The following is a 115,343-nucleotide window of genomic DNA, read 5'->3' as shown; positions in this document are numbered from 1 at the left end:
TGTAGTGCTCTATTGGCATAGGCCAATGACCAATTCCAATAAGCCCCAGTAGCCTGAAGGTATAATTCATTCATAAGATTCTTTCGGACAGACTCTGTGGATTCCTGGTAAATCTGAGCCTTGCGTAAGCCTGCTCTTCGATCATCAAGAATCAAACCTTGCCCTAGATTAATGGATGCTCCTGCGGAGAAAAGTCCGCCAGAAGGCACGGAATTCTCAGGATTAAGATACTGACCAGAATTCTGTTCAAATGCTCCATTTAGCTCTATTCCGGCCCATGTTGGGATAGAAATACCTGCTTGTCGCTTATCGTAATAGTTCTTTTGGTCGTAACTCTTTTTATCCAAATTACCATACAACAAAGGATCAAAACTGCCTCTGGCAGTCCTAACCTCCATATCTCCCATCCTGCCCATGATATCTGCTTGAGCGGCAATCGGATGATACGATTTGACCCATTCTAGAAAAGTCTCAAATGCTAAGGTGTCAGTATTCTGTGCTTGTATACTGAGGCTTCCCAATAGTAGTAAGAAAGTAATGAACTGCTTTTTCATTTCTTTGCTTCCTCTAATTGTTCTTTCTGATTTCTAGTATAGTAGTCGGCTGGGAACCCATTGAGTTGACGCCAGATTTCATACCAAACCGGAACATCGTTGAGCAAGGCAATACCATCTGCACCTGAGCCCACCCTCAAAACCTCAGGCCAGGCTTCTTCCTCCGGATCTTCAGCAACTAAGACCCTATATTGATTCCCTGAACCAGCAAACTGGTCTATCGCCACAATTACACCGCCGAAGGTACCGTTGGACAACTTAGGCCATCCTGAGAATACAATTGCTGGCCAACCATCAAAGATGAAACGCACCTTTTTGCCGACTACCATCAAAGGCAGATCAACTGGAGAGATATACATCTCTACTGCCAGCTCCCCATTTGAAGGGACAATATTGACTATCTGGTCGCCCTCCTTAATGGTCTCTCCCAAACCTACCTGAATAGCCGCCGCAATGTAACCATCCTGTGGAGCCAAAATATGCCTAAAGCCAGTTCGGGCTTCATAGTTAGAATATTGGTTTTCAAGCTTCGAAGCCGAACCTTCAGCATCGTATTGACTTGACTGCGCGGTGTATCGATCTGATTCGGCTTTTGCCAGTTTATCTTTAAAATCATTATCGATAGCATCCAATTCTAACCGAGCTGAAACGAGGGAATTCTTACTGCTCAACAAGCTATTCTCTACTCCGATCACAGAAGCCTGTACTTCTTGGAATTTCAATCGGCGTGTTTCCAGATCAGTGAGTGATCGTAATCCTTCTTCATAAAGTTTCTCCGCTCTACCGAGTTGCTTAATTCCAATTTCATAGTTGACTTTAGCCTGCTCAAAACGTATGCTGTCAGATTGAACTTGCAGTTCAGCCATTTCCAGCTTATTTCGAGCTTGTTCTTTCCGGAGGATGTTATTTCGCTTAAGTGCCTCAATTTGGCTGTCAAGGGCTTTTACTTTTTCCTTGTAAGAAAGTGCAGATAAATTTTTGGCATCCACCTGCAGCTGCGTTCTTGGCAGAAGCAAGGAATCAAAAAACTCATCTTTCACTTCAGTGATGCTAACGATGGTATCTCCCTTATTTACAAAGGCTCCTTCATTTACATACCATTTGTCTATCCTGCCGGCAATGACTGAATGAATAGTCTGGGCACGATGCTCTGGTTGTAGCATGGTCACATAGCCATTGGATCGGATATACTGTGTCCATGGAAGAAAAAGCATAAGAAATACTACTCCACATGAAAAGAATAAAATTCGCACTCTATTCTTCTTCTGCTCACTTGCTATAGTCATTTTGAGACTTTCTGAATGCTCAAATGGCTTTAGATCTTTGATTTTATTTTCAGAGATATTTAACATGAACCTAGGATTTGAGAGTTAGAAAATGTTGATATCCAGCTTGATTTCCCTGATAAATAATGTTGCCTTCTTGCAACACTATTACTTGATTAGCGTGCTTGATTACTTCTTCATCTTGTGTGACAGTCAGCATTGTCCAGCTACCTCCAAACAAATATGACATCACTCGAGACCTTATTTCAAGGTCAACATGTTGAAATGCATTTTCTAAAAACAAGGCCTGAGGCTCTCCCATCAGAGCTCTAGCCAAAATTATTGCCTGTGCCAATTTCCTTGATAAACCTCTTCCTTCAGGAAGCAGAATGGTATCCAAGTCATCTGGCAATTGGTATATATATTCCTTTAAGCCCACCAATTCGATGATAAACTTCAGTTGCTCAGGGTCACTTTCCCTTCCCACCAATATATTCTCAGCTATAGTCCCGTGGAAAATCTGTTGTAACTCCATGCAATCCCCAACAACACTTCTATACTTGTCCAGGTGAATCATTTCCAAAGGCAGGTCATTTACTTTCACCTTACCTTGATAACTTTGATACAATCCAGAAAAGAGAGCGAGCATAGCACTTTTACCAGATCCACTTTTTCCTGTTATCACAGTTTTTGAACCAGATTCGATTTTAACTGTGATTCCATTCAAAATGGGCTTTCTGACATCTCTTGGCTGAAAAATCACATTTTCCATGGCCAATTGAATTCCTACTGATTGATTGGTAATATCCTTTTCGGATTCATTATGATCCTCCAGTTCCATATCCATGATCTGCCCAAGTTTCTCCGAAGCTACCAAGGTATCGTAAACCGTTTCCAATGAAATAATCAATTTCTCTACTGAATTGACGACCATCACGATGATCACTTCTGCTGCTACAAATTGGCCAATACTGATTTGCCCATTGATCAGTAACAAACTACCTGCTACCAGTAGGCTAGTTACGATCAACACCTTAAAACCAATCAGAACTTTGTATTGAAAAATCAACACAGAAAAGTGATGTGTTCTAAACTCCACATAGTGTTTTAGAAGCTTATCTACACGCAGAATTGGTAGCTTGGAATTGCCACCAACGAGCTTAAAGGTATTGACAGTCCTACCGATTTCCTCCAGCCAATAAGCAGTCTCATATTTGTGTGTGGATTCTTTTAACGCGGTGGACATTCCTTTTGGACTGGTGAAATAGAATATGGTCACCAATATGAGGACCAGTACTATCCCAAAAAGAATAAAGGTGGAATGATAAAAGGACAAGAGTATAAGTCCAAAAATCACTTGGATCAAAGCTGTAGAATATTCTACAAGAATCTTAGAAACTCCCTTTTGAAGATTGACTGTGTCGAAAAAACGATTTACAATCTCAGGAGCATATTTACCATGAAAGAGCTCAGATTTAATTTTGGGCAGTCTATAAGCTAATGAAAGACCTGCTTTGGAAAATATTCTTTGCTGTAGTTTTTCTGTAATCTGCAATTGAGAAATCTGTAGAAAACCACCAAAAGCGATACCTGCGGCAACGATTAGTACTAATATCACCCATGAAGTGGAGATTCTTCCACCGAGGACATAATTCAGAATTGCTTGAATACCTAAGGGTAATGAAAGCGCAACCAAACCATTTAAAATAGCATAAAAATAGATGGAATACACTTGATCCCTTTCTTCCTTCAGCAAATTGAAGAAACGCTTCAAAGGGGTAATTGTCTTCGTATTATTCATTTGAAATAGCCTTTAGAATTAAATCTTCAAAAAAGGCGAGGCGATTTATCGAATCAAGTGATTGCTCCGTCATGTCTGGTAGGTGTTTAGAATTGAAAGCATGAAGTAAACTGGACTCCATGACTGTATATGCAAGAGTTTTTGGGTATGGGTAGTTTGGGTTTATTTCAAAAATCAAGTTAGAAATTCGCTCACCGAATTTGTAAACCTGAGCAAAAATCCCACTTGCATGTTCCACATCCACCGATTTGGTGAGATAGCCCTTGAGAGATTCATTGACTACGATGCTTCTCAAATCCTCTGGAGCGATATGAGCATTTCTATTAAAGACCGGACCATTAACCATGAGTTTCATCGCAATGGACAAGCGTTCTTTGCTACTCGCAAGATTAGCCGTAGCATAGACATAATTGACCTCCATCCATGCCCAGTACCAGGCTGTGAGATAAAGAAGCAACTTGTGCTTATTTTCAAAGTACCGATACACCGCTGCTTCGGTCACTCCTATATGCACAGCAAGTTTTTTGAAAGTAAAATGCTCCATGCCTAAATCCCGAATGAGAATTGCTCCTTCCTGCACAATCGAACTACCAAGTTCCGAGCTGAAGGGCTCCTTCACATAGAGATTATTATGCACCTCCATCTTCATAGAATTTAATAGATTTTCCATAGAAAAGTCTTGTTGACATCTCTACAACGCCAAATTATCAAAAAAGTTAATAAATCTTTCAAAAAGTTAGTATTACTAACTAGGCGCAAAAATCATAGAATTTGGAAGGAAGAAGAAAAGCCAAAATTATCTTTTACTGGTATAAACATATGCCCAAAAAAGTAGTATTGGATGAAGTATAATCAATCGAAACCAACCTGTCCAAGGAGGCAAACAAATTCCATTTTCTATGCATGAGTCCAACTGAATGAAGTAAACATGAGCCGGAATAAAAGCTATCAACATCAGGATAATACCCCAAGCAGCTAAGCTTCTAGTTTGCGTAAAGAGTAAAGCTAATCCAAAAACAACTTCAAAAAGACCCGCCAAAAAGTTTAAAACCTCATGAAATGGAAGGTATTCTGGAAGTAATCCTAGGTATGATTCTGGACTAATGAAATGATTGACACCTGCAAAAATGTAAAACACCGACATGATGTAGAGACCAACTAGTTTTAATTTTTTCATGTGACGATTGGATTAATCGATTTTAAGTGAGATTATCGAATGACATTTTAAGAACTTTAAATTCCGGTATCTTAACTATTCCATGGCAAAAAGCACTTCATTTTTCAAATTCAATATACGGCCTTGGGTTTTCTGGCCTCCTTTTATCTTGCTTATTCTGGCGGTATTTAGCAGCATATTTTTTCCTGAATCCTTTGTTGAGATGTTCAGGAATATACAACTGATTATTCTAACCAACTTCTCCCTAGGTTTTAGCTGGGTTTCTTTAGCCATGACCTTCTTGGTAATTGGAGTATTCTTTTCTCCACTGGGTAAGTATAAAATCGGCGGTCATGCGGCAGTTCCGCGTTTGAATAAAATTAGCTGGTTTGCGATCGTATTATGTACAACCATTGCCGTTGGCATCTTGTTTTGGGGAAGTGCTGAGCCACTCTCCCATTTTCTATTTCCACCAGACTTCAAGGGTTTTGAACCTAATTCAGAGGAGGCTAAGTCATTTGCTTTGGGAGCTTTATACTTTCATTGGGGATTTACTCCCTATGCTATTTATGCAGTTCCGGCATTAGTATTTGCATTGATGTATTATTCCGGTAAAAGTAAATTTAGTTTAGCAATCATGCTTCGTCCTATGATTGGAAATTCCCCGCATAGATTCTGGGAAACAGGCTTAGATATGTTTAGTCTTTTCGCATTAGTCACTGGAATGGCAGCAGCACTTGGAGCAGGAATACTTAGCCTTTCTGGCGGTTTCCTGGCTTTCTTTCCTGAGCTAGATCCCACTATTCTCACTGGACTTATCACGCTGGGAATTTTAATTACCTTCATTATCTCCGCCTCTACTGGGATTGAAAAAGGGATAAAAAACCTGTCTCTATTTAACCTAGGCTTCTTTTTCCTTATTGCGATTCTATTTGTGATCTTGGGAGAAAAGGGAAAAATAGTCAATTCAGTCCTGACAGGTTTTGGTCAATACATTGCAAATTTCTCTGACTTGAGTCTGCAATTGAGTGGAGCAGGAAATAGCTGGACCTATGATTGGTCTACCTTCAATTTTGCCATGTGGATGGCTTGGGCTCCAATGACAGCTTTATTTCTCGGGAAAATAGCTGTGGGTAGAACCGTCCGAGAATTCTTACTGGTAAACTGGTTTCTGCCAGCACTTTTTTGCCTTATGTGGATGGGGATATTTGGAGGAACAACCTTAGATTTTGCGAGTGGCAATCCAGAGTTGTACAAGGACCTATTCCAAAATTCTGGACCAGAATCCATCATTTACAGGGTTTTTGAAGATATGGGCTACTTCAAAGTTTTTGCGCAGTTGTTCATTCTAGGCATATTTATATCCTATGTGACAGCCGCAGATTCGAGCACGGATGCCTTGGCTAGTATTAGCATGAAAAAGCAAGATGGAGATCCATTTCGATCAGACACCAATCTGAAAGTTATCTGGGGCGTATTAATCGGGTTTTTATCTTGGGTGATGATCACCTATTCTGGAATTGACGGCGTGCGTATTCTTTCTGTCATCGGCGGACTTCCAGCTTTATTTTTCCTGATGCTGGTTTCAGTATGCCTGCTACTTATCCTTATTTCACCCAAAAAATATTTGCGAGATCAGTAACCCCGGTATTTCAATTTCCCCACATTGTAGAGATACAAAACTTTAGAATAACGTAGCATCAACGGCAATAAGACCAGATTAGATATGGCTACTGTGGTGAGGTACATCCAAAGCTCAGGTCTATCCATGAACACATTGAGTACAATCATGGTGATGATAACTAAGGCTACCGAAAAACCATAATTTACGTACATCGCTCCATAGAAAAAATCGGGTTCAGCATGAAAATTAGCACCACATTCAGAACAAGACTTATTGACATCGGATAATTTGCGAAAGCTATTTACAGGAACAGAAAATAAATCTCCTTCATGACACTGCGGGCATTTCGCTCCCAGAATGGCTTTGATCGTACTTTTATCACTCATTATTTCTGGAATTAACTTTTTTACTTCTTCAGTCCTTATCGAAAGATCTCATCGATATCATAATCTTTTCCTATACCCCATTGAAGCAATTCCTCTATGGTATAGAACTCGAGCGTATCCAAATCTTTCACTTTGAAATTTGTGCCTCTTAAGCGCGCAATTATCTCAACCTGTCGGATTTCGCCCATGTTGATCAATTGATATTTTCTACCTACACGCAGGTTATCAAGCGCTATCGGCATATTAAGCTTTACCTTTAATCACCACACCAGTTGCTTCAAAGGTAATCTCACGCTTAGGCTCAGTGATTTTCTCCACGTCCTCCTTGCTCATTCCACCATCCTCAGCATAATGTCTCTGTGTTTCCACATCCGTTTCAGTCAATACGGCAATACCCTCTAGAATCACCGGATATCCTTGGGAGTTTTTAGGAACAAAAAACTCATAATCCTTAAAGGTCACTCTCATGGTCTCACCATTTGGAAGGTCCATCGTTAGCCAGCAGCCTTTTTTGGTGCATACCTCATTGATTTCTCCAGATATTTTCCCTTCAAAATTCCCTTCCTTCTCTACTACAAAAACCATTTCAGAAGGAGATACTACTCCAGTCAAATCTACATCAGCCCCGTAGTTACCAGGAACAGTGTCAGTAGCACTTAATTCTGTTTCCACAGCTTCAATGATTGTTTCAGACTTTTGATTTTGACAGGAAGTGCTAAATGCAAGACCTAAACCGAGTATAACTAGATAAGATGTTTTCATAGCTTGATATGATTTAAGCCCAAAAATACGCTTTAGAATTGGATCGAAAAAGAAAAGCATGAATGTTTGGCAAAGTTATGCTAATTCGAAATTCCTGCCTATTTGCCCTATTTATTGCGAAAAGATCGATTGCAAAAAAGAATTGAAACAATTTTTTCAATAAAACTTCGATTTTTTTAACAATCCTGTAATTTTACAGACAAATTAACCTATTGACCCTGCGCATGCCTCATCCTACAAAGTTCATTATTGATTTTGACAGTACATTTACGCAAGTAGAAGCCCTAGATATCCTAGGTGAAATAAGTCTTCTCAATGACCCAGAACGGGAAGTAAAACTAAAAGCCATCAAAGATATTACAGACAGAGGAATGGAGGGGAATGTAACCTTCCGTGACAGTCTTATCGAGCGAATTGATATCCTTAAAGCTAGCAAGTCCCAAATCACAGACTTGATCGCTGCTTTGAAGCAAAAAGTCTCTAAGTCCTTTGAGCGAAACAAGGAATTCCTTCAAGAAAACTCAGATAATATCTACATCGTTTCCAATGGTTTCAAGGATTTTATCATACCAATAGTAGCAGATTATGGCATTCACCATGACAATGTTTTTGCCAACGAATTTGTCTATGATGATGCTGATAACATCGTAGATTTCAATCGAGAAAATCCACTTTCCCAGAATAATGGCAAAGCGGAAACCATCAAAAAGATTAATCTAGAAGGAGAAATCTATGTGATAGGTGACGGTTACACTGATTATGAAATCAAGAAATCCGGCCTAGCCAATAAGTTTTATGCATTTACTGAAAATGTAAACCGTCCTAAAGTAACCAAAGAGGCTGATCACATCGCGCCTAGTTTGGATGAAATCTTATACGTCAATAATTTGAACACTAAATTCTCTTACCCGAAAAGCAGAATCAAGGTATTGCTCCTTGAAAATGTCCATCAAATCGGTGTCGATTTGCTCAATGAAGAAGGATACGAAGTAGAAGTCGTAGCCTCAGCTATGTCCGAGGAAGAACTCTGTGAGAAAATCAAGAATGTCTCTATTATAGGTCTTCGTTCTAAAACCAACCTTACTAGAAAAGTCTTAGAGAATGCCAATCGCCTGATCGCTGTAGGTGCATTTTGTATCGGAACCAATCAGATCGATTTGGAAGCTTGTCAGGAAAAGGGAATCGCTGTATTCAATGCGCCTTTCAGCAACACCCGATCAGTGGTAGAAATGGCAATTGCCGAAATCATCTTCTTGATGCGGAATTTTGCGGATAAAACTTCTGCTATGCACCAAAGCAAGTGGGATAAATCTGCTTCTGGTAGTTTCGAGATCAGAGGCAAAAAACTAGGGATTGTAGGTTACGGAAATATTGGAGCACAGCTATCAGTACTTGCCGAAAACATGGGCTTGAATGTCTTCTACTACGATGTCATCGAAAAGTTGGCACTTGGTAATGCTACAAAAGTAAATTCCCTAGACGAATTGATGAGCACCTGTGATATCATCTCGCTGCATGTGGATGGTAGAAAAGAAAACAAGAATGTCATCAATAGAGAGAAAATCGAATTGATGAAGCCTGGCTCCTACTTGGTAAATCTAAGTCGCGGGCATGTGGTGGAAATTCCAGCGCTTAGAGACGCTATAGTTTCTGGTAGATTAGCAGGTTGTGCAGTTGACGTATTTCCAGAAGAACCAAAGAATAATAAGGAACCGTTCGTTTCTGAATTGATAGGTTTGCCAAATACAATCTTGACTCCTCATATTGGAGGAAGCACGCTAGAAGCGCAGGAGAACATCGCTCGATTTGTTCCTGGAAAAATCATGGAATATATCAACACGGGTAATACATACAACTCTGTAAACTTCCCTAATATCCAGTTGCCATTCTTGCAGAATGCCCACAGACTAATTCATATTCACATGAACGAGCCTGGAGTTTTGGCAAAAATCAATCAGATCTTAGCCAATTACGAAATCAACATCGTAGGACAATACCTGAAGACCAACGAGAAAATTGGTTATGTGATCACAGATATCGACAAGGCTTATTCTAATGAGGCTCTGGATGCTCTGAAACACATTCCTGGCACTATCCGCTTTAGAGTACTTTATTAGGAATTAAGTATTCTAACAATCAAAAAAGTCCCGTGAGAGCGGGACTTTTTTGGTTTCCTATAGAATTGAAAAACATCGCCTTTGTGACTGTCTTCACTCACAACTTTATTAAAAGGACCTCTGTCTTAGAATAAAGTCTTCCAAATCACTTAAATCAAAAATGAATTATTAAGGAACTAATCAAGTGAGTGGAGACACTCACTTGGGCGGAAGCTTATTCCTGGCATTATCCGATTTAGAGTGCTTGACTAGGAATTAAATACTTCAAGTATCCAAAAAATCCAGTCAATGCGGGATTTTTTATTTTCTAAAGTATAGGTATCCATCGCCTTTGTGACTGTCTTCACTCACAACTTTTTTAAAAGGACCTCTGTCTTAGAGTTAACTCTTCTAACTCAAAAATGAATTCTTGGATTTTTAAGTAACTAATCAAGTGAATGGAGACACTCACTTGGGAATAAGCTACTTATCCAGCAACCTCCTGTGGTAATTTATTTGCCCTAGATGGTAGCTGAAGTGGCCAAAGAGATGGATTAGAAAAAAATTGTGAGACATCTTGCCTCCAAATACTTCTAGAGGATAATCTCTTTCGAGCATAGACTCATCCAAACCTTCCAGACTAGCGGTTACTACTTGTTGGAGTTTTTCTAACCTGTCCAGCAATTCTGACTTGGGGACATTTTTTCCAGCAAATTCAAACTCTCTATCCCTTAGGTAATCGAAGCCGCCCATTTCTTTCCCAACATAGTTTGACATATTTCCAATCAAATGAAGGCAAAGATTTCCTGCTGAATTGGTAATCTTATAATCCGTTTTCCACAAATTATCTTCATTCGAATAAGCGAGGATCTCTTGCTTCAATTTCTCTATATCTCGCTCAAAAAGTTGTATAAAATCTTTTAGTGACATAATTCAATTCTGTTTTGAAAACTTCAAATAGGCCTTAGCCATTTTCTCATCATACTTATTCTGAGCATAAGCCGGACCATTGTAGCAGGCGGCAAATTTTGCCCAGTTTTTTGACTGCAAATAAGCTAAACAGCCATGTTTCAATATATATCGTCCGAATACTTCTAAGTGATTCCGCTCATGCTTGTGCATTTCATCCACAAATTGTTGAACCGATGAATAGCCAAGTGGTATCGCATGAAACCCCATGACCTGATAACTTCCCCAAGAAGCGGAAGCCAAAGCAGCCTCTCTGAAAATTGGATTAGGAGAAATTCTTGCTGCTTGTTCTAGGCGATCAAATTCCCTTGCACCTCCCAGATAATGCTTTCTTGTGAAGCTTTTGTACAAGACCGTATTATTGGATGAATTGGCATACTCCTCAGGATTAATCCCTCTCGCTTTCAATTGCCTCCAAAAAACATGGCCTTCAAACAAGATCTTGGGTCTGCCGTCTACCAGAAACCCTTTCCCCGAACTCTCCACCTCATTCACAGCTTTTACCGCAGCCAGATCCACCTGATATCTATTTCCAAAATCAATGAGGTCTTGCTCCCCCAGAAATATCTCTCCAAACACCTCTGCAGGCTTTGTTTTGTCAAATAGCAAAGTCCAGGTTTTAACCCCAACTTCACCATCTACGACAAGCTGATGCTTCATTTGGAAGTCTTTGACAGCTGCTTCAGTTTCCGCACCGAAATATCCTGAGCTGGGGATTTGGTAACCGATCTTTCCAAGTAGTTCTTGTAAAAACGAGACAGATGAGCCTCTTGATCTGAGTCTTATGTATTGCATTGCTAAAAAGGTTTAAAAGTAAAAAGTACTTCAATGTAATTGAAGTACTTCATAATAGCAATTGCTTAGTTGATCAATTAATCAGGATCAACGACATTTTTCCGCATACCATATTTACTTGGCTTCACTTCTCTAGGCTCAGAAGGAGCCTTTGGTTCAGCTGGTTTTTTCGCCTCAACTGGCTTTGTTTGTGCCGTTTTGTGATTATCGCTGCCAGAATTTTCTCTTTTTGGAAAAGGCTTTCTATTTCCTCCGGAATTACCACCGGAACTTGATTTTTTATTCTTGTTGAACCCAGGCTTTTTCTTCGCTCCATAGCTAGACTTACCTTTTTCAGCTACACCTGTATAAGTTGGGCCAGTCTCAAATCCTTCTGGAAGTGGATTTTGGGTGATTTTCATCCCTATCAACTTCTCTATGTTATCAAACTTATACTGATCCTTTGGATTCACGAAAGTAATCGCTTCACCTTTTGCATCTGCACGAGCAGTACGTCCTACACGGTGTACATAGTCTTCCGGGTCAGACGGCGTATCATAATTAATTACCAATTCTATCCCCACTACATCAATACCACGAGAAATGATATCTGTACCTATCAGAATTTTAACAGATTTGTTTTTGAAAGCAGACATGATCTTCTCTCGCTCAATCTGCTCCAAATCTGAGTGAAAAGCTTCTATATCGAATTGCTTTCTCAGCACTTTATAGAGTGACTTTACTTTATCCTTCGTTGAAGCAAAAATGATCACTGCCTCGTAAGCTTTCTGAGATAGAATATTTCTAACCAATTCCTCCTTCTGTGTATCGTAAACAGAATACATGGATTGAGTAACTCCCTTAGCTGTTTTACCCAAAGCGATGGATATTTCAGCAGGATTGTTCAGAAACTTCATGCTAAACTGCCTGATCTTAGGCGGCATAGTAGCGGAGAAAAGTACGGTTTGACGATTCTTAGGAAGGTAATTGACGATTTTCAGAATGTCATCCGAGAATCCCATGTCCATCATCCTATCTGCTTCATCTAGAATCAAATGCTCTAGTGTAGACAGGTTGATTTTACCTCCTGCAAGTAATGCGATCAAGCGACCTGGAGTGGCAACAATGATTTCAGCTCCTGTTTCTAGGGCTTTCTTCTGCTGCTCCCAGACGATCCCATCCCCTCCTCCATAGATTGGAATAGAGCTAATTCCTAGGAAATAGGCAAAGCCTTGGATTTGTTGATCGATCTGAATTGCAAGTTCACGAGTCGGAGCTAGAATAAGTGTATTCAAGCTGCTCGTTCCGTTCTTGCTTATTTTATTAAGAATAGGAAGTATAAATGCTGCGGTCTTACCTGTTCCCGTCTGGGCACATGCGATAAGATCCTTATTTTCCATGATGACCGGAATGGCCTTTTCTTGGATTGGAGTGGGTTTTTCGAAACCCATAGCATCCAGGCCTTCCTGAAGTGAGGTTTCGAAATTAAATGATGAGAAGTCCAAATTGTGGTGAGTGAAGTATTATAAAAAGACGACGCTAACTTTTACGTCTGCCCAAATATAGCCCCTAATTGTACAGAAACACAAATAGTTGGGTTTTAAGAAAGTCATATAATCCTATTTGAATCGATTCAGCATTTAGCATTGGTTTCAATCCTCTATTTAACTTATCTTTCATTTATATTGATTTATAACTCTTTATTTATGCTCACAAATCGAATTAAAACAGTTTTTGTCTCCTTTGTTATACTTTTTTCCATTACGCCATTATTTCTAGTCGCTCAAACTTTTACACTCAGAGGTAAGGTCCTTGATGCCGATACTAAAATTTTTGTGGATGGTGCTAGTGTTACCTTGAAGGGAACAGCACACGGTATGCCTAGCACTGGTGGAGGCAACTTCAAATTCGAAAAGGTAGCAAAAGACAAATACACTTTAAACATAAACGCTGAAGGCTACACTACTTACGAGCAGGTGGTAAATCTGCGCAATGACCTGGATTTAGGAGAAATATTCCTTTTAAAACATGGGGCTGCAGGCACTGGAGCTGCGATTCAACATTCGATCAGAGCAAATAATATCATGAGGTTACTCAATGAGAGGCCGAATTTTATGGGAGGAAATATGATCTATGGACTCCCACCTCAAGCCGCCGAAGTAGAAGGGGATAATTATCTGGACATCAAATGGAATACTGCTTCTCTCCTGCTGTACAAAGATCAAAAAATGTTGGAAGGCTACAGAATTAGATATGATATCAGCTCAAATTCTTTTGAGATGTTGGCCCCAGAGTCCAATCAAATCAGTAGGCTGGCAGGGCTTCGGGTTCAGAATGTAGTTTGGGTAGATTCTGTTTACAAGGTGCCCAGGTATTTTGTAAATGGTATGGATTTCCTTGATGAAGGTTCTCCAATTTCGGGATTTTTCGAAGTAATAGTTGATGGTGAACTTCCTTTAATGCGAAGAACTATGGCTGTTTTCAAGGAATCCAATTATAACGAAGCCTTGATGATCGGCAATCAGAATCATCAAATAATAAAAAGAAACATCTATTACTATTTAGATGAAAAAAATGTGATTGAGGTACCTACCAAAAGGAAACAGTTATATCTGATTTTTGGTGAAAAAGCTGAGCAAATGAAAGAATATATAAATGCAAATGCACTTTCTATTCGCGAACCTTCTGCCTTGTTTCAGATTTTCACCTATTACAATGCAATGTTTCCCGATTTCAAGCCCATTACAACTCGACTAGTGGAAGAAAACTAATAATCAGCTTTTTTACTGTTATGAAAAAACTATACCTACTCTTATTTTCCCTTATCAGCTTACAAGTTCAGAGCCAAGGCCTCCCAGGTTTGGGAGCAGGAACAACTCCAAATAACAAGCCTATTTTGCATGGCAAAAACTGGGTAGCCATCACTGGAAAACCACTTGGTGCAACAGCCGGTGCAGCCATTTTCCAGCAAGGTGGTAATGCAGTCGATGCTGCTTGTGCTATGATCGCTGCTACTGCCACGATGTGGGACGTGCTTTCCTGGGGTGGAGAAACTCAGGCCCTGATTTATAACCCCCATACCAAAAAGGTAATTGCAATCAACGCTTTGGGCTATGCTCCCACTGGCGCCACAGTAGATTTCTACAAGTCTCAGGACATGGATTACCCTCCGCAGTTCGGCCCATTGGCAGCCACCACTCCAGGCACTCCTGGTGGAATCATGACTATGCTGGCAGAATATGGAAGCATGAGTCTGGAGCAAATCCTGAAACCATCTATGGATCTCGCACAAGGCTATCCTATTGAAGCACAAACTGCGAATGCCATCGAAGCCCAGAAGGCTAGGATCAAAGAATGGCCTTATTCCAAAAAGATATTTCTTCCACACTTGGGAGAGGAAAGAGAAGCTCCTGAAGTAGGAGAAATTTTCGTACAAAATGACCTTTATCAGATGTTGTCCAAACTAGTGGAAGCTGAAAGAAGGGCGCTGGCATCCGGCAAATCGCGAAAGGAAGCCATTTATGAAGCTTATGATAGATTTTACAAAGGAGATATAGCCAAGGAAATCGTGAGAGGTACGCGTGAGCAAGGAGGACTATTCACAGAAGCTGATTTGGCAAACTGGAAGGTAAAAATAGAGGAGCCACTACATGTGAATTACAAAGGCATAGATGTCTATAAACTTCAGGAATGGACGCAAGGGCCAGTATTGCTGCAGTCATTGAATATCCTAGAGAATTTTGACCTGAAATCCATGGGCTACAATTCCGTAAACTACATCCATACCGTCTATCAAGCGATGAGTTTGGCCTTTGCAGATCGAGATTTCTACTATGGAGATCCTGCCTATGTGGACTCTCCTATGGAAGGGCTCCTTTCCAAAGAATATGCAAAAGATCGCGCTAAATTGATATGGGAAATGAATGATCCCAAACTTGGCCCAGGTGATCCTTATCCATTCCAAGGAGGAACGAATCCATATTCCGATCTATTGAAAAAAAACCAAGTTGCTCTTACATCTCTTCCTTCCGATCATATCAATAGTAGCTTAGATGAAGCCTTTATCGCTGACTTCCAAAGTGGTACTACCTCGGTAGAAACTGCTGATGCAGAAGGCTGGGTGGTGTCTGTAACGCCAAGTGGCGGATGGATCCCAGCTGTAGTGGCTGGGAATACCGGTGTTGGACTATCTCAGCGCATGCAGAGCTTTGTCTTGGATGAAAATATAAGTCCTTACAACCTTCCTGAGCCAGGTAAAAGACCAAGAGTAACCTTAACCCCGAGTTTGGCCATGAAGGATGGAAAGCCCTTTCTTGCCTTCGCTGTCCAGGGTGGTGATTCTCAGGATCAAAATCTATTACAGCATTTCTTAAATATCGTAGAATTCGGAATGGATGTGCAGGAAGCCGCAGAAGCTCCCAATTTCAATTCTTACCAAATGCAAAGTTCTTTTGGTGCTCATGAGAGTCGCCCAGGAGCCATGGTGCTAAGAGAGGATACACCAGATTGGATTAGAAAGGACTTAGTCAAAAGAGGTTATTCGCTTGAGTTCTGGAACAAAACATCCGGACCTATCAATTCCATCTGGTTTGACTGGAAGCACGGAAGCTTCTGGGGCGGAAGCAGTGATTATGGTGATGATTATGGAATTGCATGGTAGATATAGAATGAAAAATGTAAAATTAGGTTGGCTGAATTAGCTACTCTTTTTTTGTTACTACATTTTTATTTGAAGTAAAAACACAAATCATTCCACCATTGGGAAAGACCGATGTCCCTGTTTATCTTCAAGAATGAATAAAACAAGTTTAAGCATAGCACTTCTACTGTTGGTTATCTTAAGTGCTTTTAGCTTACGTGAACCTACTGTATTGATCATTGGCGATTCCATTTCGATTGGATATACTCCCTTTGTCAAAGAGCATTTCGCGGGCAAAGCTAGCATTGTCCACAACCCCGGAAATGCACAGCATACGGGCACTGGCCTAGAAAAAATTGCCGAGTGGCTGGGTGAAGAAGACTGGGACATAGTTCAGTTCAACTGGGGACTTTGGGATCTTGCCTATAGGCATCCAGATGCAAAGGCCTATGGGAATCGGGACAAAGTGAATGGTAAAGTTACTTATACTGTGGATGAATATGCTGCAAATCTCGACTCTTTAGTTACTTATATTAAGTCAAAAACAGATGCTAAATTGATCTTCGTCACAACTACTTATGTGCCTAGTGAAGAGGTAGGCAGGTTTACTTCTGATGTAAAAAAGTACAATACTGCCGCCAAAAAGATCATGAAAAAGCATGGGGTCATAGTGAATGACATCTACAAAAAATCCATCAAAATACACAAGGAATATGGTGTAGGATCAAATGATGTCCACTATAGACCTGAGGGATACCAGATGCTAAGTGAGTCAATCTCTAGTTTTTTGGAGAAAGAACTTGGGATGAAATAGAGGCAAAATATTGGAATAAAAACAACTAAGTGGAAAAAGCATTGAGTACTCTATGTTATTCTCAATGAGCACATTGACCTACATAAAAAATAGTAATATCAGCATGAATCCAAGCATAAAACCCCTTCCTGAGACCAATCTAATTGGTAAAAAAGTGAGAATGAATTTTATTAATAATCAGACTCAGCAGCTTTGGCAGTCTTTTATGCCTAGGAAAAGAGAAATCTCAAATAGCATTGGAAATGACTTGTATTCAGTGGAAGTGTACGATTCTCTATCTTATTTTGATGAGTTTAATCCCGCTACTGAGTTCGACAAATGGGCAGCGGTCGCAGTGGCTGATCTGAAAACAATTCCAGAAAGCATGGAAGAGCTTATTATTCCAACAGGTTTGTACGCTGTATTTCCATTCAAGGGTTCAGATAGTGATGCCCCAAAAATGTATCAGTATATTCTTGGCTCATGGATTCCCAATTCAATTTACCAGCTTGACCACAGACCACACTTTGCTCTAATGGGAGAAAAGTATAAGAACAATAACCCGGATTCCGAAGAAGAATTTTGGATTCCGATTAAGCCCAAAACCAATGACTAGAAGCGAATACAGTTTCGGGATATTTCTCATGGTATTGACCGTCATTACAGGTTTTTTGCATGCAGTTGCTTATTTGGTGATTGGTGGACAGGTGTTTTACCTGGATGTTTATCCTTATTATTTCTTTCTTTCGAACCTCATCTACTTTGCTGGAACGGCAATTCTGATTAAGTATTTTTATAGAGAAAATTACAAAGCTGCCTTTTATACCTTACTGCTTACTGCACTTTTGACCTTGGTTCAGATGATTGTTTTATATAACATGATATCGAATCGACATCTTAGCAGCCTGTATTTCGCGGTAGTAATTTTCTTGCTCTGCTCCTCAATGGTCTTTGGCGCCACTCTTATTTTCTCTAATGCCTCGTTACGAAAATGGTTTAAACCTGCCGGTATCCTGATCCTAATCACTAGTGCTCTTTTATTGGCGATTAGCTTATTTGCCTTAACTATTAAAGAAAGTGCTACGCTTTGGATGCTAGAGCAAGCATCCCGATGGATATCTCTTAGTACAACTCTGACTCCCATATTTTTTGTTCTGATTTTCAAAGAGGAGTTAAAAGCCACAGATAATATTGTTTTCAAAAAAGAAGACAAGCAATATGCTATTTTCAAATTTCTATTGCTCGTTGCCTTTCTGGCAAGCGGCTATATCTTTCTAAGAGACAGTTATATGTCACATTATTGGTATGAAAAAAATCAGGAGAAGACAGCTCAGATGATAGAAATGTCTGATCAAAAGACTTTTATAGGAAGCCAAGGTGATAGTCTGAGCTACCTACTAATCAACCCAGTTCAATTTGACTCTTCGAAGCAATATCCTCTAGTAATTTCCCTTCCCTATGCTGGCTATGAAGCTAGTGCTGCCCAGGTGCTTTCTGAAAATGTAAATCGCCTGAAATACCCTGCATATATCATGGTACCCTATTGCCCGGAAGGCGAAGGTTGGGGCGGTGTTCCAAATACCCCCGTGATAGATCAGTTGGTGTTTGAAGCAATTGAGTCTTTGGATGCTACAGAGAACATTGATATAAATCGCCGATACATTACAGGAGTCTCTCGTGGCGGATATGGTACTTGGCATTTTATCACGGAAAGGCCTGATCTTTTTGCCGCTGCCATTCCAGTATGTGGAGAAGGAAATCCTAGCTTAGCTCCAGAGATTACAGATGTGGCAGTCTGGGCTTTTCATGGCGAAAAAGATAAAAATGTACCAGTATCAGGCTCCAGAGATATGATCGAAGCTATGGAAGAAGCTGGGAAATCACCAAAATACACTGAGTACCAGAATGAAGGGCATAACATCTGGTATCAAGTGAGTACGGAGCCTGAGCTATGGACTTGGCTATTTTCGCAGAGAAAGGGAATGTAGGTGAAAAGTAAAATGTAAAAAGTAGTAAGTCGTAAGTAGTAGTTTTTTGTTGACTATATAGATCCATGTCTGCCTGAGCGAAGTCGAAGGCAAGATCACATTGTCCTCGACTGCGCTACCAATGACAGATTGATTTGAGGACATCAAAAGCTGGTCAGTTCGAGTGCCCGAGAGACGGGAGTCTAGAGGTTCGAGAACCTTTCGAATTCGAGACTCTCGTCTCTCAAGTGCTCAAGGTGACCATGGTTATGGTTCCAAAACAAATTACTGTCATTTCAATTTTTGTGTGTTCAAAGAATATTTAATATGATTATCCGCAATGATGCCAGTCACCTTAGATTCTTTGTTTATCAGGCTGGAAGACCGATGACCGAAGACCGAAGTGGCCTCAATTTTTAAGTTTAACATATCTTACATTGCTTTTTCCACCTTACTGGTAGAAAAGCGGATATACATAATATTTAATACTCGGACTGACATATTCTTAAAGCACGAGCTAAAAATTATCGGAAAATCTTCTTCAGAATTCATCTAATTCGATTCCTTAAACCCTAATGCAATCATTTTACCTATCTGGTCAAGAGGAACTGTCACATAAATCCGGTTTCCAGTCGTACAAAAACAGGCTTCGCAACCTTGTTCAACACCATCTCCCGTAATCGATAATACTTTTGCTCCCTTTACTCCTTCGTCACTTAAGTAATCCTCAACAGCTTTTTGTGTCTCCTTAATTGAATTGTTAGAATTAGTATTCCATGGATCAGAACAACCCGTTTGATCCCAATAGAATTCTAACTGGTTTAGCGGTGTGTTCTCATCCTGACAACTTTGAAGAGAAAGTATAAGTAGGATTGTAAAGGCTAAGTAATATTTCAATTTCATAATGTTCTTTATGAAAAAAGGACGCAAAAAAAAGGCTGGACGCTACAGTCCAGCTTACTATTTCTATCCGAAAAGCTTCTCTAAGATCTTATAGGTAATCAAGTAAGTTGGCCTCACTCCTTCCATCCCCAAAGCTCCTGAAGCCAGGGTACTTCCTGTTTCAAGTGGATTGTCCGATGCGTAATATGCATAAAGCACTTTCACATTAGAGCGAATTGATTTACGGATTTTAGAAGCTGATTGAATTGCTTTCTGATAATGTGCTCCTTCCATTTCCAGTCCTACTGCCTGCCATGAGGAATCCATAAAGTAAGTAAGAATGTCCTTGTTCTGAAGAGAAGTACCGAGCACTGAGATCATCGTCCCAGTATAAACACCTAAGCCATAGCCTTCAAAGTCGGCTTTTTTCAATTCATTCTTGAATGGATAATTATCTGCAGTTCCTTCAAAAACGTGGGCATCAGGGATCATTAGGTCACCCTTTCCTCCGTAAAGAATTCCTGCTTTCCCCATGATCGAAGTAGAAACTACATCCAGCGGTATAGCCTTGCCATCCTTCTCATAAGGCTTAAGCAACTCGTCAAAGCACTCGTAGGCTTGCTCTCCAAAAGCATAATCCATCACCACAAAAACTGGTTTTTTAGATTTTTCTTTAGGCAAGCTTACACCAGGAATCAATTCATCTTTTTCCAAAAGTGCTGTATCAATAATCTGAGCTCCAATATTGGTCCCTGACTCATCTGGTAGATTGATAAAACCATGCTTGAGTGCATATTTTTCAATAGCTTTTCCCTTGTTATTCTTTGCGTTGACAGAGATTTCCATTACCACTTCTTCCAGCGCTTCGTAGCTCTTCAGGTCAAGCAACTGTGCACCGTAAATCGTATTGACAACGGAATGGAGATTGGCTGAAATTATATGTATAGGACGCTTCAGCAGGTCATGCTGATCTAATGCGATCTTGATCCTTCTTGCCCACATTTCTCCGTAAACATGATGTCCTATTCGCTCTCTAAGTGTGGTGGAAAAAGAGATTTCACGATCCAAATGCTTAGTAGCTTCATCCTGTGCCAATTTCCCCATGTGATATACGATGGAAAAAAGGCTGTTGGAATTACTACTTTTTTCAAACTTATCGACAGCCTGAATAGTCTCCTCATAGGTTCTTCCTATCAGATGACTGAGGTAAGCACTAGCTGCTTCTTTCTCAAAATCCTCTCCGGCTGCTTCCTTCTGCACAAATTCCTCCAGCATCAGCCAGTTGGTAGAAATCTTACCTTTCGGATCAGTACTGTTGTTGTAGATTTTGTTGGACTCAATGTATAAAAATGTGAGGTGAGTCAGAATATCATATATATCTGAGCGCCCACGAGTCATCTCCACATACATGATATGCTCATCCAGTCGGTAGCAGTTACGCTTACGTTTGGACGGAATGATCGCATTTAACTTGGATGTTTCATAGCCTTCACGACTAATCAGACGCACAAATCGGCATTCTTCTATTCCTCTAGGAAGACGCTCCATCACATAGAGTAAGCCGTCCAACTCGATCTTTTCAAAGTCTGTAACCAAACCATAAATCTCAGGACTCAAGACCCGCAATGCATCCACAAGACTTTCACCCGAAATCCCCATTGGCTTGTAACTACCTCTGGTAAAAAGGTGCCTCATCGTAATATACAATCGCTCAATCGCGGCTCTGGACTCGTGTGCTCTGGTTCGTTTCATGTGTTTATATTTGTTTTTTGTTGGCCTCGTGGAATCTCGCTTGCAGGATAAATACCCCGTAGTATATCACATGCTACATGCTCGATTTCATAAGTTAAGGCTGGTTTTCATAGTCAAAATTAGCAAATACTATTTTAAACGCTCTGCAAAGAATTTCTTTAGCTTATCCACTTTGGGTTTGATCACAAACTGGCAATATGGTTGTCCTTGGTTTTGATTATAGAAATCTTGATGATTTGATTCCGCAGGGTAAAAGTTAGTAAAAGCTGAAATCTCAGTGACAATAGCTGAATCAAAAACCTTGGAATCATTCAATTCAGTCTTCAGTTTGTTTGCCAATTTCTCCTGCTCAGCGGTATGGTAAAATATAGCCGATCGATATTGAGGGCCTGCATCTGCCCCCTGTCTATTCAGAGTAGTTGGATCATGAGTTGCCCAAAACACTTCCAATAGTGATGACAAATCAATGATAGAAGGATTATAATAAACCTGTATTACTTCGGCATGACCGGTTGTTCCGGTACAAATCTCCCGGTAGCTAGGCTGAGTTACAAAACCTCCTGAATATCCAGAAACCACCTTTTCTACACCATTAAGGCGCTGAAAAACCGCTTCGATACACCAAAAACAACCAGCACCTAAAGTAATTAAATTTAACCCTTCGGGAATCTGTACTTCAGTGGTGGGTAGTTTCAATTCCTTATCCATAGCTCAATTTTTATTTAGCCATTCAAACTAAAATCAATCTACTAAAGTTTGTTTGGGGATGATATTTTCAATGAATTATTCCTATGCAAATCTCCGGTATCAGATGGCCATTCTTCAGAGACTTTGACTAAACCTTCCTCCTGCAATTCCAAAGCGGTAGTATTCACCTCTTCGACAAATTGCTCCCAATCCTCAGGAAACATCTGCTGCACAACGTCAGTTGAGAAAAAATAAGCCCCTTTTTTTCGCCTTAGCATATCCAAAATGGCTGTTCGAAGAACTTCCATAGCAAGACCTTATCTACAAACCATTACAAAGGCTGGCGGAAGGTTTTTAAGTGTAAAACTGGTATTCACTCTCTCAAAGTGCTTTTTGAATAAATTTTTCAACAAATATGAGTAACAACCCTGTATAAAGGAGCCACTTTGAGTAAGTGCGGATTTACTTTGAGAAAGGATCTGATCCCTCACTTCGGGTGCAATAAAACTGAAAGGTAGACTAGACAGAACATAATCAGCCTTTCTACCTTGTAAATACTCTCCGATATTTTCAGCGGAATCGTTTATAATTCTGACATTTTCCTGCGGAAATAACTTTTCCATAGAACTGCAAAAAGATTTACTGATTTCGAAAACCAAAAGCTCGGTGTTTGGATCTAATTTTTCTACTATTCCTTTCGTAATACTTCCATCACCACCTCCTAATTCTATAATTAATTTTGCACCTTTGAAATCAACATGTGTAAGCATCTTCTTTACCAATGTTTTTGAACTGAATGCCACAGCTCCAGTTGTGCTCAGGTTGGAGTATAACTCCAACAACAAATCTGATTTGCTCATATAATATTTAATTCTTCCCTTGAAGATACCTGATTTTGCCCTATCTTTTCGGGCTTCACCCAAAATTTAAAGTGTAAATATGGCCCAAAAGGCTGAAATTCGATCTAATCTACCAGCAAAAATCCAAACTACTCTTAATAACTTTTGGGGTATGTCGCTGATATTCTCAATCTTAATGATTTTATTGAGAGTAATTGAGTTGCTTTTAATTTTCAAATCCCATAGCATTCGCGTCACTTTCGGTGAAGTTGTAGGCTTTAGTGTTTTTGAAGATTTCAACTGGATTCTTTATTTCCTGGGCTTACTATTCATTCTTCATGTAATAAATAGTTTACTATCCATTAGTTTTGCGAAGCGCTTCACCCAAGTTTGGTTAGTGATAGCACTTTTGGTACAAACAGCCTTGGTGTTATATTTTCTCAAGACCCTTCTGCCACTTGGGAAAGATCTGTTTGCTTACAACATAGATGACATTATCCTCACTGTCCGATCTTCAGGGCAGCTTAATTTCATGACTATAGGAGGTGGAATAATTTTAAGTGCGATTTTATTTTTCGCTTTTAACCTCGCAAATAAACACCTGAATTTCAAGACAAAAACCTCCATTGCATTTACCATTGCTTTGTACTGGTTTTTAATCTTTTTGTATTTCGTTCCACTTGGTGAATCTGATATTCTGAATGAAGTAAAAGCGAATATTCAGTTGAATAAATCAAAGTACCTCTCTGAGGAAGCATTCGATTACTTTATGTATAAGAATGAATATTACTTTGATTTCTATCTGAGATCGCTCGATGATGCCTTATTTATCAAAAAAGAGTATACAGATCCGAGCTATCCATTTCTTCACAAAGCGGATTATCCCGACGTGTTGAGCCCATATTTTGACAGCCTCACCTCAGCACCAGACATTGTTTTCGTGCTTATCGAAAGTTTAGGCAAGGCATATTCTGGGAAGGATGCTTACCTAGGAAGCTTCACTCCTTTTCTCGATTCGCTAGAATCTCATAGTTTGGTTTGGACGAATGCTATTTCATCTACTGGTAGAACATTCGGTATCCTTCCTGGGCTTTTCGCAGGACTTCCCTATGGCGAAAGAGGATTTCAAGAATTGTTTGAGGATTTTCCTCACCACCAAAGCTTAATTAGTGTTTTGAACGGTAATGGCTATGAGTCAAGCTTTTTCATTGGTAGTGATGTGAGTTTTGACCACCAAAAAGAATTTTTACAATATGCAGGAGTATCACAATTGATTGATATCCATCGATTTGATCCGAAATATAAAAAAATGCCACCTGCCAATGGATTTACATGGGGATATGGTGACAAGGAGATATTCAGCAATGGCTTATCTTTTTTTCCAAAAAATGACGGCAACCCTCAGTTGGGTATATTCCAAACTATCACCTCCCATGATCCATATTTGGTTCCTGAGAGAGAATACTATTCAGAAAAGTTTGAAAACCATCTAGATAGCTATTTGAATTTAAGTGAAGCTAAAAAGCCTGAATACAGGGAATATCAAGATATATACATGACAATCCTTTATGCTGATGATGCAGTTAAGGATTTCATTACATCTTATAGCAAAAACCCAAAATTTGCCAATACAATCTTTGTATTTACAGGTGATCATCGTCTTCCCGACATTCCTATGTCTTCAAGGATTGATCGTTTTCATGTTCCTTTGATCATCTATTCTCCTTTGATCAAGAGGCCTACTTACTTTAAGGGAATGATAAGTCATTTTGAAGTGACTCCATCCATTTTGTCCTTCTTGCAATCTCAAATAGGAATTCAAGTTCCTGAGGAGGAAGTCTGGATGGGCCAGGTATTGGATACTTCAAGGATTTTCCAATCCAAAATAGCAATGCCGCTCATGAGGAATAAAAACCAGCTGATGGAATACGTCAATGGCGAGTATATTCTCTCCGATGACCAATTGTTTGTTATTTCTGATGGCTTAAATATTGATCCAATAGAAGATCAAGTTTTGAAAAATAAATTAACCGGAGAATTCGAGGATTTTAAAAACAAGAATAATTACACCATTCAAACTCGTAAGCTATTGCCCGTCAATTAGAGCTTAGTCTGCATGCTTTTCATCGTATGTTTTTTCTAAAATCTGCGAAAGAAGTGGGTAGAAATAATTCCAATAAAAACTCTCTCTATCAGCGTAATCGGTCACTACATGAAATCCTCTCCAAAGGAACGGTAAACCCTGAAACTTAGGAGAGCCAGTAGAATTTGGCATATCAGAAAAGTCTCCAGCAAAATAATAGTATTGACCTTTACCCACATCCTTGACTACAGCGGCTGGAAAATATCGAGGCAAGCCCATATCTCTTAGCTTTTCCTTTCCTTGGTCAGAAGGGTCAATGTCATAATAGGATATCACTTGATAATCACGCTCAATAAGTACGATATCAAACCAATCAGGGTAAGGTACAATTTCAGGCAATTTAAACCCATGCTGATTGACCCTTTGCGTTCGTATTTTGGGTGTTTCGCCATTGTAGTCCAAGCCATTAGAAAAAGCCTCTACTGTTCCATTTTCATGCACGAATACAATCCCAGGACCTGCAGACACCCAAGTGCTGTCATGCTGCTCTACATATTGACTGATAAACCAATTAGGAATATCTGAATTGATAGTAGTATCCATTTCATCAAAATACCTGGCAATCCAACCTGTCCATTTGAGCCCCATGAGATTCTCAAATTCTGTCCTAATACCTAGTGGCGTGGGGGAAGCCATGGTGTTGAATTCTGCGATAATCGTTTTGTTCTGTGAAGCTACCTCCCGCAATAAGTTGATATCACCTCGATTCAATCCACCGTAAATTTTCTTCGAGATCTCTTCAGAAGCCACACTTTGAAAATCGTCTTCAAACACCCCATAGGTGTCAGCAAAATAAAGCACATCTAGCTTATCAGCATGTTCTACTATCTCATTTTCTGATAGTTGGCTGAGATCTCTTGAAGTACCATAAGAAGGGGTTTTATCAGGGAAAAAACCAAAATAATCACTACCCGCGTCGTAGAAATCACCTTCCTTATTTTGAAACTTCAGATACTCCAAGGCCCAAAAAATAGAACGGTGTTCTTGGTAAGAATCCGATGGCACAGTCTTATCAATAATCAGGACCTCCATCTCTTTGGTGGGATAGATAAACCAAATCAAAAAGCTGATCAAGGGAATAAAAATTAAGACAAAAATGAACGGGAATACCCGTCCAAAGAATACTTTAAACTCTTCAGTAACTATATTTTTCATCAAAATCGATATTCAACTCCCAAAGAAAAATTAAGGTCGTTTCTGAACCTTTCTGGCCCTAATTCATCACGACTATACCCTGTATATCCATAGATCATAAATCGATCTGTAATCAATTGCTGATACCCTAACCTAACTCTATAGGAATTAAGAAGCTGGGTAGGATCACGAGTTTCCTCATCAGGAGACACACCTGAACTCACCTGTGCGGAGAAGAAATCTTCTCCAGTCTTGAAATAATATCTTGCCTGTAGATTTGCTGAGGTCCCTAGGCTATTTCCTGTTCCTGGAATCAAGTTTCCTCGAAGATTAAACCACCAATTACCAACATATTTACCTAGTGAAGCAGTATATATAGTGGTGGATTCCGAAAATTGAAGATATCTAAACCCTCCTTCTATTTCCCAGGCTTTGGGCAAATTGTAATAGATAGAAGCCCCAAATCTAAACTGTGGAAAAAAGCTTGCAGCAGAGCCACCAATATTCACATATGCATAAGCTTTTTTACCCAAGGAAGGATATGCGTCTAATTCGAATAATGTGCCGTTATCATCATACCGAGAAGATTGAGTCACTCTTCCGATAAGCGTTCCTGTTAATTTGGTACGAGTTCTACCATAAAAGGAAAAAGTATTCCATGGTGATATATCATTAAAGAATGAATCGTAATCGTAGGTAATTCCCACGGCATTATTTCGCCTCAAGCGCTGAAGGGTCTGCATATAGCTCAGCAAACCTTCGTTGTTGTATTTTGCTTCAAATAGTTCTTCCACTATCTCATAAGCATCATCGTACTCTTCTCTATAGTATAATAATCTGGATTCTTTATACCTCAAACTAGGGGGAAGTGGCTGTCCCAAATTGTCTTTAGCCTTTTGAAGAACAACATCAGCTTGATCGTATTGCTCAGCCCAAGACAAATTATCCAAATAGGCGGAATAGGCATCTTCATAATCCGGAGAAGCAATAATAGCCCGCTCCAGATATATCGAGGCTGAATCATTCTTGCCTTCCCAAGCGTAACTCCTCCCAACCAAAATTAGGATATCAGCATAATCAGGGTACTTCGATAGTGCCCGAAAAGCAATTTTTCTCCCCTCAATGTACTTTCCATCTAATATCAATGTTCTGGCATCTATCAACAAAACATCAGGATCAAAGGAATCTTGTGCCTTTAGCCCCAGTGAAAAAATCATTGAACAAAACAGAAGTATATATGCTTTTTTCATAGTCATGAATTCAGGCTGTTAGGCTCAATATTCTTTTTGTCTTCCGATTTTTTGAAGCCTGTTCTGATCATATTACCCCATCCTCCTTTGCCTACGATAAAGTCCCAATGTCCCTTCAAGCCCCAAAAAACTACCTTCGGGTGAATCATCAATGGCTCAAGAATAATAGTGAAAATCAGTTTATTAAGGTCCTTTTTATCTTTATAATTATTGTATGCAATTTGCTCATACAAAATACTAAATGAGGATACAAGAATAGACAACAAGTACAGAACGACAAATAGGGCTACAAAATAAAAAGCCGAGAAATCATTAATGATGATGAGTACTAAGGTGTACAATAAACCTAACAACTCTAATACAGGAGCCATTTTTTCAAATATGTTCCAATAGGGATAAGACACTAGGCCCATTACACCATAGTTAGGATTTAAACGGGTGACACGATGAAGTTGCAGTGTTTCGATAGTCCCACGAATCCAGCGATTTCTCTGACGCGCTAACACCTCTTCTTGCTCCGGAACTTCAGTCCAGCATAGAGGATCAGGCACAAAACCTACCTTATACGGTATTTTTCGCTCTTCCATGTAGCGTCGCATTCGCACGACCAATTCCATATCTTCACCTACTGTTTTCGGGAAATACCCTCCTACCTCCACCACTAACTCTCGATTGAAAAAACCAAAAGCACCAGAAATTAACATGAGTCCATTTAGTCTCGTCCAAGCCATACGCCCCATCAAAAATGCTCTACAATATTCCACTACTTGGAATCTTCCTAATAAGGTAGTAGGGACACGATATTTGGTTACGGTGCCATCCTGTACATCACAGTTATTCGCAATGCCTATCACACCTCCTACTGCGATAACTTTACGGTTGGTCTCCTCCATAAATGGTCTAACCATACGCGTAATAGACTCATGAGAAAGAATGCAATCCACATCGATACAAGCCAGCAGCTCTTTTGATGCGACATTGATCCCCGTATTCAGTGCATCAGCCTTGCCTCCATTCTCCTTATCGATTACTACAAGTCTATTGAAAGAACGATTATTGGATTTATAAATGCCACGAACTGGTTGGGCGGATATTTCTTCATTATAGGCAAAATCGGTGATTTTCAAATCAAAGGCCTTAATAAGCTTACTTAGCGTATCATCTTTAGAACCATCATTGATTACAATTACTTCAAACTTACCATAGTGAAGTGAGAGGAGACTTTTGACATTTTGTACAATAGACTCTCCCTCATTAAATGCAGGTGCCAATATAGATACACCTGGCGCAATCGGAGAAGTAATGATATCTTGATAATCTGCAAACCTATTTTTCCTCCTATGATCGCGCATTTCTAAGGCACTTAAGATCATAATCAATAAATAGATCACGATCACTGAGAAGCTAAGGAAAAGAAATATTATCCCGAATACTTCCAAAATAAGATAAAACAAGAAACTATACATCTTGGAGCAGAGGATCAGATAAATGTTGACTAATTCTTTGTAAATCTGGACTTAAATTTTCTTCAATGAATTGGTTATAAAGTTGCACATTTAGACTTTGCAAACTTTTCATCAATGTCATTTTCAATTTAAAACCTGGAGCATCATTCAATATCTTAATAATCAACTGAGCAGTGCTTTGATCACCAATCACTCCCGCGGCTCTTGCCGCAATAGACGCTAGCTTAATATTCTCAGATGTAAGACTTCCGTTGATCAATTCAGATAAGGCTGGAACTCCCAAATATTCAAAGGTTTTGATAATCTCAATCTTGTCCTCTATCTCTGTAAAAGGAAACTTACTTTCCAAATCAGCTAAAAGATCAACCCTACCTATCACTCGCACCAGTTTATAGCCAAATAATCGGATACTCTGATTTTCAGAATCAAACAAATTCCCTAAATGTAAATTACGAGTCGAATGTAAATGCTTGATGATCCGTAAATAATTCATCTGCTGCCAGCGAGAAAGAGGAAAAGACTGATCACGAAGAAAAGTAAGGTCTATATTTTCAGAAAGATTAAGTAAGGTAGCTACCGCCTGAGACCGAATATGGAAATTAGGTGAATTAACGTGCTTTTTCACCCAGACTAGTGCTTCTGTGTAATCCATTTCATTAACCTCAACCATACCTGTCACGATTCTATCCCATTTAGTACTTTTCAGCTTTTCTATGGATAGCTTATCGAGGTCCAATCTTTTGTAAAGAGCTTTAAGTTTGAGTTTAAAATCACCCTTCATTTTCTTATTAAGGGCCAAAATCCTACCTACCAGCACCTGCATATAAATAGGTTTTTTTAGCTGGTTCTCAGGAAAACTTAAATACAGTTCCTCATTACTCAAGGATTCGAGTTCTTCTAGACTTTTTTCAAACAAAATCTCGGACAGTGGACCTACAATTTGCTCATCATAACTTGCTACTAACTTTTCTTTGCGATTTCTGCGTGCTTTATAGAGCACCATAAAGAAAATCATAGCGAATGCGAAAACGAAAAATAAAGTAATAGTCGATATGACTGCAAAAATCTTATAGTCTCCGATGTATGAGTAAGGACCTGAAAGCAGAGGAGAATATCGTTCCTTATTTGCAAGAGAAATCAAATCCTTCCTGTTGACAGAATCTGGCGTATTCACAACTATATCTCCATTGCGCAGGAGATTAGAAACGTATTCTTGAGAAGCTTCAAAACTACTAGACTCATTATACACAAGAAATTCCAGAGTCGATTCAACAGAACCCCTATTCAAAACACTATCCTGTATCGCCAACGCCTGAGAATAGTCAACAATACCGCCTACTTCTGGAGCCAAAGCAGTAGAAATAATCTTACCAGAGGAATCAATTAGCCTGTAATTCAGCCCAGGGATTTCTCCTTGAGCTTTCAAAAAATCGACAAATGAAATGGAATCAGCAAATACTTGCTCATTCTGAGCCAAAACCACTTCAGTTTTGATCAACAGACAAAGCAAGAATACAAGTGTAGCTGTACGTTTCACTATCATATTATTAAGCTCTAAGGACTCGCTTCACTCGTATTGCCAGTTCATTCGGATTAAAGGGCTTTGGAATAAAATCAGCTACTCCCAAGTTAAACGCTTCCAAAACTATTTTTTCTTCCTCACCTAAGGAACTTAAGACAATAATAGGAACGTCAGGCTTAGTTTTTCTAGCATGATGGATAATTTCGATTCCGTTTTTGAAGGGGATCATTACATCTGTAATAATCAAATCAAGGGTTTCAGTATCAATGGCAATGATGCCTGCATTCCCATCTTTTACTAAAATAGTTTCGTAACCATCCTTTTCCAGACGGAATTGTACAAGGCTTGAAATAAGTAAATCATCTTCGATGATTAGGATTTTTTTCATTCTTAAGTGGGGGTGATACTAGGCTCAAAGATAATATCTAATGCTTAAAACCATACTTTATTTACCAGTCAAATAAATTTGGATTATCGCGGATGATTCTCGTAGAATTGAAATAGCATTTCAAATCCACCTTACTGCCATTGGTCAAATAATAAGCTGCATAAAATAATTCCAAATGGATTCTGAAAACGCTTTTACTAGCTTGCTTATCAAAATACAACCATCTAAGAGGTGGAGATAGACGCTATTATTGGCTTTCAATATTGCTAATGATAGATTCAATCTTCGCTCTTTACTTTAAAACCATTTCAACCATATGAAAAAAGAACTACTGTATGCAGGTGTTTTTTGCTTATTAGTTGCAGGATGGCTTTTACCCTCAATGGCTCAAGCACAGAGCGATCCGACCGGGCAAAGGCGAATTACTGATACCTATGCAATAACAAATGCAACCGTCTTCACTGCTCCTGGCAAGGCTGGGATCAAGGCAACAGTCCTCGTCAAAAACGGACTGATTCAAGCCGTAGGAAGCAACCTAAGCCTACCCAAAGAGGCTCGAATGATTGCTGGTGACTCACTATTCATCTATCCTGGCTTTATAGCTGGAGCATCTGAGGTAGGAATCACCAAACCAAAAGATTTAGAAAGACCAAAAGACTTTGTGTCTTCAAACCCGCCAGATGAAATCGCAGGTATAACTCCTTGGAGATCGGCTCTAGATCAATTTTCTATTGCAGACAGCAATGTAGATGACTTAAGAAAAGTTGGATTTACCATTGCACAGCTCATGCCTGATGGAGGAATGATAGCTGGAAAGACATCTATAGTCCTTCTAGGTTCAGAAAGTTCTACCAACTTATTGAAAAACAACGCAGCTTTAGCTGCCAGTTTCAGAGGTTCTAGAGGAATGTATCCTGGTACTGCAGTAGGTGTCATGGCAAAGTTTCGTGAAATATATGATAACACGGAGCTTACTTCTCAGCGCTCTCAAAAATACAGCACGGTAGCTGGCTTGAAACGTCCAGAGATCACGCCTACTTATTCGGCTATGCAGGATGTAACTACAGGCCAGATCCCTGTATTATTTACTGCTTCTTCAGAATTAGAAATCAGAAGAGCAATTAGTCTGCAGCAAGAAAAAGGATTCAAACTTGTTTTGACAGGTTTGGAAGATTATGAAACTGTTTTGGATGTAATCAAGGCATCTGGAGCTGGAGTGCTAGTGAAACTGGAAATTCCAGATGACAAAGCAATCAAAGCTCAGAAGGATGATGCTGAAGGTGAGGTCAAAACCCTTAATGCTCGTGTTCAAGAAGCCTATGATAAGGCACTGGCTCAAGCTAGCAAATTAGAAGAAGCGGGAATTCCTTTCGCATTTTCTATCGTAGATGTGAAATCAGGAGATGTCATGAAGGCAGTTCAAACCATGATTGCTAATGGCCTTTCTGAAGAGGCAGCTCTTGCAGCCTTGACTACTAATCCTGCTACAATCTTAGGTTTAAGTAATGTGGCTGGGACTATCGAGAAAGGGAAAATTGCCAATTTGATTATGAGCACAGATTCCCTTTTCGCAGAAGATTCTCAAATCAAGCATATGGTTGTAGATGGATTTGTCTACGACTATGAAACTAAAGCCAAAAAGAAGGGCGCTAAAAATGGCAAAGAAAATGGAGATGTGAAAATCGAAGGAAACTGGGATTACACTTCTGAAAGTCCTGCCGGATCAGGCGGAGGTATACTTTCTATCCAGAAAAATGGCTCAGATTATACAGGAACTATCACCTATGATGACCCTTCTGGTTCTGGCAAAGCAACTTCTCCTATCAGCAATGTGGCTTTAGAAGGCAGCACATTATCATTTTCATTTAATGTTTCTGCCAATGGAATGGAGATTCAAGTAGATGTGGCTGGAGATGTATCTGAAGGTAGCTATGAAGCAACCATGACCGTGGGCGATTTTGGATCTTTTCCATTCAAAGGCACACTCAATCCAACTCTAATTGCTAACAAGTAAAGACATGAAAAAAGTAAATTATTTTCTTGCCGCACTGTTGGGTCTGAGTATTCAGTTTGCCTCAGCCCAAGTGAAAAAAGGCAGTGTATTGATAAAGAACGCAACTGTTCTTACGATTACAGAAGGAACATTAGATAATTCGGATGTTCTTGTACAAGATGGCATCATCAAAAAAGTTGGTAAAAATCTAAATGCACCATCTGGAGTGCAGACGATCGATGCTACTGGCAAGTATTTGATGCCAGGAATCATCGATGCTCACTCTCACCTTGGACTAGATGTAGTCAATGAGTCTACCGCTCCTATCGTAGCTGAAGTGCGTATGAAAGACGTGGTAAATCCTTATGCCGTGGGTATCTATAGAGCCTTGGCAGGTGGTGTAACCATCTCACATGCTATGCATGGATCTGCAAATGTGATTGGTGGTCAAAATGCCACTCTGAAACATAGATGGGGTTCAACTGATCCCGCAGATATCATCATGCAGGAAGCTCCACGAACCATCAAATTTGCCTTGGGAGAAAACCCAACGAGAGTTCATGGTAGAGGTAATGGTATCCAACCTCGTACTAGAATGGGAGTTGAAGCAATTCTTCGAAATGGTTTCAATGAGGCTATTCAATACAAGGAAGCTTGGACTTCTTACAATGCAGAAGCTTCTAAGAAAGGAAGTAATGCCCTACCTCCAGTGCATAACGAAAGACTTCAAGTGCTTTCGGATATCATAGACGGAAAGATCATCATCCACTGTCACTCCTATCGTGCAGATGAGATTTATATGCTTATCAATGTGGCTAGAGACTTTGGTATCACCAAATTGGTTTTCCAACATACAAACGAAGGTTTCAAAGTGGCTCCAGAAATCGCGGAATACACGATGGGAGCTTCGGTCTTTGCAGATTGGTGGGCTTATAAGTTTGAAGTTTACTACTCCACAGCATACAACGCTGCAATCCTAACTGAAAACGGTGCAATCACCTCTATCAATTCAGATGATGCTGAACTGATTCGTCACCTATATCATGAAGCTGCTAAGACCCAGCGATATGGTGGAATGACCGATGAGCAAGCGCTTTCTATGATTACCATCAATCCAGCCAAGCAATTGGGCATTTCGGATAAAGTAGGTTCTATAGAAGAAGGCAAGCAAGCTGACTTGGTGATTTTCGAAGGACATCCGCTTTCATCTTATGCTGTACCTCAAATGACCTTTGTAGATGGTGTAAAATACTTTGATATCAAAGAAGACGCAGATGATCAGCGATTGAAAGTAAGTGCAACCGATATGGTAGAACCAGTCATGATCTATGAAGGTCACAACAGCAGATGCATGCAGGACACTGAGCATTTGTTTGAGACTACCAATTCACTTTTCCATACTAATTACTAATCACCCGTAATCAAAGAAGACATGAAAAGACTAAATAAAACCTTTTTCGCCTTCCTCTTTGCCTTATTGCCTATGATGGCAATAGCTCAGATCGACGGGGAAGTAATCAAGCCAAGAACGGGTAAGTTTCTACTACAAAATGCAACCGTAGTAACAATAACTAATGGCGTTCTAAACAATACCTCGGTATTGGTGGAAGATGGAAAAATCAAGGAAGTTGGTGCGAATATCTCTGCCGACGGAGCTGAAGTAATAGACTGCGAAGGCAAATTCATCTACCCAGGAATGATAGATGGTGGCACCAAACTAGGACTAGTGGAAGTGAGCTCTGTTCCTGAAACTGTAGACTATGCAGAAATTGGGAATTTCAGCCCTAATATGCAGGCTCTAACAGCTGTAAACCCTAATTCAGTTGCAATTCCTGTGACTAGAGTTTCTGGAGTTACGACTGTACTGACTGTTCCTACAGGTGGATTGTTCCCTGGCACTGCTGCATTGATCAATCTAAATGGCTATACGCCAGATCAGATGTATGCTGGTTTCAAAGCTATCGTAATGAATTTCCCTAGCTCAGGACGTCGTGGTAGATTTGATAGAAGATCTGATGATGACATCAAAAAAGCCAATGAGAAAGCACTCAAAGAAGCAAATGACCTTTGGGATAACGCAAAGAGCTATGCTACTCTGGCTGCCAATGGTGCAGAATTAGAATACTATCCTGAAATGGCCCAAATGGCTAAAGCGACAACTGGCGAACTACCTCTTTTGATTGAAGTAAACAAAGCTTCTGATATTCAAGCTGCCATCAAATGGGTGGAAGGCAAAGATGCCAAAGTTATCTTTTCCGGAGTATCTGAAGGATGGAGAGTAGCAGAGGAAATCGCTAAAGCAGGAATCCCTGTGGTAACAGGACCGATTCAGTCCCTACCTACTCGTGATTCTGATCGATATGACACACCTTATGCTAATGCTGGTAAAATGGCTAAAGCAGGAGTGAAAGTGGCAATCAGAACAGACGGCCAAGAGAACGTTAGAAATCTTCCATTCTTTGCTGCATTCGCTGCAGCCTACGGAATGGGAAAAGAAGAAGCATGGAAAGCCGTTACGATCAACACTGCCGAGATTTTCGGTGTGGCTGACCAATACGGATCTGTGGAAGCTGGAAAAGTAGCAAACCTGATCATCGCTGATGGTGATCCATTTGAGACTAAGACCAATATCCTACATGTATTTATTGATGGTTATAGAATGCCACTTTCTAATCGTCAAATCAGGCTATACCAAGAGTTTCTTGACCGTTCTCCTGGATTGAAGATGAATTAATCTTCCAAGCTAAGTCAATTAAAACCACAAGGAGAGTTCAGATTTTGAGCGATTCTTGTGGTTATTGTTTTTATAAAAGGCCACAAAGAATCTCACACTGAGATTAATCATCCTAGAGATGTACCTCGTCATACTCGATTTCTTGTGGTTTTCTTTTATTTTGCACAAGCTATGAAAATCAGCCTGCCCGAGGCAAATAGGCATGAGGAGAATAGCACACCTAGCTGAATGAATACAGTTTACGAGTCAATCCCATTTACGGGATAAACTTAGAAATTCCACATAACAGATGAAAAGAATATATATCCCATTATTACTCTCGTGTTTCACACTCCTATTTTCCTGCAAAAGCGAGAATAATGAAGCTGAAGTTAATTCACTTATTGAAGCAAAAAGAGCTGTAATAGCACCAGACAAGCGGGTTTCACTTTGGGAATTGAGGTTTGAAAATGACTCTCTCAAAGGAGAAACAAATCAGCCTGAGGCCTTAGAGGAATTGGTAGACGAACTCAAGGCTCAGCAAATCAGCTTCACGGATGCTGTACTCAGATTACCAGATGCAGGATTGGGAGAGAAAACCAAAGCCTTGGTTACCATATCCGTTGCCAATATCCGTAGTCAACCCAAGCACTCGGCAGAACTCGCCACACAAGCATTAATGGGAACACCACTCAATGTTCTGAAAGAAAACGATGGCTGGTTCTTGGTCCAAACCCCAGATGGATACCTTTCTTGGGTGGACAGAGCTGGTGTACATTTGATGAGCGAAGCAGAATTGGAACACTGGTTTCGTGAGCCGAAAGTTGTCTTTACAGCACTTACTGGTCATGTTTGGAAAAGTTCTGACAAGACTGAAATGGTTTCTGATCTAGTGGCTGGAGATATTCTAACCATTCAGGATGAAACGAAGGATCAGCTAAAAGTCAACTTGCCTGATGGCCGTCAAGGATGGATTTCCTCATCAGAAGCCCAAGATTGGGAAAGCTGGATAGCTTCTAGAAACACCACACCGGAAGCATTAATCAGTACAGCCAAGCAAATGATGGGAACTCCTTATCTCTGGGGAGGCACTTCTATCAAAGGAGTCGATTGCAGTGGCTTCACTAAAACCATCTATTACCTCAATGGACAAATCATTCCTCGTGATGCTTCTCAGCAGATCAATGAAGGCGAACTTGTAGACGCAGACAAAAACTGGGACAAACTGCAGGTCGGAGATTTACTTTTCTTTGGTGTAAAAGGAACTCCAGAGAAAAAAGAGCGAGTAGTCCATGTGGGCATGTGGATAGGAAATGGAGAGTTTATCCATTCCCGAGGACTGGTTAGGATCTCTAGCTTTGACCCAAATAACCCTAATTATGACGAATATGAATTAGGAAGATACCTAAGAACAAAAAGAATAGTAAACGTACCTTCGGAACACATTTTATCAGTATCAGAACTTTTAACCACCAATCAACCATGAATGTAAACAAACCCATTTTGGCATTCGCTTTGGCCTTTGGCTTTAGCTTGAGCACAAATGCACAACAGGTCACTGGCTTCTACCCCAAGGACAAAACCAAGGAAGAGTCCATTGAGAAAGATTACCTGAAAGCTGTCAATTACGGCCAATTTAAGGTTCACCTAAAAGAACTCACCAAAGCTCCACATATCGCAGGCACACCAGAGAATGAAGCTGTCGCGGCATACATGACTAAGGTGATGCAAGAGGCAGGAATGGACGTGACCTCCTACCCTTACGATGTGTATTTGCCAAATAAACCTGGCGAGTCACTTTTGGAGATCATCACTCCGGAAAAGATGACTTTGTCTCAGCAGGAAGGTCCGATAGATGGAGATCCTTTTTCTACAGATTCAAGATTGCATAAAGGATTTAATGCCTACTCAGGTTCTGCGGATGTCACCGCTGAAGTAGTTTATGCCAACTATGGTGTGAAAGCTGACTTTGAAAAACTTGCCGAATTGGGTGTTGATCTCAAGGGTAAAGTAGTGATTGCTAGATATGGTGGGAATTTCCGTGGCTACAAGGCCAAATTTGCTGAGCAATATGGAGCTGCAGCACTGATCATTTATACCGATCCTAAAGATTCTGGATATGGTAAGGGCGATGTATATCCTGATGGTCCATTTTATAATGAAACTACCATACAGCGAGGTTCTTTATTGACGTTGGATTACACAGGAGATCCACTCACTCCCTTCGAGCCAGCTCTACCTTTAGATGGAGATAAAAAAGTGAAACGCTTAGATCCAAAAGATGTGGCATTCCACACTATTCCTGTTTCGCCAATTGGCTATGGTGCAGCAAAAGAGATTCTGAGTAGAATGAAAGGCTCATCTGTGCCTGAAGGATGGCAAGGTGGATTACCTTTTGAGTATAGAATTACTGGTGGAGCTGATCTGAAAGTTCGTGTAAAAGTAGAGCAGCCTGTAGATTATATCAGAGCAAACAATATTGTTGGGAAGTTTGTAGGAACTGAATATCCTGACGAATGGATTATTCTTGGAAGTCATTACGATGCTTGGAGTTTTGGTGCTACTGATCCTAACTCAGGTACAGCGATGATGCTGACTTTGGCAGAAGCCATGGGTGAAATCATCAAAAACGGAGAGCGTCCAAAAAGATCAATCCTGATCGGACACTGGGATGCTGAAGAGCAAGGAGTAATTGGTTCTACTGAGTGGGTGGAGCAATTCAAAGATGAATTGGGTGCGAATGCAGTGATTTACATGAATTTCGACGGTGCTGTTTCAGGTAGAAATTTTGGCGTATCCGCAGCTCCTACCTTGAAAAATCTGATCATCGAAGCTTCTAAGGAAGTAGCTTATCCAGATTCTGCTAAGACTGTTTATCAGGTTTGGGCAGGAAATAAAGAAGAGCCAAGAATTGGAAACCTCGGTGGTGGATCAGATCACATTGCATTCTATATGTATGCAGGTGTACCAAGTATGAGTGGTGGAGCTGGCGGAACTTCTGCCTACCATTCCAATTATGACAACTTCCATTACTACAGCAAGTTCGTTGACCCTACATTCAAAATGGGAGGAACAGTTGCTTCTTTGATAGGCGTCTTGACATTGAGATTGGCGAATGCTACCATCATTCCTTACGATGTACCTAGATATGCTCAGGATCTGAGATTGCATTTTGACAATGCTGTGAAATCCGTTAAAGAAATGGATCCTTCATTTAATTCCTTTGATAAGGTCGATGCTGCTATCGCAAAGTTAAAAATTAGTTCAGCAGCTTACGAAAAAGCAATGAATGCAGCACTGGCTTCAGGTGATTTTTCTGACAAAGAAATCCATGCCTTAAACAAGGAATTGATTTCATTGGAGAAAAGCTGGATCGATCCTAAAGGAATGTATTTTGGGTCTTGGTATAAATCACTTTATGTAAGTACTGATCCATTCTCAGGCTATGCTTCTTGGATATTACCTGGTATCAAATACGAGGTGGAGACTAACTCAACAGATCGTCTAAAAGAGTGGGATACCCGCTATGCTAAGGCTATTCTGGATTTGAGCAAGAAGGTGGATAAGATGACGAAGAGTCTGAAATAAGATGCTAGACCTTAGGTTTTAGATTCAAGATGCAAGACATAAGAATGGGCTTAGATTAAATTCTAAGCCCATTTTTTATTGATTTTGAAGATTGACAATATCCTGAAAAATGACTTTTTCGACAATTTTAATAACAAGTTAAATTCAAACTAGCTTTCTTGTCAACCTGACTAGAAATCATTATATTCCTTAGTTGTTCTTAACTATCAACTAAATCAATCATGGAAAGCATCTACGTAGGTATATTTTTGTTAGCAATAGGCATTCTGATCAAATTTTTCCCTGGACTCTTAGCTGGTTACAATAGCCTATCCAATAGAGAAAAAGAAAATGCTGAAGCCAACGGACTACCCACCTTTGCTGCTATGGTATTTGGAGCTATGGGGCTGATTTCTGTTATAGGATACTTTATTGGAATTTGGTTAGAAATGCCGTCGCTCAGTAACATATGGATTTTGGTGACTATAGTTGGTATGATAGTTTTGATTGTTTTCGGAAATATGCTTGTGAATAGAAGAGCGAGGTAATTCCTAAAAAAACTCTGACTTCCATCGAAGTAGAAATAAAAGAACGGTCTTGGATTGATTTCCAAGACCGTTTTTAAATTATAGCTATTCTTAGTTTAAAGCCGCGGCCGCATTCAGATTTCCGTAGCCATATTCTGCGTTTCTAGTAGGATATAGATCAGAAGTCGATTTCATTTTATCGAGTACTTGTTCTCTTGTCCAGCTAGGATTATTTGCCCAGACTAAGGCTGCTATTCCGGATGCCGTAGCAGTCGCCACTGAAGACCCTCCTACCGTCGAGGGATCATTACTGTATAGTGCTGTGGTCAATGGCTTGCTGTTGGATCCTGCACGCTCCATGATCACTGTGAATTCTACCTGAGAACCTGAATGACAGGTATCACATCGCTGATAACCATTTCCTTCTTTCACTCCGGTGACAGCTACCGTTTCAGACATCGTTGCTGGGAAAATAACCCCTACCCAATTGGTAAACGTAGTGGAAGTGCCAGCTGCGGCAAAAATCAATTTTCCACGATTATGTGCATATCGGATTGCATCAGCCACTTTGGAACTAGAGAACAAGTCTCCAATTGACATACTAATGATATTCACATCAGATCTTTTTGCTAATAATACCAAAGCCTCAGCAACGCCATCTTTTTCATTTCCAGAATTAAAAATCACATCAGAGGTACCCCGCACAGAAATCAAATTGGAATTATATGCTACACCCAGTGCATTTCCAAATGTATTTCGTGGTGAAGCCACCACTCCTGCCATGGCTGTTCCATGACCACATTGATCTGTTGGGCCATCGTACTTTTTCCACCACCAATAACCTGTCTTATAGGTTCCATAACTTTGAACAGTACGTCCAGCAGATTGCCCATTGTTGAATGAACCGTTAAGTGCTGGCTGATCAGGAGACAATCCTGTGTCGATCACGCCAACCGTAATTCCTGCTCCTGTACTTTGATTCCAGGCTTGAGAAATACCCATTTGATCATAGTTCCAAGAGGATTTTGCACCAGGAGCAATTATTGAATAATCAGAAGCAGTAATGGTTTCAGGTTCATTTTCACAACCCGAATCACTCAGAATTCTTGCCGTTTGATCATCATTCAACAAGTTGTAGTCAAACTCATAACCACGAGGCTCGAAGTATCTGACCTCCTGCATAGATCTCAGGTTTTGCAAAGCCTCCAAGCTATAAACCTTCAGCTCTAAAAGGGGTAAGTCTGTATGAATCAATGATTCATCGATTGCCCTCATATTGCTAGCTTGCTTTGTTAAGTTAAGTCCCGAGATCATACCGATAATGTCAGTAGCGGCTTTTTGCATTTCGGGATTATCCACTGACTCCAACCCTATACGAGCATTAGTCAACTCTTTCCCAGCTGCCTGATAGCCGATGGTAAGGACAGAATCAGTCTGAAGCAAGGCACTTAAAATCAATTCCTCCGATTGATTTCCCCAGACAAAATCTCCAGTTTCTTGTAGCGATTTCAGAATAATCTGATCGATTTCGGAGGAAGGAATTACTTCAGTTGCGGTTTTGGACAACTCCGCATGGGAGACCTGTGGCTGCTCATCTGTGCTACATGAGACTACAAAGAGGGCGATAAAAATCAGCCCAAAAATCTGATTGTTTTTTAGATACTTCATAAAAATATTGGTTTTAAAAATTGATAATCAATAAGTTAAAAAAAATTCAGGTATCTACAATGAGCACAGTAGTCCTATTTTCCTAGGCATGGAAGACGGGAGACAGAAGGCTTGGAAGTAGTAAGTAAAAGTGACAACCAAAATCAGGCATAGTCAAAGTATTTAGTAACACTTATCAAGTAGCAAGTATAATCAGGACCTGACAATACATACCACAACCATTTATGGATATGCTTGAAAACCGTCTAAAATTCTAACCTACCCTAAAATTCATTTACACTCTTTTCTGGATAGTGTCAACCTGCTCAAATTCAACGAGAAATGCTATTTCTTAGACCAGCGTCTTAGATAACTGCTCATTCAAATAAGCTTTCATCTCCTCTCCTTCTTCCACTTTGATTTCACCTGGCAAACCTAGAATAAAGCGGCCCAATCCAGGAAGTTGTGGGATTTCTCCATTAAAATAATACTGATTTCGGTTTTTGATAAACATAAATGGCCGCGCATTCGGATGCTCTTCCATCATAAGTTGATAGGCTTTCTTACTCAATTTCAATTTTACCAAAAACTTATTCTTCCCGGTAAATCCAAACATTTGAGTTCCAGGCAACTGATGCTTGCTTTCAAACTTCCAAGCTTCCTGAGCCAATACCACCTCACCGATACGTTCAATCTTGAAGACTTTCATGCTTTTACTCGCAGGCTCGAAGGCATGGATTGCCTCATAATTGGAGGAGAATGCAACGGGTTCTACCAAACGATCACTTGTGGTATCCGAACTCAAAGAATAATAATCTTTCAGCCAAACCTGCGTCTTTTTCTGGATGCTTTGACCGATTTCATCTACCAGTCGGCCTAAGTTGGCATTGAACAGTTGCTCAGTACCTTGCTTCACTTCTGAACGCACAGCCAGTTTTTTCAGAATAGAATCATGAAGCATATTTCCTTTGCCCTGACTTTCGATCATGGATCTAAGCCATTGATTTTCCTCCTTAGAAAAAGTCCCGTAATTCAAGGTCTGATCCATTCCTGGACGCTGCTGTATTTTGTACTTGCTAAATTCCTTCACCACCTCAAAGCCCAGTGCTTCAAGCAATTTGAAATAGCGATAAATCGTGCGCTCATCGGTCTCTAGGAGTTCCGCAAGTCGATGAACCGGCTTCCCAATATTACTCTGTAGTAAATTGATCAATTTGAAAACGCGAAGAATTTTTTGCTGTTCGATCTTTCCGGCCTGGCTCATAGTAGATTCTGTATTTAGAAAGTTAAAAGTAAACAATTGAGGAAAGGAAATGGAATAATTGACGTGTATTGTCAGTAAAATTCTATTCAAGCTTTTTCAACAGCTAAACAAAATTCCTTCTAATTTTAGCTTAATGAGTTACCAAGTACCCAACCTCAATTCTACTAAGGCTAGATTACCTGCCGTTACCGCCGGCATTCTATTCCTCCTTGCCTACTGGTGCTTCGGTTTTGATGGGATTACTTTTAGTGACGATGTCTATTATTTGCTGGCTGGTCAGAAGTTCTGGGAAGGAACTATGGAGGTCAATGACTACCATTTTTCCAGTCGTTGGGGAGCTTATGTACCTTCGGGATTAATTGGGTTTTTGATAGGCTTTGATGCTCATAAGATCTCGTTTATATCTCTGCTGAGCTATTCAATAAGTCTACTTTTATTAGTCAAAACCCTCCCTAAATCAGCTCCATCCTGGGTATTGGTTCTTTGGTTTTGCACGCAGGTATATTTCCTACACTTTCTGACCAAAGCCTATCCAGACAGCCTTTTGGTTTTGTGGACTTGCCTTGTTCCCATTGCTGCAGTTTACCGGAAAAGTAAGCCAGTTATAGCAGGATTCGTATTGGTATTAGCGCTTTTTGCAGGTTTTCTTACAAAAGAGACCATCGTATTACTAGCTCCCTTTCCAGTCCTATTATTCTATTTCGACTGGAAGAAGAAAGAGATCAAAAGCTCATTTTACTTCGCTGTGCTAGCATGTGGAATCTTACTTTCATCGGCTTACCTAAGTTATTTCTGGATTAAATTCGGTGATCCCCTGCATCGTGTCACATCGATCAATGCTGGGCATTACATTTCCGAGTTTACTTACGCTGACAAAGGCCTATGGTCAATGGTGCGAAGACTCAGTATCTTGCCTATCATCACCTTTGTAGAGCGATCCTACTGGGCGTGGATAGTATTTGCGCTTCCAGGAATAGCATTAGGGTTGAAATCCAGGAAAACGCCAGCAATTGAGTTTACACTGGCTGCTCTCTGCCTGCTGATTGGTTTTTGGTTTATGACTTCTACCTTGGATTTTTACAACCCTATCTACCTCAATCCACGTCATCTGATTATCATCGTTCCCTTACTGTGCATGCTGATTGTGATAGGTTGGAATGAGTGGCAAATTTCCAGAAAATGGAGAATCTGGATAATGGGATTATTAGCATTGGGTGCTGCGATCAGTTTGCTACAACTCGATTGGAAAATGGCGGGATTTCAACTTGCTTTAGTTGCTGCTGTTTATAGCTATCAGAGCAAATTTCAAGCTTTTTTTATTGGTATTATTTTGCTCGCTCCAGCTTTACTGGCCATTCCATATCAAAAGAATTTGAAGCAGTATCCTTCTATGATTGAAACTTTAAGTTCTGAAGCACAATTAACTAATAATCAATCATATTTACTTACAAACAATTTCCTTGTATTTAGCGAACAGGTACTTTTCCCAGAAGATGAATATACCCAGGATAAGCTCCATGAATTGGATAGTTTTCTGACTTGGGAGCAAGCTAAAGTGGATACGGTTACACTCCTACTTTACACCTACTATCAGCATGCCTATCCGCAAGAGCAGAAGGAAATAGATACGGTATTGAGTAAGCTGAAAGAGCTAGGATATAAATTAAAGGAAGAAAAAGATGAAGGAGTTATTTGGAAACTGGTTTATATAAAATCAATTCCACTAAAGAAATAACTTTTCATCTTCATTTGGAGGTGGATAGGCTAAAAAGCATATCCGAATCCTACACCAGCATATAGTGGCCAAAAGCCATTGTTATTGAAAATTGGATTGATATTGATTTTCCAGGTAAATCCACCATCCACAGGCACACGTCTATAGCCAAAATTCAAAGTTCCCATCAGACTAGGAGAACTATCCACATCTAGAATAAAATTATAATCCGAAGACTCGTATGTCGTACAGGTATAAATTCCTGTGTTAGGATCATAAGTACCATCTATGCAATAGTCGCTATTGCTGTTGTCAAAAGTAAAAAACGTGGCTCCAAAACCTACTTCAAAATAATGAGGTCCTTTACCCAACAATTTATTCACCATCACAGGAAGTGAAAAGAAGGAACTTTGGTCAACTGCATAGCCACCAAAACCAACTCTCATTCCCCAGGAATCCACTTTGGTTTTGTTAAAGCGGAAATCATAATTGAAACTATAGGGAAGTCCTGCTCCACCTAACTCAACAAAAATAGATTGAGTAGCGGGCCTGCTTTCTGCTTCTTGAGCAAATGCCAATTGACTACTGAAAAGAAGGGCGAATACAAAGATTAGGCTTTTCATATTAGTTGGTTTAAGAATTATTTATACTAATTAACGCTATTCGATCTAAATTGATGTTTAGATTTGATTAAATTTTACCAGCTCAACTTTCCAACCACCACAATAATATAAAATCATCCTTTTTATGAATAGAATTTTAAAAATCAAGCGTACTAAAATGACCTTGGGGATTCTAGCTTCCTACTTGGTTATGATGATTCTTGTGGCATGCGTAAATCAAGCGGAGACAGATCCTTTTGGAGAATGCCCAGGTACCGTGAGTGCTAATGCATCAGATGTCAGCTTATTTTATGAGCCCTCCAAAAATTATCAATATGCCACAGAATCTGATACTGTGAAATTTGATGAATTCAATGTGTATTTGAGGATTACACCAGAACCGACCTCCGATGTTTCATGGATGTCTAGTTTTCCGGGCTCTGCTTATGCACTATCCTGCGCACAATTGTTTGATTTCAAGAATATAACATCCATTGCTGTTACCCTACTTGCACCATATGGTGGTTTTGCCGCTGGCACAGATATCTCCAAGCACATCAACGTAAGTGATGAGCTATTGCTTTCCGAGCTCAAAGATTTTAATAGTTCTATCGCTCAGTATCGACTGACTATTAATATTTTGCCAGCAAACGAATCACAATTAAAGACTAAGACCATCCTTACTCTTAAGAATGGAACTCAGAAAATTTTTGAGTCTACTTCCCCTGTACTTTTAACCAACTGATTATATGTTAAGAAAAATACTACTAGGTATTTTTGCCGCTGCAATTGTACTTGCCATAGTTTATATGCTAGGTCCTAAGCTAAAGAATCAAGAAATCACCATAGAATTTCCTGAGGTTCCTACACGACTAGCCGAATTGCAAAAGTATGTCAATCAAAGAGAGGATTCCGTAGTTGGACTAAAGCCAGGCAATGAAGCCTATATCGTCTGGGCAGATAGTTTGAATAAGCGAAAGACCCCTTACTCAATAGTCTATATTCATGGATTTGGAGCCAGCCCTATGGAAGGAGATCCAGTTCACAGATTTCTTGCGGCACATTTCGGAGCCAATCTATTTGTAACCAGACTTCCTGAGCATGGTATCAAAAGAGCTAATGGTATGGAATATCTCAGTCCTCAGGCATTGGCTAATGCAGCAGGAGAAGCTTATCAGATAGGAAAAAGCCTAGGAGATGAAGTAATTGTAGTGGGCACATCTATGGGCGGAGCCTTGACCTTACTTTTGGCTAGCCAACAACCAGACATTAAAGCTGTAGCAGTATATTCTCCAGCCATCCGAGATTACGGCGAAAAGCTATCTGCCTTATTCAATCCCTGGATGGAAAAATTAATGGAGACAACCATGATGAAGAAGAAAATGATTCATGAAGAAAGAACAGGTGAAAAGAAACTATACTGGTCAGAAGATTATCATATCCATGCTTATGAAAGTCTAGCGACCATTATGTATAGCAATATGAATGAAATGACATTCAAGAAAATACACCAACCACTATTTCTAGGCTATTATTATAAGGATAATCAGGAACAAGATCATGTCGTGTCTGTGCCCAAAATGAAGGAAATGTTTGAGGAGATTTCTACTCCTGTAGCGCTAAAGCGAGAAAAGGCGTTCCCTAATTCAGGTGACCATGTGATCGGCAGTTCTATTACCTCAGGTGACTGGGAAGGCGTACTATTTAGCACGATTGATTTCTTGGAAAATGTAGTTAAAATCCCTGCAAAACCTGAGTTTCAGGAAAAAGTAGATGAGTTGCTGCAGGTGCAGGATTCTATGGGGAAAATAAAGTAAAACAGTTGAAACTAGCTTTTCACAGCTACAAGAATTAAAAAGACCAAGTGAATGCTTGGTCTTTTTGATTACTATTATTCGAACTTCGCTCTGAAAGGAACTGCCGGTAAATTCTGATTATTTACCAAATTCACCTCAGGATTGTCCGCCCAAGCATAACGAATTTCGCCAGTTTCCATTCCGTCTGGCACTGTGATTATAATTGATTCCTTATCAGAAATCATAGCGGTTACCAGTTGGAAATCACTATCCTCATTGCCAATTATAAATCCCTTTACGTCTTCACCTTCAGTCAATTTCAGTCCTTCACCTATAGACTTGAATTTAAGGATTAGCTCATTTCCATTTCTTGAGAGTGAATCAAACTCTGGACCAGACGCGACATTTTTCTCTCCATAAGCAACTTTTCGCGCTTGCAGCCAAAGTCGCTCGCCAACATCCTTTTTGTTTTTAGGATGTATATCACCTGCTTCTCCTATATCTATGATCGTTGCCATGCCTGTTTTTGGCAGATCCAAGGTCTGCGTCTGAGCCTCTCTCAAAAATGCCCAGTCACTATCCGCTTGAACTTCCTGACGCTCCATGTAATTCGCCAGTTGGACAAATAAGAAAGGAAAATCACCAATACCCCAGTTCTCACGCCAATTGGTAATCATGGTAGAGAAAAGCATTTTATACTCTTCATGACGGCCAGCATTACTTTCTCCCTGATACCAAATCGCTCCTTTGATCGAATACTTGCTAATCGGATCAATCATGGCGTTATACATCATCCCCGGCATCCAGTTGTACCACTCAACTTTTGGCAGTTGTGGTTCTACCGCAGAATTAGAATAAGCCCAAGTGCCTTCCAGAGAAATTTTCTTCCCTGACTCTAGCAGATACATTTCATCCTCTTGACCTATTCTCGGCTGATTATTCCAGGAATTGATCGCACGAACAGAAAGCACATTTTCTCCTTTCAGAAGCATCTCATCTGGGATTTCTATATCTGGCATCGCCACTCCCCAGTCTTTGTAATGCAGTAATTTGCCATTCAGGTACACATAAGCCATTTGATCCAAATTGGGCAAATGTAGGCTTACATCATCTGTATTAGTTAGCCTAAACTTCTTTCGAGCCCAGGCGATATGTTGCAAAGGATTTGCCTGAGGAAGACTAATTCTATTCCATTTTGAATCATCATAAGAAAGCGCCGAGGCATTAAAGGCTGTTAACGAATCTGGCTTGCTCATCATAGAGTCACGCTTCTGACGATTAGCTTCATTCTCTTTTAACTTAGCTTCCCAGCTCGCATTATTTTCAGTAATATCTGTCGCTTGTTCATTGAAAGAACCTTCCAATTCTGCCAAGATCTCAGCATCTGTCCATCCTTCTACTGGTGTTCCTCCCCAGTTTGATTCTATGATACCTACTGGCACTTTCTTTTCCTGATTATTGCGCTTCGCAAAAAACCATGCTACAGCTGAGAAGTCTTTCAAATTGACTGAATCAGCTACTTTCCATTCACCTCCTACTACATCTTCCAGTTTCACAGCGCTGTATGAATTCGGAATTTTGAAAAATCTAATTTGAGGATTACCTCCTTCAGCAAATTCCTTTTCAGCACCAATCACTTGTGATTTCAGTCTCCACTCCATATTGGATTGTCCACCTGCGACCCATACATCTCCAATATAGACATCATTGATTTTTTGCTGATTCACCTCCATCGCATAAGGTCCTCCAGCTGGTAATTTCGGCAGTTTCATTGCCCAAGTACTATCTGGCTCAACAGTGCCACTAGTTACAGCACCAGCCAAACTAACACGTACAATTTTGCCAGGGATTCCTTTGCCCCAAACTGAAATGGCTACGTCTCTTTGTAAAACCATTCCATCGCTAAAGAGCCTTGGGAGATCTACTTGAGAATTAAATTTTGATGACTCACAGGAGAAAAAAATAAAGAGGACGAATAGTTTCCAGGTATGTTTCATAGGGCTTGGTTAATTCTTATGGGAAATTGCCGAAAAAATCTGAAACATCTAAGTATTATATGATTATACCTGTTCAATATAGGAGGATGATTGTTGCAGAAATGAATAAAAAGGGCAAGTCGATTTCGAGCATCTTCCCGTTGAAACTTACTTATTAACCGCTTCTAGTGAATTTACTAAATAGGCAAAAGGTGCATTCCAATTAATCGCAATTTCATTGGATGCATAGCTACAACTTTCATCTGTATAAGATTCATCTGCAAAGGAACTTGAGTAGTTACATCCATCTTGTTGCCCAGGATTAGGCCCGCCTACTATAAAGCCCGGCAAAGGAGGTAAATCAGGTCTTGATACGGCGAGTCTATGATGTGGATGCTGAGGTGATTTAGTTCCAAAACCAGTGACATATGAATATCCAGTTGCATTTCTTCCCAAAATATAATCTAGGTTGTCATAGGCTCCCTCCAAAAATGCACGTTCCCCATTTTGCTTATACGCGTACAACAAAAGAATCCCCTGATTAGCAGCTACTGCATTTGAACCCCAAATGAAATTCTTCACATTGGTCTCAATGGGACTTTGAAAGGGCTGCTCAGCAACAGCTTCTATTTGGCTTCTTGCAGCTGTGAGCAAATTGATTTTAAGTACTGCCATCCACTCTAGTGGCAGAAGTGTGATCTTGTCTTGATGCCTAAGCAAAGAATAAAATCCTAGCCAAGACACCTGATTCCATGAAGGTAGTTTGAAGCTTTGATCTGCATCCGCCAATTCATCCCAGTAGATCAAGTTATGCGTCGTAATAAAGAGTTCTGAAGCTGCCCAAATACGTTCATCGTTAGCAGAAAAATCTCCATAAGCACCTGTTTGTATATCTGGATCGAATGCCTTATTCATCTCATTTTGATTGTAAAGCACGTTCGGATTAGCTTTCGCCCAGCCCCATGCTTTTTCGGCCGCTTTCAAATAAGAAACCGACTCTTCCGGGTAATAGGACTTATAAATTCTAGACGCTTGTGCCATTACTGCTGCAAAGTCCAAAGTTGCTGTGGTACTCTTCGCTATCATATATCGCTGCGAAATTGCCAAATGTGGCTCCACCATTCCTTCAAATTTGGCGGTGCTTAGTTTATGATAAACTCCCCCATCTCCAGGATCCTGCATAGAGATCATCCAGTCCAGGTTCCAGCGGATTTCATCCAGTAAATCTGGTATCTGATTTCCAGATTCAGGAATGTTCAAATCAAGATTTTGAAAGTAGTCTGGATAATCCTCAAAAAGAGAGAGTAATGTCCCAACAGTTATTCCCGAATTGACCACATATTTATTGTAATCTCCAGCATCATACCAGCCGTAAGGCGAAGAAACCATTTCCTCAGCTTTTCTAGTTTCCGAAGCTGCTGAAGGGTGAATCATTACTTGATCATCTGGATGCCCCATAGATCTAGCCCAAATTCCAGCGTATGCTTTATCCAGCTCTACGCTAGCTCGCTGGTAATAGAAGGCCTTAATACTAGCCATTCCAAGGTTTTGATTGATATGTGACTCAATCTCAAAAGGGTAGGATTTCCCAACTCCATCCAAGATCAACACATAATTTCCAGCTTTACGAAACTGAGAGAAATCAGCAATTCTTGAAATATGACCAGAACGAGTTTTTTTGATCTGCTTTTCCAATTTCCCCTCAAAAGCAATATCCTTTTTGTCTGTATCCCAAATCAGAAAGTCTTCTATATCCTCATGATTCAAGATCACAGCAATTTTCCGCTGATCGGGATAAAAGCCTATCTGGTTGAGGCGAATAGAATCGTCCTCAGCTAGACTTTCATCTATCATTGGAGCTTTACATGCCAACTGAGTCAAAATAAGACTAAAGAAGAGTATACTTTTCATTTTACTTAACAAGTTGTATTTCAATTTTTTTAGAATCCATTACTTCAACCAATACGCATATTTATATGCTCCCTGATTTGGAATTCCAATCCAGAGAATATTGTCAATTTCAACCACAGAGTTCACATTTGTTCTAAGGTTAAGCCCAGTTGTTTCCTGCTCCAATATTTCCCAATTCCCTTGCTCATTTTTGTGTAAAACCAAAGCAGGATTAGCATCCATTCTACCGATTTTCAATCGAGCATTTTCTTGATTTCCGAGTAGCAGGAGATCAAAACCTTTGGCAGATTTCAGTGCAGTAATCGCCTGAATAGGAGAAGATTGGACAAGCGTTGGTAAGTTTACTTCTTCAAACACTCCATCCTTCAACGTGTACATCTTTGTTTCAAGCACTTGAGCATCTACCCTCTTGGCTTTTTCAAGTTCTTGTGGGTTTAGGATGTCTTGGATTTTGGCTTTGGAGAACTCTTCATGTGTCGGGAAGAGGGCCTTCTTTTTATATAACTGAGCAGCGAGCTCATCCCTTGAAAAGAATGGAAACTCCTCGCCCATTACAGGAAAAGTCATCAGAGGATCGATTGATCCATTATTATCAAAGTCCTCATAATAAACTCGTACAGGATTATTGACATCAGTTTGCATCCTAGAATTCAAGCCCCAATTCCCTGCCAGCAATTCGGGGTTCCCATCTTCATCCAGATCCTGAATAAGGATAGATGACCAAAGTCCAGATTTTCTTCCAGGTAAAAATTCCTCTGAGCGATCTATTACTTTTCCATCTTTAAGATTTAGGATTCGGATCCTATCAAACTCAGATGCTACGATCAATTCATCTACGCCATCATTATCAATATCATAAGCTTGAGAAGCTTTGACTCTGGAAATATTTCCTAAGGAAATCAGAGAAAAATCACCTTTGCCTTCATTAATCCAAACTTGACTAGGAAGAGATTCTGGCCATCTTCCAGGCACATAACCTGCACCTACAAACAGATCATCCAACCCATCACCATTTGCATCCCAAACTGTCACATTCTCTGAAGGAAATACTCCAAAATCCATTTTAGATTCGGTAAAAACTCCATTTCCCTCATTGATCAACAGCACATCTTTCTGTCTGGAGTCATCTTTGTCCAAATCATAATATCCGCCCTTCGCCACATATAGATCTAAGTCAGAATCACCATCAGCATCCAAAGCCGCTATAGAAGTAATGGTTGGAGAATCTGAGCTATATATCAGGTAATCATCTTTATCCATTGCAATTCCTTCCTTCGAGATAGAAATCACTGTTTTTCCATTAGCTATAATTACTTCTGTACTATCATCCCCATTCAAATCAGCGGATATCATTGAAATCTTAGCTTGCGAAAGGCTATAGAGTAACTGAGACTGACGCTTGAAATCATTGGGAAGTACAGTGCTGTCTGTATTCAAATAATTTCCAATTTCTGTGAACTTGTATAGAAGTAGATTTTCTTCGAATCTTCTCGAACCTGCATCTGCTTCTACTATTTCATGGATTTGATTTATGGATGGATTGACCAGAAGAGATGATTTTCTATTTTTCCAACGAACTTCCACTGAATCGACCTTCCCATCTCCCAAACCAAAGTGCATGAGCGCACTCACATTTCCCTGATAGCCCTTGTAAATCTGCTGTTCCTGATAATTGATTTGACCGTTTTGATAGACAATCACTTTTGCTCCCACACCATCTGGATTTCCTTCCAGGCCTATTAGTCTAAGCTGAAGAAAATTAGAATTACTGCTTTCTGAAGTTCTGTTTTCAAAAATTTGAGCAGGCTCATTCAGATTATTAATCACCAAATCCAAGTCTCCGTCCAGATCCAAATCCGCATAAACAGCACCATTGGAATTTCCCGGTTTATCCAGCCCCCAACTTTTAGATTGATTTTCAAACTGAATTCCATTGATATTTTTGAATCCATAATTGCCAACTTTCGTCGCAGGCATTTTCTTGATCAATTCATTGATCCCCGCAGCTGAACCTTTAGAGTTTTGAAGAAATTCATTTCTATAATTGATGAAATCCAGATTGGTGAAATCCTTCAAAAAGCCATTACTGATAAATAGATCCGTCAAGCCATCGTTATCAAAATCAGCAAACAATGGCGCCCAACTCCAGTCTGTAGCGCTTATTCCTGCCAGTTGACCGATCTCAGAGAATGTTCCATCCCCAAGATTCAGCTGCAGCATATTGCGCATGAGCTGATGATGAAGCCCAGCTTTAAGAAAGAGGTTGTAATGCTCGTAATTCTCTGGGCTGAAAAGCAACTTTTGTCTGGTATTATCCTCTGGAAGCATGTCCAGACTAATCAAGTCAAGTTTGCCATCTCTATTGACATCCGCGGCATCCACACCCATGGTGTAGAGACTGGTATGACCCATGGCTTCATTTATCTTATTCGAAAAAGTGCCACCACCTTGATTGATATATAGGTAGTCTGGTGCAGAATAGTCATTGCCAAGATAAATATCTGGCAAGCCATCTCCATTGAAATCAGCAATAGAAGCTCCCAAACCATAACTTAAACCTGTCTGGCTAAGTCCAGACTCAGCGGTTCGGTCTTTGAAAACTCCATTTTCATTCTTGTAAATCTTTGTGCTACTCATCGAATCCGCTGTGTTCAACATCGCCTCGAAAGCATTGATATTTAGATTATTGAAAAGTCGTGGATTGTGATTGAGCAGAAGCATATCCAAATCACCATCCAGATCTAAATCAGAAAAATAGGTTGCAGTGCTGAAGCCAGCATCATCTAATCCATAATCAGAGGCCATTTCTTTAAAAAATGGAATCCCTTGCTTATCCAAACCTTGATTGACAAACAATTGATTTCTTCGCTGCTCAGCTGGCAAATCACCAGAATAGCAGACATAAATATCCTTTAGCCCGTCCCCGTTGATATCAACGATTGCCGTGCCTGTGGTCCATGAGTTATCCCTTCCGGCAGTTCCTGTTGCTAAGGTGATATCTCTAAATTTCAGGTTTCCCTGATTCAAAAAAAGCTTGTTTTGGTTTTGATTGGCAGTGAAGTACAGATCTTCCAAACCGTCATTATTGAGGTCGCCAACAGCTACACCACCCCCATTATAGAAATATTGATAGGTAAGAATGTTTGCAACTTCAGTTTCTTGGATCTGATTGATGAAGGAGAGTTTGGTAGAATCTGCGCTTAGTTCCTCAAAAAGTGTAGGTGTAATTTCCTCCTTTTTTCCCTGACAAGCAGCAACAAGAAATATTGCTCCTAGTGCAATGACTTGGAGTGATTTTACTATTGTATTCTTTCTAAATGTGAGTTGGGGGATCAAGCTCAGTGATTTATTGATTTTGTGATTTCCCATAATGGGGAAAGTGACCATAATTTCTTTGTTCATCGGGCAGAAAGACAGATGAAAGTTGACCGAATTACCCTTACCTGTGGAGTTCTATCGCCCCTGATCATTTAAAAGCTGTTGGAGCTGACTAGGTCATTCTCGATTTGTAGCCCAATTTCACTGCAACAAAAGAGAATTTAATTAGTTGTGCTCTCTGCGAAATCTTTGCGCTCTCTGCGGTTAAAGAGACTATCTAGATTTTAGAAAAATCTCCGAGGCAAAACGTTCTGCCCCGGAGATTGAATTAATAAACCTCTTATGCTATACTATTTAATTAACTGCTCTAATTACTCTGATATTATCGACACCAAGTACAGCTTGGATATCATTTCCCGTAGTGTTAATGACAACCAATCTAAGTTGCTTAACCCCCCCAGAATCTCCTTTCAAGAAGTCACCATAAGTATTTAGTCGAGTAGATCCGTTGGTCAGTCTGCTCATATTGGCTGACAAGGTGTACCAACTTCCATCGGTATTGCTGATGAAATCACTCATCGGAATATTGTAGCTCAGCTCATTACCTTGACTATCTGGATACCAGATCTGCATTTCCAGTCCTGCAATAGAGACCGTAGTATTGATAGCTACTTCAAATCGAATATCATAATTTGCTGCTGGTGTACTAGGCTCGTAACCATCGCCTTCAGGGAAGATTTGAACCCCGCCCCAATTAGCTAAATTGATAACCTTGTCATTATTCCATCCATAATTAGCAGGAAATGCTTGATTCATTCCACCGAAGCTTCCTTCCAAACTAGAGATACCTGGCTGTGAAGGCTGGATCATATCCCCTGATATTCCCCATCCCCAATTCCATGGCCATTCTAAGGCACCATTCGTATCGAAATCAGCAACCATGCCCTTATCAGCATAGATCTGCGTATTTCTGTTGGTAGCTGATCCACCTGACTTGGTCACGACTCTAATAGATTGCCCTTCAGAGAAATCAACGTTGTCAGGAACTTTTACAGTAAGAGAAGATCCAGCACTGTTTGCTGTAATTCCAGAGGTCACAAATACATCTTCTCCAGGGAAGTAAACTGTATCTATAAAGTAGAAATATCTACCCAAAAGCGTCAAATCATCACCAGGTTTCACATACTGGTTCTTCACTTGTAATACCTGAGGAGCTGGAGGAAGCGTCTGGAATTCCATGATAGCTTCACCAGCTTTATTAACCAATCTCAAGGTATTTGGCACATTTGGATCTGTAGCTACAGTAGGAACTGAATCACCTACAGTCACGATCACTGTACTATTGGTCACATAGGCTGTGTTTACTCCTAGTGGATAATCGTTCAGATATACTTGTTGTGTACCCAATAGATTATTACCTAAAATTGCCAGTGTGCTTCCTAGTGTAGCAGAAGTAAAAGAACTATCTGCTGTGGTAGGATCTGTATTGCGCACCCGCTCTATAGTTGGCGGGCCTACGTTTATTTCATCTTCATCCTTACAAGCACCTAGCACAAGTACCATTACCAATGCAGATGCTACTAGAAGTGAGTGAGATGATCTTATATTTTTTATGATTTTCATTTGTTTATAGTTCTAAAGAAGTCCACAAATCAATTTTCTACTGAGAAATCATACGGTACCGCTGGCTTTCTCAAGTTCGGTGCTCTTGACAATTCTGAAGATGGAATTGGAATCTTAAAGTTAGATTCACTTACATCAAAGAATCTTGGAGAAGTATCACTCTCAGGAATCTCAATTTCCCATAAAGTAGGGTCTGGAATCTGATCGGCATAAATTCTGAATGTTCCACGATCTTGGTTAGAAAGGATACTGTAAGCTTTAGCAGGATCGTAATACTCTAGTTTGGTAAATTCATACCAAGCCTGTCCTTCCATAGCAAATTCCTTGATACGCTCTTCAAACACATCTTCCCAAGTCACAGAAGTCAATGCATTTACACCAGCTCTTGTTCTAACTAGGTTTACATATGTCAAAGCCTCCCCAGGGTTTTTATCTAAAACTGCCTCTGCATAAGTTAAGTAAACATCTGCCAGTCGAAGAATATAAGTATTAATCTCAGTCCCCTGCTGAACGACTTTACCATCGTTATCTTCAGGTCGTCCTACTACATACTTTTTCACCCAAGCTCTAGAATTGTATGGTCTACTCCCATCAAGACTTCGTGCTGGCACTTCAAGAGGTTGTGCGGATCCTCCTGGAGGAACTTGAGTTATATAAGAATAATGCTCACCTGGGAACATGAAACTACCTTTTCTTCTCTTATCAAATACTAGGTCATCATATAGATCAAGTAGCCATTTGGAAGCTCCGATGTCTCCACCCCATCCATCACCGAATCCGGTAATTTCAGAACCGAAAGCAAGAAATGCCTGTACTGAGTTTTGAGCACCCCACTGACCAGCCTGTCCAGCGTTATAAACCCACTGCAAAGCAGCTAGCGTTTCCTTATTATTATTGTTAGCAGTCTTGAAGAGATCTTCATAATCTTCCATCAATTCTGCTCCACTATTATCAATAACTCTTTTAGCAAAATATGCTGCAGAATCCAGATCGCTTTGGTTTCTAGTTCCAGAAACGCCTGCTTTGGTCAAGTACATCTTGGCAAGCATACCTTCAGCGGACCATTTAGTCAAACGACCATTCAAAACTGAACTCTCAGGGAGATTATCAACTGCAAATCGGAAATCCTTGATAATAAATTGCCATACTGATTCTTCAGTATTTCTAGCAATAGTAGTATCCTGCAATAGAGCCGTATTGTTTGTGATAATTGGAACTGGGCCCCAATTTTGAACCAAATAGGAATAAGCCAAACCTCTCATAAATCTACCTTCTGCTAGGCCGTGATTTTTGATTCGATCTGTCACATCTTCACCAGCATAGGCTTCGATATTGTTGATCAAGGAATTTGACTGAGCTACCACATTATAAAATGCTCTCCATGAGCTTCCGTTTTCAGCAGTTTCCCCAGTAGTATTGAATCGAACATTTTCAAGTTGATAGGATCCAGAGGTAAGTGTACCTCCTCTGGCATCCCCGATACCGTGACTTGCTTTATCATTGTAAGCAAACCACACCATGTTATATAGCGGTGCAGATGCTGCCAAAATCTGATCATCAGTTTTGTAGAAGTTAGCATCTACTATCGCGTCCAATGGCGGCCTATCCAAGAAATCTTCTGAACAGCCCACCATTCCTCCAAGTAGCAAAGTAGCTCCAAGGACTAATTTTTGGAATTTCGTGTTTGTTTTCATTTGTTTATGATTTTTGGATTAGAAGTCAACACCTAAGCTGAATGTATACATTCTCGTCTGTGGATATCTACCATAGTCTACACCGATCAGCTGATTTCCCGCAGACACGTTGTTACCAACAGCAGCACCAACTTCAGGATCATAGCCTTTATATTTAGTGAATGTGAATGCATTTTGTACACCTACAGACAACTTCAAACCTCTCACAACATTTTGCTTCCCGAGTATTTCATTAGGAAATATGTAGGACAGGTTGATGTTTTTAAGTCTAACGTAAGAGCCATCCTCTACAAATTTGTCAGAGATTCTAGTTCCGTTACCATTCAAGTCGGTAGCTGTAATCCTAGGGATATCAGTTCCGGCATTAGCGATGTAAGGATTGCCCGAACCATCCATTTCGATCCTAGCATAATCGTAAGTTTCCAACAACATGTTTCTACCCAAGTTCACATTGTTTGGGTTGATGTTTAGGAATCTATTGTAGTTATAAATATCTACACCAAGAGCTCCTGTAAATAAGATATCCAGGGCGAAACCTTTATACGTAAATTGCTGCGTCATACCAAAGGTGAATTTAGGCCAAGGGTTGCCGATGAAAGTCTGATCACGCTCATCGATCACACCGTCTTCATTGATATCTTTGTATTTGATATCACCTACATAGATACCATCTTCACCTACTGGAAGTGGATTACCTGAATTATCCACTGGTCTAGGGCTAGACTCTACTTCTTCTACACTTTGGAACAAACCTTCAGATTGATATCCATAAAACAACCACGGTGCTTGACCTGGAACTGCTCTGGAGGTAAAGTTATTCAACCACCATGCTGTACGATCGATGAAAGCAGTTTCAGAGAAAAACTTGGTTACTTCAGTTTTGAAACCTGAGAAGTTGTAATTAGAACTCCAAGTAAAATCGCTAGCTCTATTATCAATATTGATCGTGTTGATCGTGATTCCGTAGCCTTTATTTTGCAAAGCTCCAATGTTTACAGTTGGAGTACCTATACTTCCTTCTGCAGATGTACCCATGTACCATGGAAGCGGATTTGGCAGAAGTAGGTTATCAGTTTTCTTAATGTAAAAATCTCCTTCAATCTGAATTCTATTATTTAACATATTCAAGTTAAAACCAAGATTCACAGTAGAAGTCTCTTCCCATTTCAAATTTGGGTTACCAAATCTAGATACTAAGAAACCACCACCCCATGGAGTAGGAATACTAGGTGAGCTAAGCGGTGCATAAATTGCATTTGCATCACCTTGGTTGCCCGTAAGGCCAGTTTCAAAACGAATTTTGAATTCATCTAACCAGGTTGCATCCTGTAGGAAGTTTTCTTCTGACACTCTCCATGCTGCAGATACAGAAGGGAAATAGCCCCATCTATTTTCAGGACCAAAGTTGGCAGAACCATCAGCTCTAAATGCACCCAAAAGGATGTATTTCTCATTGAAGGTATAGTTCACTCTAGCAAAGAAAGATTCCATCGCCCAATGATTTGCTCCACCACTGTTAGTAGCACCTTGCGCAGAACCAAGACCAAGTTCTTGAAGATCATTGGATGGGAAATTCACTCTACCACCTCTTAAGAATTCATATTGAGATTCTTGAGCCTCATGGCTGGCCATGACATCCAAGGCATGCTTGCCCCAAATTGCATTATAAGTAAGCATCTGGTTCCAGTTCCAATAGAAACTATTACTAGCATCCTCAGTCAAACTATTGGTATCATTAGTCACTACGCCTAAGGTGTAGGTTGGTGTGAAGAAGTGGCCGTTGTTATAGTTGATGTTGGTGTTCACCATAGTACGGAACTTCAAACCTTTAACGATGTCTATTTCAACATTGAAACCACCCTGAGCTCCTCTTCTTTTATAGCTTCTATCCAATAGATTAGCCAAAGCAATTGGGTTGGCAGGAGTAAATTGTAAGCTTGAACCGTTTACAGGATCCGCACCACCCCAAGACCCATCTGGGTTGGTTACTGGTACATTTGGAGCCATCTGGATCGCATTATTGATTACATCAGAACTACCAGTAGCCAATTGCTCATCTGTGTGGTAAAGCTGCAAGTTCAACCCGATTTTCAACCATTTCCTAGTTTGGTTATCGATGTTTGTTCTCAAAGAATAACGATCAAATGAGGATCCAATCGCCACACCTTCCTGGTTGAAATATTCACCAGAGATATAGAATTTTGTTTTTTCATCTCCACCGGTAAGGGTAATATTATGCTTGTTCAGTGGTGCCGTTTTAAATAACGCGTCTTGCCAGTTTGTTCCCTCACCTAAAAGTGTTGGATCAAGAAAAGCTGCTGGAGGATCACCGCCAGTGATTTCGCGAATATCATTAGTCATTGTTGCATATTGACTCAATGACATTACATCTAGATTTTCTGGTTTATCCTGAAGTGAATAGAGGTAATTATAAGTTATTTTGGTTTCACCGGACTTACCACGCTTAGTGGTAATCATGATAACTCCATTAGTACCTCTGGATCCGTAGATAGCCGTTGCAGATGGTCCTTGTAGTACTTCCATCGATTCTATATCACTGGGGTTAATACCCGCCAATGGATTAGTAGAAGAAGTGTTACCATAGGATACTGCGGCAGGCTGTACCTGGACTCCATCGATCACATACAGTGGCTGATTTGTCCCACCAATTGAGTTAACACCTCGAATGTTTACCGAAACACCTCCTCCTGGAGCACCCGTGTTTTGTGTCACATATACACCAGCAGCACGTCCTTGTAAGGCCTGCTCCACTGTTGTGTTCACCGTTCGTTCTATGTCTTCAGAAGTCACAGAAACCTGTGCACTTGACATGTCACGTTTTTTCATGGTACCATATCCTACGACCACGACTTCATCTAAAGAAGCTAAATCTTCCTGTAGGATAATATCAATAATAGATTGGTTACCAACAGTCACTTCTTGCGATTCAAAGCCAATAAAGCTAAAAACAAGAATTGAGTTGGGGGAAGGCACGGAAATCGAATAGTATCCGTCTTCCTGTGATGCTACTCCTGTGGTGGTGCCTTTCACCAGCACGGTTACTCCTGGGAGTGAGAGTCCGTCGCCTGAGCCTGTCACTTTACCTTTTACGGTGACTTGAGCGTGGACTACACCTGCCAAAAGCATAAGCCAAAGCGGTAATAGTTTTTTCATCATGAAGGGTTTAATTGTAAGAAATTGGTATATAGGTTTTGAGCAGGAAAAGGATTTCCTGAGCTTGTACTCATAGTGTTGTTTGGGTGGAAGTGTTTCATACAGTTTGGGTTTGTGTTAATAAAAAATCATTCCTTCAAACACCAAAAACTGAGAAGCATTCTTAACATCGAACTTATTTTTTCGATGACGACTGAAGTCAGAAAGACACAATCTAAAAAAGAATTGGATCAGGTTTTTGGGTTTATTGGTTTGATCCGAATAAATGTAGTTTTAGTATTCTCGCTAGAGGGTATCCAAATGTTTTTAATAGGGGTATCAAATGTTAACCCACACGAAATCGTTTGAAAACATCGTTTTTTGGCTGTTTTAACGCTTTTTAAATCAAGAGAAAAGTCCTGAAAAAGAAGAAATATTTTCGAAAAGCTTACTAACTAACTATTGTAGATTCTTTTCAAGTGCTCCTTTTACAATTTCCCCCCAGGGCTTAATCTGAGAATCTGTCCAGTTTCCTTCAGAAGATGCCGCAGGCAAAAGCATAGAACATGTCTCATCCTTATCAGCAATGGACCAAGCCGAAAAAGAGATTTTTCTACTTTCCATCCAACTCAACCAAGCATTCCAAGAAGCGGTATCAATAGGACCATCTCCCGTAGCTTCCATCCCTGCACACTCGGTCACGAAAAGTGGAAGTCCAGCCTGAAAAGCTTTCTCAGCTCTATCTCTCAAATAGTCTTTATGCGTAGCCGCATAGAAATGCAAAACATACATAATATTCTCCTGATTCAAAATGGGATTCTGAGCTACCAGATGTATATCCTGAGACCAAGTAGGAGAACCAACAAGAATCAAATTATCTGGATCGTACTTTCTGATTTCTTTGATGATCTCCTCACTATATGCCTTCACCTCTTCCCATGTTTCATAATCTGGTTCGTTGAAAAGCTCATAAATCACATGTGGGCTATCTCCATACGTCTGCGCCATTTCTATAAAAAATTCCCTCGCTTGTTCTGGATATAAGTCATGACTATGCCAGTCTATGATCACGTACATATTCTCAGCGATGGCGGCATCTACTACTGCTTTGATTTTCTCGATGGCGAATTCTGGATTTTCTAAATATGCACCAGCTGGGTCCACTCCCATTGCTGCTCTTACCAAGTTGGCATTCCAGTCGTTTTTTAGCCACTTGACAGCAGAAGTATTATAAAATCTAGGCCACCAATTATGCCAGCCGAAGCTTACTCCGCGAAGCATAACAGCTGTTCCTTCGCTGTCTGTCAACTTTCCATCAGTTACTTTAAGCTGTCCAAAGTACTTCACTTCGCCAACTGGCTCAGGATCTGGTGTTGCGACAGGGGGATTGGCAATTGGATCGGGAGCAGAAGCTTCCGAACATGACACTAATAGCAGGCATGCAATGACTAAAAATCTTTTCATTCTGTGGGTTTGTTAATTGAGTTGTCAATTTTACAACTACAGAATTTCAAACCTGGGTATCAATTGTTTCCGATTAGGGTAATGATCGTTAACTAAAGATAAAAAATCTACTCAGCAGCAATTTCCTGCTGTTTTGCCGCATATTCTGAAGGAAGCATAGAGAATTCCGCTTTGAAGTGTTTCGCGAAATACTTTGCGTTATTATAGCCCACCATATAGGCAATCTCTGAGATATTCAACTGGCTTTTTGCCAATAGCTGAGACGCTCGTTTCAATCTGATGAGGCGAATAAATTCAATCGGGCTTTTTCCTGTGATGGACTGGAGTTTTTTGTACAAATGAACTCTACTCATCCCCAATTCCTTACTCAGAAATTCTACTGACAACTGAGGGTCTTCCATGTACTTCTCCACAACTGCCACTGCTTTCTGAATCAACTGATCGTCAAGGGATGTCACCTTCACTTCCGAAGCGTTTATTTGAATTTTGTTACGATTTTGCTCTTGGATCAGGTTTCGCTCACGCAAGAGATTCTTGACGTTAAGTTGCAAAATCTCAAGATTGAATGGCTTTGTGAGATAAAGGTTACAGCCAGAATCCAAACTCTGAACCATCGTTTCTTCGGACTTTTTGGCGGTAAGCAAGATTACTGGAATGTGGGAAGTTTTAATATCACCTTTCACCTTCTGACAAAATTCCTTTCCGTCCATTTGGGGCATCATGAAATCAGAAATAATCAAGTCTGGTATATGCTGCTGTGCTAGTTCCCAACCTTGTAACCCATTATTAGCCGTAAGAACCTGGTAATTTTTGGAAAGACAGTCCTTTAAATAATTTCTGAATTCCACATGATCCTCAGCGAGAAGAATCACTTCTTTCAAATCTCCGCCTTCATTGACAACGACTTCATCCTCTTCCTCCCAATCATCCGGAATAATCAACACCAATGGTATAATCAAACTAAAAACTGAACCCATACCTGGCTCAGATTCTACCCTGATCTCTCCTTTCATCGTTCGTGCAAAATCCTGAACCAAAGACAAGCCAATGCCACTACCCTGATTCAACTGCTGTTTATGTCCTTCTGTGGTATAAAATCTTTCGAAGATATTCTCTTGGTCTTCCTTAGAGATCCCAACGCCAGTATCGGATACAGAAAGAATCAAAATGCCATTCTCCTCATTTTCCTGCTGTAGCTCTAATGCAACTGTGATTGCACCATCCTCCTGAGTGAATTTGAAGGCATTGGATAGCAAATTGAACAGGACTTTCTCCAACTTGTCAGGATCAAAAATCGCCTGCTGCCCATGGGTATTTGTTTCGAAGTTCAGGTGAATATGCTTGTTTTCGGATAGCTCATGGAAGTCTGCCACACAGTCCTTGATGAATTGTACCACATCGCCTTCTGAAGGATGGAATGCCAAACCTCCATTTTCTATGTTTTTCACATCTAGCAATTGGTTAATCAACTTGAGTAAGCGTCTGGCATTTCGCTGAATGATCTTGTATTGACTTAATAAGCCTGTGTTTTCGGTCTCAGAAATCAGGTGCTCGGTAGGCGTTAAAATCAAGGAAAGAGGCGTTCTGAATTCGTGACTTAGATTGGTGAAGAACTTGGTTTTAAGCCTGTCCAATTCCTGTACCCGCTTTGATTCACGAAGAGCCTGCTCTCTATCAAAATTCTCTCTTTGTCTAGTCAACATCTGATGCCTGAAATAGAATATGATGGCTAGAACTGCAATCAGGTATAGGAAATAGGCAATTGGAGTCTTCCAAAAAGGAGCTAGAATCTTAATATCCAATTTGTATTCATACAAACTCCAGCCATCCAAAACCGTCCCAGGCTGCACTACCAAGGTGTAATTCCCTGGATCAAGGTTAGTGAAGGTCACTTTTGCCAGATCATCATTTAGATATATCCAGTCGTCATTGAAGCCCAGCAACTTATAGCGATACTTGTTTTTTTCTGGGTAAAGAAAGTTCAAGGCAGAGAAACCAATTGAGAAAATATTTTCATCATGCTTAAGCACAAGCTGATCCATTTTTTCTAAAGCCTTGGGCAGGAGTATTCTATTACTTAACTCATCTCCTACATTGACGTCCTCATTGAAAAGCTGGAAATCTGTGAAGACTACTTTTGGATTGTTTCTTTCAAAGGCGAAATTTTCGGTTTTGAATATATTATAGCCATTAGGTCCACCGAAGATGAATTCATTTTTACTCGTTTTGAGAGCAGCATTTTTATTAAATAAAGCCGCCTGAAGTCCATCCTTCTGATCAAAATTCTGAAACGTAATAGAGAAAGGATTTACATCTCTATTAATCTCAGCATAACTCAAACCCATCTGGGAGCTAATCCACAGATTACTCGCATCATCTTCCACCAAATCAACAAGATATGATGTAGGCAATCCTTCAGCTTCACCATAATGCACAAATGAGCTATCAGTGGTATTGAAATAGTATAGGCCATCCAAAGCTGTCACCCACAATATTCCATTTGAATCCATAAACAAATCAGTGGTATTCGAATTTAAAAGACCATTACTCTGACTCTCCGAATAAAATGCGTGTTGACCAGTTTCGTAATTCAACATATTCAGGCCAGATCCTCCAGAAACCCAAATATTCCCAGCTTTATCCTCTGCGAAGCCAGTGATGTACTGGTTGTTGGTGAAAAATGGAGGACTTCCAGCAGGGTAATTATGAAAAACCTTTCTATCTACATCTAGCATAGAAATCCCAGATCTTAATGTGCCTATCCAGATTTTGCCTGTACTATCCTCAAAAAGCTTCCAAATACTAGGGCCTGGGATACCTGACACATCCTCTGGTTGATAATGGTAATTCTTAAAATCCTTGCCATTAAAGCTTCCCAAACCATTCAAATAGGTACCTATCCATAATATACCATCATGATCAATCATCAAGTCTACGATGACATCGCCAGTTAGACTATTCTTAGTGTCTGGATTGTGCTTATAATGTTTATAGGTATTCGTTTTTCTATTATGGTAGTAAAGTCCCCCTCCATTAGTGCCTATGTATAAGTTGCCTAAACTATCCTCAGCAAATGCATTAACGTCATTGAATGGAAGTGAATTAATGTCAGAAAAATTTTTGCGTACATGAGAAAAACGCAGCAAACCCTGATGATAATAAGCCACACCTTTCTTATGAGTGCCTACCCAAATAATGTCTTCATTGTCTTTGTATAAGGAATAGACCACATTATGAGGCATAGAATTATCCTGAACATTTTCACCATTCAGGTATTTGACGCTACCCGTATTTTTATCAAGAACATTTATCCCTCCATGGTCAGTACCTAGCCATATTTGTCCCTTCTTGGCTTCAATAATGGTTTTGACCATATTATTATTTAACCGAAACTGTCCTCGCTCTTCTTGATTGACTTCAATCTCGTGCGTATAACCATCTATGAAAAAAACGCCCAAATCTCGCTCTGGGTCTATGATCCAGGCATCTCCATCTGAATCAATCATGATCTCATATGAAGCAGCTACTGGAATTTCATCCTTAGGAAGCCTCAAGGTCATGGTTACAATCAAGCGATTTGGATCCAATAGATCGATTGCTCCAGAACTGTGAACAACCCATATCAATCCATCTGGTGCTTCGGAAATAGCTACTACCTGGTTAGAAGTCAGACTACCCTTCTCTTCATTTTTTTTGACATAAGCTGTTTCTCCAGTAGACTCATCATAGATGCTGATACCCTTGGCAGGATGGGTAAACCAAAACCTATTCTGGCGGTCCTTCATCAGCATACCTACTGAATCTGAAGCTAAGTGGTAAGTGGAAGAAAAAACTGTTACACCTCTTGAAAAGTGATTTTCTTCAGGATTATAGATATCAAAAACTCCATTTACGCTTTTCACCCAAAGCTCATCTTTTGGGCCAACAAACATCTTCTGGATATCATTATGAGAAATAGAAGTGGAGTCTTTCGTATTTAAAAAAATCTTTGTTCTCGTGCCATCGTATCGATACAAACCATAGGCTGTACCATACCACATCATTCCATCAGCATCTCTGATTATACTCAGGATATTGGAATTGGATAAACCTAGACTTTCATCCAAATTTCGGAAAACCAGCTTTTCTACTTCGCTTTGGGCGACCACTGTCCCAGACCAAAGCATCAACAAACAAGCTATTCCACAAACAACATATCCTTTCATACACTAGCAACTATAGATGCCAAATTATGAGATTTAAAGGAGACATCTTATTCCCATCTAGATATTTTACAAATTCATCGAAAGTTTTTCACTAAAAAAGTCCGATTGAATAAGATCAACCGGACTTTTGAAAATAATTTATAAAAGATGCTTAGATAAATCTATTCAATAGATTTTCAAAGTACTCTTGTTTACCAGAGGTCTGAATAGGCTCTCCTACTTCAGCGGCATAGTTTCTCAAATCTTCGAGTGTAAGTTGCCCAGATTCAAATGACTTGCCTTTACCTGAATCAAAGCTCGCGTAGCGATTCTTTCTTCTTTCCAAATAATCAGACTTGTCCAAAATATCCTGAGCGATCAACATACCTCTCGCAAATGCATCCATACTACCGATATGTGCATGGAATAAGTCATCCATGTCTGTGGAGTTTCTTCTGATTTTAGCATCAAAGTTTACTCCTCCTCCTTGAATTCCTGAAGAAGTCAGGAGCACAAGCATTGCTTCAGTCATTTCCTGTAAGTTCATCGCAAACTGATCAGTATCCCAGCCATTTTGATAGTCACCTCTATTCGCATCGATACTTCCAAGCAGACCTGCATCAGCACATACTTGAAGCTCGTGCTGGAAGGTATGTCCAGCCAAGGTAGCGTGGTTTACTTCAATGTTCAATTTGAAATCTTTGTCCAAACCATGCTGTCTCAGGAATCCAATTACCGTAGCTGCATCGTAATCATACTGATGCTTGGTAGGCTCCATTGGCTTAGGTTCGATGAAGAATGTTCCTTTGAAACCGTTCTTTCTAGCATAATCACGTGACATAGTCAGGAATTGAGCTAGGTGCTCAGTCTCACGCTTCATATCTGTATTGAGCAAAGACATATAGCCTTCACGACCTCCCCAGAACACGTAATTTTCTCCATCCAATTTGATGGTAGCATCTATGGCATTTTTCACCTGAGCTCCTGCCCTAGCCACAACACTCATATCTGGATTGGTGGAAGCACCATTCATATACCTTGGATGGCTAAAGACATTAGCTGTACCCCAGAGAAGTTTTACTCCAGTTTCAGCTTGCTTTTGCTTAGCATAATCAGTGATGATATGCATGTTTTTCTCATAGTGACCTAAAGTTGGACCTTCATCGACCAAGTCAATATCATGGAAGCAATAATAAGGTGCTCCTATTTTGGTGATGAATTCGAAAGCAGCATCCATTTTGTCTTTGGCTCTCTGGATAGGATCCGCTGCTGCATCCCAAGGATGAACGATGGTACCTGGCCCAAATGGATCTCCACCAGTACCGCAGAAGGAATGCCAGTAGGCAATAGAGAATTTGAAGTGCTCCTTCATGGTCTTACCGGCGATTAGACGATTCTCGTCGTAATATCTAAAAGCAAAAGGATTATCACTTTCCTTACCCTCGAAAGGGATTTTATCGATAGATGGAAAATAAGTTTTTGACATGTTTACTTTGGTTTATTAGTTATTTATAGGTTTGAAATTCAAGTATTAATTCATTTTTTGGATAGCCTCTAGTTGAGTTTTCCAATAGGAATAAACTTCTTCATATGGCTCAAAGAAATGCTCATTAGGCTCAATAGTTTCTAGCAATTCCAAGCCTTCAAATGCTTCTGTCTCTGTAGAAAACACCCCTGCTCCAATGCCAGCTCCTCTTGCAGCTCCCTGCGCTCCATCTGTATCATACAGTTCCAGCACTACTTTGTTCATGTGAACAAAAGTCTTACGGAACACAGGACTCAAGAACATATTAGCTTTGCCTGCTTTTACAGTATTGAGGTCAAGTCCCATATCCTGCATAATACGGAACCCAAAGGTCAATGCAGAAACAATTCCCTCTTGAGCTGCACGAATCATATGTTTCTTATCATGCTTGAGCAAATCCAAGCCAAGCAAATGTGCTCCTACATACTGGTTTTGCAATATACGTTCAGCTCCATTTCCAAAGGGAATGAAAGTCAACCCTTCTGATCCTATCGGTGCAGAACCTCCCAGGTTGTTCATTTCGTTGTATTCAATATGAGCAGCGCCCATGATTTTTTTCAACCAACTGTTCAAAATACCAGTACCATTAACACAAAGTAAAACTCCATAAGATGGCTTTTCCTCGGTATGATTTACATGGACAAAAGTATTTACCCTAGATAAGGGGTCGTGAAGTGGCTTATCCGTAACTCCATATACCGTACCTGAGGTACCTGCAGTAGTTGCCAATTCACCTGGCTTCAACACTTGAAGTGAAAATGCATTATTAGGCTGATCACCAGCCCGGTATGAAATAGGAACTCCTTCTTCTATACCTGTGACTTCAGAAGCTATCGCGGAAACACGACCCTGAATAGAATAAGAAGGGACAACCTCAGGAATCCAAGATTTGGAAATCTTATAGTTATCTAAAACCTGATCACTCAAACCGTTTTTCTGAAAATCCCAGAAAATACCTTCAGACAATCCTGTCTCGGAAGTGCATATCTCACCGCTCAATCTCATCGCAATAAAATCTCCCGGAAGCATCATCTTATGAACTTTCGCAGCAAGTGCAGGTTCATTTTCAATCACCCAGCGAAGTTTGGAGGCAGTGAAATTCCCAGGAGAATTCAATAAGTTCTTGAGGCAATATTCTTCCCCAAGATCTCTGAATGCTTTTTCCCCTATGCCCACTGCTCGGCTATCACACCATATAATAGATGGTCTCAGAACATTTTGCTCCTTATCGACCAACACCAATCCATGCATTTGGTAGGCAATACCGATTCCTTTCAGTTCACCCTTCTTTACCGCAGTCTTGTTCAGTACATAGCGGATAGAATGTTGCACATACTTCCACCACATTTCTGGATCCTGCTCAGCCCAGCCCTTTTCGGGAGAATCTATGATCATTTCCTCCTCGGGAAATGCCTTTGATAAAATAGACTTACCTGAATCTGCATCAAGTAAGGAGGTTTTGACGGATGAACTTCCTATATCAATTCCTAATAATAAACGTCTCATTTAATTTGATTTACCAGAATACGATATAAAGTGCGGCAGTAATTCCTGTAATTAGAATAGCACCGATTTTAAATGTGGTACTCGTACTGAATAGTTCCTTGTTTATTTCTATGCTGTTTGGATGATCTTTTCCTTTGCCTTCTACCAAAGAAATAATAATCATCAAAGCTGCAAGAATCAAGAAAACAACTCCCATTCTATCAATGAATGGCAGTGCCGGGAAAATAATTTTCAATACTACAGAAAGCGGAATACTCAATGCCGCACCAGTCAGAGCAGCGTTTGAAGTGGTCTTCTTCCAGAATACGCCAAAGAAGAAAATAGCAAATACTCCTGGACTAATGAATCCTGTATATTCCTGTATAAACTGAAATGCCTGATCCAGCTGGCCAAGCGCTGGAGCTACTACTGATGCAATAACAAATGCAAGTACTGCGGTAATTCTACCTACTCTTACCTGCTTCGTCTGGCTGGCATTCTTATCAAAGTGCTTATTGAAAATATCCATGGTGAAAATAGTAGAAGTACTATTTGCCATCGATGCTAAGGATGACACTATCGCTGCAGTTAATGCTGCAAAAGCAAGTCCTTTCAAGCCTACTGGAAGTAAATGTAACAATGTAGGATAAGCTCTGTCGGATTTGATCAGTCCAGTGACGGGGTCCTTCATAGAATCAATAAAGCTTGTATCTATTCCATTGGTGACGATCACATAAGCTGCAATACCTGGAATTACTACGATCAAAGGCATCAACAATTTCAAGAAACCTGCGAAAATCATCCCTTTCTGCGCTTCATCTAGGCTTTTGGCAGCCAAGGCACGTTGGGTGATGTATTGGTTGAAACCCCAGTAACTCAAGTTTGTGATCCACATACCTCCAACTAATACTGAGATACCTGGAAGATCCAAGTAAGCATCACGAGTACCACCAGATCCATCCGGAATCATCATTTCACCTTTGGATAAAATCATCGAGAAGTGTCCTGGAACTTCTCTTCTCAATAATCCCAATCCTTCCCACGCATCTCCACTACCTACCATCTGCAATGCGATATAAGTAGTGGCCAAACCACCTGCTATAAGGAATACCACCTGGATCACATCAGTCCAAGCCACCGCTTTCAAACCTCCATAAATAGAATAAAGCATGGCGAAAGCGGCCAATCCTGCAATGCCATATCCTAGCGGAATACCCATAATGGTATTTAGACTCAAGGCACCTAAGTACAATACTGAAGTCAAGTTCACGAATACATAAAGTAACAGCCAGAATACGGCCATTGTGGTTCTTACACGTGAATCATATCTATCTGCCAAAAAACCAGGCATGGTATAGATCCCCTTTTTGATATAGACGGGTAAGAAAAATATGGCTACCACTAGTAAGGTGATAGCTGCCATCCACTCATAGGTAGAGATCGCAAGTCCGAGCGCAAAGCCAGAACCTGACATCCCTATAAATTGCTCTGCTGAAATATTGGATGCAATTAATGATGCTCCTACAGCCCACCATGGAAGTGCTTTTGAGGCAAGAAAATAATCTGAGGAATCTTTGATGTGTCCTTTTTTCTCTCGGGACACAAATAAGCCCATTCCGACGATGAGCAGACAATAGCCAATAAATACAGCTAAGTCTAAAGGTTCTAAAAGCATAAATTGTTAGGTTAGGTTTTGGGCAGTTAGTTTGGGTAATCGACTAATCTTGTTAGAATAGCCCGATAAAGATAATATTTTCAAGATAACGTCCGTAAAAATAACTCGCTATTTCTAGTTCAATTAAACAATTCTTTTAAAAATGCAATTGGCACAATTGAAAATTTCTTATCCTGGTAATTTTCTAAATAACTGACACCCGATGAGTTAGTGACAAAAACCTGCTCCGAATTCACCAATTCTTCTAGTTTAAACTCTCCTATATGAATAGGAATATTTTTTGAATCTAAATAGTCTATCAAGACCTGCCGACTTATGCCATTGATACATCCACAGCTTAGAGAAGGCGTGAAATATTCACCTGACTTAATCCAAAAAATATTAGCAATACTGGCTTCAGATATATAACCTCGATGATCCAGCAGAATAAGTTCATCCAAGCCTCTTTCCTTTTTCTCTTTATTAGCCAGTATATAAGGCATAGCATTGAGAGTCTTAAATTGAGACCATAAACTAGGATACAGCTGTACATTTTTGGAGACAGCTACATGCTTTTTAATAGGACTCACAAGAGTAGCCTCTGCTATTTGCAAAACTTGGATTAGATCAGATTCCTCTGGGGTATATTTTCCAGCACCAGCACGAAACACGGACCATCTAATTCGCTTGCGTTCTTTAGGGAATTTACTTGCTAATAGGGAAATGAGTTCATTTGAATTAATCATCGAAAAATCCAAGCCTAGCAGCTCCATTCCCCCGCTTAGCCTCAGGAGATGCTTGTCAAAAAAACGTATATGATCCTGATCCCAGACCATAGTCTCAAACAAACCGTCACCATAGCTACTGGCACGGTTTGGCAACTTTATTGTATCTTCGCAGAACCAAGTTTCGCTAGGAGAGGATTTTTGATAGATTGTTTCGATTTCGGTCATTATACTGTTCATAATCGGTCAAATATCAATTTTGTAGAATGTAGATGATGTTAAACTATCTAAACATGTCACCATTTAAATCGCATTCAATACAATAAATAAGAATTTTTGCATGAAATCGTAAGAACGATTTTACCTTAGCATCAAAATTGGAATATTAAACCCAGATGGCAAATAAAAGTAGTGTTTTTGATATGATTGGACCCATTATGATCGGCCCATCTTCTTCCCATACTGCAGGAGTTGTACGAATCGCAAGAGCCGCTGTTCGTGTTTTGGGTGGCATACCTGACGAAGCTGTTATCACCTTTTATAATTCCTTTGCCAGAACTTACGAAGGGCACGGAAGTGATCGAGCAATAGTTGGTGGATTGATGGATTTCAAAACAGATGATCCCAACATCAAAACAGCACTTGATATTGCCAAGGAAAAGGGATTCAACTTCCAGTTTAAATCTATTGCTAATTCCTCTATTCACCATCCAAATACCATTAAGCTTAATCTCAAAAAAGGAGAAAGAACGGTAGAGGTCGTAGGAGAAAGTTTAGGTGGAGGCGTAATCAACATCTCAGAAGTAGATGGTTTTGTAGCAAATTTCTCAGCTGCTGACCACACCTTAATTATCAAAGCAGAGGATATCTCTGGAGCTATTGCCTTTATTTCCGCTGTACTCGCTCAGTCCAAAGCCAATATCGCCACCATGTCTGTCTCAAGGAAAGGCAAACACGACCTAGCTTGTCACGTGATAGAAATGGACTCTGGAATCAGGGACATCACTATAGAATACCTAAAATCCTTATCCTGGATTTCCGAATTAATATATATACCAGACATTGACCTTTAACTACACTATGAAAAAATTCCTACTAAGCTTTACATTAGCTGCTGGGATTGGTTTTTCAACTTTTGCACAAGAAACAGTTGTTCCTTCAGGCCCTCTCGACCTAGAGACAGCTGTCAATATTGCGTTGGAAAACAACCTAACACTGAAAAGAAGTGAACTAAACCAACTCTCCAATGAAGCTACCCTTCTACAAAATCAAGGACAGCGATATCCTAATCTAACTACTGGGGCTAGTTCTGGCTATAGATGGGGTCGATCTATTAACCCGGTAACCAACCTTTTTGAAACAGCAAGGATTGGTAACATTAACCTATCGGCATCTTCCAACCTTACCTTATTTGCAGGTAACCAGATCAATAATTCTATTAAGCAATCCAAAGTGAATTTGGAAGCAGGTTTGCACAATATTGAAGCAACAAAAAATGACATTACCCTAAACATCATTAATTTGTTTATCAATGTGGTGTTTAATAGGGAGCAGGTAAATGTGGCTGAAAATCAATTATCAACTACCAAAGATCAACTGATCAGAACTACCAAATTGGTGGATGCTGGCTCCTTGGCTTTTTCTGATCAATTAGATATACAAGCTCAAAATGCTACGAATGAAGTGAATCTGATCAATGCCAAAAACAATTACAATATTGCTAAGCTAAACCTAGCCCAAGCATTGCAGATTCCTTATACTCCAGAGTTCTCTGTGATTGAGCCTGAATTCGAAATCAACGAATCACTAATGGCCACAGAAACCCCGAAAGCTATCTACATGACGGCATTGGAAACTATGCCTGAGATCAAAGCTGCTCAAGCAAATATAGAAAGCGCTGAATATGGAGTGAAACTTGCTAAGGCAGGTTACTACCCTACTCTAGGAGTTGGAGCAAATATTTTCTCCAATTACGTAGATCAAGTTTATGGAACTGAAAGACCCAGCTTCGGTACACAGATTGAAAATAACCTTTCAGAGGCAGTAAGTTTATCTTTGAACATTCCTCTATTTTCTAGATTGAGCAATAAGGCTGGTGTACAACGTGCAAGAGTACAGTACAGAATTTCTGAAGTTGCTGCTTTGGAGGCAGAGAATCAACTAAGAAATGATATCGAAACTGCCTATAATTCTGCATTAGCATCACAGCTAACTTATGAAGCATCTACAGTTCAAGTAACAAGTTTGCAAGAGTCTTTCAGAATAGCACAGCAGCAATTTGACCTCGGAGCAATCAATTCAGTAGATTTTCAAGTTGCACAAAACAACCTTTTCAACGCACAGGCAGATTTACTTAATGCCAAATACACATATATTTTCAGAGTAAAAGTTCTCGATTTTTACCTGGGTAATCCAATTAATCTTAACTAAACCATGGCCAATAAGAAATCAAATAAGCTATTGTACTACCTCCTAGGAGGAATTGTAGTCCTAATCATTTTTGCAGTAATCGCTCGAAATGCTGGATGGGTAGGCGGTGACAAAGAAACTCAAGTAGAGGTCGCTACCGTAAAAAAGGTATCAATTATAGAAAAAGTAAGTGCATCGGGTGAGATTCAACCTGAAGTAGAAGTAAATCTAAGTCCAGATGTAGCTGGTGAAATTATTGCTTTGCATGTACAAGAAGGTGATTCTGTCGCCGCAGGTATGCTGTTGGTGAAAATCAGACCAGACAACTTTATCTCTGCATTGGATAGAACCAAAGCAAACTTCAATCAGCAGGAAGCTAATTTGTCACAATCTCGTGCAGCATTGCAGAGATCTGAGGCTCAATTCACGCAGGCTCAGCAAAACTACAATAGACAAAAAAGTCTTTATGAGCAAAAAGCCATTTCTGAGGCAGATTACGAGCAAGCACAGTCTACTTACATTACTGCTGAGAAGGATTTGGAAGCAGCAAAACAAAGTGTTCGTGCCTCTGAATTTGTAGTGAAAAGCTCGCAAGCATCTGTAGATGAAGCCTCTGAAAACTTGAGATTGACCAATGTATATTCTCCAGTAAATGGAATAGTATCCAACCTCTTGGTAGAGCAAGGAGAACGAGTGGTGGGAACTCAGCAAATGGCAGGTACAGAAATGTTGACTATCGCTGATCTTTCTAAAATGGAAGTAAGAGTGGATGTAAACGAAAATGATATCGTAAGATTGAGTTTGGGTGACACTTCTATTATTGATGTTGATTCTTATGCTTACACAGGAAAGACATTTAAAGGAGTAGTAACTAGTATTGCCAATACAGCCAACGTAAAAGCATCAGCAGATGCAGTTACAGAATTCAAGGTGAAAATCAGGATCTTAAATGATTCATACCAAGACTTGGTAGATGAAGGAAAGAAATACCCTTTCCGACCTGGAATGACTGCTTCTGTTGAAGTTATCACGAATTCTAAAAACAACGCTCTTTCAGTTCCTCTAGCAGCTGTAACGACCAGAGAGCACAAGCGAGATACCTTGGTAGCAGGTGCGACCCGCGCCAAAGAATTGGTATTTGTGAATGATGGTGGAGTTGCCAAATTGAAGGAAATCACAACAGGTATTTCTGACTTCCAAAATATTGAAGTATTGGAAGGACTGACTGAAGGTGAGCAAATCATCTCAGGCCCTTACTTCATCGTAAGTAAGGAATTGAAAGAAGGAGATAAAATAGCGCCGGTAGAAGGCAAAATCATAGCCGTCAAAAAGGATTAATAGCTAAGTGCGAAAGTTCTTTCGAACTTAATTCTTCCTAATTACGCATACCAAAAAAGCCCTGTGAATTTAATTTCACAGGGCTTTTTTGGCTAAAGACTTGAAGCTAAGCTCACCATTTTTTCAGCTGAGCATAGACTAGATGTAATGGAAAACCCATCACATTATAGTAGGAACCTTCGATCTTTTCTACGCCCATAAAACCAATCCATTCCTGAATACCATATGCTCCGGCCTTATCCATGGGGTTGTATTGATGAATGTAGTGCCAGATTTCCTCCTCTTCCAGAAATCTAAAGGTTACGATAGTCTCATCCTCCAGCGTGATTTGCTTAGTCTTATCTCTAAAAGTAACAGCCGTCATCACGGTATGAGTAGAACCAGATAGACTCTTGAGCATATCAAAAGCTTCATCTTCTGTATTAGGTTTCCCTAAGACATGGCCATCGGCTATTACCACAGTATCTGAAGTAATAAGAATATCATTTTCTGAAAGTTCATCTACAAAAGCCTCAGACTTCAGTTTGGAAAGGTAAGCCGCTACATATTCCGCCTGAATATCTTTGGGAATAGTTTCATCCACCGAATTGACTCTTACCTCAAACTCCACCTCTAAGCCCTTCAATAACTCTTGACGCCTTGGGGAATTAGAAGCGAGTATAATGTTCTTATCGCTCAGCTTACTTAAAAAAGGCTTCATAGTCGAATTCAAATTCATCTTGTTTAATGCTGGCGAAAAGTAATCCACCCAGCGCTTTAGGATAGAAATAGGTAGATTTCTGTGGCATCAAATGTCCACTTCTACATACTTCTAATACTTGTTTCATCTCTAATTCTCGAGTAATGACAGCAAAACTTGCCTTTCCAGAACGTACTTCCTGCAAGCATCTTGAGAAATTACGTTCATAGACAAGCTGATCCGAGTTCCTTTGATCAGGTATCGCTATGCCTAGAATCCTTGCAAATAGCAGTTCGTGAAGAATTGCCAGATCCAGTTGCCTGATACTTTCAGGTAGGTGCAGATTGATCTGATCAAACTTCCCTACTTTCAATTCAAGCATATAGCTCTCCTCTCCCATTACTAATCCAAAGGTATGAGGTTTATGGAAAGCGTAGCCACCTAATTCTTCAGGATCAGCAAATTTTTTCACCTCAAACCATTCTCTGATCTTTTCTAGCAGCACTTCCCGCGAGAGTTCTAGTCCATAAAACAGGCGATGAGTAGGAAGGATTTTCAAGTGATTCCCAAAGGTATTAGTCAAATACATCAGATGATAATCATGTCCCTTCCATCTCGTGTCTGGCAATTGTCCATGCATTGACTTACGATATTCAATTGCTCCCTCGAGTCGGTGATGTCCGTCAGCCAAGATTACCTGCTTGTCTTTCAAAACTTCTAGAAACCTGCTGATGATGTCTGGATCCTGAATCAAGCCCATCACTTCCCTTACTCCCTGATAATCTTCCAGTTCATATAGCGGCTCAGCGATGGCTTCATCCATATATTTTTCTAGCAATTCTTCGGTATCCACATATAACCCATGCGTTGGACTAGCCTGCATCTGAGAGGTTTGCAAAAGCTCAATTCTATCATTCACAGAAGAGACAATGGTATTCTCATGTCTCAAAATAACCTCATCACTCCATTCATAAGCTTTAATCTGTGCGATAAATCCTTTTCTACAGCGCTCATCATGTTCCCCAGGAAGTCGGAAATATTGATAATACACATAGATACCAGGTTGCTTATCCTGCTGAATGATGCCTTCAGATTTCCATTTGTTGAGAGTTGCCAAGGCATTTTGAGCAGGATTCTCTCCCATCGGAACGGATAGATGGATGCTGTTCAATGGATTCTCATAAAGTAGCAGTCGCTGTCGCTCCGAAACCACATCGAAAAGTGGTGCAGTCAATTCCTCCATTTTGGGAGTCAAAGCTTCAGCATATCGCCAAGCTTTTAGTGGTATTATCTCAGCCATCTTACTGAAGTCTATTTCTCCATCCTGACTCTTGCTTCATCGTGGATTCAGATTGTAACTTTCCAGAAGACTTATTTTGTGTAAAAAACTCAACAGCCAAAGCTGCTAATAACTCCCTTTCTACATCAGAGACTTCCTCTTCGAGCACATCAGGAGTAAAATAATTCTCTACAAACTTGGTGTCAAAATCACCGCTTACAAAAGCCTTGTGAGTGATAGCGAATTTACAAAAGTCAAGAGTAGTCTGAATTCCTACAATCTTATACTCATCAATTGCACGCAGCATTTTACCTATAGCGGCATCACGGTTTTCTGCATGGGTGATTAGTTTTGCAATCATGGGATCATAATAGATTGGAATGTCCATTCCCTCTTCGAATCCATCATCCACTCGAACTCCAGCACCTTGAGGACGCCTATATGTTTCGAGTTTACCTATATCAGGAAGAAAGTTATTTTTTGGATCTTCTGCATAGACACGAACTTCAAGAGAATGCCCATTGATTTTCAGCTCATCTTGCGTGAAAGAAAGCGCTTTTCCTTCAGCAATTAGAATTTGCTCACGTACCAGATCTTTACCAGTGATCATTTCTGTCACCGGATGCTCTACCTGTAGCCGGGTATTCATTTCTAAGAAAAAGAAATTCAAATCTGCATCGACGATGAATTCCACCGTACCAGCCCCATAGTAGTCACAGGCTTTGGCTACGCCTACCGCTGCTTCGCCCATAGCCTTTCTCATCTTAGGCGATACAACAGCTGAGGGAGCCTCCTCTATGACTTTCTGATGCCTTCTCTGAATAGAGCACTCCCGCTCAAACAGATAAACAATATTTCCCTGCTGATCTCCTAAAACTTGGATTTCTATATGTCTCGGGGAACTGATGTACTTTTCTATAAATACAGCACTGTCGCCAAAGGAAGATTGAGCTTCACTCACAGCACGCTGCATTTGTTCTTCAAACTCCCCTTCATTCTCTACCACTCGCATCCCTTTGCCCCCGCCACCAGCACTTGCTTTTATGAGGATAGGATAGCCAATCTCAGTTGCCCGAGTTTTTGCTACAACAATATCAGAAATCGCTTCCTCAGTACCTGGAACTAATGGAATCTCATACTTGGCTACAGCCTGCTTGGCTGCCAACTTGGATCCCATCACTTCTATTGCTTCCGGAGACGGACCAATAAAAATCAAATTTGCCTGATTTACTTTTCTGGCGAAATCAGCATTTTCTGAAAGAAAGCCATAGCCTGGATGAATTGCATCTACTCCCAATTCCATACACACAGCAATTATTTTGTCTCCCAGCAAATAGGACTGAGATGATGCTGGAGGACCCAAACACACAGCTTCATCCGCAAAAAGTACATGAGGAGATAGTCTATCTGCCTCAGAATAAACTGCTACAGTAGCTATTCCCATTTCCCTAGCAGTTCTCATAATACGCAAGCTGATCTCCCCGCGGTTTGCTACTAGTAGTTTTTTGATTTTTGCCATGCTCTCTGATATTAAAAGTTAGAATTTTGGGTTTAAGCGAAATAAAGAAAATTATCCGAGTTTTGTTAAGAATCGTTTGTTTCAGCCCTGTTTTTTGCTTGGCAGGCATATAAGTTTTATTTTTGTCGGATTTTAATGAACAGATCATTAAACCCCATATCACTTAAATTCGAAACGCTTTGGATCTATTTGCAAAATTAAAAATGAACATGGGCCCTTTGGGCAAACACTCTGAGTTTGCAGACGGCTATTTCTCCTTTCCCAAACTAGAAGGCGAAATTGCTCCGAGAATGAAATTTCAGGGGAAGAATGTTCTAACCTGGAGTTTGAATAATTACCTAGGACTAGCAAATCATCCTGAAGTACGTAAAGCTGATGCGGATGCAGCTGCACAATATGGCGCTGCCTATCCAATGGGCGCACGTATGATGTCAGGACAAACCACACTTCACGAACAATTAGAGGATGAATTGGCAGCCTTTGTCAAGAAAGAGAAAGCATATTTATTGAATTACGGTTACCAAGGAATCATGTCTGTGATTGACTCACTACTAGATAGAAAAGATGTGGTAGTCTATGATTCAGAATGTCACGCTTGTATCATTGATGCACTAAGAATGCACTTGGGCAAAAGATACGTTTTCCCACATAATGATATCGCAAACTGTGAAAAGCAGTTAGAAAGAGCGACTAAACTAGCCAATGAAACTGGAGGCGGAATCCTTGTGATCACTGAAGGTGTTTTCGGAATGACTGGAGATCAGGGCAAGTTGAAAGAAATCGTTGAGTTGAAGAAGAAGTTTGACTTTAGATTACTTATTGACGATGCACATGGTTTCGGTACATTGGGCAAAACTGGTGCTGGTACAGATGAAGAGCAAGGTGTACAAGATCAAGTAGATCTTTACTTCTCCACCTTCGCCAAATCTATGGCAAGCATCGGCGCATTTATCGCTGGAGATCCAGAAGTGATATTGTATTTGAGATATAATATGCGTTCACAGATTTTCGCCAAGTCACTACCGATGCTATTGGTAGTAGGTGCCTTGAAGCGTCTTGAGTTGTTGAGAACACAGCCGGAACTGAAGGATAATCTTTGGAAAATAGTCGGAGCACTTAGAAAAGGACTACATGATAATGGATTCAGCACTGGACAATCCAACACCCCAGTGACCCCCGTAGTACTTAATGGAACTGTAGGTGAAGCTGCGGCATTAACTCATGATCTAAGAGAGAATTATAGTATTTTCTGTTCCGTAGTAATCTATCCTGTAGTTCCTAAAGGAATGATAATCTTGCGATTAATCCCTACAGCTGTACATACCCTAGAAGATGTAGAAGAAACGATCACAGCATTTGCTGCTATCAAAGAAAAATTACTGACGGGAGTTTATAAGAATTCTAAGTTGGCCAATTCTTTTAGTGAGTAAAAAAAAGTCAAAAATATGCCCCTCAGGATTGATTTGGCAAGTTTTTGGGCTATATTGAATTAAAATAAACTTATCATCAACTTTAATAAAAACACTTTGACTATGAGCAAATTTAGTGAAGTAAGCACACTGGTTAATTCTCTTAAAGACGATTTTGAGAAGTTCTACGAAAAGGGAAATTCAGCCGCTGGTACAAGAGTTAGAAAAGGAATGCAAGACTTGAAAAACTTAGCTCAAGAAATCCGAAAAGAGGTTCAAGACAAGAAGAACGAAGGATGATTCCAACAAAAAAAGGTGACTAAATAGTCACCTTTTTTTATGTAAAATTCAATTTAAAGTGGAGATCAATACTCCACTTTATTATTTTCTTGATTTATATCCGCTAGTCTTTTACTAGGATCTATCTCTATGGATTTGATCGTATCGGATTTTTTATTGATTGTAATTGTCTTGGTAGGATTAGTCCATGGCCAATCTTCAGATAGTATACGATTAGCTGCACCAGCTTCAGGAGCTTTTTCACCTCTCATGATTTCCAGTGGCAAATACACCATCTCAGAAGTTCCATCCTTGTACGTGATTACCAAGTCTATAGGCATTGGCATCAAGCCTATGCGTTCCAGTGTGATTTCAGTTTGATTCCCCTGTGCTTTCATCTCCTTCACTCCATAATCAATAGTCTTGGTGCTATTCACAAAATACTCCTTGTACCAATCTAACTCCATACCACTTTGCTTCTCCATGATTCGGACAAAGTCATTTACATTTGGATGCTTAAAGCCCCAAGTGTTCCAGTAGCTCAATATTCCTTTATCCCTTGCTTCTTCCCCAATGATATAGCCCATTTGAGCCATAAATACTGCTCCTTTGGAATATGCTGCAGAACTGTAAGCAGAATTGGTATGATAATGATCTGAATGAGTGCTCATAGGTTCTTCTTTGCCAGACTTCACCAATCTATAATAACCTGCATAAGATCCTCTCAATGGCATCTCACTTGGTCTGTAAATAGCCGCCATAGTCAGCGCAGATGCATAGCTTGTAAATCCTTCATCCATCCATGGATAAAGTGCCTCATTGGTAGCAATTACTCCCTGATACCAGCTATGTCCCAATTCGTGAACCATCACGCCCACAAGTCCATTGAGATTTCTACCGCCAGTGATTAATGTGGACATTGGATATTCCATTCCGCCGTCTCCACCTTGAATTACAGAAAACTGCTTATATGGATACTGACCAAAGTGCTCAGACATATACTCAATCGCCTTTGGAGTATAGTCCATCAGCTTCACCCAGTTCTCGGTCACTTCGTCGTCAGAAGGGATATATAGATGGTGAACAGTCACCCCATTATCCATTAGAAATTTGTCATGACGATATTTTGGATCTGCTGCCCACATGAAATCATGAACCTTAGGAGCCTTGAAATGCCAAGTAAGTTTATCCCCCTTGGCTGGAGCTACCTTCACCCCTTTGTCCTCATAGCCATGACCGATCTCATTTGGATTTTGTAAATAACCCGTACCACCTAGCACGTAAGTTTTGTCAATTGAGATCTTCACATCAAAGTCTCCCCAAATGCCATAGAATTCACGACCAATATATGGGTTGGCATGCCAGCCCTGCTCGTCATATTCTGACATCTTAGGGTACCACTGCGACATAGAATAGCGCACGCCTTCCTTGCTGTCTCTTCCAGATCTTCTGATCTGTAATGGTACTTGGCCGTTGAAAGACATTTCAAATTTGGCGTTGGAATTTGGCAAAATCGGTTCTGAAAGCTCAACTTCCAATACCGTCCCTACCTCGTTGTACACAACTGCTTTGCCATTCATCGTAAGGCTAGATACTCTCAAGTATCCAATCTCGTCTGGCGTCAATTTGCTGATACGATCCCCTACTCTACGGTCTGGATCAGCGATACTTCTAGATCTCTCATCCATCATACTACCTGGCTGGAAAGCATTGTAATACAGGTGATAGAATACCCGATCTAAAGTATCAGGTGAATTGTTGGTGTAAATCAATACTTGAGTACCGCTGTATTGATTGGTGTTGACGTCCATATCGACGTCCATTTGGTAGTCTGCAGCTTGTTGGAATCTCCCTGTTTGGGCAAAGGATTCGCTACTAAGTACCATTAAAAGAAAAAGCCCATAAAAAGGCTTAGCCAGGTTAATATGCATAGTAATGTAGTTTTCACAAAGAAAACCAAATTGAAAATCCTTCCCAAACCACCAGTCAAAAAAAGGAAGAGTAAACTAGGTGATCCTTATTGGTTTTTGAGGAGGATGGACTACAAAGTAAAAAAGCCCAAAAGGGCTTTATAAATAATTATGGGTTGACGAAAAACTAATCTCCGTAATGCTCAGAATAATACTTTTGATAGGCACCAGAAGTCACATGATCTAGCCAGTCTTGATTGTTGAGATACCAATCGATGGTAATTTCTATTCCCTCTTCAAATTGCAGACTTGGTTCCCAGCCTAGCTCCTGCTGGATCTTGGTAGCATCAATCGCATAGCGCAAGTCATGTCCAGCACGATCTTTTACATAAGTGATCAGCTTTTCAGATGTACCAGCTTCCCTTCCCAGCTTCTCGTCCATTTTGGAACAAAGCAACTTTACGATATCGATATTTTTCCACTCATTGAAGCCGCCAATGTTATATGTTTCCCCTTCTTTCCCTTTGTGAAAAACAGTGTCAATTGCTCTAGCATGATCTTTTACAAAAAGCCAATCACGCACATTCTCCCCTCTTCCATAGACAGGAAGCGGTTTATTCGTCTTGATATTATGAATACAAAGTGGAATCAGTTTCTCAGGAAAGTGATTTGGTCCGTAATTGTTGGAACAGTTAGAAATCACCGTTTTCATTTTGTAAGTATTGGCATATGCTCTCACAAAATGGTCTGAAGAAGCCTTGGATGCTGAATAAGGCGACTGTGGGTCGTATGGAGTGTCTTCCAAAAAGAATCCACCATCATGCAGGGATCCGTAAACTTCATCCGTCGAAACATGATAGAACAAATGATCCGATAGCTTATCCTTCCAAAATTCCTTCGCGGCATTGAGTAAATTAACCGTACCAAATACATTCGTTTTCACAAAAGCCAAAGGATCTGTAATCGATCTGTCCACATGAGATTCTGCTGCCAAATGGATTACATCTGTGATAGCATGCTTTGCAAAAATTGCTTTAAGTGCCGATTCATCTTGAATATCAGCCTTTTCAAAGATATAATTGGAAGTTCCTTCTACAGCCTTCAAGTTCTCCAAATTCCCAGCATAGGTCAAAGCGTCTAGATTGACAATGGTATAGTCAGGATACTTTTCTACGAATAATTGTACCACATGGCTACCGATAAAACCGGCACCACCTGTAATCAGAATTGATTTGCTCATCTTATTTTTTGTAGTAATCTAAATACCAATCAGTGAAAGACTTCACTCCTTGATCTATAGGCGTATCAGGCTTGTAACCTGTGTCACGAACCAAATCAGAAACCTCCGCATGAGAAGCTGGCACGTCACCTGGTTGCAATGGTAGCATGTTCATTTTGGCTTCCATACCCAATCCTTTTTCTACTGCATGAATGTAATCCATCAGTAAAACTGGAGAAGAGTTTCCAATATTATACACCTTGTAAGGAACAGTGGAACTTCCAGGATCTGGGTTTAACTTATCAAAATCAGTATTTGGACTTGCTGGTCTATCTGCTACTTTGATCACTCCCATCACTATATCATCTATGTAGGTGAAGTCACGCTTCATATTACCATAGTTGAACACCTGAATAGCTTCGCCTTTCAATATGGCTTCTGTAAACAGAAACAATGCCATGTCTGGTCTTCCCCATGGTCCATAGACCGTAAAGAATCTTAAACCTGTGGTAGGAATTTTAAAAAGATGACTATAAGTATGGGCCATTAGTTCATTAGACTTCTTAGAAGCTGCGTACAAGCTGATCGGATGATCTACAGAGTCTGAAGTTGAGAATGGCATCTTTTCATTTGCACCATAAACAGAACTTGAAGAAGCATACACCAGATGCTTAACCGGATGAAAGCGGCAGGATTCCAATATGTTCAGAAAAGCAACAATATTACTCTCTATGTAAACTTCTGGATTGGTCAAAGAATAGCGAACGCCAGCTTGTGCAGCAAGATGAATGACTACGTCAAATTTTTCCTGAGCAAAAAGGGCCACTAATGGGTCTTTGTGAGAAAGGTCTAACTGAATAAATCTATAGCCAGAAAAACTTTCCGATTGGACCATTTCACCATTTTTTACTTTATCTCGCTGAATACCCATGTTGGCAAGCCGGGCGTGTTTCAGATTGATATCGTAATAATCATTGATAATATCCAGACCAATGACCTCATCCCCTCTCTCCAACAATTGTTTTGCAACGTGAAATCCAATAAATCCGGCAGTTCCGGTAACCAGGTATTTCATAGATAAAAATTCATGTTTTATTGATGACCAAATATAAGTTATTCCGCGCTATCATGCTTGCTCAAATCAAGCTGGTATTGAGCAAAAATTTCATGTTGAACTTGGCTGCGTTCATAATTCTCACAAACCTCCTGATATAATTTAGCCGCCATCTCAGCCATCTTATCACGTTTTACAAAGGCAAATTCCATTGCTTCTTTGAGTATTTCTACATTTTTGACAGGGAAAATCAAACCCGTTTTTTGCTGTGTAATGATATCTGTATTGCCAATAATATCCGAACAGATCACAGGCACTTCCATAGCTCCAGCCTCCAAAATCACATTTGGAAAACCTTCACGGTGCGAAGGATGAACCAACACATCTGCCAAAGCAAAATAATGTGCCACATGATCCGACCAATCTATCTGTACGATTCTAGGGTGATCAGTTATTATTTTAATTGTCTCAGGATCAAGCGGATTGAGGTCCTGCTCAAAACTCCCCAACAAAACGAGCTTTGATTTTCCTACAATTTTAGAGCTCAAAAAAGCATCAACCAATTCGTGTATTCCTTTGTCTTTGACTAGTCTACCCACCGACAAAATGATAAAATCATCTTCTCCAGGAAGAATACGCATAGTGGCAGCCACCAAGTGATTTTCTTTCAAAACACCACGGTTGAACCTTGCAAGATCAACTCCATTGGAGGAGCCTTTACCGATCACATGAAGTTTCTCTGCAGGACAAAGATTATTCTCGATCACAAAGTTTTTCAAACCATTGGAATTAGGCCAAACCTCAGTAGCATAACTATAGGTGATCTTCTCCATTTTTTCCAAAAGAGACCTTTTTCCGCCTTCAGCAGCCATAAATGGAATACCTGCAAGCGTGTGAATCCTCACCTTGACTCCAGCAAATTTGGCTGCGATCATTCCCAACAATCCGGCTTTAGGAGTATGCGTGTGTACAATATCAGGTTGCTCTTTTTTGATCAGCTGATATAGCTGCCAAAGGCATTTCAGATCTTGAAATGGAGTGATTTTACGTGTAAAAGGGATGACTTCATGCCTAGCCCCTTCTGCTTTGATTACCTGCGGAAGTTCTCTGCCATCAGCACTCAGCATCAATACATCCCAACCTTGTTCCCGCACAAACTTCATTTGCCCTGCGAGCAGTAATTTCAAAGAAATCGGAACGGTGGTGATTCGTATGAGTTTTGGCATCAAAAAGAGTTTCTATATAAAAGATCGAAGTTAAGACTTTTGCGTCTTTTATCCCTGCAAAAACGCAAATGGTATTCCAAAAAAGCTTCTATTAATAATTCTAGACTAGATACCAACACATAATTATTTCAATCACGCTTGGCAGCCTACACTTTTCCCGTTCTAATCCTCTTCCTCCAATTCAAAAATCTCTTCTAAAGCCAGGCCAAAAATCTTCGAAATCTTTAAAGCAAGAACCGTGGAAGGCACATACTTCCCCGCCTCTATACTATTGATAGTTTGCCTGGAAACACTGACTTTTTCTGCCAGATCCTGCTGGGTCAAATTATGCCGTGCTCGCTCGACTTTAATGGTATTTTTCATAATGGTATTTTTAGCCAAAATCGCTCTGGCTGGGTATAAATTACCAGTTAGTTCCTTGTTGTATTAGATTTGACTTAGATCAATCTTTAGTAGCCATATAGATCTGATACTTAAATGCCGCATAGATGTATGCATTTAACAGAAACAAGACCAGATAGGCAGTAAATATCTCTGAGGTAATTCTGTCAAAGCGTAGATAATTGATCAGCATCAAAGCTCCCAAACCCCAAATAAGCCAATAAGAGCCTGTTTGAAAAGCCTGAAGTCTGAAGGATTTGATCATCTCATCTTCATCTTTTTCTCTAGAGAGATTCAATAAGCCGAATCCTATAGCCCAAAATCCATAAATTATTTGAGCAGAATCATCAGGGGTAATATCCATCCTGGTGATTGCCATTCCAATGACCAACATGACTGGCAAGGGAAAAAACACAAAAGCCAACTTCTTCCATCCCGGAGAAAGTAAAGGCACATGTAAAATTGATTTTTCTTTCATCTGTTTATTGATTTATAGTTACGTCCTGCCCCGATAATATCCTGAACTAGCGGGAGGAATCTAGCATGGTTTTTATTGATCTCAACTGAATTCTTTTATTACCATGCTTGACCCAGGGACAAGTATTATTGTCTAAATGTAAAACAAACTTAACTTTATGTCAAGTTATTACGTCAAAATATTTTTTTCTATTCTATTGCCTTAAGGCATTCAACTATCATAAAATTTTATGAATTCGTATTAAAACAGCCTATTTGTTTACCTTTAATCAACGAATCCAATCAAAAATTATATTTTATATGATTTCGAAAGTAAAAATAGCCATCATAGGCTGTGGTAATCTGGGAGCATCTATAGCAAATGGATTGCTAAAACGGGATGAATTTGATCCAAAGAATCTAACCCTTACCAAAAGAAATACAGATAGCCTTAGTGGTTTTGCTGTACTAGGAGTGCATATCCAAACTGATAACATCTCAGCAGCGGCCAATGCCGACATCATCATCTTGGGTGTAAAGCCGTTCAACATCGCTCCTATTCTAGCCGAAATCAAGCCATCTCTGGATCCAAAAGAGCAAATCATCATTTCTTTGGCAACCGGAATTTCTCTTGCTGAAATGTATCAGGTGATAAACCCTGCTAGTATTGCCTTCCGTGCTATGCCTAATATCGCTGCGGATATCCAAGAGTCTGTAACCTGTGTTTGCTCCCAAAATGCAGATGCAGATCAGGTCAACTTAGTGACTGAACTGTTTAATGGAATTGGATTTACGATCCCAATTGACGAAAGTCTGATGGAAGCGGCAACTGTGTTGGGGGCTTGTGGAATTGCTTATGTATTGAGGTTTATGCGAGCGATGATCCAAGGAGGAATTCAAATCGGATTTGATTCGCATACTGCATCCAAGATTGTCAACCAAACTGTAAAAGGAGCAGCCGAACTGATGATCCAAAAAAACATGCATCCAGAAGCTGCTATAGATAAGGTAACCACCCCAAAAGGCTGTACGATCGTAGGCCTAAATGAAATGGAACATCAAGGATTCAGTTCTGCGATGGTAAGAGGAGTGATCGCCAGTTACGAGAAAATCGCCAAATAATTGATTTGATAATGAATTATTAATTTTCAAGGAATATTAAATCTAAATCAGGAAAAATTAATATTTAATTCCATAAGAATAACTATAGGATTGTTTTTCTTTTGAATCTTTTCAGTAGATTTGTCCCGGGTGATAAACAACTTTTGCTATTCCTTTTTCAATGACACGATTTTTAAAGGAAGGACTGTTTGGTACTTTTTCTTCCTTCCTTTCATATTTATACTCACAAAAAAGCCTTCCCATTCAAAATGGGAAGGCTTTTTTGATGTAATAAACTGTCTGGAAATTAGTCGAAGATCTCTTCCAGTTTAACTCTCAAACTAGGTCCTCGAAGGTCTTTACCAATGATTTTGCCATCTGGATCTATCAAGTAGGTAGCTGGAATAGCATTGATTTGATAAAGCTCTGCAGCTGCAGAATTGAAATATTGCAAATCAGAAACCTGAGTCCATTCCAAGCCATCTTCGGCAATAGCATCTACCCAAGCTTCCTTGGTGCGATCTAGCGAAACGCCAAATACCTCAAAACCTTTGTCCTTATATTCATTGTATAGCTTCACTACATTTGGATTTTCCTCACGACAAGGCTTGCACCAAGCTGCCCAGAAGTCTATCATAACATACTTTCCACGCAAATCTGAAAGCTTTACCGTTTCACCAGCAGGATTAGGTAGCTCAATTTCTGGCGCTACTTGCCCCATAGAAAGTGCTCTCATATCGTCTAATTGCTGCTTTAACTGGATAATAGTTTTAGTCTCAGGGTACTTCTCATCTAGCTTGGCTACTAAACTGTCCATAAACTGAAATTCATTCTTAGGGTTCAATAAGCCAATAGCCGCTAAAGATGCAAAACTATCTCCCATACTATTGATGACCTTTTTCACCTCTGAAGATTGGTTGCTCTCCAACGCCATGGCATCAATCTGAATTTGCTTAATGGTCTCTGTATCGTTATCACCCATCGCTTTATAATAAGCCTCATTGAGCTGATTAACTTTGGTCTGATAGGCCTCCATCAATTCCTCGATTTTCAACATCTCCTGAGAATCTTTTGAGCCGTTGATAACTAGGCTTTCAGGATCCGCAAAATTATAGTCTACTTCCACATCATCCTTGAATAAGGCAAGACGTACTATTTTTTCTCCATAGAAATTCAATTCAAAGAAAGTAGGTGCATCCACTGCTACTTCATAGCTGAATTCCCCTTTATTATCCAACTCAACTGTATCCAAAACTATCGGACGACTATCTGTGAATTGAGATAGTACCACAGCGCCATCACGGGCATTTTCTATTTTTCCAGAGATTTCAACTTTTCCATCAACAACAACATTCTTTTCCTCACAGGAAAAAAAGGCTAGTAAGACTAGTAAAGCGACTCCGTTCATTCGATTCAACATGGATTAATTCTTCAGTAATTCAATTAATAATTTTGTTGCAACTTTTGGGTCAGCTTTGCCTTGAGACTGTTTCATCACTTGCCCCATAAACAAACCCATCAAGCCTTTTTTGCCAGATTTATATTCTTTCACTTTTGCTGCATTGGCAGCCAAAACTTCTTCTACAATTGGTTTCAAAGATGATTCATCACTTTCTTGAATCAAATTCAGCCGCTGAGCAATTTCCAATGGACTTTCTGCAGTAGAGTTCAACATCGCCGGATACAAGTTCTGCGAGGCTGCCGTATAACTCACCTTGCCATCATCCACCAAAGCGATCAAAGCCACGAAAGAATCAGTGCTGATCGGGAAATCCTTCATGTCCAGAGAATTTTCATTCAAGGAAGATTTCACAGGACCCATCATCCAGTTAGACGCTGCTTTATAGTTTTTTGTTTTGCTACAAAGTTCATTGAACCAGAGCGCCACATCCTTCGATTCGGTCAAAAAGCTCGCATCGTAATCAGGCAAGCCAAATTCCTCTACAAACTTTTTGTGAAGTTCTCGAGGCAAAATAGGCATGGTAGCTTTCACAGCATTCAGCCACTCGTCCGAAACCACCACTGGACTCAAGTCAGGCTCAGGGAAATAGCGGTAATCATTCAAATCTTCCTTGGTACGCATGCTGGCTGTAAGCCCTGTATTCGCATCAAAAGTTCTGGTTTCGGAAATCACCTCTTCACCCGCCTCTATCAAACCAATCAGGCGTTCATGCTCATGCTCGATAGCACGAAACACATTTCGGAAAGAATTCATATTCTTCACTTCTACCTTTTTTCCCAATTCTGTCGCTCCTTTCAGCATCACAGAGACATTGGCATCACAGCGTAGCGAACCTTCTTCCATATTGCCATCGCAGATATCGAGATATTTCACCAGCTTTTTCACTTCAGCCAAGAACGCATAAGCTTCCTCTGGACTGTGCAAATCTGGCTCAGTTACAATCTCGATCAAAGGCGTACCTGCACGATTGAAATCAACCAAGGTATCTGCCTCTTCTGCTAGGTGAATAGACTTACCAGCATCTTCTTCCATATGCACACGGTTCAAGATCACTTCTTTCTTACTTCCATCAGCAAGTTGAATAGGCACAGTCCCTCCTACGCAGATAGGTCCCTTGTCCTGCGTAAGCTGATAGCCCTTTGGAAGATCTGGATAAAAGTAATTTTTGCGCGCAAAGACATTGTGGCGAGTAATCTCAGAATTACAAGCCAATCCCATCTTGATAGCATATGCTATAGCCTTCCTGTTGACCTTAGGCAGGGTGCCTGGATGGCCAAGAGTAATCGCTGATATCTGCGTGTTCGGTGACTTACCATACTCATTAGCATCAGCAGCAAACATTTTGCTCTCGGTCATAAGCTGCGCATGCACCTCAAGTCCGATGATCAACTGGTATTTATTCTTTAATTCTTCACTTAGCATCCGCGCGTATTTTTCTATTTTCTAAAGGTATAAGTCCTTTGCCTTAGTCACTACATTTTCTAGTCCAGCCAGGTTTTTCCCTCCAGCAGTGGCAAAAAAGGCCTGTCCTCCTCCTCCACCTTGAATTTCCTTAGCCAATTCTCTTACAATTTGACCTGCATTCAGGTCTTTACTTTTGATCAAGTCTTCATCAATAATCACAGCAATCTGTGGTTTACCATCAATATTGGCAGCCAAAATCACAAAAGCATTCTCAGTTTCATTTTTCAATTCATAGGCCAGCTTCTTCAAGGAATCAGCATTTGGCAATTCCAGCTGTGCTATAAGGGTATTGATTCCCTCTCCAGTTACAAACTGTTTAAGCAACTCCACTTTTACACCTGAAGCTTTCTCCAAGTGTAAGGCCTCAAGTTCTTTCTTTAGTTCGTTTTTTTCCTGCAACAAAGACTCTATAGACTTCATCAGGTCCTTAGGATTCTTCAGCAATTCCTGAATTTCCTTCACCAGGCTCTCTTGCTTGCGGAAATAATCCTCTGCAGACTTAGCAGTGATCGCTTCGATTCTACGAACACCAGATGCACTAGATGCTTCTGAAATAATCTTAAACAAACCGATTTTGCTGGTTTGAGGTACGTGTGTTCCACCGCAAAGTTCTACTGAGAAATCCTTATCAAATGTGATCACACGAACGAAATCACCGTATTTCTCTCCAAAAAGCGCTGTAGCTCCTTGTTTCTTAGCCTCCTCTATGGGCACATTTCTTTGTTCGGAAAGCGGGATATTCTGTCTGATTTTCTCATTCACAATATCCTCCACTTTAGCAATTTCTGCATCAGACAATTTGCTGAAATGAGAAAAATCAAAGCGAAGCTGGTTCTGATTCACCAAGGAACCACGCTGCTGTATATGATCTCCCAGAACTTCTTTCAAAGCTGACTGAAGTAAGTGCGTAGCAGTATGGTTGTTCTCAGTCAGAAAACGTTTTTCAGCATCTACTTCTGCTCCGAAGGCAGCTTCTGGATTAGCAGGAAGTTTTTCTACAAAATGAACAATCAGATCATTCTCTCTTTTAGTGTTGATTACTTTGACTTTTTCAGTGTCCGAGATCAACCAGCCAGTATCTCCTACCTGTCCGCCGCTTTCTGCATAGAAAGGTGTTTTGTCCAAAACTAATTGGTATTTGTCCCCTTTTTTATCAGAAATCACACGATACTTAATGATATGTGCATGAGCCTTTAGGAAATCATATCCTACGAATTCAACTCCATTATCCTCATTTACGATCACCCAATCGCCAGTTTCAGATTCGGAAGCTGCACGAGAGCGAGTCTTTTGAGCTTCCATTTCCTGCACAAAACCTTTTTCATCCAAAGAAAGTCCGCTTTCACGAGCGATCAAAGATGTAAGATCCAGTGGGAATCCGAAGGTATCGTATAATTCAAAGGCTGTTTTGCCTGGTATTACTTTTTCGCCTTTTTCACTCAACTCAGCTTTAATCTGATCAAGCATTTTCAGGCCATTATCAAGTGTGCGAAGGAAGGAAGTTTCTTCTTCGAAAATCACTTTGGCTATAAACTCCTGCTGCTGTCTCACCTCAGGGAAGATATCCCCGAAATTATCAGCAATCAAACTTGTCAACTCATATAAAAATGGCTCTTGGAAACCCAAGAAGGTATATCCATAACGAACCGCTCTTCTCAGGATTCTGCGAATTACATAGCCAGCCTTATTATTGGAAGGTAATTGTCCATCAGCGATAGTAAATGAAATCGCACGAATGTGATCCACTATTACGCGGAAAGCAATATCTGTCGGTAGATCTTCACCGTAAACTTTGCCTGATTTCTTTGCCAAAGCAGTCAAGAATGGCGCAAACAAATCTGTATCGTAATTGGAAGATTTGTGCTGAATAGCTCTCACCAAACGCTCAAAACCCATCCCAGTATCTACATGTGTTGCCGGCAAAGGCTTCAAAGATCCGTCTGAGACTCTATTGAACTGCATAAATACCAAGTTCCAAATCTCGATTACTTGCTCGTGATCCATATTCACCAAATCCTTGCCCTCTATTAAAGCGCGGTCAGCATCTGGTCTCAAATCAACGTGGATCTCCGAACAAGGTCCGCAAGGTCCTACATCACCCATTTCCCAAAAATTATCCTTTTTGGACCCCATGATGATACGATCTTCAGGCACGATGGCTTTCCAAAGATCATAGGCTTCCTGATCAAGACCTAAGTTATCACCAGCATCGCCTTGGAATACCGACACATACAATCTGTCTTTATCCAAGCCATAAACTTCAGTCAATAATTCCCAAGCCCATTGGATCGCTTCCTTTTTGAAGTAATCTCCAAAAGACCAGTTGCCCAGCATCTCAAACATGGTGTGGTGATAGGTATCCACACCCACTTCTTCGAGGTCATTGTGCTTACCGCTTACCCGAAGGCATTTTTGAGAATTGGCTACACGGGAATATTTGGCGAGTTCATTACCTAGAAATGCGTCTTTAAATTGGTTCATTCCCGCATTTGTAAACATCAAGGTTGGGTCATTTTTGACCACAATCGGTGATGAGGGAACGTAGTGATGCTGCTTGGATTGGAAAAACTCAATAAAGGTGCTCCGTATTTTCTTTGCTTCCATGAAGGTTTTGAGGCAATTAATAATGCTATTTAGGCCGTTTCACAGCCATTTTAATTGGGTGACAAAATTAACAGAATTGGCGGTGTTACCTGCATAGGGGTGAGAATTTCTCTTCGGTCATATCTCCCGCAACAGTAAAAAATATTTTCGCGGCGGCGCAACGGTGCAGCGAAAGATAAAACATCGATCCTTTAGCTTAAAGGAGAAAACCTCATTAAGGAACAAAATAGAGAAGAGATAAGGTAAATTTCAAAAATCTATTTTCGTTGCGTCGTCGCGCCGTTGCGAGAGTAACCAAACCTCAACTCCTCGGGAAACTCGTAAATCGTATTTCTCACCTCGTAAATGTTTCTTACTTTCAATAAAATTTTTGACACCTCAATTTTACCTAATGAGCTACCTAGATCTAATAACCTCCCCCACGCTACTTCTGGACGAAAAAATCTGCCGAGCTAATATCAAACGAATGGCGGACAAAGCTGCCAGACATGACATGAAGCTTGTTCCACATTTCAAAACAGCACAATCTCACCAAATCGGAGGCTGGGCTAAACAATACAACATCACAGAAGTGACTGTTTCTTCCGTTAAAATGGCCGAATATCTTAGTGGACAAGGCTGGGTGAATATTCATATAGCTTTTCCATTTAACCCACTTGAGATCCCAAAACTCAATAAAATTGCAGAAAAGCAATCCATATCAGTGCAAGTTATCAATGCAACAACTGCTCAAATGCTAGTGGATCAATTGGAAAACCCTGTAGGATTCTTTATTGAAATAGATGCTGGCTACGGCAGAACGGGCGTTGAGGTATCTGATTTCGGCTTGATTGAGGAAATTTTATTAATTGCGCAGAAGTCTGACAAGCTCAACTTCAAAGGCTTTTACCTACATGCCGGTCACTCCTACTATATGCCGGATATCCCCGCACTCTATGAGCAAACCCGAAATGCCCTGAGCATGCTGAAGCATAAATACAATTCTGAATATCCAAAGCTTGTAACCCGAACTGGTGATACGCCAGGCTGTGCTGTGATGGAGGATTTTGGAGATATAGATGAAATGGGGCCTGGAAATTTCGTTTTCTATGACTTGATGCAAGCGGAATTGGGTGGCTGTGACAAAGAAGACATTGCTGTATGCCTGGCAGTGCCTGTAGTGGACATCAAAAAAGACCGCAAGGAAATTTTGGTTCATGGTGGAGGAGTGCATCTGGCGAAGGATGTTCTGGTAGGAGAAAATGGCCTTAAAAACTTTGGTGAGGTAGTTTACCTGAATGAAAACGGTTGGAGCATTCCTGAGGAGAAATCTTTCCTCAAAAGCATTTCCCAAGAACATGGCATTATCAAAGCTTCGGACGAACTACTGGCAAAAGTGAAAGTTGGTGACATTCTGGGAATCCTTCCTGTTCACTCCTGCATGACTGCTGACTGTATGGGGGAATACATGACACTCGATGGAAAGATGGTGGATCACGCGGAAGGCTCTTTAGAAAAGTAAGTAGTAAAATTTGTAAGAAGTAAGAAGTGAAATCGTAAAAAGTAGTTATTATTCACTCCGAACAATATTTAGAAAATCATTTAAACCCAGACCATAACTCTGGGTTTATTTTTAACACATGACTATACCATGATCAAAGACATCAAAATCTTAAAAACCCAAGTACTTTCAGACAATTGGTATACACTTCGCAAAATCACTTTTCAGTTCACCAAGAAAAACGGGGAGATCATCACTCAAGATCGTGAAGCTTATGATCGTGGAAATGGAGCCACCATCCTCTTGTACAACCAAGACAAGAAAACCGTCATTCTCACTCGTCAATTCCGCCTACCAACCTACACCAATGGTAATGAAACAGGCATGATGATCGAATCCTGTGCTGGACTTCTGGACAAGGATAATGCTGAGGATTGCATTCGTAGAGAAACAGAGGAAGAAACTGGCTATGTGGTCAAAGATGTGAAAAAGGTTTTTGAAGCCTATATGTCACCAGGTTCAGTAACTGAGATACTTTATTTCTTTATCGCCGCCTACTCAAAGGACATGAAAGTCAGTGAGGGCGGTGGCGTAGAACACGAAGAAGAAAATATTGAGGTATTGGAAATGCCTTTTGAAGAAGCACTGAAGATGATAAATACAGGTGAGATCAAAGACGCAAAGACGATTATGCTTATTCAGCATTTGAGGTTGCAGGGGATTATTTAACTTAAAGCTCGCTTTAAGAAAAAGAGCATAATTCCCTATACTTACTTTATAAACCATATTTCAGCCAAATGTCCGCACAACTCGAAATCACGCGCTACTTTACCCAATCCAAAGATGAAGTTTACAATGCTTTCACAACTGCCGAAAGCCTACAACAATGGTGGGGACCGACAGGATATGAGATGAAAGTAAAAACCTTCGAATTTTATCCTGAAGGCATCTTTCACTTTGTCCTCAGAGATAAAGACGGCAATGAAATGTGGGCCAAATGGATAATCAAAGACATCAAGGAGTCTTCCAAACTTCAAGTGATCAATTGCTTTTCTAATGAAGCCGGAGAAACAGTAAAAGCTCCCGAAGTCCCTTTTGGAGCTGATTGGCCTAAGGAAATGATTTTAGATCTGGAGTTTTATGAGGAAGATGGTAAAACCAGAATTGACCTAGTTTCTTTGCCGCACAATGCTTCTGACGCTTCTAAACAGGTGTTTTCTGATAATATCGGAAATATGGAGCAGGGATTTGCTGGTACGTTTGACCAGTTGGAGAAATACCTAGCGGAGTAATAGTGCCTTCATAAAATAACAGTTGAACTAAAATGAAACCTACGTGAAATCTGTTTTAAAAAGGGTCCGCTGGTGGATATTTGCCTTCCTTTGTATCGTCATAGGACTTTATCCAATTTTATACTTTCTCTTAGAGAGGGATTTTGGTTTGCTTCAGTCGAAATCTGCAGAACTCCTGAGCAACCCAGTTTGGAACATAGGCTTTTACACACATATTATTCTTGGCGGCTTGGCTCTTCTGATCGGTTGGTCACAATTTCCGACGAAATTTCGCAACAAGAATAGAAAGCTCCATAGGAAAATCGGAATGGCATACGTCACTGCTGTATTCTTCAGTAGTCTGGCAGGCATATACATTGGAACACATGCCACTGGTGGAATTGTCAGCATTCTCGGATTTGTATTCTTGGGCCTTGTCTGGTTTGGCACTACGATGATGGGTTGGCTTACTGCGAAGAAGCAGGATTTTGATGCTCACGAAAACTGGATGATTTTTAGCTACGCTGCATGTTTCGCAGCAGTAACGTTGAGAATCTGGCTTCCTCTGCTCATAACATGGTATCAAGGAGACTTTATCCCAGCTTATCGTATAGTAGCTTGGCTGTGTTGGGTTCCTAATATTCTAATAGCGTTATGGATAGTGAGGAGAAGAAAAAAAGTACAGACATTAAAATTTGAATTGGAGTGAAAAACAATCATATTATTTATCATTCTGAATTAGGCCGATGATCGAAATCCTCCTCAAAAACAAAAAGTCCTTTAAAGCGCAAACTGTAGGTGAGCTTTCGGTTTCTGAGCTTGACTTTCATGTCATGCAGTTTCTGGATTACAAGCAGTCAGATTTGCGCTGGCTGGAAGAGAACTATGAGATGGACTTCACCATCATGAAGCATTTCGAGGATATAGAAATCAGTTCACACTTTTTAGAGAATGAGACCCAGGCAGCATTTCACTTTTCTATCCCTTACTATAGCAAGGAAAAGAGGATGGTCGAAGAGCCTTTGTTTATTATCATTTCTCAAGCTGGCCTTTTTCTTTTTAGCAGCATCAATCTTGATACCTATTTCAATGAAACCTACCCATCAAAAATAAACTCCTTACTCCGAATCACAGATTTGAAGGGGATTTTCAAGTTTCAATTTGAGTTTATCTCTGACTATTTTGCTGATATTACTGAAAATCTAAGTCGGAAAGTAAAAGCTTTAGCCAACGACATTCTGATAAAAAAGGACTTTTCCAGTAGTGTGATGGACATCATCACCACTTATAATTTCAACAACCTTCTTATCAAGGAATCTCTATTAGAAACAACCCGTGTTTTAAGGCTGTATTTACGGAGTGACTGGGAAAAAAATGAAGACTTGAAGGAAAGTGTTCGTGCGGAATTAAATGACCTAAATGTGATTTCCGACTATATTCAATTCAATTTCGATCGCTTGGACGATCTGAAAGAAAATGTCTCTAATAAGATAGATCTTGAGCAAAATCACATTTTCAAAATGCTCACTGTAGTCACCGTATGTATTTCTCTACCCACATTCATTGCTGGGGTATATGGGATGAACTTTGAAATAATGCCGGAGCTCAAGCTAGACTATGGTTATCCGATTGTATTGGTTGCTATGATTTGTTCAGCGATCCTGCCATTTATTTATTTCAAAAGGAAAAAGTGGTTTTAGACTTATGGCTAATTGCTAAAGCAGCAATTTTCTTGAAAGTCAGCAATTTGTACTTCCGATATCATTCCTATAACAGGAAAAAGCCTTGATTTTGGGTCAAGGCTTCCTTAAGATCTTTAGATCAATTTTAGAAGAAAAGCACTCTGCTCCTTCCTAAGGAATCTGTTACTTCCATATAGACATCTTTAGAATTCATACTTTTCAAAACAAAGTCTTTTTTAAAGCCTTCTGCTTGATCGATATCCTCTTCATAAATTAATTTCCCGTTGTCTACAGAACGAATTTTTACATTCACTCCTGGTTCGGTCAAGCCGATTACAGCCAAATTAATCTTGTTTCCATTCAATGCTTTACCGTAAGCCATTAGGGGAAAGTCCTTTACGGGAGCAGGCTTTTCTATAGTCTCTACTCTGTAAGTGACTTCCTCGACATCCGTGGTAATTCTAACTTGATACTCACCCTCTGGAAGATCTTCCATATCATAAGGCACCACTAGGTTGACATCTTTGACATTCACTTTTCGGATATGTAGCTTTTTGCCTTTCATATCGAGGATAGCGATTTTGGCAACCCCTACTCCTTCATAAAGTGAAACCGATATTTTCTTAAAGTTTGTATGGACTGTAGAAAGATCCTTCAAATCTTCTTCTGCCCCGAAGGCATTAAATGACAGAGCACTTGCGATTGCTAAAGTTGTTATTAAAGTTTTCATAATTTGTTGGTTTAGAAGTGTAATCACCTTAAGACCAATCTTATACCAAAATCAAATCGACAACTTATTAATTAGCTAATCTAGATTTCTATGAGTTTTTGAATTACTAGAATCGCGCAATAATATTTGGTAAGCTTCCTTAAAAACTGGTAAAACTGTCAAGTTTTAGTGCAATTCTCTGTTCGACTGTACTGTATTCGAGCAGATTTCTCAGTATCCAAAAAATTCTAGGTTACAGTAAACGCAATATTTTTTGAAACATTAATTCAGAAAAAAATTCAACTTGATTAAAATGCTCCATGTTGGAATTATGGCACTGTACAGTTCTGTACATCATTCGTCCGTGAGGATTCAAAAATCAAAGAATAAGTTTAGCTAAATTTTCATTAGCACCTAGATGAAAAAAAGCTTATAATCTGAAAGTCAACTGCATTTATCCTTTTATCATTCAGAAGAGACTGCTGACTCTAAGGGTTGCATGCTTAGATAATGGATATGGAAAGTTTAAGAATAACCTAATCAAGCAGCACTACTCAAACCCTTCTCTGAAATACAGCTGTAGATGAAAAATAAGCACCTATATAAGATGCCAGTATTTGTATTCTACTCTTGGGCATAATCAGCTAAATAAGCCTTGTTAATACCCTCCAAATGAACATCAGTCAACTTTACTATTTTCAAAAAAATCACAAAAAAAAGCCCTGATCCGAAAATCAAGGCTTGTGGTAATAGTTGGTTTAATTATTAGAAGAATAGTGTTTTAGTTCTTCCCTGTGCATCGGTTACTTTCAAGTAAATATCCTCAGATGAAACATTCTTGAAAGAGTAATTCTTTTTGAAACCTTCGGCTTGGTTTACATGATCTGTGTAGATCACATCTCCAGACTCTGCAGATAAAACTTCTACATCCACTCCTGGGCTAAGCAAACCTACTACTGCAAGGCTTACTGTATTATCATCTACAAGTTTACCGTAAGCCATCAAAGGCAAATCTGCTGGATCAATAGGTTTTTCCTCAGTTTCCACGGTATAGATTACTTCCTCTTGATCTGTCTCAATTTTCACCTGATACTCACCTGCTGGCAAATTGTTCAAGTCATAAGGAACCATCAAATTTTCATTCTTAACATTAACATTTCTGCTACTAAGGCTTTTACCATCTGCACTAAGAATAGACACTTTGGCATTGCCAAGTCCTTCCGTAAGTGTGATATTGATTTTCTTGTAGTTAGAATTTACAGAGGAAAGTGCTCTCAAATCCTCACTTGCGTTTGCTACTAATGAGCTAAAAGATAATGCGCTGGCTAATGCTACTGTTAATAAAGTTTTCATAATATGTTGGTTTAAAATTTTTTGATTTTCTGTTCTGCCTACTCTATTGCTAAGCGCGTACCAACTCAAAAAACAATCTCCTCCAGATGAGCACAAAAATCTCAAAGCATTAATTTTTTAACAGATATTCAGAATTTAATTCCGAAAGAAACATGATTTTTTAACAAAACCTGTACAATATATGGTCACATCCTTGTTCGGTTGTATTGACAGCGGACAGTTTCAGCCTATTTTAGACTTTTCAAGGGTTGCACCAATTCTCACATGTTAACCAAATTTAATCTTGAAAAAATTTCAAATCTGTGATTTCTTAGCCTGTGCCAAATGAGCAGCTGTACAGTTCCGAACACACTTCGTCCGATAGGATTCAATTCATGCTAGGTTTTCTAGGAATTTGAAGGAAGTTCTTTTGATTAATTCAAGGTTGAGAGGAATAACTAAGGTCAAAACATAAGTTTCGGCGAGCTTTTACAGAAGAAAGGAAATTGACTTGTCTTACTCATCTTAGGAAATCATCCAATAATTAGCTTAATTATCATGATGACACATTAGATACTACTTGTGTTCTGCCCAATCCAACTTAACCTAAAAGAACCTTTTACATGACAAGAAACCTACTTCTGATATTCCTCTCCATTTTCCTAGTAGGAATAACTGCACAAGCCCAAGAAATCAGTGCAATGCAAGCTCCTAAAGTGGTCTCCCCCGAAATCGCTTCTGACAATTCTGTCAGCTTTAGAGTCTTTTCTCCTTCTGCAAATGCAGTTACCCTCAACGGAAGTTGGATGGGATACGGAGAAACCCTACCGCTAAAAAAGGAAGAGAATGGCCTTTGGACAGTTACGATAGCTCCTCTCAACTCTTCTATGTACCATTACAATTTCTTCATTGACGGCGTTTCTGCAATTGATCCAACCAATCCCGAAGCATTGCGAGATGGAACACACTATGCGAGTCTATTGATGGTTCCTGGAGGAGCAGCTAAAGTTTACCAACTAAATGAGGTTCCTCACGGTTCACTTTCGAAGGTTTGGTACCAGTCTCCTTCCCTCGACAGCTATAGAAGAATGTATGTATATACGCCTCCTGGATATGATTCTGGAAAGGAAACTTATCCCGTGTTATATCTACTACATGGAGCAGGCGGTGATGAAGACGCATGGTCTGCACTTGGTAGAGCAAATGATATTTTGGACAATCTCATTGCAGAAGGCAAAGCCAAGCCAATGATTATCGTGATGACCAATGGAAATGCGTGGCAGACGAGTACTCTCAGGAATGTACCAGGAACATCAGCTCCTACCAGAGAAACCTACGCTAAATTTCACGGTCAATTTGAAAAGAGCTTAGTCAAAGATGTAGTCCCCTATATTGAAAAGAATTATAGAGTAAAAGCTACCAAAGAAAGTCGAGCACTTGCGGGACTATCTATGGGAGGTGCACATACTATTACAGCCTCTACCGAATATCCTGGGACTTTTGGATATATCGGAGTTTTCAGCAGTGGGATTTTTGATCCAAATGCAGACATGGCAGAGCTGGAGAAAAAATTCACAGCCTTAAAAGCTAGTGGCGTTACTAAGTATTGGGTGGCTTGTGGCAAAGATGATTTCCTAATGGAAGCCAACAAAAGACTACTTGCTGTACTTGATAAAACTGCTTTTGAACATGAATATCACGAATCTGAGGGTGGCCATACTTGGGCAAACTGGAGAGATTATCTGGTGATTTTTGCTCCTCAGCTTTTCAAATAAATAAGGATGGCATAGCTATAATTGAAGTGTGCTTTTTGGCTACACTTCAAATTTTGAACAATAAATAAATAAAGCTGAGTCTCTTAGTTCAACAAGTCAACTCTACTGGACACATGCATTTTAATCAAGAAAGACTCTTCAAGGGAAGCTAAAAACTGATAATGTCATTTTACCTATTGTCTCAATTAGCAAATTCTGTCTACCTTAATAAGGAGTAATAATTTATTTCACCGGACATGGAAAAAATGCCACTGCTTCTTGGGCAGTGCAAACATCACAAAGCTCAGTAATTCTTTCTGCTCTAATGGTACATGGATTAGCCTCAGTGATATGGAATTCTATCCATCTAGGGCAAATATCTGTAGAACTCTGCTCATGCGATTTAGGCCATCGTTTTTCTTTGTCCTCTTCGTCTTTGCAGCATTCAATGCATATTGTTTGTCCTACTTTATATTGAGGGTTTTCGCAGGTTACTTTTTTGATCTTATACTTACAAAACCTTTTATTTGATCCCTTTGGTGGTGCTGGTACTGGATTAAGCTCTCCTAAATCGTCAACATCCTCCCATGGCCAAACGTAGAACAATATTGCCGAAATAATAAGGAGTATAAAAATCCATAAAAAACCACGCCTTTTCATAACCAACTGATTTAGAACCACTTCAAAATAGTGATATTTAAATTTAAAAGCAATATTTACCCTACCAAATATTCTTCTTTTTACTCAGGATAAGCGAGTCAACCATATTTAATTCTATGATCATTTACAGCCAAAAACATCTAATCCTATTTGTTCGTTGTCATGGCTAAAGGCTTGTATCATTCCCTAGCATTTGGTTAGTTTTGTCTATCCTCAAGTCTTTGTAAAACACCCTTTTTCATACTCCTATCCCCAATGATTCGAATCCTGTCATCAGTTGTTCTTCTACTAGCAATGGCTATTGGCACTCAGAATACTTTTGCACAAAAAGTAATTGTAAAACTTCAGCCTGCGGAAAAAGCTCCTCAAGAAAGAAATTACATTTTCAAGCAAGTATTGGATTCTCGTGTCGACAAATCCATTGGACAAATCTATGATCCTCAGCGGGAAAAGAACGAGCTAAGCTTTGAGGAAGAGCTAGCTCAAGAAGCACTAGCTTTTTACAAAGCTATGGTCAGTCCAAGCCAAAATATCTCCCATGAGTTGGAAGTAAAAATCTATAACCTAGACCTAAAAGAGGTTTTTCAAGCTGACAGAAGAGCATATAAAGGCGAGTTACAGTTAAGCTTAGGCTTCTTTTTACTCGGAAAACAAGAACCTGTTCATCTTGTCGATTTCAATGGCAAACTTGAATATAGCAGACCTGCCACACAGATGCATTATGTAGAATCTTCCATTCAGACGCTATTTGAGAATAGCTGGGAATATTTCGATGCATGGATCAGCACCCAATATCAAAGCAACAGATCCCTGGTGAAAAAAGTCAAATTGAATATCCTCGACCCTACAAGAGAAAGTAGCCGAGACACGGTATTCTATGATCCAGCACAACCGCTGACTTGGGATGACTTCAGGGATTCTCCCAATCCACTAAGTACATTCAACGCGACGATCTTCAGCAGTTTGGCGATAGAGGGAAATGCCAGTATAGAAGCTGGAGAAATCGTACAGACCATCAAGGTAAAAGTATATATGCTCCCTAGCCAATCTTGGGTAAAGGATGCAAATGCTTATGCCAACAATCATGAGCAAAGACATTTTGATTTGACTCGAATTGCTGCAGATCGTATGATAGCTAGGTTGAATGCTACTGAATTGGAACCAGATCTTTTTGAAGCGAAGCTCAATGACATATATCTGGATGCTTACAGAGAGATGAATCGCTTGCAGGAATTGTATGACAGCCAAACGAAACATGGCATTAATAGCGGGATGCAATCCAAATGGAATCAAGTCATAACTCAAGCACTTGCAGGAGACTGGGAAGAATTGGATGAAATCATTCAAAAAGATTAAGCTGGAGCGATACTTTTTGTGAAAGGCTATTACAGGATAGTACAGTTACAAGATAAAAAATACTGCAAAAAAGTTTATCTCAATTTGCATTTTATTAATCGAAGTCTATCTTTGCCAACGATAATGGAAAACAACAATAGAAATATTGATTTTTTGGCAACAGCACATCAGGGCAACTTGGTGCACCATTTCCATCATTCCTCCTGAGGAATATTTTTACAAACCCGGTGAAGCCGATGATAGGGATTCCGCTTTTCGCCAACATTTATTACAATCTTTTACTTCTTAGCGTAACTTGCGACCATGGAAAAAATAATCCGTATTGCCGTGCAAAAAAGCGGCAGACTATCAGACGATTCACTTAGCCTCATCAAAGAATGTGGTATTAAATTTTATAACGGAACAGGCAAACTCAAGTCTACTTCCACCAATTTCCCAATCGAATTCTTATTCCTTCGCGATGATGATATCCCTGGCTACGTGGCCGATGGTGTTGCAGATCTTGGAATAGTAGGACAAAATGAAGTCGTAGAGAAAGACAAGAATGTCACTACGATGAAGGCTTTAGGCTTTTCTAAATGCCGACTTTCGCTAGCCGTAGCCAAAGGACAGGAATATTCTGGCGTATCCTTTTTCGAAGGGAAAAACATTGCGACCTCCTACCCAAAGATCCTTGGTGATTACCTTAAAGCCCAAAATATCAAGGCTGATATTCACGAAATCTCAGGTTCAGTAGAGATCGCTCCAAGCATAGGTTTGGCAGAAGGAATTTGCGATATCGTAAGCTCTGGCTCTACGCTAATGATGAATGGTCTGAAGGAAGTGGAAGAAATCTTCAAATCCGAAGCTGTTTTAATAGCGCACAACGATCTTCCAGACTGGAAGAAGGAAATAGCCGAAAAGCTCCTCTTTAGAATCAACGCCGTCCAAAAAGGAAAAAGCAGTAAATACGTATTGCTCAATGCCCCAAACGAATCTATAGACAAAATCATCTCATTGATTCCTGGTATGCGTAGCCCTACTATACTTCCACTGGCGCAAGAAGGTTGGTCCTCTGTGCACTCCGTTTTGAACGAGGATCAATTCTGGGAAAACATTGAGGAACTCAGAGCTGCTGGTGCAGAAGGCATCCTAGTCGTTCCTATTGAGAAGATGATTCTTTAATCGAAATAAGCAGTATTCTCCACATTAGATTCTACTACCTATGAAAATCCTTGACAACCCCGCTAAGGATTCTTGGAAGAAACAATTGGCTCGTCCAGTGTTCAAAACCAAGGAGATCAATAAGATCGTGAAACCAATTCTGCGAAAAGTGAAAAGAAATGGCGACAAAGCCCTTTTCAAATTCGCAATGGAATACGATCATGTTGAGTTAGATTCACTTTTCCCTTCTGAAATAGAAATACAATCTGCATCAGAGGCACTTGATCCAGCATTAAAAGAAGCGATCCAGGTCGCTAAAGCAAATATTGAACGATTCCATAAGGCACAAGAAACGCCTGAATTGGTGGATGAAGTGATGCCTGGAGTAGTTTGTAAGAGAAAAAGCGTAGCCATCCAAAAGGTTGGATTATATATTCCAGGGGGAACTGCCCCACTCTTCAGTACCGTATTGATGTTGGGAATACCTGCAGTATTGGCTGGATGCAAGGAAATAGTGCTTTGCTCCCCTCCCAACAAAGAAGGTAAAATCCACCCAGCAATACTTTACACTGCTAATTTGATTGGCATCAGCAAAATCGTAAAAGTGGGCGGTGCTCAGGCTATTGCGGCCATGACTTTTGGAACTGAAAGTGTGCCCAAAGTTGATAAGATCTTTGGCCCTGGAAATCAATTCGTAACCGCAGCCAAGCAAACAGCCACTAAATACGGCGTAGCTATTGACATGCCAGCAGGACCATCGGAGGTATTGGTATACGCTGATGCTTCCGCAAATGCATCTTTCGTAGCTGCAGACCTGCTTTCTCAGGCAGAGCATGGCGTAGACAGCCAGGTTATTTTGGTCACCGAAACTGAGAAATTTGCCAAGAAGGTCATCAAAAAAATTGATGAACAGCTGGAGAATTTACCTAGAAAGGATATCGCCAAAAAAGCTTTAGCAAATTCCCGAGCTGTATTAATGGACAATGCTGAGGAAGCTATGGAGCTGATCAATTTCTATGCTCCTGAGCACTTAATTATCAGTGTAGAGGAAGAAGACAAAGCCGTGAATGCCGTGTACAACGCAGGTTCAGTCTTCATAGGCAACTTCACCCCTGAATCAGCAGGAGATTATGCCTCTGGCACTAACCACACCTTGCCTACTTACGGCTACGCAAGAAATTATAGCGGAGTATCGCTAGACAGTTTTGTGAAGAAAATCACTTATCAAAAAATTACACCAGAGGGATTGAAAAACATAGGGCCGACCATAGAAATCATGGCGGAAAATGAACTACTGGAAGGGCACAAAAATGCCGTTACTATAAGACTCAAACATCTTAATAAACAGAACAAATGAAGTTTGACATAACCCCATTACTTAGACCACACATAGTGAATCTTTTGCCATATACATCCGCTCGTGATGAATATACAGGCAAGGAAGGCATATTTCTGGATGCAAACGAAAATCCTTATGGATCAGTCACAGACGAGGATTACAATCGCTATCCTGATCCATATCAGCTTGAACTAAAGGCTGAAATAGCTGAAATAAAGAATGTGAAATCCTCTCAGATTTTCTTAGGAAATGGTTCTGACGAGGCGATAGACCTTCTATTCAGAGCATTTTGCAATCCAGGAAAAGATAATGTGATACTCCTACCTCCTACCTATGGAATGTATGAGGTAAGTGCCGGTATCAATGATGTGGAAACTCGCAAGATTCCACTTACAGCAGATTTCCAGCTTCAGACAGACAAAATCCTAGGCGCTACGGATGAGCATACCAAGATCATATTTGTCTGCTCACCCAACAACCCTAGTGGGAATAAGGTGAACCGTGAGGATATCCTGCGATTACTTCAAGAATTCAAAGGCCTAGTAGTCGTAGATGAAGCTTACATAGATTTTAGCGATGAGCCAAGTTTTACCAATTATATAAACGACTATGGTAATCTGCTCGTGATGCAGACCTTCTCCAAGGCTTGGGGACTAGCATCCTTGCGCTTGGGCATGGCATTCGCGTCAAAGCAGATGATCAAAGTCCTCAATCGTATTAAGCCTCCATATAATATCTCTGGTCTAACTCAGCAAACAGTCTTGGCAGCAGTACGAAATGTTGCTAAAGTCAATGCTATGATTGCGGATATGCTACAAGAAAGAGAATACCTGAGGAAGGAAATGACAGCTCTTGATTTTGTGGAAAAGATCTATCCTTCCCATGCAAACTTTCTTTTGGTGAAAATCCCAAATGCAAGTCATGTCTATGATGATCTGATCGAAGAAAAAATCATCGTTAGAAATAGATCGAAAGTGCAACTATGTGAGGAATGCCTAAGAATCTCTGTTGGTACAAGACCAGAAAATGAGGCTTTTTTACAAGCCTTGAAAAAAATATACACCGAAAGTTTTAACCTATAAACCATGCAAAAGAAAGTACTTTTTATAGATCGGGATGGTACGATTATTAAAGAACCACCAACTGATTATCAGGTTGATAGCCTAGAGAAGTTAGAGTTTTTGCCGAAGGCTATTTCTAACCTTCGAAAGATCGCCGAAGAGACTGAATATGAACTGGTCATGGTGACAAATCAAGATGGTTTGGGAACAGATTCATTTCCTGAAAGCAGCTTCTGGCCAGCACAATTTAAGATGCTGAAAACGCTGGAGCAGGAGAATATTTTCTTCAAGGAAATCCATGTAGACAAGACCTTTGTAAGTGAAAATGCTCCTACCAGAAAGCCTAATACTGGCCTTTTGACAGCTTACTTTTCTGAAGAGTATGATCTTGCAAACTCCTTTGTAATCGGAGATCGATTGACCGACGTGAAGCTTGCTGAGAATCTTGGGGCAAAAGCCATTTTCATCGGAGAGCCAAATGAAAGCGCTGCTTTGAGCACTACAGATTGGGATGAGATCTATGAGTTTCTGAAAATGCCTCCTCGTGCTGCTGAAGTAAGTCGCAAAACTTCTGAGACTGATATCTATATCAAGCTAAACTTAGACGGAAACGGCCACTGCGATATCAAGACAGGTTTGCATTTCTTTGACCATATGCTGGAACAACTAGGAAAACATGGTAGCACAGATCTGGAAATCAAGGTAAATGGTGACTTGCATATAGATGAACATCATACAATTGAAGACACTGCCCTAGCACTTGGCGAGGCTTATTTGAAAGCTTTGGGAGACAAAAAAGGTATTTATCGCTATGGTTTCCTATTGCCTATGGATGATGTATTGGCGCAGGCTGCGATTGATTTTGGAGGGAGACCCTGGATCGTTTGGGATGCGGAATTCAAACGAGAAAAAGTTGGTGATATGCCTACTGAGATGTTTTACCATTTCTTCAAATCTTTCTCGGATACTGCCAAATGTAATCTGAATATCAAAGCTGAAGGTGCCAACGAACATCATAAGATTGAAGCCATTTTCAAGGCTCTTGCAAGAGCTATTAAAATGGCTGTAATGAGAGATCCTAGAAATATAAATCAACTTCCGAGTACCAAGGGAGTTCTCTAATCATCAGTAGATTAGGATCATTTCTATCTCGAAAATCGAAATGATCAGGAATATTATAAGGATTAGGAAAATTTCACATGAAATATTTTTCCTAATCCTTATTTTTTTGTTCATTTAGTCATGAAACGACTTTTACGTACCCTGACTATTCTTTTATTAATAATTGCAAGTAGCTCCTGCTCAAGCAACATCCAAAATATTGAGCAACTTTTCAATAATAAGAAGTATGAGGATGCAATCTCAGATCTGAATCAATATCTCTTTTTTCATGTGACTGATGTCAAGGCGCTCCATTTGCGAGCTCGCTGCTATGAAGAAATCGGTAAAATCGAGCAATCAAAAGCTGATTACGAGCGTATTATTTCAATTGACGATCAATACGCACAGGCTTATGCAGGACTTGGAAAGTTATTGTTCGAGCAAAAAGAATATGATCAAGCTGAGCTTAAGCTTCTTCGAGCTGCCTCACTCGATTCCAATGACTTTGATATTTTATATTTGCTTGGCCGCACAATGATTATGACTGGCAAATTCATGAAAGCAGAGGAATTCCTCAGACTAGCTACCGATTTGAATCCTGATTATCCTAAGGTTTATTTCTATACTGGCTTGGCTGTAGCTTACCAGGGAGATGCTTTGGGATGTGCTGCTTTATTCAATGCCTATGTCAACCGTGAGCCCGATAATCTGATAGGAGTTTACAACCGTGGCTTTGCTTATATGAATGCAGGCTATGTAGAATGGGCGATAGAGGATTTTGACACAGTCTTGAAGAAAAACCCAAATCATATAGAAGCTATGGCGCACAAAGGCCTGCTTATGGCCGCAATGGGTAATTCTGAGGGCTGCCAATTGATACAAACTGCGGCGAACAAAGGAAGTCAATACGCGAAAGACCAACTTGCCTTTTGCAATTCATAATCAAAACCAGTTGAAAGAAACGTAAACTCTTTTTCTTAGTTAAGTCATTCTTAGTCAACTATATATTTCGAGCAACAATACAGTTTAACCAAAATTTACATAGTCCGTTCTTCTAAAATCGGTCTTTAAGCTTACTTTTGGCTTTTGCTCAAAATATGAACCATAGAAAACTCGTCATAATCCCTACTTTCAATGAGAAAGAAAACATCCAAGAGATCATCCAAGCGGTGATGAATCTTGATGGTGGGTTTGAGCTTTTGGTCATAGACGATGGTAGTCCTGATGGTACAGGGAACCTGGTAAAGGCATTGCAACTAAGCTTTGCTGATAGACTTCATCTAATAGAGCGACAGGGAAAATTAGGTTTGGGAACAGCCTATATCACGGGTTTCAAGTGGGCTTTAGAGCGAGAGTATGACTTCATCTTCGAGATGGATGCTGACTTTTCACATAATCCTGATGACCTGATCCGACTATACAATGCATGTGCAGACCGCAGTTATGACTTAGCTATTGGCTCTCGATATATCACAGGAGTAAATGTGGTAAACTGGCCAATGGGAAGAGTTTTGATGTCTTATTGTGCGAGTATTTACGTGAAATTCATTACTGGATTGCCTATAAAAGATGCTACTGCTGGTTTCAAATGTTACCACAGATCTGTTCTTGAAGGAATCAAATTGGATGAAGTTCGATTTGTTGGCTATGCTTTTCAGATTGAAATGAAATTCACCTCTTGGAAGCTCGGATTCAAACTAGTGGAAATACCAATAATATTCACAGACCGCACCAAAGGCACATCTAAAATGAGTCGCGGGATTTTTAAAGAAGCAGGTTTTGGAGTGATCTCCATGAAAATCAAAAGTATTTTCAGCCCATACCAGCTTAATCAAAGCGGATTGACCGAATAGGATCAACTCTAGAAATCACCATCACTGGTATCAGCAACACCGCTGCAGTCATCAGCGTAATTCCCACATTTATCATTATAAATGCTGGCCAGTTCCAATCAATCGGCACATAACTCATGTAATAACTCGCTGCATCAAGCGGAATCAATTTGAATTGATCTTGCAGAAATCCGATGCCAAGTCCCAGTGCATTCCCGATTACCAAGCCCCTCAGAAGGATATTGATACCATTCCAAAAAAAGATGGTTCTGATCTGTTTATTTGTTGATCCCAGCGCTTTTAGCAAACCGATCATTTGGGTTCGCTCCATAATCAAAATAAAGAGAATTGCTCCCATGTTGAAGATCGCTACGAAACCTATCAAACCTATAAATACATAGACATTATTATCCAAAAGCTTGAGCCAATCGAAGATCTCCAAAAATTTATCTTGGCTACTGATCAACTTTAGATCGTAATCCATAAGCTCCTCCATTTTAGGAGTATATGAATCGATTTTAGCAAAGTCATCGACAAAAATCTCCAAGCCACCGATTTGATCTTTGGTCCAATCATTTAGATTTCTGATCGTCTGCAATTCGCCGATTATGATCTTTTGATCGAAATTTTCCAGGTAGGTTTCAAAGATACCCACTACTTCCACTCGCCGATATCTTGGTGGATCTTGCACAAAGTAAAGGGTAATTTTATCTCCTACATTCAGCAATAGCTGGTTTGCGATGTACTTACTTAGCAGCACTTCATTGCTAGTTCCTTCATCCGGAATTCGCAGCATCCGTCCTTCGATCAGATATTTTTTGAATCCCAGCGTATCAAAATCCTGCCCTACTCCTTTCATCAGCACTCCTTGTACTTCTTCCTCCCCTTTGATCAGTGCGGCTTTGTGCGCAAAGGACTGAACTTTGGTAATAAAAGGAAGGATTTGATGCGTTTGGCTGAATTGAGAATTCAAGGAGAAAGGCGACTCTTCAAAATCATTACTCATGGTGAATCGCTGCACCTGATAATGACCCGTAAAACCGTAGACCTTCTCCGACACAGTGCTCTGAAAACCACCCAAAACCATAAAGGAAACGAGTGAGACTGCCAGACCCAGCGCGAGACTTCCTACTGCAATTTTGTGTATGGTGGCCGAAAATCCCCCAGCTTTCTTAAAGCTGATTCTTTTGGCGATGAAATAGGAAAGGTTCAAAGGACTGCTTTAATTTGTTCGATTAGACCGCAAAATAGCATGAAGCAAACGAAACTTACTCCCTTTATTTACTTTTTGAATATTGTCCTTATTATTCTCTTCAATTCGAACGATATGCAGGCATTTCAAAACACCAGCCTTCCAGGTGCTGAGCGACCTGAACTCTACCTATATCAGCTTCAAGGCAAAAATGTAGGTATAGTCGCCAACCAAACTAGCATTTTGACTCAATCTAATAATAAACATGTTGTTGATTTTCTTTTGGAAAAGGGTGTGAAAGTGAAGAAGGTTTTTGTGCCAGAGCATGGATTTCGTGGTCAGGCGGATGCAGGCGAAAAAGTAGATAATACCGTTGACTCCAAAACAGGCCTTCCTATCATTTCACTTTATGGAAATAATAAGAAGCCCAAACCAGAGCAAATTGCGGACTTAGATATTCTAATTTTCGATTTGCAGGATGTAGGAGTGAGATTTTACACCTACATCAGCACCATGCATTACCTGATGGAGGCTGCGGCTGAGAATAATAAAAAGGTAATCATATTCGATAGACCCAATCCAAATGGGAGTTACATCGCTGGGCCAGTACTGAAAAAGGGCTTCGAGAGCTTCGTAGGTATGCATCCTATTCCTGTCGTTCATGGTCTTACTGTAGGAGAGCTGGCGCAAATGATCAATGGAGAAAAATGGCTAAAAGGTGGATTGAAAGCTGATTTGGAAGTGATTCCTGTGGGGAACTGGGATCATCAGAAAGTTTACAATTTGCCCGTAAAACCATCTCCAAATCTCCCGAATGACTTATCCATCAAGCTTTATCCAAGCACTTGCTTCTTCGAAGGAACCATCGTTTCTCTAGGTCGAGGCACGCATTTCCCATTTCAAGTGTATGGTTATCCAGACCCAAAATACGGTGACTTTACCTTCACTCCAGTGAGCATCGACGGTATGTCGAAGAACCCTCCTCATCAGGATAAAAAATGCTATGGAGTGGATTTGAGAGGAGAATCAATGACACATGAGTTTACCCTGAAATATCTTCTGGATGCTTATCACAAGTCAGGAAAAGGTCAAGCATTCTTCAACAACTACTTCAACACACTTGCGGGAACGGATCAGTTGAAGAAAATGATAATGGAAGGTAAAACTGAAGCCGAAATCACTGCTTCTTGGCTAGATGATTTGGAAAAATATGAATCCCTTCGCGCTAGATATCTGATGTATAATTGAGTTTGAAAATTTCAAATTCTAAATATCAAATCTCAAATCAATTTGACAATGAACAAGAACCTTAGAATTATATACATGGGCACGCCGGAGTTTGCGGTGGCTGGCCTAGAACTTTTGGTAGAAAATGGATGGAACATCGTGGGAGTGATCACTGCGCCAGATAAGCCAAAAGGACGAGGGCAAAAGTTAATTCCTTCTCCAGTGAAGGAAGCTGCACTCAAATTGGATTTGAATATCCTTCAGCCAACTAACCTCAAATCTCCGGAATTTCAGGAAGAGCTTTGTGCTTTGAAAGCTGATTTGCAGATTGTAGTAGCCTTCCGAATGCTTCCCGAATCTGTTTGGAATATGCCTCCTCTGGGCACTTTCAATCTTCACGCTTCACTCCTACCTAATTACCGTGGGGCCGCTCCTATCAACTGGGCGATCATCAATGGAGATAAGGAGACTGGCGTAACGACTTTCTTCCTAAAGCATGAAATCGACACGGGTAGCATTATCTACCAGGAAAAAGTGGCGATTCTAGATGAAGATGATTTGGGAACAGTCTATGAAAAATTGATGAATGTAGGTTCCAAATTAGTTCTGAAAACGGTGGAAGACATCGCTGCCGACAAGGTTCAAGCTTCGCCTCAAGATGAATCCAAAGCAATTCATCATGCACCAAAGATCTTTAAAGAAACGGGAGAAATAGATTGGACTAAATCTGCAGAATCCATTCACAATTTGATACGAGGACTTTCTCCTTATCCAGCCGCATGGACACGATTTGATAATAAGATCTGTAAGATTTATAAAACAAAATTTTATCCAAATCAAAAATCTGGGAAAGCAATCGGTGAGCCTCAAACAGACAATAAAACCTATCTGAAAGTCCAAACAGGCGAAGGAACCTTAGAAATATTGGAACTTCAACTGGAAGGAAAAAAACGCATGAAAGTGGACGATTTGCTCAGAGGATATACATTTTCATAAAGATTTCAAACTAACTTAATGAGAAAAAAATTGTACTTTCTGCTTGATTTTAAGAAACTTGACTATATTATAATCAACCACTTCAAAACCCAAAGCATGAAATATCTCAATCGTAGTTTAATTTTAATACTTTTTTTCACTTCCCTTTCTTTCACAGCAGAAGCTCAATTCATCAAAAAACTCCAGAATGCTGCAAACAGGGGAATGGAGAAAGCGATAGAAGAAAAAGTAGAAAAGGAAGCCAATAAGATGATGGAGGCTCAACTTGAAAAACAGTTCTCTGAAATCTTTGGTGAAGATGGTGAGTCAGCGCCTGTGTCTATGGACATGGAAAAAGTGATGAAAGGAATGCAGGAGGACGTGAATACCATGGAACGTTATGATTTCTCTGGCTACCTGCTGATGGAAATGACCCCTACTGATAAAAAAGGAAAGCAGCAAGACAAAACACTGATAAAAAGCTACTTAAGTGAATTTGAAGATTTTACAGCAATGGATATCGTTGCTGATGATAAGCCTAATACAGAAACTACCATGATTTTTGACATGAAAAATGGAGCATCTATCATCCTATTAAATCATGACAATCAAAAAAGTAGTATGGCCATGAAATTGGACAGTACTGGGATAAATCCAGAAACAGAAGATATGCTTCAAGACAAAATCGTGGACGCTGATTTCACTGTCAAGGAAACAGGAAACACTAAGGACATCCTAGGATATGCGTGCAAGGAATATCAAATCAAAAGTGATGATGGAGAAGGTTTGTATTGGATGACAGACGAGCCAATTGGTGGTTATAGTGCTTTTTGGGGTACAAATAATCCTTTTGCAAAAAACAATACTCAAGCAAACTATGCGCAGCATTTAAAGAATATGCCACAAGGTAACTTCATGGAACTGTACTATACCGCTACGGAAGGTGACAAATTCGAATTGAAAGTGATTGAGGTTAAGGAATCAGAACCAAAATCCTTTATCATGGCAGAATACCCTAGTATGTTTGCCGCTGCTATGGGCAAAAAGTAATTCTTACTTTTTATGCTTTTTTCCCATATCAAAGCCTAGTATCTTCATGGCAAAGAACTTTTGTCTATGAAGATTTCTCTGATTGCTGCACTGGCTACAAACCATGTAATCGGCAAACAAAATGATTTGGTCTGGAGATTACCTGATGATTTCAAACGTTTCAAAAGTATCACTTCCGATCATTATATCTTGATGGGTAGGAAGACATTTGAGTCATTGGGCAAGCCACTTCCCCATCGAACACATCTTGTAATCACACGAAATAAGGACTATCAGGTTCCTGAAGGACATTTCGTCTTCGAAAACGTCAAAGATGCATTTAGCTTTTGCCAGGATAAGGAAGTAAGTCAACTCTATGTGATTGGAGGCGGTGAAATTTATTGTCAAACATTGCCTTTGGCTGATGAGTTGGTACTCACAGAAGTAGAAGCTAGCCCCGAAGGTGATACCTATTTTCCCGAATTCGATAAGGACAATTGGAAGGTGACTTTTTCTGAATTCCACCCGGCAGATGATCGCCATCAATATGCCTTCAGCTACGTCAACTACGAAAGAATCCACAAGCAACATGTCTAAAAAAGTAATTTGGATCACGGGGGCATCCTCTGGAATAGGTGAAGCCACTGCCTATAAATATGTGAAGGAGGGCTGGCAAGTCATACTTTCTGCTAGAAATCAAGATGCCTTAGAAAAAGTCAAATCCTCCTCTGCTCATCCTGAGAATTGTAAAGTACTCCCTCTCGACCTTATAGATCAGACTTCTTTCCAAGAAAAAACCAAGGAAGCGATTGCTGCTTTTGGACATATTGACTCGATCCTGCACAATGGAGGAATCAGCCAGCGTTCTTTGATTCGAGAGACTCCTATTGAAGTTGACCGAAAGCTTATGGAAGTGAACTTCTTTGGTACTTTAGCACTCACCAAGGCACTTTTACCCCACTTTATTGCTAGAAAATCCGGACAGTTCGGAGTAATCTCCTCTTTGGTAGGAAAATTCGGTTCACCA

Annotated in this window: 93 protein-coding genes (2 of these 93 cut by a window edge); 41 read left to right on the top strand and 52 right to left on the bottom strand. The window is 40.1% G+C overall.

Features of this window, described 5'->3' with window-relative positions; all coding sequences use genetic code 11:
- From LV85_RS06070 to LV85_RS06050, 5 genes are all read right to left on the bottom strand, one after another.
- On the bottom strand, positions 1-554 hold the 5' end (the start) of the coding sequence (locus tag LV85_RS06070; protein WP_111317302.1) for a TolC family protein. Its footprint begins 835 nt before the window's first position; 554 of the gene's 1,389 nt are visible here — the first part of the coding sequence; its start codon is at positions 552-554; its stop codon lies beyond the left edge, outside the window.
- A complete protein-coding gene (locus LV85_RS06065; protein WP_111317301.1) occupies positions 551-1,906 on the bottom strand; it encodes an HlyD family secretion protein in 1,356 nt (451 codons plus the stop codon). The genes LV85_RS06070 and LV85_RS06065 overlap by 4 nt, the downstream gene beginning before the upstream one ends.
- A gap of 4 nt (positions 1,907-1,910) precedes the next feature.
- Positions 1,911-3,620: a peptidase domain-containing ABC transporter gene (locus LV85_RS06060; RefSeq protein WP_111317300.1), complete on the bottom strand. Its 1,710-nt coding sequence runs from the start codon at positions 3,618-3,620 to the stop codon at positions 1,911-1,913.
- Positions 3,613-4,290, bottom strand: a complete 678-nt coding sequence (locus LV85_RS06055) for a TetR/AcrR family transcriptional regulator (RefSeq protein ID WP_111317299.1) — start codon at positions 4,288-4,290, stop codon at positions 3,613-3,615. The genes LV85_RS06060 and LV85_RS06055 overlap by 8 nt, the downstream gene beginning before the upstream one ends.
- A gap of 126 nt (positions 4,291-4,416) precedes the next feature.
- Positions 4,417-4,797, bottom strand: a complete 381-nt coding sequence (locus tag LV85_RS06050) for a DoxX family protein (protein WP_111317298.1) — start codon at positions 4,795-4,797, stop codon at positions 4,417-4,419.
- A gap of 82 nt (positions 4,798-4,879) precedes the next feature.
- Here LV85_RS06050 and LV85_RS06045 point away from each other — a divergent pair, with 82 nt between their 5' ends.
- Entirely contained in the window at positions 4,880-6,418 is a 1,539-nt protein-coding gene (locus tag LV85_RS06045) for a BCCT family transporter (RefSeq protein WP_111317297.1), read from the top strand.
- On the opposite strand, the gene LV85_RS06040 is transcribed toward LV85_RS06045, so the two are convergent.
- Genes LV85_RS06040 through LV85_RS06030 form a run of 3 tightly spaced genes read right to left on the bottom strand, consistent with a single transcriptional unit; the run spans position 6,412 to position 7,548 of the window.
- The gene (locus tag LV85_RS06040) at positions 6,412-6,786 is read right to left on the bottom strand and encodes a DUF983 domain-containing protein (RefSeq protein WP_111317296.1); all 375 of its coding nucleotides are present in this window, start codon (positions 6,784-6,786) and stop codon (positions 6,412-6,414) included. The two genes, LV85_RS06045 and LV85_RS06040, sit on opposite strands and share 7 nt — an antisense overlap.
- 35 nt (positions 6,787-6,821) lie before the next feature.
- Entirely contained in the window at positions 6,822-7,028 is a 207-nt protein-coding gene (locus tag LV85_RS06035) for a hypothetical protein (protein ID WP_111317295.1), read from the bottom strand.
- A gap of 1 nt (position 7,029) precedes the next feature.
- Positions 7,030-7,548 carry a DUF4920 domain-containing protein gene (locus LV85_RS06030; protein WP_111317400.1) on the bottom strand — a complete coding sequence of 173 codons (519 nt, stop codon included), beginning with the start codon at positions 7,546-7,548 and terminating at the stop codon, positions 7,030-7,032.
- Positions 7,549-7,772: 224 nt separating this feature from the next.
- Here LV85_RS06030 and serA point away from each other — a divergent pair, with 224 nt between their 5' ends.
- The gene (gene serA, locus LV85_RS06025; protein ID WP_111317294.1) at positions 7,773-9,665 is read left to right on the top strand and encodes a phosphoglycerate dehydrogenase; all 1,893 of its coding nucleotides are present in this window, start codon (positions 7,773-7,775) and stop codon (positions 9,663-9,665) included.
- 462 nt (positions 9,666-10,127) lie between these two features.
- Here serA and LV85_RS06020 read toward each other — a convergent pair whose 3' ends face one another.
- The 3 genes from LV85_RS06020 to LV85_RS06010 form a co-directional block, all read right to left on the bottom strand.
- The gene (locus LV85_RS06020) at positions 10,128-10,574 is read right to left on the bottom strand and encodes a DinB family protein (RefSeq protein WP_111317293.1); all 447 of its coding nucleotides are present in this window, start codon (positions 10,572-10,574) and stop codon (positions 10,128-10,130) included.
- A gap of 3 nt (positions 10,575-10,577) precedes the next feature.
- Positions 10,578-11,408 (bottom strand): N-acetylmuramidase domain-containing protein, encoded by an 831-nt coding sequence (locus LV85_RS06015; protein WP_111317292.1) that lies wholly within the window; start codon positions 11,406-11,408, stop codon positions 10,578-10,580.
- A gap of 77 nt (positions 11,409-11,485) precedes the next feature.
- On the bottom strand, positions 11,486-12,892 hold the full coding sequence (locus LV85_RS06010) for a DEAD/DEAH box helicase (RefSeq protein ID WP_111317291.1): 1,407 nt from the start codon (positions 12,890-12,892) through the stop codon (positions 11,486-11,488).
- Positions 12,893-13,093: 201 nt separating this feature from the next.
- Between LV85_RS06010 and LV85_RS06005 the strand changes: the two genes are divergently transcribed.
- The 5 genes from LV85_RS06005 (at position 13,094) to LV85_RS05985 (ending at position 18,807) form a co-directional block, all read left to right on the top strand.
- Positions 13,094-14,158: a carboxypeptidase-like regulatory domain-containing protein gene (locus LV85_RS06005; protein WP_111317290.1), complete on the top strand. Its 1,065-nt coding sequence runs from the start codon at positions 13,094-13,096 to the stop codon at positions 14,156-14,158.
- Between the two features lie 20 nt (positions 14,159-14,178).
- On the top strand, positions 14,179-16,047 hold the full coding sequence (locus LV85_RS06000) for a gamma-glutamyltransferase family protein (RefSeq protein WP_111317289.1): 1,869 nt from the start codon (positions 14,179-14,181) through the stop codon (positions 16,045-16,047).
- Positions 16,048-16,180: 133 nt separating this feature from the next.
- On the top strand, positions 16,181-16,840 hold the full coding sequence (locus LV85_RS05995) for an SGNH/GDSL hydrolase family protein (protein WP_111317288.1): 660 nt from the start codon (positions 16,181-16,183) through the stop codon (positions 16,838-16,840).
- Between the two features lie 103 nt (positions 16,841-16,943).
- Positions 16,944-17,435: a GyrI-like domain-containing protein gene (locus LV85_RS05990; protein WP_111317399.1), complete on the top strand. Its 492-nt coding sequence runs from the start codon at positions 16,944-16,946 to the stop codon at positions 17,433-17,435.
- Entirely contained in the window at positions 17,428-18,807 is a 1,380-nt protein-coding gene (locus LV85_RS05985) for a carboxylesterase family protein (RefSeq protein ID WP_111317287.1), read from the top strand. The genes LV85_RS05990 and LV85_RS05985 overlap by 8 nt, the downstream gene beginning before the upstream one ends.
- A gap of 531 nt (positions 18,808-19,338) precedes the next feature.
- Here LV85_RS05985 and LV85_RS05980 read toward each other — a convergent pair.
- The 5 genes from LV85_RS05980 to LV85_RS05960 all read right to left on the bottom strand — a co-directional run bounded on the left by LV85_RS05980 (position 19,339) and on the right by LV85_RS05960 (position 22,967).
- Positions 19,339-19,689 (bottom strand): hypothetical protein, encoded by a 351-nt coding sequence (locus tag LV85_RS05980; protein ID WP_111317286.1) that lies wholly within the window; start codon positions 19,687-19,689, stop codon positions 19,339-19,341.
- A gap of 63 nt (positions 19,690-19,752) precedes the next feature.
- Complete coding sequence (locus tag LV85_RS05975; RefSeq protein ID WP_111317285.1) at positions 19,753-21,420, bottom strand: DUF6909 family protein; 1,668 nt, start codon at positions 21,418-21,420, stop codon at positions 19,753-19,755.
- Positions 21,421-21,549: 129 nt separating this feature from the next.
- A complete protein-coding gene (msrA, locus tag LV85_RS05970; protein ID WP_111317284.1) occupies positions 21,550-22,128 on the bottom strand; it encodes a peptide-methionine (S)-S-oxide reductase MsrA in 579 nt (192 codons plus the stop codon).
- 41 nt (positions 22,129-22,169) lie between these two features.
- Positions 22,170-22,415: a hypothetical protein gene (locus LV85_RS05965; RefSeq protein WP_111317283.1), complete on the bottom strand. Its 246-nt coding sequence runs from the start codon at positions 22,413-22,415 to the stop codon at positions 22,170-22,172.
- A 9-nt stretch (positions 22,416-22,424) separates the two neighbouring features.
- Positions 22,425-22,967: a class I SAM-dependent methyltransferase gene (locus LV85_RS05960; protein ID WP_111317398.1), complete on the bottom strand. Its 543-nt coding sequence runs from the start codon at positions 22,965-22,967 to the stop codon at positions 22,425-22,427.
- 151 nt (positions 22,968-23,118) lie between these two features.
- On the opposite strand from LV85_RS05960, the gene LV85_RS05955 reads away from it, so the two are divergent.
- Positions 23,119-25,050: an LTA synthase family protein gene (locus tag LV85_RS05955; RefSeq protein WP_158531147.1), complete on the top strand. Its 1,932-nt coding sequence runs from the start codon at positions 23,119-23,121 to the stop codon at positions 25,048-25,050.
- A 3-nt stretch (positions 25,051-25,053) separates the two neighbouring features.
- Here the strand turns inward: LV85_RS05955 and LV85_RS05950 are convergent, their stop codons facing one another.
- From LV85_RS05950 to LV85_RS05930, 5 genes are read right to left on the bottom strand one after another with little or no spacing between them, the layout of a single operon-like run.
- The gene (locus tag LV85_RS05950; RefSeq protein ID WP_111317281.1) at positions 25,054-26,244 is read right to left on the bottom strand and encodes a hypothetical protein; all 1,191 of its coding nucleotides are present in this window, start codon (positions 26,242-26,244) and stop codon (positions 25,054-25,056) included.
- A complete protein-coding gene (locus LV85_RS05945) occupies positions 26,244-27,473 on the bottom strand; it encodes a YaiO family outer membrane beta-barrel protein (protein WP_111317397.1) in 1,230 nt (409 codons plus the stop codon). The genes LV85_RS05950 and LV85_RS05945 overlap by 1 nt, the downstream gene beginning before the upstream one ends.
- A gap of 2 nt (positions 27,474-27,475) precedes the next feature.
- The gene (locus LV85_RS05940) at positions 27,476-28,927 is read right to left on the bottom strand and encodes a glycosyltransferase family 2 protein (RefSeq protein WP_245942170.1); all 1,452 of its coding nucleotides are present in this window, start codon (positions 28,925-28,927) and stop codon (positions 27,476-27,478) included.
- A 4-nt stretch (positions 28,928-28,931) separates the two neighbouring features.
- The gene (locus LV85_RS05935) at positions 28,932-30,476 is read right to left on the bottom strand and encodes a hypothetical protein (RefSeq protein WP_211318380.1); all 1,545 of its coding nucleotides are present in this window, start codon (positions 30,474-30,476) and stop codon (positions 28,932-28,934) included.
- A gap of 10 nt (positions 30,477-30,486) precedes the next feature.
- Positions 30,487-30,849, bottom strand: a complete 363-nt coding sequence (locus LV85_RS05930; RefSeq protein WP_111317278.1) for a response regulator transcription factor — start codon at positions 30,847-30,849, stop codon at positions 30,487-30,489.
- A 316-nt stretch (positions 30,850-31,165) separates the two neighbouring features.
- Between LV85_RS05930 and LV85_RS05925 the strand changes: the two genes are divergently transcribed.
- From LV85_RS05925 to LV85_RS05900, 6 genes are all read left to right on the top strand, one after another.
- Positions 31,166-32,863: an amidohydrolase family protein gene (locus tag LV85_RS05925; protein ID WP_170125601.1), complete on the top strand. Its 1,698-nt coding sequence runs from the start codon at positions 31,166-31,168 to the stop codon at positions 32,861-32,863.
- A gap of 4 nt (positions 32,864-32,867) precedes the next feature.
- Positions 32,868-34,253 (top strand): amidohydrolase family protein, encoded by a 1,386-nt coding sequence (locus tag LV85_RS05920; protein ID WP_111317395.1) that lies wholly within the window; start codon positions 32,868-32,870, stop codon positions 34,251-34,253.
- Positions 34,254-34,274: 21 nt separating this feature from the next.
- Complete coding sequence (locus tag LV85_RS05915; RefSeq protein ID WP_111317277.1) at positions 34,275-35,576, top strand: amidohydrolase family protein; 1,302 nt, start codon at positions 34,275-34,277, stop codon at positions 35,574-35,576.
- Between the two features lie 289 nt (positions 35,577-35,865).
- The gene (locus tag LV85_RS05910; RefSeq protein ID WP_111317276.1) at positions 35,866-37,041 is read left to right on the top strand and encodes a C40 family peptidase; all 1,176 of its coding nucleotides are present in this window, start codon (positions 35,866-35,868) and stop codon (positions 37,039-37,041) included.
- The gene (locus LV85_RS05905; RefSeq protein ID WP_111317275.1) at positions 37,038-39,143 is read left to right on the top strand and encodes a M28 family peptidase; all 2,106 of its coding nucleotides are present in this window, start codon (positions 37,038-37,040) and stop codon (positions 39,141-39,143) included. Before LV85_RS05910 ends, LV85_RS05905 begins: the two co-directional genes overlap by 4 nt.
- A 221-nt stretch (positions 39,144-39,364) precedes the next feature.
- Positions 39,365-39,670 carry a DUF3784 domain-containing protein gene (locus LV85_RS05900; RefSeq protein ID WP_111317274.1) on the top strand — a complete coding sequence of 102 codons (306 nt, stop codon included), beginning with the start codon at positions 39,365-39,367 and terminating at the stop codon, positions 39,668-39,670.
- Between the two features lie 90 nt (positions 39,671-39,760).
- Here the strand turns inward: LV85_RS05900 and LV85_RS05895 are convergent, their stop codons facing one another.
- Positions 39,761-41,317, bottom strand: coding sequence for a S8 family peptidase (locus LV85_RS05895; protein ID WP_111317273.1), 1,557 nt, complete (start codon positions 41,315-41,317; stop codon positions 39,761-39,763).
- A gap of 331 nt (positions 41,318-41,648) precedes the next feature.
- Entirely contained in the window at positions 41,649-42,560 is a 912-nt protein-coding gene (locus LV85_RS05890; RefSeq protein ID WP_111317272.1) for a helix-turn-helix transcriptional regulator, read from the bottom strand.
- Positions 42,561-42,693: 133 nt separating this feature from the next.
- On the opposite strand from LV85_RS05890, the gene LV85_RS05885 reads away from it, so the two are divergent.
- The gene (locus LV85_RS05885) at positions 42,694-44,295 is read left to right on the top strand and encodes a hypothetical protein (protein WP_111317271.1); all 1,602 of its coding nucleotides are present in this window, start codon (positions 42,694-42,696) and stop codon (positions 44,293-44,295) included.
- A gap of 29 nt (positions 44,296-44,324) precedes the next feature.
- Here LV85_RS05885 and LV85_RS05880 read toward each other — a convergent pair whose 3' ends face one another.
- The gene (locus LV85_RS05880) at positions 44,325-44,897 is read right to left on the bottom strand and encodes a hypothetical protein (RefSeq protein WP_111317270.1); all 573 of its coding nucleotides are present in this window, start codon (positions 44,895-44,897) and stop codon (positions 44,325-44,327) included.
- A gap of 124 nt (positions 44,898-45,021) precedes the next feature.
- Here LV85_RS05880 and LV85_RS05875 point away from each other — a divergent pair, with 124 nt between their 5' ends.
- Both LV85_RS05875 and LV85_RS05870 read left to right on the top strand, forming a co-directional pair.
- A complete protein-coding gene (locus LV85_RS05875) occupies positions 45,022-45,621 on the top strand; it encodes a hypothetical protein (protein ID WP_111317269.1) in 600 nt (199 codons plus the stop codon).
- A gap of 4 nt (positions 45,622-45,625) precedes the next feature.
- The gene (locus tag LV85_RS05870; protein WP_111317268.1) at positions 45,626-46,693 is read left to right on the top strand and encodes an alpha/beta hydrolase; all 1,068 of its coding nucleotides are present in this window, start codon (positions 45,626-45,628) and stop codon (positions 46,691-46,693) included.
- 74 nt (positions 46,694-46,767) lie between these two features.
- Here LV85_RS05870 and LV85_RS05865 read toward each other — a convergent pair whose 3' ends face one another.
- The 12 genes from LV85_RS05865 to LV85_RS05805 form a co-directional block, all read right to left on the bottom strand.
- Positions 46,768-48,669 carry a sialate O-acetylesterase gene (locus LV85_RS05865; RefSeq protein WP_111317267.1) on the bottom strand — a complete coding sequence of 634 codons (1,902 nt, stop codon included), beginning with the start codon at positions 48,667-48,669 and terminating at the stop codon, positions 46,768-46,770.
- Between the two features lie 147 nt (positions 48,670-48,816).
- On the bottom strand, positions 48,817-50,559 hold the full coding sequence (locus LV85_RS05860; protein ID WP_245942168.1) for a glycoside hydrolase family 9 protein: 1,743 nt from the start codon (positions 50,557-50,559) through the stop codon (positions 48,817-48,819).
- Between the two features lie 39 nt (positions 50,560-50,598).
- Complete coding sequence (locus tag LV85_RS05855; RefSeq protein ID WP_111317265.1) at positions 50,599-53,961, bottom strand: VCBS repeat-containing protein; 3,363 nt, start codon at positions 53,959-53,961, stop codon at positions 50,599-50,601.
- 270 nt (positions 53,962-54,231) lie between these two features.
- Positions 54,232-55,500, bottom strand: a complete 1,269-nt coding sequence (locus LV85_RS05850) for a glycan-binding surface protein (RefSeq protein ID WP_245942166.1) — start codon at positions 55,498-55,500, stop codon at positions 54,232-54,234.
- Between the two features lie 29 nt (positions 55,501-55,529).
- Positions 55,530-57,194, bottom strand: coding sequence for a RagB/SusD family nutrient uptake outer membrane protein (locus tag LV85_RS05845; RefSeq protein ID WP_111317264.1), 1,665 nt, complete (start codon positions 57,192-57,194; stop codon positions 55,530-55,532).
- An 18-nt stretch (positions 57,195-57,212) separates the two neighbouring features.
- On the bottom strand, positions 57,213-60,371 hold the full coding sequence (locus LV85_RS05840) for a SusC/RagA family TonB-linked outer membrane protein (RefSeq protein WP_245942165.1): 3,159 nt from the start codon (positions 60,369-60,371) through the stop codon (positions 57,213-57,215).
- 435 nt (positions 60,372-60,806) lie between these two features.
- Positions 60,807-61,811 (bottom strand): glycoside hydrolase family 5 protein, encoded by a 1,005-nt coding sequence (locus tag LV85_RS05830; protein ID WP_111317262.1) that lies wholly within the window; start codon positions 61,809-61,811, stop codon positions 60,807-60,809.
- Positions 61,812-61,918: 107 nt separating this feature from the next.
- Entirely contained in the window at positions 61,919-66,016 is a 4,098-nt protein-coding gene (locus tag LV85_RS05825) for a hybrid sensor histidine kinase/response regulator transcription factor (protein ID WP_111317261.1), read from the bottom strand.
- 151 nt (positions 66,017-66,167) lie between these two features.
- Positions 66,168-67,481, bottom strand: coding sequence for a xylose isomerase (gene xylA, locus LV85_RS05820; protein ID WP_111317260.1), 1,314 nt, complete (start codon positions 67,479-67,481; stop codon positions 66,168-66,170).
- 45 nt (positions 67,482-67,526) lie between these two features.
- Positions 67,527-69,026, bottom strand: a complete 1,500-nt coding sequence (locus LV85_RS05815; protein WP_111317259.1) for a xylulokinase — start codon at positions 69,024-69,026, stop codon at positions 67,527-67,529.
- A 10-nt stretch (positions 69,027-69,036) separates the two neighbouring features.
- Positions 69,037-70,680: a sodium/sugar symporter gene (locus tag LV85_RS05810; RefSeq protein ID WP_111317258.1), complete on the bottom strand. Its 1,644-nt coding sequence runs from the start codon at positions 70,678-70,680 to the stop codon at positions 69,037-69,039.
- 119 nt (positions 70,681-70,799) lie between these two features.
- Positions 70,800-71,624: an aminotransferase class IV gene (locus LV85_RS05805; protein WP_111317257.1), complete on the bottom strand. Its 825-nt coding sequence runs from the start codon at positions 71,622-71,624 to the stop codon at positions 70,800-70,802.
- A 155-nt stretch (positions 71,625-71,779) separates the two neighbouring features.
- Between LV85_RS05805 and sdaAB the strand changes: the two genes are divergently transcribed.
- Genes sdaAB through LV85_RS05790 form a run of 3 tightly spaced genes read left to right on the top strand, consistent with a single transcriptional unit; the run spans position 71,780 to position 75,131 of the window.
- Positions 71,780-72,457: an L-serine ammonia-lyase, iron-sulfur-dependent subunit beta gene (gene sdaAB / locus LV85_RS05800; protein ID WP_111317256.1), complete on the top strand. Its 678-nt coding sequence runs from the start codon at positions 71,780-71,782 to the stop codon at positions 72,455-72,457.
- A gap of 7 nt (positions 72,458-72,464) precedes the next feature.
- Positions 72,465-73,814: a TolC family protein gene (locus LV85_RS05795; protein ID WP_111317255.1), complete on the top strand. Its 1,350-nt coding sequence runs from the start codon at positions 72,465-72,467 to the stop codon at positions 73,812-73,814.
- A gap of 3 nt (positions 73,815-73,817) precedes the next feature.
- Entirely contained in the window at positions 73,818-75,131 is a 1,314-nt protein-coding gene (locus tag LV85_RS05790) for an efflux RND transporter periplasmic adaptor subunit (RefSeq protein WP_111317254.1), read from the top strand.
- A gap of 112 nt (positions 75,132-75,243) precedes the next feature.
- Here the strand turns inward: LV85_RS05790 and LV85_RS05785 are convergent, their stop codons facing one another.
- From LV85_RS05785 to LV85_RS05775, 3 genes are read right to left on the bottom strand one after another with little or no spacing between them, the layout of a single operon-like run.
- A complete protein-coding gene (locus LV85_RS05785; protein ID WP_111317253.1) occupies positions 75,244-75,831 on the bottom strand; it encodes a Maf family nucleotide pyrophosphatase in 588 nt (195 codons plus the stop codon).
- Positions 75,812-77,110, bottom strand: a complete 1,299-nt coding sequence (locus LV85_RS05780) for a DUF1015 domain-containing protein (RefSeq protein ID WP_111317252.1) — start codon at positions 77,108-77,110, stop codon at positions 75,812-75,814. The genes LV85_RS05785 and LV85_RS05780 overlap by 20 nt, the downstream gene beginning before the upstream one ends.
- 1 nt (position 77,111) lies before the next feature.
- Positions 77,112-78,608 carry an acetyl-CoA carboxylase biotin carboxylase subunit gene (locus LV85_RS05775; protein WP_111317251.1) on the bottom strand — a complete coding sequence of 499 codons (1,497 nt, stop codon included), beginning with the start codon at positions 78,606-78,608 and terminating at the stop codon, positions 77,112-77,114.
- Between the two features lie 179 nt (positions 78,609-78,787).
- Between LV85_RS05775 and LV85_RS05770 the strand changes: the two genes are divergently transcribed.
- Together LV85_RS05770 and LV85_RS05765 are read left to right on the top strand one after the other, a co-directional pair.
- Positions 78,788-80,038: an aminotransferase class I/II-fold pyridoxal phosphate-dependent enzyme gene (locus tag LV85_RS05770; protein WP_111317250.1), complete on the top strand. Its 1,251-nt coding sequence runs from the start codon at positions 78,788-78,790 to the stop codon at positions 80,036-80,038.
- 102 nt (positions 80,039-80,140) lie between these two features.
- A complete protein-coding gene (locus LV85_RS05765) occupies positions 80,141-80,317 on the top strand; it encodes a histone H1 (protein WP_111317249.1) in 177 nt (58 codons plus the stop codon).
- Positions 80,318-80,382: 65 nt separating this feature from the next.
- Here LV85_RS05765 and LV85_RS05760 read toward each other — a convergent pair whose 3' ends face one another.
- From LV85_RS05760 to LV85_RS05735, 6 genes are all read right to left on the bottom strand, one after another.
- Positions 80,383-82,227, bottom strand: a complete 1,845-nt coding sequence (locus tag LV85_RS05760; RefSeq protein WP_111317248.1) for a M1 family metallopeptidase — start codon at positions 82,225-82,227, stop codon at positions 80,383-80,385.
- 166 nt (positions 82,228-82,393) lie between these two features.
- Entirely contained in the window at positions 82,394-83,446 is a 1,053-nt protein-coding gene (rfbB, locus tag LV85_RS05755) for a dTDP-glucose 4,6-dehydratase (RefSeq protein WP_111317247.1), read from the bottom strand.
- Between the two features lies 1 nt (position 83,447).
- Positions 83,448-84,500: an NAD-dependent epimerase gene (locus LV85_RS05750; protein WP_111317246.1), complete on the bottom strand. Its 1,053-nt coding sequence runs from the start codon at positions 84,498-84,500 to the stop codon at positions 83,448-83,450.
- 38 nt (positions 84,501-84,538) lie between these two features.
- Positions 84,539-85,705, bottom strand: coding sequence for a glycosyltransferase family 4 protein (locus LV85_RS05745; protein WP_111317245.1), 1,167 nt, complete (start codon positions 85,703-85,705; stop codon positions 84,539-84,541).
- A 162-nt stretch (positions 85,706-85,867) separates the two neighbouring features.
- Positions 85,868-86,068, bottom strand: a complete 201-nt coding sequence (locus LV85_RS05740) for a helix-turn-helix transcriptional regulator (RefSeq protein WP_111317244.1) — start codon at positions 86,066-86,068, stop codon at positions 85,868-85,870.
- 79 nt (positions 86,069-86,147) lie between these two features.
- Entirely contained in the window at positions 86,148-86,564 is a 417-nt protein-coding gene (locus tag LV85_RS05735) for a hypothetical protein (protein WP_111317243.1), read from the bottom strand.
- Positions 86,565-86,863: 299 nt separating this feature from the next.
- On the opposite strand from LV85_RS05735, the gene proC reads away from it, so the two are divergent.
- The gene (gene proC / locus LV85_RS05730) at positions 86,864-87,664 is read left to right on the top strand and encodes a pyrroline-5-carboxylate reductase (RefSeq protein ID WP_111317242.1); all 801 of its coding nucleotides are present in this window, start codon (positions 86,864-86,866) and stop codon (positions 87,662-87,664) included.
- A 286-nt stretch (positions 87,665-87,950) separates the two neighbouring features.
- Here the strand turns inward: proC and LV85_RS05725 are convergent, their stop codons facing one another.
- Genes LV85_RS05725 through alaS form a run of 3 tightly spaced genes read right to left on the bottom strand, consistent with a single transcriptional unit; the run spans position 87,951 to position 93,173 of the window.
- Positions 87,951-89,051: a TlpA disulfide reductase family protein gene (locus LV85_RS05725; RefSeq protein ID WP_211318379.1), complete on the bottom strand. Its 1,101-nt coding sequence runs from the start codon at positions 89,049-89,051 to the stop codon at positions 87,951-87,953.
- Positions 89,052-89,066: 15 nt separating this feature from the next.
- Positions 89,067-90,527 (bottom strand): Asp-tRNA(Asn)/Glu-tRNA(Gln) amidotransferase subunit GatB, encoded by a 1,461-nt coding sequence (gatB, locus tag LV85_RS05720; protein WP_111317240.1) that lies wholly within the window; start codon positions 90,525-90,527, stop codon positions 89,067-89,069.
- Between the two features lie 21 nt (positions 90,528-90,548).
- Positions 90,549-93,173, bottom strand: a complete 2,625-nt coding sequence (alaS, locus tag LV85_RS05715; RefSeq protein WP_111317239.1) for an alanine--tRNA ligase — start codon at positions 93,171-93,173, stop codon at positions 90,549-90,551.
- A gap of 391 nt (positions 93,174-93,564) precedes the next feature.
- Between alaS and LV85_RS05710 the strand changes: the two genes are divergently transcribed.
- The 5 genes from LV85_RS05710 to LV85_RS05690 all read left to right on the top strand — a co-directional run bounded on the left by LV85_RS05710 (position 93,565) and on the right by LV85_RS05690 (position 97,624).
- Positions 93,565-94,674: an alanine racemase gene (locus LV85_RS05710; RefSeq protein WP_111317238.1), complete on the top strand. Its 1,110-nt coding sequence runs from the start codon at positions 93,565-93,567 to the stop codon at positions 94,672-94,674.
- Between the two features lie 129 nt (positions 94,675-94,803).
- Positions 94,804-95,382: a GDP-mannose pyrophosphatase NudK gene (gene nudK / locus LV85_RS05705; RefSeq protein WP_111317237.1), complete on the top strand. Its 579-nt coding sequence runs from the start codon at positions 94,804-94,806 to the stop codon at positions 95,380-95,382.
- A 68-nt stretch (positions 95,383-95,450) separates the two neighbouring features.
- Positions 95,451-95,945 (top strand): SRPBCC family protein, encoded by a 495-nt coding sequence (locus LV85_RS05700; protein WP_111317236.1) that lies wholly within the window; start codon positions 95,451-95,453, stop codon positions 95,943-95,945.
- A gap of 43 nt (positions 95,946-95,988) precedes the next feature.
- On the top strand, positions 95,989-96,633 hold the full coding sequence (locus tag LV85_RS05695; RefSeq protein WP_111317235.1) for a DUF2306 domain-containing protein: 645 nt from the start codon (positions 95,989-95,991) through the stop codon (positions 96,631-96,633).
- 37 nt (positions 96,634-96,670) lie between these two features.
- A complete protein-coding gene (locus LV85_RS05690) occupies positions 96,671-97,624 on the top strand; it encodes a magnesium transporter CorA family protein (protein ID WP_111317234.1) in 954 nt (317 codons plus the stop codon).
- A 127-nt stretch (positions 97,625-97,751) separates the two neighbouring features.
- On the opposite strand, the gene LV85_RS05685 is transcribed toward LV85_RS05690, so the two are convergent.
- Both LV85_RS05685 and LV85_RS05680 read right to left on the bottom strand, forming a co-directional pair.
- On the bottom strand, positions 97,752-98,336 hold the full coding sequence (locus LV85_RS05685) for a hypothetical protein (RefSeq protein ID WP_111317233.1): 585 nt from the start codon (positions 98,334-98,336) through the stop codon (positions 97,752-97,754).
- 744 nt (positions 98,337-99,080) lie between these two features.
- Positions 99,081-99,668: a T9SS type A sorting domain-containing protein gene (locus tag LV85_RS05680; RefSeq protein WP_111317232.1), complete on the bottom strand. Its 588-nt coding sequence runs from the start codon at positions 99,666-99,668 to the stop codon at positions 99,081-99,083.
- 602 nt (positions 99,669-100,270) lie between these two features.
- Between LV85_RS05680 and LV85_RS05675 the strand changes: the two genes are divergently transcribed.
- Positions 100,271-101,422 carry an esterase gene (locus LV85_RS05675; RefSeq protein ID WP_111317231.1) on the top strand — a complete coding sequence of 384 codons (1,152 nt, stop codon included), beginning with the start codon at positions 100,271-100,273 and terminating at the stop codon, positions 101,420-101,422.
- A 222-nt stretch (positions 101,423-101,644) separates the two neighbouring features.
- Here the strand turns inward: LV85_RS05675 and LV85_RS05670 are convergent, their stop codons facing one another.
- Positions 101,645-102,061: a hypothetical protein gene (locus LV85_RS05670; protein WP_111317230.1), complete on the bottom strand. Its 417-nt coding sequence runs from the start codon at positions 102,059-102,061 to the stop codon at positions 101,645-101,647.
- Positions 102,062-102,316: 255 nt separating this feature from the next.
- On the opposite strand from LV85_RS05670, the gene LV85_RS05665 reads away from it, so the two are divergent.
- The 7 genes from LV85_RS05665 (at position 102,317) to LV85_RS05635 (ending at position 109,914) form a co-directional block, all read left to right on the top strand.
- The gene (locus tag LV85_RS05665; protein ID WP_111317229.1) at positions 102,317-103,417 is read left to right on the top strand and encodes a DUF922 domain-containing protein; all 1,101 of its coding nucleotides are present in this window, start codon (positions 102,317-102,319) and stop codon (positions 103,415-103,417) included.
- A 303-nt stretch (positions 103,418-103,720) separates the two neighbouring features.
- The gene (hisG, locus tag LV85_RS05660; RefSeq protein ID WP_111317228.1) at positions 103,721-104,581 is read left to right on the top strand and encodes an ATP phosphoribosyltransferase; all 861 of its coding nucleotides are present in this window, start codon (positions 103,721-103,723) and stop codon (positions 104,579-104,581) included.
- A 40-nt stretch (positions 104,582-104,621) separates the two neighbouring features.
- Complete coding sequence (hisD, locus tag LV85_RS05655) at positions 104,622-105,917, top strand: histidinol dehydrogenase (RefSeq protein WP_111317227.1); 1,296 nt, start codon at positions 104,622-104,624, stop codon at positions 105,915-105,917.
- Positions 105,914-106,981: a histidinol-phosphate transaminase gene (gene hisC, locus LV85_RS05650; RefSeq protein ID WP_111317226.1), complete on the top strand. Its 1,068-nt coding sequence runs from the start codon at positions 105,914-105,916 to the stop codon at positions 106,979-106,981. Before hisD ends, hisC begins: the two co-directional genes overlap by 4 nt.
- A 3-nt stretch (positions 106,982-106,984) precedes the next feature.
- Positions 106,985-108,082, top strand: coding sequence for a bifunctional histidinol-phosphatase/imidazoleglycerol-phosphate dehydratase HisB (hisB, locus tag LV85_RS05645; protein ID WP_111317225.1), 1,098 nt, complete (start codon positions 106,985-106,987; stop codon positions 108,080-108,082).
- Between the two features lie 120 nt (positions 108,083-108,202).
- Positions 108,203-109,003, top strand: a complete 801-nt coding sequence (locus LV85_RS05640; RefSeq protein ID WP_111317224.1) for a tetratricopeptide repeat protein — start codon at positions 108,203-108,205, stop codon at positions 109,001-109,003.
- Positions 109,004-109,158: 155 nt separating this feature from the next.
- Positions 109,159-109,914 (top strand): polyprenol monophosphomannose synthase, encoded by a 756-nt coding sequence (locus tag LV85_RS05635; protein ID WP_111317223.1) that lies wholly within the window; start codon positions 109,159-109,161, stop codon positions 109,912-109,914.
- Here the strand turns inward: LV85_RS05635 and LV85_RS05630 are convergent.
- Complete coding sequence (locus LV85_RS05630; RefSeq protein WP_111317222.1) at positions 109,889-111,106, bottom strand: ABC transporter permease; 1,218 nt, start codon at positions 111,104-111,106, stop codon at positions 109,889-109,891. The genes LV85_RS05635 and LV85_RS05630 overlap by 26 nt on opposite strands.
- A 39-nt stretch (positions 111,107-111,145) precedes the next feature.
- On the opposite strand from LV85_RS05630, the gene LV85_RS05625 reads away from it, so the two are divergent.
- The 5 genes from LV85_RS05625 to LV85_RS05605 form a co-directional block, all read left to right on the top strand.
- The gene (locus tag LV85_RS05625) at positions 111,146-112,333 is read left to right on the top strand and encodes an exo-beta-N-acetylmuramidase NamZ family protein (RefSeq protein WP_111317221.1); all 1,188 of its coding nucleotides are present in this window, start codon (positions 111,146-111,148) and stop codon (positions 112,331-112,333) included.
- A 48-nt stretch (positions 112,334-112,381) separates the two neighbouring features.
- A complete protein-coding gene (gene fmt / locus LV85_RS05620; RefSeq protein ID WP_111317220.1) occupies positions 112,382-113,308 on the top strand; it encodes a methionyl-tRNA formyltransferase in 927 nt (308 codons plus the stop codon).
- Positions 113,309-113,404: 96 nt separating this feature from the next.
- Positions 113,405-114,337: a DUF4412 domain-containing protein gene (locus LV85_RS05615; RefSeq protein ID WP_158531146.1), complete on the top strand. Its 933-nt coding sequence runs from the start codon at positions 113,405-113,407 to the stop codon at positions 114,335-114,337.
- A 66-nt stretch (positions 114,338-114,403) separates the two neighbouring features.
- Complete coding sequence (locus LV85_RS05610; protein ID WP_111317218.1) at positions 114,404-114,913, top strand: dihydrofolate reductase; 510 nt, start codon at positions 114,404-114,406, stop codon at positions 114,911-114,913.
- On the top strand, positions 114,906-115,343 hold the 5' portion of the coding sequence (locus LV85_RS05605) for an SDR family oxidoreductase (protein ID WP_111317217.1). 348 nt of this gene lie beyond the right edge of the window; only the first 438 of its 786 coding nucleotides appear in the window; it begins with the start codon at positions 114,906-114,908; its stop codon lies beyond the right edge, outside the window. The genes LV85_RS05610 and LV85_RS05605 overlap by 8 nt, the downstream gene beginning before the upstream one ends.

Origin of the sequence: Algoriphagus chordae (assembly GCF_003254055.1) — a bacterium.
GTDB lineage: Bacteria > Bacteroidota > Bacteroidia > Cytophagales > Cyclobacteriaceae > Algoriphagus > Algoriphagus chordae.
This window is presented reverse-complemented; position numbering and strand designations above follow the sequence as displayed.

Excerpts from the sequence above, each read along its gene's own strand:
- LV85_RS05640 (WP_111317224.1), top strand. The coding sequence starts at position 108,203 with ATGAAACGACTTTTACGTACCCTGACTATTCTTTTATTAATAATTGCA.
- LV85_RS05635 (WP_111317223.1), top strand. The coding sequence starts at position 109,159 with ATGAACCATAGAAAACTCGTCATAATCCCTACTTTCAATGAGAAAGAA.
- LV85_RS05810 (WP_111317258.1), bottom strand. The coding sequence starts at position 70,680 with ATGCTTTTAGAACCTTTAGACTTAGCTGTATTTATTGGCTATTGTCTG.
- LV85_RS05825 (WP_111317261.1), bottom strand. The coding sequence starts at position 66,016 with ATGAAAGGATATGTTGTTTGTGGAATAGCTTGTTTGTTGATGCTTTGG.
- LV85_RS06050 (WP_111317298.1), bottom strand. The coding sequence starts at position 4,797 with ATGAAAAAATTAAAACTAGTTGGTCTCTACATCATGTCGGTGTTTTAC.
- hisB (WP_111317225.1), top strand. The coding sequence starts at position 106,985 with ATGCAAAAGAAAGTACTTTTTATAGATCGGGATGGTACGATTATTAAA.
- LV85_RS05690 (WP_111317234.1), top strand. The coding sequence starts at position 96,671 with ATGATCGAAATCCTCCTCAAAAACAAAAAGTCCTTTAAAGCGCAAACT.
- LV85_RS06035 (WP_111317295.1), bottom strand. The coding sequence starts at position 7,028 with ATGCCGATAGCGCTTGATAACCTGCGTGTAGGTAGAAAATATCAATTG.
- LV85_RS05745 (WP_111317245.1), bottom strand. The coding sequence starts at position 85,705 with ATGCCAAAACTCATACGAATCACCACCGTTCCGATTTCTTTGAAATTA.
- hisD (WP_111317227.1), top strand. The coding sequence starts at position 104,622 with ATGAAAATCCTTGACAACCCCGCTAAGGATTCTTGGAAGAAACAATTG.
- LV85_RS05985 (WP_111317287.1), top strand. The coding sequence starts at position 17,428 with ATGACTAGAAGCGAATACAGTTTCGGGATATTTCTCATGGTATTGACC.
- LV85_RS05710 (WP_111317238.1), top strand. The coding sequence starts at position 93,565 with ATGAGCTACCTAGATCTAATAACCTCCCCCACGCTACTTCTGGACGAA.
- LV85_RS05870 (WP_111317268.1), top strand. The coding sequence starts at position 45,626 with ATGTTAAGAAAAATACTACTAGGTATTTTTGCCGCTGCAATTGTACTT.
- fmt (WP_111317220.1), top strand. The coding sequence starts at position 112,382 with ATGAACAAGAACCTTAGAATTATATACATGGGCACGCCGGAGTTTGCG.
- LV85_RS05735 (WP_111317243.1), bottom strand. The coding sequence starts at position 86,564 with ATGAAAGAAAAATCAATTTTACATGTGCCTTTACTTTCTCCGGGATGG.
- LV85_RS06015 (WP_111317292.1), bottom strand. The coding sequence starts at position 11,408 with ATGCAATACATAAGACTCAGATCAAGAGGCTCATCTGTCTCGTTTTTA.
- LV85_RS05990 (WP_111317399.1), top strand. The coding sequence starts at position 16,944 with ATGAATCCAAGCATAAAACCCCTTCCTGAGACCAATCTAATTGGTAAA.
- LV85_RS05685 (WP_111317233.1), bottom strand. The coding sequence starts at position 98,336 with ATGAAAACTTTAATAACAACTTTAGCAATCGCAAGTGCTCTGTCATTT.
- LV85_RS05925 (WP_170125601.1), top strand. The coding sequence starts at position 31,166 with ATGAAAAAAGAACTACTGTATGCAGGTGTTTTTTGCTTATTAGTTGCA.
- LV85_RS05680 (WP_111317232.1), bottom strand. The coding sequence starts at position 99,668 with ATGAAAACTTTATTAACAGTAGCATTAGCCAGCGCATTATCTTTTAGC.
- LV85_RS05910 (WP_111317276.1), top strand. The coding sequence starts at position 35,866 with ATGAAAAGAATATATATCCCATTATTACTCTCGTGTTTCACACTCCTA.
- proC (WP_111317242.1), top strand. The coding sequence starts at position 86,864 with ATGATTTCGAAAGTAAAAATAGCCATCATAGGCTGTGGTAATCTGGGA.
- LV85_RS05830 (WP_111317262.1), bottom strand. The coding sequence starts at position 61,811 with ATGAAAAGATTTTTAGTCATTGCATGCCTGCTATTAGTGTCATGTTCG.
- LV85_RS05805 (WP_111317257.1), bottom strand. The coding sequence starts at position 71,624 with ATGAACAGTATAATGACCGAAATCGAAACAATCTATCAAAAATCCTCT.
- LV85_RS05865 (WP_111317267.1), bottom strand. The coding sequence starts at position 48,669 with ATGAAACATACCTGGAAACTATTCGTCCTCTTTATTTTTTTCTCCTGT.
- msrA (WP_111317284.1), bottom strand. The coding sequence starts at position 22,128 with ATGGATAAGGAATTGAAACTACCCACCACTGAAGTACAGATTCCCGAA.
- LV85_RS05920 (WP_111317395.1), top strand. The coding sequence starts at position 32,868 with ATGAAAAAAGTAAATTATTTTCTTGCCGCACTGTTGGGTCTGAGTATT.
- serA (WP_111317294.1), top strand. The coding sequence starts at position 7,773 with ATGCCTCATCCTACAAAGTTCATTATTGATTTTGACAGTACATTTACG.
- LV85_RS05670 (WP_111317230.1), bottom strand. The coding sequence starts at position 102,061 with ATGAAAAGGCGTGGTTTTTTATGGATTTTTATACTCCTTATTATTTCG.
- LV85_RS05615 (WP_158531146.1), top strand. The coding sequence starts at position 113,405 with ATGAAATATCTCAATCGTAGTTTAATTTTAATACTTTTTTTCACTTCC.
- LV85_RS05875 (WP_111317269.1), top strand. The coding sequence starts at position 45,022 with ATGAATAGAATTTTAAAAATCAAGCGTACTAAAATGACCTTGGGGATT.
- LV85_RS05955 (WP_158531147.1), top strand. The coding sequence starts at position 23,119 with ATGTCGCTGATATTCTCAATCTTAATGATTTTATTGAGAGTAATTGAG.
- LV85_RS05915 (WP_111317277.1), top strand. The coding sequence starts at position 34,275 with ATGAAAAGACTAAATAAAACCTTTTTCGCCTTCCTCTTTGCCTTATTG.
- LV85_RS05760 (WP_111317248.1), bottom strand. The coding sequence starts at position 82,227 with ATGCATATTAACCTGGCTAAGCCTTTTTATGGGCTTTTTCTTTTAATG.
- LV85_RS05795 (WP_111317255.1), top strand. The coding sequence starts at position 72,465 with ATGAAAAAATTCCTACTAAGCTTTACATTAGCTGCTGGGATTGGTTTT.
- LV85_RS05960 (WP_111317398.1), bottom strand. The coding sequence starts at position 22,967 with ATGAGCAAATCAGATTTGTTGTTGGAGTTATACTCCAACCTGAGCACA.
- LV85_RS05950 (WP_111317281.1), bottom strand. The coding sequence starts at position 26,244 with ATGAAAAATATAGTTACTGAAGAGTTTAAAGTATTCTTTGGACGGGTA.
- LV85_RS05860 (WP_245942168.1), bottom strand. The coding sequence starts at position 50,559 with ATGAAAAGTATACTCTTCTTTAGTCTTATTTTGACTCAGTTGGCATGT.
- LV85_RS05895 (WP_111317273.1), bottom strand. The coding sequence starts at position 41,317 with ATGAAGTATCTAAAAAACAATCAGATTTTTGGGCTGATTTTTATCGCC.
- rfbB (WP_111317247.1), bottom strand. The coding sequence starts at position 83,446 with ATGAGCAAATCAATTCTGATTACAGGTGGTGCCGGTTTTATCGGTAGC.
- LV85_RS06005 (WP_111317290.1), top strand. The coding sequence starts at position 13,094 with ATGCTCACAAATCGAATTAAAACAGTTTTTGTCTCCTTTGTTATACTT.
- LV85_RS05785 (WP_111317253.1), bottom strand. The coding sequence starts at position 75,831 with ATGAAGCCTTTTTTAAGTAAGCTGAGCGATAAGAACATTATACTCGCT.
- nudK (WP_111317237.1), top strand. The coding sequence starts at position 94,804 with ATGATCAAAGACATCAAAATCTTAAAAACCCAAGTACTTTCAGACAAT.
- LV85_RS05665 (WP_111317229.1), top strand. The coding sequence starts at position 102,317 with ATGATTCGAATCCTGTCATCAGTTGTTCTTCTACTAGCAATGGCTATT.
- LV85_RS05845 (WP_111317264.1), bottom strand. The coding sequence starts at position 57,194 with ATGAAAACAAACACGAAATTCCAAAAATTAGTCCTTGGAGCTACTTTG.
- LV85_RS05815 (WP_111317259.1), bottom strand. The coding sequence starts at position 69,026 with ATGAGACGTTTATTATTAGGAATTGATATAGGAAGTTCATCCGTCAAA.
- LV85_RS05885 (WP_111317271.1), top strand. The coding sequence starts at position 42,694 with ATGAGTTACCAAGTACCCAACCTCAATTCTACTAAGGCTAGATTACCT.
- LV85_RS06055 (WP_111317299.1), bottom strand. The coding sequence starts at position 4,290 with ATGGAAAATCTATTAAATTCTATGAAGATGGAGGTGCATAATAATCTC.
- LV85_RS06065 (WP_111317301.1), bottom strand. The coding sequence starts at position 1,906 with ATGTTAAATATCTCTGAAAATAAAATCAAAGATCTAAAGCCATTTGAG.
- LV85_RS05905 (WP_111317275.1), top strand. The coding sequence starts at position 37,038 with ATGAATGTAAACAAACCCATTTTGGCATTCGCTTTGGCCTTTGGCTTT.
- LV85_RS05945 (WP_111317397.1), bottom strand. The coding sequence starts at position 27,473 with ATGAAAAAAGCATATATACTTCTGTTTTGTTCAATGATTTTTTCACTG.
- LV85_RS05880 (WP_111317270.1), bottom strand. The coding sequence starts at position 44,897 with ATGAAAAGCCTAATCTTTGTATTCGCCCTTCTTTTCAGTAGTCAATTG.
- LV85_RS06045 (WP_111317297.1), top strand. The coding sequence starts at position 4,880 with ATGGCAAAAAGCACTTCATTTTTCAAATTCAATATACGGCCTTGGGTT.
- LV85_RS05750 (WP_111317246.1), bottom strand. The coding sequence starts at position 84,500 with ATGAAATACCTGGTTACCGGAACTGCCGGATTTATTGGATTTCACGTT.
- LV85_RS05725 (WP_211318379.1), bottom strand. The coding sequence starts at position 89,051 with ATGAACGGAGTCGCTTTACTAGTCTTACTAGCCTTTTTTTCCTGTGAG.
- LV85_RS06040 (WP_111317296.1), bottom strand. The coding sequence starts at position 6,786 with ATGAGTGATAAAAGTACGATCAAAGCCATTCTGGGAGCGAAATGCCCG.
- LV85_RS05610 (WP_111317218.1), top strand. The coding sequence starts at position 114,404 with ATGAAGATTTCTCTGATTGCTGCACTGGCTACAAACCATGTAATCGGC.
- LV85_RS05975 (WP_111317285.1), bottom strand. The coding sequence starts at position 21,420 with ATGAAACGAACCAGAGCACACGAGTCCAGAGCCGCGATTGAGCGATTG.
- LV85_RS05980 (WP_111317286.1), bottom strand. The coding sequence starts at position 19,689 with ATGAAATTGAAATATTACTTAGCCTTTACAATCCTACTTATACTTTCT.
- LV85_RS05850 (WP_245942166.1), bottom strand. The coding sequence starts at position 55,500 with ATGAAAATCATAAAAAATATAAGATCATCTCACTCACTTCTAGTAGCA.
- LV85_RS05840 (WP_245942165.1), bottom strand. The coding sequence starts at position 60,371 with ATGATGAAAAAACTATTACCGCTTTGGCTTATGCTTTTGGCAGGTGTA.
- LV85_RS06030 (WP_111317400.1), bottom strand. The coding sequence starts at position 7,548 with ATGAAAACATCTTATCTAGTTATACTCGGTTTAGGTCTTGCATTTAGC.
- LV85_RS05890 (WP_111317272.1), bottom strand. The coding sequence starts at position 42,560 with ATGAGCCAGGCCGGAAAGATCGAACAGCAAAAAATTCTTCGCGTTTTC.
- LV85_RS06020 (WP_111317293.1), bottom strand. The coding sequence starts at position 10,574 with ATGTCACTAAAAGATTTTATACAACTTTTTGAGCGAGATATAGAGAAA.
- hisC (WP_111317226.1), top strand. The coding sequence starts at position 105,914 with ATGAAGTTTGACATAACCCCATTACTTAGACCACACATAGTGAATCTT.
- LV85_RS05775 (WP_111317251.1), bottom strand. The coding sequence starts at position 78,608 with ATGGCAAAAATCAAAAAACTACTAGTAGCAAACCGCGGGGAGATCAGC.
- LV85_RS05855 (WP_111317265.1), bottom strand. The coding sequence starts at position 53,961 with ATGAACAAAGAAATTATGGTCACTTTCCCCATTATGGGAAATCACAAA.
- LV85_RS06000 (WP_111317289.1), top strand. The coding sequence starts at position 14,179 with ATGAAAAAACTATACCTACTCTTATTTTCCCTTATCAGCTTACAAGTT.
- LV85_RS05700 (WP_111317236.1), top strand. The coding sequence starts at position 95,451 with ATGTCCGCACAACTCGAAATCACGCGCTACTTTACCCAATCCAAAGAT.
- alaS (WP_111317239.1), bottom strand. The coding sequence starts at position 93,173 with ATGGAAGCAAAGAAAATACGGAGCACCTTTATTGAGTTTTTCCAATCC.
- hisG (WP_111317228.1), top strand. The coding sequence starts at position 103,721 with ATGGAAAAAATAATCCGTATTGCCGTGCAAAAAAGCGGCAGACTATCA.
- LV85_RS05930 (WP_111317278.1), bottom strand. The coding sequence starts at position 30,849 with ATGAAAAAAATCCTAATCATCGAAGATGATTTACTTATTTCAAGCCTT.
- LV85_RS05765 (WP_111317249.1), top strand. The coding sequence starts at position 80,141 with ATGAGCAAATTTAGTGAAGTAAGCACACTGGTTAATTCTCTTAAAGAC.
- LV85_RS05790 (WP_111317254.1), top strand. The coding sequence starts at position 73,818 with ATGGCCAATAAGAAATCAAATAAGCTATTGTACTACCTCCTAGGAGGA.
- LV85_RS05995 (WP_111317288.1), top strand. The coding sequence starts at position 16,181 with ATGAATAAAACAAGTTTAAGCATAGCACTTCTACTGTTGGTTATCTTA.
- LV85_RS05675 (WP_111317231.1), top strand. The coding sequence starts at position 100,271 with ATGACAAGAAACCTACTTCTGATATTCCTCTCCATTTTCCTAGTAGGA.
- LV85_RS06060 (WP_111317300.1), bottom strand. The coding sequence starts at position 3,620 with ATGAATAATACGAAGACAATTACCCCTTTGAAGCGTTTCTTCAATTTG.
- LV85_RS05780 (WP_111317252.1), bottom strand. The coding sequence starts at position 77,110 with ATGGCTGAGATAATACCACTAAAAGCTTGGCGATATGCTGAAGCTTTG.
- xylA (WP_111317260.1), bottom strand. The coding sequence starts at position 67,481 with ATGTCAAAAACTTATTTTCCATCTATCGATAAAATCCCTTTCGAGGGT.
- LV85_RS05965 (WP_111317283.1), bottom strand. The coding sequence starts at position 22,415 with ATGGAAGTTCTTCGAACAGCCATTTTGGATATGCTAAGGCGAAAAAAA.
- LV85_RS05900 (WP_111317274.1), top strand. The coding sequence starts at position 39,365 with ATGGAAAGCATCTACGTAGGTATATTTTTGTTAGCAATAGGCATTCTG.
- sdaAB (WP_111317256.1), top strand. The coding sequence starts at position 71,780 with ATGGCAAATAAAAGTAGTGTTTTTGATATGATTGGACCCATTATGATC.
- LV85_RS05625 (WP_111317221.1), top strand. The coding sequence starts at position 111,146 with ATGAAGCAAACGAAACTTACTCCCTTTATTTACTTTTTGAATATTGTC.
- gatB (WP_111317240.1), bottom strand. The coding sequence starts at position 90,527 with ATGCTAAGTGAAGAATTAAAGAATAAATACCAGTTGATCATCGGACTT.
- LV85_RS05740 (WP_111317244.1), bottom strand. The coding sequence starts at position 86,068 with ATGAAAAATACCATTAAAGTCGAGCGAGCACGGCATAATTTGACCCAG.